Genomic DNA, 111868 nt, shown 5'->3' with positions numbered 1-111868 from the left:
ACCACGATCGTCTCGAAACCAAGGGCCTTTGCGTCGATGGCGGTGAAGCGCACGCAATAATCCAGCGCCAGCCCGGTAATGAAGACGCGGCTTATGCCCAGGCCAGCCAGCCAAGAATCCAGCCCGGTCCGGGTGGCGCGATCATTGTCGATGAAGGCCGAATAGCTATCGATATCCGGGTCGCGACCCTTGCGGATGACCATGCCGATTCGTGCCTGGTGCAGCGTGGCGGCCAGTTCGGCGCCGTGCGTTCCCGCGATGCAATGGTCGGGCCAGTGATCGGGGGCGGCTCTGCGCCCGTGCGTGCTGGCGAAGGAGACATGGCCGTGCGGGTGCCAGTCCTGGCTGGCGGCCTGCTGGCCGAAAGGCAGCAGGGTCAGGTGGTTGATGATCGGGATGACCGCATCGCCGTCCCGCACGGCCAGCGCGCCGCCGGGCAGGAAATCATTCTGGAGATCGATGACCAGCAACGCGTCATGGCTTGTGACATGGATCATGGCCGCTCTCGGTTCGGTACGGTTTCGGAACAGGGATGGCACGTTTCCAAAGGCCGGGCTATCGGGGATTCGGGGACAGCGCGGAGGCAGGCATGAGCCGGCGGGAGCGGATGCGTCTGGAGTTGGACGGCTGCACGGCGGTCGACGCGATCCTGTGTTTTGCCCATGAGCGCGCCGCCCTGATGGGGCTGGAATGCGTGGTGGTGGAGGCGGGGGCGGCGCGGGTGGTGTTTGAGGTCGCAGGGCCGGAACCGATGGTCGGTGCCTTCGAAATGGCATGCAGCCTGGGGCCGGCAGGGTGCCCGGTGCCCGTCATGCGCTGCCTGCCGCTATCGGATCATGGTGGGGTGTCGGGGTGGAAAGAGGGGGGTGCGGGATGGGTATGAGTCGCGACGGCGGATGGTATCCGCTGGTTCTGTCGGCGGATCTGGAGCCCTGTACGGTGGTCGGCAGCGTTGTGCACGGGCGGGAACTCGCGGTCTGGCGTGACGGGCAGGGGCAGGCGCATGTTTGGGACGATCGGTGCCCGCATCGCGGCATGCGGCTGAGCCTGGGCTTTGTGCGCGAGGGCGCGCTGGCCTGCCTGTATCATGGCTGGCGCTTTGGGGCGGACGGGCGGTGCGTGCATATCCCCGCCCATCCCGACCTGTCGCCGCCCGGCACGATCCGGGCCGCGCCCTTGCGCGTCGCGGAGGGTCATGGGCTGGTCTGGGCCTCGGTCCAGGATGCGGGGCCGCTGCCGGGCGATGAGGCGGCGAAGGAGACCTGGCTGCCGGTGCGGTCGCTGCGGATCGAGGCCCCGTGGGATGATGTGGCGCGGGCGATCGGAATGCCGGACGGGCATCGGGCCGGTGTGCTGGATCGGGATGTCGAGGGCCGGGTGCTGGCGGCGCTGCTGCCGGTCGGGGCGGGGGCGTGCATGCTGCATGTGCAGGCGGCGGCGCCTGCCGAAGTGGAGCGTCTGCATGACCTGGCCGATTGGGCGCAGGATGTGCGGGCGCGGGCGGAAGAACGGGCCGGGCAGGTTTTTCTGGCGGGAAGCGTGGCATGAGCGAACTGGTGCTGCACGACGACGAACTGGACGAGGATTGCTATCGGGTCCGGCTGTTCCTGTCGCTGCTGGGGCTTCAGGCGCGGCGGGTCGCGGTCGATGTCGTGCCCGGCGGCCAGCAGGATGGGCCGGCTTTTCGCGTGATCTCGCCGGCCGGGATGTTGCCGGTGCTGCATATCGACGGGCAGGCGGTGTGTGGGGCCGAGGCTGCGCTGCTGGCGCTGGCGCATGGGCGGCCGGCGTGGCTGCCCGAGGGGCGGGCGGAATTCGCGCAGGTTGCGCACTGGTTGCAGTTTGCCGGCGGGCCGTTGCGTGCGGCGGCGCGGATGCGGCGGGCCTGCCTGTTCGAAGGTGCGGGAGATGCGCAATCCGACCGCCGGCGCGCGGCGGTGGCGGCGTTGCGGATCGTGGAGGACCATCTGGCCCATCGGCGACTGGAGGGAGGATGCTGGGTGGTGGGAGAGGGGCCGACGGTGGGAGATATTGCGCTGTTCCCCGCCGCCGCGCTGTGTCGCGACTGGGGCGAGGAGCATGCCGCCTATCCCGCGCTGCGGCGCTGGGTCCGCGCGGTGCGGGCGCTGCCGGGCTTTGTCACCATGCCCGGCATTCCCGATTACGGCTGATCGGCATCGGGCCGGCGGGGGCGGCGCGTGACCAGAAGCTGGTTGATGCGGAAGCCCTCGACGTCCACGACCTCGAACAGGAAATTGGCGGCCTCGACCTTGTCGGCCTTGCGGGCCATGCGGCGCAGGCGGTGCATGACGAAGCCGCCGATCGTATCGAAATTATGGCTGTCGGGCAGGTCGGGCACGCCGAGTTCGCGGATCACGTCGCCGATCGGGGCGGCGCCGTCGATCAGCCACGAATTCTCGTCGCGGCGGACGATGGCCTGTTCCTCGAACGGGTTGGCCAGCCCGTCCATCAGCGCGCCCATGATGTCCTTGAAGGTGATCAGCCCCACGACCAGCCCGTATTCGTTGACGATCAGGGCAAAGCCCGCGCCGTGGGTGTCGAACTGGGCCAGCGTGTCCCACAGATTGAGCGTGTCGGGCAGCGACAGCACGTCGCGCCGCATGCGGGAGATCTGCTTGGCCACCGGCAGGATCGTGGCCGTGGGGTCGACGTCCTCGGGCTTTTCCACCACGGCGGCCAGCACGTCCTCGGCGCGGATCGAGCCGATGACATTGTCCAGCCCGCCATTGCAGAGCGGGTAGCGGGAATAGGGCTTGGCCCGCACCTTGTCGCGCTGGATTTCGGCGCTTTCCTGCATGTCGAGAAACACGATCTCGTCGCGCGGGGTCATGGCGGAGGTCACCGAACGGTCCTGCAGGCCCAGGACGTTCTGGATCATCTGGTGTTCCTGCTCCAGCAGGACGCCCGACGCGGTGCCGGCGGCCAGGATGGCGCGCAGGTCCTCGGGCGTGACCGGCTCGACGGCCGAGGCGGCCGGGATCTTGAGGGCGCGGAGAATGACGTCCGACATCTTGGAGAAGATCCAGACGAACGGGTACAGCACCTTCAGCGCGATGGCGGGGAACCAGCCGATGCTCAGGGCCACCCGGTCGGGCGCGTTCATGGCGATGCGCTTGGGCAGCAGGTCGGCGAACAGCACGAACAGGCTGGTGATCAGCACGAACGAGGCGGTGGACGCCACATGGCCGGCCAGGGTGCCGTCCAGCCCCGCGCGGCGCAGGATGTCGGCCAGCGGCGGGGTGACCATGTCGCTGCTGATGACGCCGCCCAGCACGCCCACCGCGTTGAGGCAGATCTGCAGCACCGTGACCACCTGCCCGCTGTTGCGGCGCAGGCGCAGGAAATTCACCGCCCGGCTGTCGCCGGCCTCGGCCCGCGTGCGCAGCCGTACCTCGCGCGCTGCCGCGAACGAGATTTCGGACAGGGCGATCAGGATGCTGAACCCGATCAGGATGACGACCGCGACCAGCCCGGCCAGCAGCATCATGGCCGTGCCTCCGCCCGGGCGGCGAGGCCGGGGCCGGGGGGCGGCGGGGCTGCGGGAAGGCGGATGGGGGCGGGACGCCCCTGGGCGGAATGTGTCATGAGGCATCCACGCTAGCGCATCCGCGCCCCGTTCGGCCAGCCGGATGGGGGAAGGGGCGGCATGCGTGGCGCAAAAATCGCGGATTTGACAAGTTCGTGTTCATTGCGATGCTGTCCCGCTTCCTCGACCGGGAGTGTTTGCGTTGATGAAGAAGGTGACGGCGTTTCGGATTTTTCGGGTCTGCTCGGCGGCGGCGGTTCTGGTGGCGGGGGGCGTGTCGTGGCCTGCCCGGGCCGGGGCGGCCGACAATGTGCCCGCCATAGAGATCGATGCGTCCGGCGCCGGGAAACCGTTCCGGCATAGTTGGGAGCAGGCGTTCGGGTCGGACCGCGCCGACATGGTCCTGACGGAGAGCTATCTGCGGAATGCCGACAGGACGCGGCAGGAGACCGGTTTCCGATATGTGCGGTTCCACGGCATCTTCGACGACACGATGGGCATCATGGCGCCGGACGATGCCGGGCACATGCATTACAATTTCCGCAAGGTCGATGCGGTGTATGACGGGCTGCTGGCGCATCATATCCGGCCGCTGGTCGAGCTTTCGTTCATGCCGAGCGCCATTGGCAGCGACGTGCTGCGCCGCGATGGCGGGCTTGAGCCGCTGGTGCACCGCAAGGCGGACGAGGCGGCGCGGCCGATCACGGATTATAGCGGCGGGACGCTGTGGTACCGGGCCAATGTGACCTTTCCGGCGCATATGGAGGACTGGAACGCGCTGATCCGCGCCTTCGTTGAACATCTGGAACAGCGTTACGGCGCCGGGGAAGTCCGGCAATGGCCGTTCGAAGTCTGGAACGAGCCCGACCAGGCGACCTGGGTGGCGCAGCCCCGGATGGCGACCTATTTCGCCCTCTACGACAATACCGCCCGCACCATCAAGGCGGTCGATCCGGCCCTGCGTGTCGGCGGGCCTGCGACGGGGGCCATTCACTGGGTTGGCGATTTTGTCGAGCATGTGACCCGCGCGCATGTGCCGGTCGATTTCGTCTCGACACATATCTATGCCAACGATCCGCCCGATCTGCTCAGATTGCCGAAATCGCCCGACAATACGGGCAACACGGTCTGCGATGCGACGCGGACGGCGCGGCGGGCGATCGATCGTTCGGGGCATCCGGACCTGCCGCTCTACATCACCGAATTCGGTGCGGATTGGGATATTCATAACGGCAGCGCCGATCGTCCATGGATCGCGCCGTGGATTGCGCAGACGGTGCACGACTGCGACGGGCTGGCGCCGATCATGTCCTACTGGACGTTTTCGGACGATTTCGAGGAGCAGGGGGTGATGGCCAACGAGATTCCGGGCGCCTATGGGTTGCTGACGACCCATGGCATTCCCAAGCCTGCGTTCAATGCCTTTGCGCTGCTGCATCGTCTGGGAGACCGGCGGTTGCCGGCCGGGTCGGGCGGTGACGATATCCTCGCGACCCGGCGGGAGGATGGTGCGATTGCGGTCGCGCTGTGGAACCGCGACCCGCAGCGGGCGCGGGCGCAGCATCTGGCGTTCAGGGGCGTGAAATCGGTCGATGGCGCAACGATGATCGTGATCGATCGCACGCATGGCACGCCTGCCGCGGTGTTCGAATCCATGGGGCGCCCGGTGTCGCCGACATCGCAGCAGGCCGGCGCGCTGATGGCCGCGGCCCGCCTGCCCGCGCCGCAACCTGTGGCGGATTGTGCGCGGGCGAGCCGGTGCGATGTCACGCTGCCGCCCGAAAGTCTGGCCCTGTTGCTGGTGCCGGGCGTGCCGAAGTGAAGCAGGTTGCGAGGGGCAGGACAGGAGCGTGTTGATGCGATATTTTCTTTTTCCGCTTTTTCTTATCGCACCGGCCGCCGTGCTGGCTGCCCCGCCGCCGGTGGCCGTGATCGCCGATCCGCCGGCCGACAGGGCGCATCCGGCGGCGATGGCGGCGTTCGTGATCCCTGCCCAGGAGGGCGCGCTGAATGCCGTGATGTATCGCGCGGCCGGCGTGGGGCCGCATCCGACATTGCTGCTGTTCCACGGGTTTCCGGGGAACGAGCAGAATCTGGACCTGGCACAGGCGGCGCGGCGGGCGGGGTGGAATGTGCTGACATTCCATTATCGCGGATCGTGGGGCAGCCCCGGCCGGTTCTCGTTCGCCAATTGCCTGCAGGATGGTGCCACCGCGCTGGCTTATCTGCGGCGGCCGGAAGTGGTTGCGCGGTTCGGGATCGACCCGTCCCGGATCGCGGTGGCCGGGCATAGTATGGGCGGGATCGTGGCCGCGCGGGTTGGCGCGGACGATCCGCGCGTGATCGGGGCCTTTCTGATCGACCCTGCCGACTTTGCCGCCATTGGCCGCAGCTTTGCCGATCCGGCGAAGCGGCAGGCTTTCCTGCTCGACGAAGTGCGCGGCGACATGCCGCCGCTGGCGGGGACCAGCGAGGATGCGATCATGGCGGAGACGGCGCATGCCGGCCGGCCGCTGGACCTGGTTGCTGCGATGCCCGCGCTGGCCGGGCGGCCGCTGGCGCTGTTGGGTACGACGCGCGGCATCGGCTTCATGGCCGAGGCTGCCGCGCGCGCCGCGCGCAAGGCGGGTGCGCGGCATCTGGATGCCGAGACGTTCGAGACCGACCACAGTTTTTCCGATGCGCGGATTGCGCTGGCCGGAAGGCTGGTGATGTGGCTGGAGCAGTTTCAGCACTGATACGGGAAGACCTGCGTGCTTCGCGCAGGGTGGATTCGTCCGCCGTCGTTGCGGGATCGTTGGGTTGCCGTGGGGATGTTGCGTAATCACGTCAATCTGGGCGATCTGGTCTCCGGACCGTTTGATCCGGCGGCCGGCGCGGATCTTCAGATGGGACTTGCCGCGTATACTCTGCGGGCAACCACGAACGGCAATTGCTGACGGGCGGGACGGGGGCGTCCGAAAGGTTCGCGCGACCGCGCCTGAACGAAAGGCACGGGAACTGGCTCGGGTCACTTCCCGGGACCCTGACCCTTGTGGATGGACGGGTGTTTGCCTGTCACGGCAGTCCGTAGCGGTGTCGGGTGGGCTGTCGACCTTCGGGCGGTTGCCTATGATTTCGAAGCGGCCGCAAGGCAGGCCGAAGAGGCGGGCAGGCCCGAGATTGCGCATGGCGTGCGGACGGGGAGGATGACTGATTGAGAAAGTGATTTGGCAGAAAGGATATTTTTTCATCCTCTCTCTGCTGACCGGATGTTCGGGAGATCTGGATGATCGTTCAGGCATGTCTCAATGGTGCGCGCCCGGCAGGGTATCATCCACGCTTGCCGCTGACGATTGAAGCGATGGCACGTGACGGCCTTGCCTGTATCGGGGCCGGGGCCGCCGAACTGCATGTTCATCCGCGCGGGCCCGATGGGCGTGAAAGCCTGGCTGCCGTGGACGCATTGATGATCGCGGTGCGTCGCATATGTCCGGGGACCCTGGTCGGGGTGTCGACGGGGGCCTGGATCGAAGCCGACGAGACGCTGACACGCGAGCGTATATCCGGCTGGCGGGTGCTGCCGGATTATGCCTCGGTCAATCTTTCCGAGCCGGATGCGCCGGCCGTGATGTCCCTGCTTCAGGCTATGGGGGTTGGTGTCGAGGCTGGGCTGGCGACGGTTGGGGATGCAAGGCGGTTTGTCGCGCTGCCGGACTGCCATCGTGTTTTTCGGGTTCTCATCGAGATCGAAGAGCAGAATCTCGATGAGGCCGACCGAGTGACGGAGGACATGGCGCGGGTCTTGCAGGAGGCGCGCGTTGCGTGCCCCGTCCTGTTGCATGGGCTCGATGCGACCGTCTGGCATTTTGTCGAACAGGCACGTCGGCGGTGCTGGTCCGCACGCGTCGGGCTGGAGGATGGGTGCCGGCGCGCGGATGGAGCCGTCGCGGGTTCGAACGCTGAACTGGTTGCCGATGCTGCCCGCATCTTTCGCCGGAACGCGTCTGCCTGATTCCGGGGACTGTGGGGGCGGTAGAGGGCTTGCCGGATGCGCTTGGCCGAACCTTGTGCCTCAGGCCTCCGGCAGGCCGGCCAGTTCGCGCCAGCCGGGTTCGTCCAGGGTGTCGAGGCCCAGTTCGGCGGCTTTGCGGGCCTTGGAGCCGGCGTCGGTGCCCAGGACGACGAGGTCGGTCTTCTTCGACACGCTGTCGGTGACGCGGGCGCCCAGGCGTTCGGCGATGGCCTTGGCTTCGGGGCGGGTCATGGTGGTGAGGGTGCCGGTGAAGACGATGGTCTTGCCCGACAGGGTGCCTTCGCTCTGGGGGGCTTCGTCCTCGATCGTCGTGAGCATGGCCCGGAGGTCGTCGAGGGTGGCGAGGTTGTGGGATTCCACGAAGAAGGCTGCCAGTTCGTCGGCAATCGTGGTGCCGATGCCGGTGATCGAGCCCAGGGCCAGCCGGGCGTCGGAGCCGATGGTGGTGGCGGCCAGCATCTGCTCGCGCCAGTTGGCGTAGGAGCCGTAATGGCGGGCCAGCAATCGGGCGTTGCTGGCGCCGATGCGGCGGATGCCCAGCGCGTAGATGAAGCGCGCCAGCGGGATGGTCCGGCGGGCGTCGATCGCGGCCGTGAGGTTGCGGGCGGAGAGTTCGCCCCAGCCCTCGCGTTTGGCGATGTCTTCCTCGTGGTTCGGAAGACGGAAGATGTCGGCCGGGGTTTTCAGCAGGCCGTCGGCGTGGAATTCGGTGATCGTGCGTTCGCCCAGCCCGTCGATGTCGAAGGCGTCGCGCGAGACGAAATGGATCAGCCGTTCCACGACCTGCGCCGGGCAGGTCAGGCCGCCGGTGCAGCGCCACACGACCTCGCCTGGCGGGCGTTCGGCGTGGGCGTGGCAGATCGGGCAGGTATGGGGGAAGGCGAAGGGTTCGCCGCGCGGCGGGTCGCCCTCCTTGCGCGGGACCGTGCCCAGGATCTGCGGAATGACGTCGCCCGCGCGCTGGATCGTGACCAGATCGCCCGCGCGGACATCCTTGCGCAGGATTTCGTCCTCGTTATGCAATGTCGCGCGGGTGACGATGACGCCGCCGACATTGACCGGCTCCAGGATCGCCACCGGAGTCAGCGCGCCGGTGCGGCCCACCTGGATGTCGATGCGGGTGAGGCGCGTGATGGCCTGTTCGGCGGGGAATTTCCACGCGATGGCCCAGCGCGGAGCACGGCCGACGAAGCCCAGGCGATCCTGCAAGGCCAGGTCGTCGATCTTGTAGACGACGCCGTCGATGTCGTACTCCAGCCCCGAGCGGTCGCGGGCGATGTCGTCCATGAAGGATTCGGCTTCCGCCGCGCTTTCGACGATTTTCGACAGCGGGTTGACCGTGAAGCCCCAGTCCCGCAGCCGGTCCAGATAATGCCAGTGGGTATCGGCCACGCGTTCCGACGAGAAGCCCTGTGCGTAGGCGAACAGCGACAGCGGGCGGCGGGCGGTGATGGCCGGGTCGAGCTGGCGCAGCGAGCCCGCGGCGGCGTTGCGCGGGTTGGCGAACGGTTTTTGGCCGGCGGTGGCCTGGGCCTCGTTGATCGCCAGGAAGGCGGGTTTGGAGAGGAAGACTTCGCCCCGGATTTCGATCAGTGCCGGAGCGTGGCCTTTGAGCGTGTGCGGCAGGTCGTGCAGCGTGCGCAGGTTGGCGGTGACGTCTTCGCCCTCGGTGCCGTCGCCGCGCGTGGTGCCGCGTACGAACTGGCCATGTTCGTAGGTCAGGCTGATCGACAATCCGTCGATCTTGGGTTCGGCGACGAAGCGCAGGGCGCGGGCCCTGTCCTCGTCCAGGCCGAGGAAACGGGCTGCGCGGGTCACGAAGGATTCAAATTCCTCGCGGTCGAACGCATTGTCCAGCGACAGCATGGGCACCAGGTGGCGATGCCGGCTGAAGGTGGGGGCGGGGGCGCCCCCGACATGCAGCGACGGGCTGTCGGCGCGCTGCCGCGCGGGAAAGCGGGCCTCGATCGCCAGGTTGCGGCGGCGCAGCGCATCGTATTCGGCGTCGGTGACGGCGGGGGCGTCGTTTTCGTAATAGGCGCGGTCCAGCGCCCGGATCTGCCGGGCCAGGCGCGCCAGTTCGGCCTCGGCCTGGGCTTCGGTCAGCGCGGCGGGGTCGATGGTGGCGAGGTCGGCCGTGGCGTGGTCGGGGGCCGGGTCGGGCGTTTCGCCCGGGGTGGCGGGGAACATGGGCAACTACCCTTGCAGAAGGCTGTCGGCCGCCGCCCGCGCGGCCTCGGTAACGGTGTCGCCGGCCAGCATGCGGGCGATTTCCTCGCGCCGCTGTTCGGCCGATAACGGTTCGGCGCGGGTTTCGGTTCGGCCCTTGGCCACCGATTTGCTGATGCGCAGATGGGCGTTGCCGCGTGCCGCGACCTGGGGACTGTGGGTGACGACCAGGACCTGGACATCCTGCCCCACGCGGGACAGGCGCTCGCCAATGGCAGACGCCGTGGCGCCCCCGACGCCGGAATCGACTTCGTCGAACACCAGGGTCGGCACGGCGGAGCGGCCGGCGAGCACGACTTTCAGTGCCAGCATCAGGCGCGACAATTCGCCGCCCGAGGCGACCTTGGCCAGCGGGCCGGGGGGCTGGCCGGGATTGGCGGCGATCTGGAAGGCGGCCTGTTCGCGGCCCCGCGCGTTCCAGGCCTCGGGCGGCAGGGTGGGCAGGGTGACGAAGAAGCGGGCGCGTTCCAGCCGCAGCGGCTTCAGTTCGGCCGTGACGGCGCCCTCCAGCCGGCGGGCCGTCTTTTCGCGCGCGGCCGACAGCAGGCCGGCGGCCTCTTCGAACCGGGTGCGGCGTTCGCGGACCATGGTCTCCAGCGCGCCGATGCGGATATTACCGGAATCGAGGGCGGCCAGCCGGTCGCTCAGGGCGGCGAGCAGGCCGGGCAGTTCGGGCACCGAGACGCCGTGCTTGCGGGCGGCTGCCCGCAGCGCGAACAGCCGTTCCTCGGTCTGTTCCAGCAGGCGGGGGTCGGAATCGGCTTCGGCCGCGAGGCGGGAGAGCAGGGTTTCGGCTTCGCCCAGCGCTTCCTCGGCGCGTTCCAGGGCGCCTAGGGCCTCGTGCGCCAGCCGGTCGGCGCCTTCGGCGGCCGTGGTGTCGCCGGGCGGGGGCAGGAGGCGTTGCAGGGTGCGGCTGGCGCCGCGCAAGGCGGCGGCGGGGCCGGAGGAGCGGCGGTCGCGCGGCGAGAGTTCGGCCAGCGCGGCGGCGATGGCCTCGCCGCGCCGCTCGCCCTGTTGAAGGCTCTGGCGCATGCCGGCCAGGTGGGTTTCCTCATCCTCCTGCGGGGCGAGGGTGGAGAGGTCTTCGACCGACTGGCGCAGCCATTCTTCCTCGCGCGCCGCGCTTTCCATCGTGGCGCGGGCGGCGGCCAGTTCGGCCGTTGCCGCCATCCAGGCACGGTAGGCGGTATTGGTGTCGGCCCGCAGGGCGGGGGGGACGCCGAAGGAATCGAGCAGATCGAGGTGGGTGCCCTGGTCGGCCAGGCCCATCTGTTCGTGCTGGCCCTGGATTTCGACCAGCAATGCCGCCGCCCGGCGCAGCAGGTTCACGCCCACCGGCTGGTCGTTGATATAGGCGCGGGAGCGGCCGTCCACCGTCACGATCCGGCGCAGCACCAGCGGTTCGCGCGGGTCGTCGATGACGATGCCCTGTTCGCCCAGCAGGGCGTGCAGCGGGTGGTCGGGCAGCAGGTCGAAACAGGCGGTGACGCTGGCCTGCTCGGCGCCGGCGCGAACCAGCCCGGCGCTGGCGCGCTCGCCCAGCGTCAGGCCCAGACTGTCGAGCAGGATGGACTTGCCGGCGCCGGTCTCGCCCGTCAGCACGGTGAGGCCGGGGGAGAACGGCAGGTCCAGCCGTTCGATCAGGACGACGTCGCGGATCGACAGATGGGTCAGCATCGGGTTGCCCCGGACGGCGCGAGGAGGGCCCCCACGCCCGTCAGAATACGGAATGCCATATGCGCGAGAAGAAGCCGCGCTGGGCATGCGTGGCCTGGGACGGCGGCGGCGGGACCTTGGTCTTGGGCAGCGGCTTGTCGGTCGCATCGTCGGCATCGGCCGATTTGGCGGGGGCCTTGCCCGGGACCGAGCCCGGCAGCGGGGTGTCGGGGGACAGCAGGTGCTTGCTGCGCAGCGTATCGTAGGCGTAGCGGTACCATTTGCTGCCCGGATAATTGTAGGACAGCACGGCGGCGGTGCGGCGGGCCTGGTCGGTGAGGCCCAGGTTCAGATAGACCTCGACCAGCCGTTCCAGTGCTTCCGGCACATGGTTGGTCGTCTGGAAATCCTGCACCACGCGCTGGTAGCGGTTGACGGCCGAATGATAGGAGCGCTGCTGCTCGTAGAAGCGGCCGACCAGCATTTCCTTGCCGGCCAGATGGTCGCGGCACAGGTCGATCTTGAGCTGGGCGTCACGCGCGTAGGGCGATTGCGGGAAGCGGGTGATGACTTCTTCCAGCGCGTTCATCGCCTCGATCGTGCCCTGCTGGTCGCGCTGCACCTCGGCCACCTGCTCGTAATAGCACAGGGCGCGCAGGTAGAAGGCGTAGGCGGCATCGGGGCTGGTCGGGTGCAGTTCCAGGAAGCGGTCGAGCTGCTGCACCGCGTCGGGATACTTGTCTTGCAGGTAGTCGGCGTAGCCGGCCATCAGCTGCGCGTTCGCGACGTAGGCGGAATAGGGATAGTTCTGTTGCAGGACGTCGAATTCCGCCGCCGACAGGGCGTAGCGCTGGTCGCGCAGGGCGTCGATGCCGTTATTGTAGAGCGTATCGACCGGGGGCACATGCGATTCCAGGTCGTTGATCGTCTTCTTGTCGCCGCTGCACGCGGCGAGCGACAGGATGACGGCGATCGAGGCGTATCGGGCGGCACGACGGCCGGCCGAACGGTCAGCGGAATGGTTTCGAATGCTGCGCAGGGACATGCCGGCTCTTCCAGTTCGGTTTGCCTTATATCATGCGGCGGGCCGGGGTGAAGGCCATGGCGTCGTTTTCAATGCGATCCGGCCTGAATTTGGTCGGTCGGACGCGCGGCGGGAGCCTGTCCGGTCATGCGCGACGGTGAGCGGAAGCGCCCCGGATGGCTGGGCGGCGCGTGTTCCCAGGCACGAAAGCGGCGCGCCTCGACGGCCTGAATCGGGTGAGGGGAGACCCTGCCCGGAAATGTGGGCTGGTGAGCGAGAGCGGCCCGCAGGGCCGCGCCCGTCGTGTGTTTCCGAGCACCGAAGCGGAGCGGCCTTGACGGCCGTGAGCATCGGAGCGCAGGAAACGCGCGCCGGATCGCCACCAGCGCGCATTTACGGGCAGGGTCTCAGGCTGCGGCGCGGAGGGGGGCGCGCGTGGCCCGCGCGTGGGGGCGCCAGGCCGTGGTGTCGGCAAGGAGGGTGCGCAGGAGGCGGTTGTTCAGCGCGTGGCCGGATTTATGGCCGGTGAACATGCCGTTGATGGTGGCGCCGGCCAGGTACAGGTCGCCCACCGCGTCGACCATCTTGTGGCGCACGAATTCGTCGGGGCGGCGCAGACCGGACGGGTTGAGGATGGCGGCGCCATCGACCACGATGGCATTGGCCAGCGAGCCGCCGCGCGCCAGGCCGGCGGCGTGCAGGGCCTCGATTTCCTGCCGCAGGGTGAACGTACGGCAATTGGCGATTTCGTCGCGGAAGCTGCGGCGGTCGAGGCGGGCGGTGAAGCTCTGCTCGCCGATGGCGGCGACAGGGAAATCGATCGACATGGTCAGCGCGAGGCCGGGATCGCGCGCCGGGCGCAGTTCGGCGAAGGCGTCGCCGTCGGTCACGCGGACGGGGCGCAGGATATCGATCGCCGCGCGGGGGGCGGCCTGTTCGGCCAGTCCGGCGCAATCGAGCAGGAAGACGAAATCGGCCGCCGAACCGTCCAGCACCGGCAGTTCCGGCCCGTCGACATCGATCAGCACATTGTCGATTCCGGTGGCCGACAGGGCGGCCATCAGGTGCTCGATGGTCGCGACGCGCAGGGCGGGCGTGGTGGGATCGCCGATGACGGTGGACAGGCGGGTATCGACCACATGATCGAAACGGCCCGGGATGGTGCGCCCGTCGAGATCGGTCCGGCGGAAGACGATGCCGGTATTCTCGGCCGCCGGATGCAGGGCGAGGCGGATCCGCAGGCCCGTATGCAGGCCGACCCCGACGCAGGAAATGCTCTGGCCGAGCGTATGCTGGCGGGCGACGCGCGTGGGGAGGGGACGTGTGGAAAGGGTCTCGCCGATGAGCGACGATTCCTGCTCCGACATCGTCAGCATTCCGTCCATTCCAGTCCCCTGCCGTTGTTTCCGCTGCTTCTTGCCTGGCCGTTACAGAACCGACAGCCTGATCTGTAACCGCAGGAAAGCGGGAGCGCGAGTCACTGTTTATTGCCGACTATTACGACTTAACAGACTGAAACATAAAGAAGAAATTAAGTCACAATACGCAATGCGGACAGAACGGGAGAGGCAGCGCGGAAGCGCGCGCGCGGGAATGCGGGCGACCCGAAATTTTGAACCGGGCGAGGGGGGAGACCGTGCCCGGAAATGTGGGCTGGCGAGCGAGAGCGGCCCAAAGGGCCGCGCCCGTCGCGTGTTTCCGAGCATCGGAGCGGAGCGGCCTCAATGGCCGTGAGCACCGAAGCGCAGGAAACGCGCGACGGATCGCCGCCAGCGCGCATTTACGGGCACGGTCTCAGGGTTGGCGGCGGAGGAAGGCGGGAATATCCAGCCCGACTTCGTCGGCCGAGGCCTGGCGGACGGTGGCGGAGGGTTCCTGTTCCGGCAGGGCGGGTTCGGCGCGCTGGGTGTCGGCGGCCGGGGTCGCGCCCCGGCGCAGGACGCCGGTGACGATGTTGAACAGGCTGCCGCGCGGGGCGGCCGGCTGGGGCTCGGGCGCGCGCGGCTGTTCGGAGAACAGGGACGAGCGCGGCGAGGGACGGGCGCCCTGTTGCAGCACCTGCTGGGGCATCGAGTGGGGCGACGGGGCCGAGACCGGCGCGGTGTTCATGAAATTGGGCGCCGGGTGACGGGCCGCCTGGGCGGCGGCGTCGGCCTGCGCCTGGGTGTGGGCCTCGGCGGTCGGGTGGGCGGTGGTGGCGTGTGCCGTCGGGGCCTCGGCGGCCGGGGCCGGTTGCGGCGCGGCTTCGGCGGCCTGGGGCTCGGCCGCGCGGGCCGGCGGGCTGTCGATGCCGGTGGCGACGACCGACACGCGGATGCGGCCGGTCAGCGATTCGTCGATGGCCGAGCCGAAGATGATGTTGGCGTCGTCGGCCACTTCCTCGCGGATGCGGTTGGCGGCCTGGTCGACCTCGTACAGCGTCATGTCCTCGCCGCCGGTGATGTTGATCAGCAGGCCGCGCGCGCCGGCCATCGACGTATCTTCCAGCAGCGGGTTGGAGATCGCGTCCTCGGCGGCGGAGATGGCGCGGTTTTCGCCCTCGGCCTCGCCGGTGCCCATCATCGCCTTGCCCATCTCGGCCATGACGGTGCGGATATCGGCGAAATCGAGATTGACCAGGCCGGGGGCCATCATGAGGTCGGTGACACCCCGCACGCCCATGTAGAGGACGTTGTCGGCCATCTTGAACGCGTCCTTCCAGCTTGTCCGCTCGGTGGCGAGGCGGAACAGGTTCTGGTTGGGGATGACGATCAGGGTGTCGACATACTGCTGAAGCTCGGCGATGCCGGCATCGGCCGATTTGGAGCGGCGGCCGCCCTCGAAGGTGAAGGGCTTGGTGACGACGCCCACGGTCAGGATGCCCCGCTCGCGCGCCATGCGGGCGATGACCGGTGCCGCACCCGTGCCGGTGCCGCCGCCCATGCCGGCGGTGATGAAGACCATGTGCGCGCCTTCGAGATGGCGGGCCAGCTCGTCGGCGGCTTCCTCGGCGGCGGCGCGGCCGATCTCGGGCTTGGCGCCGGCGCCGAGGCCCTGCGTCAGGTGCGGGCCGAGCTGGACGCGGCGGTCGGCCTTGCTGTGCGACAATTGCTGCGCATCGGTGTTGGCGACGACGAATTCCACGCCCTGGAGCTGCAGGTGGATCATGTTGTCGACCGCGTTCGTCCCGCCGCCGCCCACGCCGATCACGGTAATCCGCGGCGTGAAGTCGGAGTGGTTCTGCTGCGGAATGCTGAGATTCAGGGTCATGGACGTCTCCCAGGACGAGTCGTTAGATTTTTCGGTACCGATTCGCATGCGGATTTTCAGGGGATATTCTGAATCATCTTCCTATACCCTGTCTCGTATGAATTCCACGACGCGGCGTAGCAAACCGCGTGGCCGGGGCTCGGAGAAATCCATGTCGCCCAGGGCCCCGCCGCCGCCCGCCGCCCAGGCCAGCAGGCCGGTGGAGGTTGCGAAGGAAGGCCAGGCCGCCGGATCTTCCGGCAGGCCGCGAATGATGTTCGGCCGGCCCAGCCGCACCTGGCGGTTGAGGATGCGCGCGGCCATGCTGCCCACCCCGTCGAGCAGCGACGCGCCGCCCGTAAGCACCACGCGCCCGTCGGTTGCCCGCCCGACGCCCGCCGATTCCAGCCGGTCGCGGACCATCTCCAGCGTTTCCTCGATCCTTGGCCGGATGATGGAGACCACCTTGGAGCGGGAAATCTTGACGAATTGATGTTCGCTGTCGCCGATCAGCTGGACCGGCAGCAGGTCCATGTCGTCGTCGGCCGAGAGTTCGGCCGAACCATACATGGTTTTCAGCCATTCCGCGCTGTCGATCGACGTGGACAGAACATGGGCGATGTCGCGGGTGATGTGCATGCCGCCGACCGGCAGGCAGGCGGTATGCAGCAGGTGGCCCTCGCCGAAGATGGCGATGGAGGTGGTGCCGCCGCCCATGTCGACCACGGTGACGCCGAGTTCGCGCTCGTCCTCGTCCAGCACCCCCAGGCCCGAGGCGAGGGGGGCGGAGACCAGTTCCTCGATCTTGAGCTCGGCGCGGGAGAGTACGGTTTCCAGATTGCGCAGGGCGGTGGTCGAGGCGTCGATGACGTGCAGCCGCGAGGTGAGCTGGTCGCACAGATGGCCGCGCGGATCGGGCACGCCGGAGGTTTCGTCCACCGAGAAATCGAGCGGGATGGTGTGGATGGTCGACCGGCCCTCGGACATCGCCCGCATCTGGCCCTCGGTCACGACGCGCCGGACGTCGGACGCCGTGATCTCGCGCCCGCCCACCGGCCAGCGGACGTTGAACAGCCGGCTTTCCGGATGGCCGCAGGAAAGGTTGACGTAGACCTTGTCCAGCCGGCGCTCGGCGGCGTCCTCGGCCTGGCCGACGGCGGCGCGGATCGCGGCCTCGGCCTCGTGCAGGTTCACGATGCCGCCGCAGCGTACGCCGTGCGAGCGGCGCCAGCCATGGCCCAGCACGCGCAGGCTGCCGTCGGCCTCGCCCCGGCCGATCAGGCACATGATCTTGGTCGAGCCGATATCGAGCACGCCGAACGTGCCCGGCCGCCAGCTGCGCGGCGGCGTGGGGTCGTCGGGCGGCGGCAGCGCCACGCTGCGGCCGGACTGGGCGGCCGGCACCAGTGCCTGTTCGCGCGCCCGGGCGCGACGGCGGCGGCGGGGGGCGGGCGGGGCGGGTTCGGTGCCCTGCGGGACCACGACCAGATCGTTCATGCGCGCCTCCTCGCTTCGGGCTCGCCATTCGGCGGCAGGTTGGGAACCGGGGGGGGCAGGGCCTTGCGGGGCTGGGCCTGCCCGGATGGGGATGATGACGGGAACGCGGTGGGCGGGGCCAGCGCGGAGACCGGCGGCGGCAGGCCATGCTGCGCGGCGGGTGGCGGACGGGGGGCCCGGTCCTCGGCCGCCGCCGTGGCGCGGGGGGCCGGCCTGGGGGGCGGGGAGGTGCCCGTGGCGTTGCCGTTGCCGGTGCCGGTTGGGGCGGTGGCGTCATGGGCGGGGGGCTTCGGGCCGCCGGAGGGCGGCGGGGCCGATGCGGGCTGGTCGGCGGCGGTGGCATCGGCCGGGGGCGGCTGTTCCACCACCATGCGGTCGGGCAGGCGCAGGTCGATGCTGATGACCGGGCGGTCCAGCAGTTTCATCGCGGCCTGGAGGTCGGCCAGCCGTTTCAGGGCCGGGAGTTCCTCGCCTTCCGGCAGCAGGACGGTGGTGCCGTCGCGCAGCACCAGATTCCAGCGGCGCAGGCCGACGCGGACGGCGGCGGCCACATGGTCGCGCACCACGGGCTGGGCCGCCAACGCGTCGATCAGCGCTCCGGCGGCGGTATTGGCGCCCAGCCCGACCACCAGCGGCAACTGCATGAATGCCTGTGCGTCCTTGCCCGTCATGCCCTGGTCGCGGACCTGGTTGCCGGCGCGGTCGATCAGCATGAAGCGGCCCTGGTTCTGCCAGACCGCGAAGGGGCTGCGCTCGGTCAGGCGCACCACGATGGTGCCGGGCAGGTGGCGCTCGACCACCGAATGGTCGACGAAGGGCAGGGCGTCGATCCGCTCGCGCGCGCCCTCGACCGAGAAGCCCAGGACCGCGTCGCCGACGCGCACGCCCAGCGCGTCGCGCAGCGCGGTCTCGTTGGTCAGTACGCGGCCGCTGATCTGGATGTCGGTGATGCGCAGGGGCAGCATGCTGACCAGCCGGGCGCGGATCGGGGCGAACCGTTCCTCGGACTTCATGTCGCGCACCACCACCACGCCGCCCGCGCCCACGACCGCCAGCACGATCGCCAGCCCGAGCGGCCGCACCATGCGCCGGCGCCGGCGCAGGAAGATCGACAGCCGGGACGGGCGGTCGTCGCGATTGTCTCCTGTCCGTCTCATGGAGGGGTCATGGCGCGTGCGGTCATGTGCGGCAGGCGGCGTGCTCGACCATCCAGCGGCAGAGCGCGCCGTAGCCGACGCCCTGCGTCTGCGCCTGTTCGGGCAGCAGCGAGGTCGGGGTCATGCCGGGCTGGGTGTTGACCTCCAGGATTACGAGGCGGCCGGGGCCGTCGCCGCATCGCGTGTCGTCGTAGCGGAAATCGGTGCGGGTCGCGCCGGAGCAGCCCAGCGCGCGATGGGCGGCGACCGCCATTTCCAGCGCCTGGGCGAAGGCGTCAGGGTGGATCTGGGCGGGCAGGATGTGCTGCGAGCCGCCGGCCGCGTATTTGGCGGCATAATCGTAGAATTCGTGCGCCTGGGCCGGATTGGGGGTGATGTCGGTCACGGTCAGGGCGCGGTCGCCCATCACGCCTACCGTCAGTTCGCGGCCGGGGATGAATTCCTCGACCAGCGCGTGCGGGCCGTAGGTCCAGGCGGCGGCGATGGCGGCGCGGCGGTTGGAGCCCGGACGCACGATCTCGACCCCCACCGACGAGCCCTCGTTCAGCGGCTTGATGACATAGGGGGCGGCCAGCGGGTCGGCGGCGGGGAAATCGGCGATGTCGATGACCGCGCCCTCGGCTACCGGCAGGCCGGCGGCGCGGAAGACGGCGCGGGCCGCCGCCTTGTCCATCGCCGTGGCCGAGGCACGGACGCCGGAATGGGTGTAGGGGATGTTCATCCAGTCCAGCACGCCCTGGATCGCGCCGTCCTCGCCCAGGCGGCCATGCAGGGCGTTGAAGACCACGTCGGGCCGGTGGCTGCCCAGCTCCGCCACGATGGCGCCCAGGTCGGGGCCGGCATCGAGGACGCGGACCTCGTACCCTTCCTCGCGCAGCGCCGCGCTGATGCCGGCGCCGCTGGACAGGCTGACCGCGCGTTCGGCGGAGACGCCGCCGGTCAGGACCGTGACGTGCCGCGCGGGGGGGCGGATGGTCATGGCGTTTCTCCGGTCTGGGGGGCTTCGGGGCGTGTGGGGCGGCCGATGCGCTTGATTTCCCACTCCAGCAGGATGCCGGTGCGGGCCTGGACCCGCGCGCGTACCGTTTCGCCCAGCTCTTCCAGGTCGGCGGCGGTGGCGTTGCCGGTGTTGAGCATGAAATTGCAGTGTTTCTCGCTGACCTGCGCGTCGTGCAGGGCCAGGCCCCGGCAGCCGGCGGCGTCGATCAGCTCCCACGCCTTGCCGTGCTCGGGGTTGCGGAAGGTCGAGCCGCCGGTGCGGGCGCGGGTGGGCTGCGAGTCCTCGCGCGACTGGCGGATGGTTGCGATGGCCTGCCGGATTTCGGCAGGGTCGGCCGGGGTAGCGCGCAGGCGGGCCCGGGTGACGATTGCACCCGCCGGCAGGCGCGAGCGGCGGTAGCCGAAGCCCAGCGCCGGGCCGGACAGGCGCGCTGTGGTGCCGTCGCGGGTCACGATCTCGGCCCAGTCGAGGATGGTTGCCATGTCGGAGCCGTAGGCGCCGGCGTTCATCGCTACCGCGCCGCCGATGGAGCCGGGGATGCCGGCCAGGAATTCCAGTCCCTTGAGGCCGGCCGCCGCCGCGTGTTCGGCCACCACCATGTCCAGGCACGCGGCGCCCGCGACCAGCCCGTCGGGCTCGACCGCGATGTCCGCGAAGCCACCGCCCAGGCGGATCACCAGCCCGTCGATGCCGCCGTCACGCACGATGACGTTGGAGCAGGCGCCCAGCACCGTGACCGGCAGGTCGGGCGGCAGGTGGCGCAGCGCGTGCGCCAGGTCGTCGGCATCGGCGGGTTGCAGCAGCAGGTCCGCGGGGCCGCCGACGCGGAACCAGGTGCGCGGGCCCAGCGGCGCGTCCTGGCTCAGTCGTCCGCGCAGGCCGGCGAGGCCCGCGCGCACGGCGTCGGTCCATGAAGGGGCGTGGTCCGCGGTGGCCGCCATGGTCATGCCGCGCAGTCGCCCTTGCGGGCGCCGGGATTTTGCAGGGCGGCGAGCTGGGCGGGCAGGGCCTGGGCCCAGCTGGTGATGTTGCCCGCGCCGAGGCAGACGACGAAATCGCCCGGCCTGGCGATGGCGTGGACCATTTCCGCCAGATGTTCCGGATCGGGCAGCGGCACGACCGAGCGGTGCCCGCGCTCGCGCAGGCCGTCGACCAGCGCGTCGCGGGTGATGCCCTCGATCGGGGCCTCGCCGGCCGCGTAAACATCGGCCACGATCACGGTGCCGGCGTCGTTCATGCAGGTGCAGAATTCGCCGAACAGGCTTTGCAGGCGCGAATAGCGGTGGGGCTGCACGATGGCGATGACGTCGCGCGCGCCGGCCTGGCGCGCGGCCTTGAGCACGGCGGCGATTTCCACCGGATGGTGGCCGTAATCGTCGATCACGGTGATGCCGCCGGTTTCGCCCGTGCGGGTGAAGCGGCGCTTGACGCCCTTGAAGCCGGCGAAGGCCGAGCGGATGGTCGCGTCGTCGATATCCATCTCCACCGCCACGGCGATGGCGGCCAGCGCGTTCTGCACGTTGTGGTGGCCCAGCATGGGCAGGCGGAACGGCCCCGCGCGGCGGGTACGGTTGCGGTTGCGGTTGGTCACCACGACTTCGAACGTCGCGCCCAGCTTGTCGGTAATCACCTTCTCGGCCCGGATGTCGGCCTGGGGGGAGAAGCCGTAGGTGACGATCCGGTGGTCGGACAGGCGGGGGATCATCTGCTGCACCGCCGGGTGGTCGATGCACAGGACCGCGAAGCCGTAGAAGGGGATGTTGGACACGAACTGGTCGTAGGCCGCCTGCATCGCCTCGGGCGTGCCCCAATGGTCCAGATGCTCGGGGTCCATGTTCGTGACCACGGTGATGACCGAGGGCAGGCGCAGGAACGAGCCGTCGCTCTCGTCGGCCTCGACCACCATCCAGTCGCCCGAGCCCATGCGGGTGTTGGTGCCGTAGGCCTCGATGATGCCGCCATTGATCACGGTGGGGTCCAGGCGCGCGGCTTCCAGCACCGCCGCGACCAGGCTGGTCGTCGTCGTCTTGCCGTGGGTGCCGCCGACCGCGACGGACCAGCGCAGGCGCATCAGCTCGGCCAGCATCTCGGCCCGGCGTACCACCGGGATCAGGCGGGCGCGGGCGGCCACGACCTCGGGGTTGTCGCGCCTGACGGCGGTGGAGGTGACGACGACCTGGGCCTGGCCCAAGTTTGCGGCGTCGTGGCCGATGGCGACCGGGATGCCTGCCGCGCGCAGGCGCAGCACGTTGGCGCTCTCGGCGATGTCCGACCCCTGCACGGCATAGCCCAGCATGTGCAGCACCTCGGCGATGCCGGACATGCCGATGCCGCCGATCCCGACGAAATGGATGGTGCCGATGGAAAGGGGCAGGGCTCTCATGGGGTCGTCTCCGTCGTGGCGGCTGTCTGGGCGGCTGGCGTCGCTGCTGTCTGGGCGGCTGTCGGATAGGCGGGGTCGGGGCGGTGATGCAAGAGTCCTTCGACCAGATCGGCCAGGCGCCGTGCGGCGTCGGGCCGGCCGAGGGACCGGGCGGCCGCTGCCGCGTCGGCCAGACCGGTGGGGTCGGACAGCAGGGACTCCAGCCGTGTCGCCAGGGAAGGGGCGGTGAAATCGGGCTGGCGGATCATCCATGCCGCGCCTGCGGCGACCAGCGAGGCGGCGTTGGCGCCCTGTTCGTCGCTGGCGGCGATGGGCAGCGGGACCAGGATCGCCGGGCGGCCGGCATCGGTCAGTTCCGCGACCGAGGAGCCGCCGGCACGGCCGATCACCAGATGCGCCGCGCCCAGCAATTCCGGCACGTTGGCGAAGAAGGGCGAGATCTCGGCCGGGATGCCCAGGGCCGTGTAGGCGGCGCGTACGCGCTCGGCATCCTCGGCGCGGGCCTGCTGGGTGATGTGCAGGCGGGCGCGCAGGGCGGCGGGCAGGCGGCCGATGGCATCGGGCACGACGTCGCTGAACACGCGGGCCCCCAGCGAGCCGCCCCAGACCAGCAGGCGGATCGTGTCTCCGGGCGGGGTATAAGGCTGGTCGTGCAGGGCGGCGATGGTGTCGCGCACCGGCATGCCGGTCAGGGTTGTCGCGGCCCCCGCCGGCAGGCGGGCGACTACGGGGAACGAGGTGGCGATGCCGTCGGCGAAGCGGGCCAATTGGGCGTTGGCCTGGCCCAGCACGGCATTGCCTTCGTGCAGGACGATCGGCGGCCGATGGCGGCCGAGCAGGCGCGCGCCCAGCAGCGGCGGCACCGAGGGGTAGCCGCCGAAGCCGACCACCGCCGCCGCGTCCAGCCGGCGCAGGATGGCGCGGGCCTGGAGCGTGCCACGGGCCAGCGCCAGGGCCGCGCGGGCGGCGCGGGCCAGCCCATGCCCGGCGATGCCGGCGCCGGGCAGGACGAATTGTGCCCCTTGGGCGAAGATGCCGTGGTCGCGCGTGCCGGCGCGGCGGTCGGTCATCAGGGCGATCGGGTGCCCGCGTTCGGCCAGCGCGCGCGCCAGGGCCTCGGCGGGGATGAAATGGCCGCCGGTGCCGCCGGCGGCGATGACGATCGGGCGGCGGCCGCCGGAGGGGGCTTGCGTGCTCATGCGGTGGCCTTTCGTACCCGGAAGGCGGGGCGGCCGTGCGGAATCCGGCTTTCGCCCACGCGGTGGCGGGTCAGGGCCAGGACCATGCCGATGGTCAGCGCCACCGATATGGCCGACGAGCCACCATAGGACACGAACGGCAGCGTCATGCCCTTGGTCGGAATCAGGTGCAGGGTCGAGCCCATGTTGACGAAGGCCTGGAGGCCGAATCCCGTGATCAGCCCCACGGTGGCCACCACGATGAACTGGTCGTCCTCGCGCAGCAGTTTCAGCAGGGCGCGGACCACGATCAGGCAGAACACGCCGATGATGAACAGGCAGACCAGCATGCCGAATTCCTCGCCCGCGACGGCGAAGACGAAATCGGCGTGGGCGTCGGGCAGCAGGTCCTTCACCCGCCCCTCGCCGGGGCCGCGCCCCATCAGGCCGCCATTGCCGAAGGCACGCAGTGCGGTGTCGATCTGGTAATGGTCGCCGACATTGGGGTGCAGGAAGCGCTCGACGCGCGAGCGGACATGCGGAAAGGCCACGTAGGCGCCCAGGAAGGCCGCGATCATGCAGCCGGCCCCGGCGCCGACGAAGAAGATGTTCAGCCCGTCGATGAAGAGCTGGGCCATGAAGACCGTGGTGATGACGCTGAGCATGCCGATATCGGGCTGCGATTTCAGCAGCAGCAGGATGACCGCGAACAGGCCCAGCGCGATGGGCATGCCCGGCAGCAGGCGGCGGCTGCGCCGTTCGGTCAGCAGCCAGGCGGTGACGACGGCGAAGCAGGGCTTGAGGAATTCGGACGGCTGGACCGACATCATCGGCAGCGCGATCCAGCGCCGTGCGCCCTTGATCTCGATCCCGTGGACCAGGGTGAGCGCGGTTGCGGCCATGGCCAGGACGAAGCCGCCCAGCGCCAGCCGGCGGATTCCGCGCGGCGAGAGCAGGGAGGTGGCGACCACGATCAGGCCGGCCAGGGAGAGGAAGACCACCTGCTTGAGGATGAACATGTCGCGCGAGGCGCCGATGCGCGTGGCCACGGCCGGGCTGGCGGCCAGCATCAGCACGTAGCCGAAGCCGATCAGGATGCAGACGCAGGACAGCGTCACCCGGTCGACATTGCGCCACCAGCGGGCAAGGAACGAGGTATCGACGCGCGAGATGCCGACCATCAGCCCGGTTCCTCCATTGTCGCCAGCCCGTGGACGAGGTCGGCGAAATGCCGGCCGCGATGTTCGAAGCTCTTGTACTGGTCGAAGCTGGCGCAGGCGGGCGAGAGCAGGACGGTCTCGGCCCCGGTCTGCCGTGCCAGGTGCATGGCCAGCGGAACGGCGGCCTCCATCGTGCCGGCCTGCGTGTGGGGCACATTGTGCGTGGCCAGCGTTTCGGCCAGGGCGGGGGCGTCCTGCCCAATCAGCACCGCATGGGCGATGCGGGGGAAATGCGGCGCGAGATCGGCGATTCCGCCGGCCTTGGCCACCCCGCCCGCGATCCAGACCAGCCGGTCGTAGCAGCCCAGGGCGCGGGAGGCGGAATCGGCGTTCGTGGCCTTGCTGTCGTCGACGAAGAGGATGCCCGCGATGGTCGCGACCGGTTTCTGCCGGTGGGGCAGGCCGGAGAAGGTGCGCAGCGCCGGGGCGATGGCGGTGCGGGGCACGCCCAGCGCCAGGGCCATGGCCGTTGCCGCCGCCGCGTTTTCGGCATTGTGCGCGCCGGGCAGGGCGGGGGCCTCGGCCAGGTCTGCGATTATGCCTTCCGCGTCGCGCAGGATGCCGCCGGCGCCGGAGAGGTCGGCCTTGTCCGACGCGCCCGAGATCGTCACCACCCGGCCGCCGCTGGCGGACAGGTCGTCGACCATGAGCGGGACGCTGTCGCCCGGCGTGTCGCCGAAGCCCAGCACGGCCAGGTCGCCCGTCCGCTGGCTGTCGAAGATGTGCCATTTGGCGCGCAGGTAGCCCGCCATGCCGCCATGGCGGTCCAGATGGTCCGGCGTCAGGTTCAGCAGGCAGGCGGCGTCGAAATGCAGGTCCTGCAACCGTTCCAGCATGTAGGACGACATTTCCAGCACATACACGCCGTCGTCGGGCAGGCATGGCAGGGACAGCGATGCCGGGCCCAGATTGCCGCCGGCCGCGACGGGGATGCCGGCCGTGGCCAGCATGTGCGTCAGCAGGGCGGTGGTGGTCGACTTGCCGTTGGTGCCGGTGATGCCGGCGAAGCGGGCCCGCGATCCGGCGCGGCGCACGGCCTGGTACAGCAGGTCGGCGTCGGACAGGATGGGGATGCCGGCCTCGCGCGCCATCAGGGCCACGGGGTGCGGCCTGGGCAGCAGGTGGGGGATGCCGGGGGACAGTACCAGCGCATCGAGGCCGTCGAGGGATTCGAACGGGGCCACGGTGACGCCCGGGATGTCGGCCAGTGCCTGGCGGGCGTCCGCATTGTCGTCCCACGCGCGGACCGAGGCGCCCATGGCGGCCAGGGCGCGGACGGCCGGTGCGCCGTTATTGCCAAGGCCCAGCACGGCGTAGCGCCGGCCGGCGAAGAGGAGGGCGGGAAAGCGGGTCATCGGAGTTTCAGCGTGGCGAGGCCACACAGTCCCAGCACGATGGACACGATCCAGAAGCGGATGACGATCTTGGGCTCCTGCCAGCCTTTCTTTTCGAAATGATGGTGCAGGGGGGCCATCAGGAACACCCGGCGCCCGGTGCGGCGGAACCAGAAGACCTGGATGATCACCGACAGGGTTTCGACCACGAACAGGCCGCCGACGATGCACAGCACCAGCTCGTGCTTGACCGCGACCGCGACCGCGCCCAGCGCGCCGCCCAGCGAGAGCGAGCCGGTATCGCCCATGAACACCGCCGCCGGCGGGGCGTTGAACCACAGGAAGCCCAGCCCCGCCCCGACCAGGGCCGAGCAGAAGACGCACAGTTCGCCCGTGCCCGGCACCGCGTGCAGTTGCAGGTAGTCCGCGAAGACGTGGTTGCCGACCAGATAGGCGATCAGCCCGAAGACGAGGGCGGCGATGATGACCGGTACGATCGCCAGCCCATCCAGCCCGTCGGTGAAATTGACGGCGTTGCCGAAGCCGCTGATCGTGATCATGGCGAAGATCGGAAAGGCCAGGCCCAGCGGCAGCAGCCAGTCCTTCATGAACGGGAAGGCCAGGTGGTTGGCCAGGTCGGCCGGCATCAGGCTTTGCAGCCAGTAGCCGCCGATCAGCGAGATGGCGAATTCGCTGCCCAGCCGCGCGCGCTTGGAGACGCCGGCCGTGTTGCGGCGCGACAGTTTCAGGTAATCGTCGGCGAAGCCCACGGCGCCGAAGCCGAGCGTGATCAGCAGTACCGCCCAGACGAAGCCGTTGGTCAGGTCCGCCCACAGCAGGGTGGAACTGAACAGGGCGATCAGGATCAGCACGCCGCCCATCGTTGGGGTGCCGGCCTTTTCCAGGATGTGGCGTTCCGGCCCCAAGGCGCGGATCGGCTGGCCGCCGCGCTGGATGCGGCGCAGCTGCGCGATCAGCGGCTGGCCCAGCAGCAGCGAGATGACCAGTGCCGTCAGGCAGGCCGCGCCGGCGCGGAAGGTGATGTAGCGGAACAGGTTGAGCGCCGTGACATGGGCGCCCGCGTGATGCTGGACGAGATCGTAGAGCATCAGTGCGTATCCGCGCCGGCGGTGGTCAGCGCCGCGACGACGTCGCGCATGCGGCTGCCGAAGCTGCCCTTGACCAGGACGGTGTCGCCCGGCGCCAGGGCGGCCAGCACCGTGGGGGCCAGGCTGGCCGCATCGGGCGCCCATGCGCCGCGTCGAGAAGGAGGAAGCAGGTCGAAGAGATATTGCATATTGGGGCCGGAGCAGAAGACGAGGTCCGCATGTGCCAGGGCGGCGGACAGGAGGGATTCATGTTCGGCGCGCGCGAAGGCGCCGAGTTCGCGGATATCGCCCAGTACGGCCACGCGTCGGGCGGTGGCCAGCAGGTCGAGCACCGCGAGGGAGGAGCGGATGGAGAGGGTGGAGGCGTTGTAGCTTTCGTCGAGCAGCCATGCCCGGTTGCCCAGGATCGGCGCCAGCAGGCCGCGCCCGGCGCCGGGGCGGAAGGCGGTCAGTGCCGTGGCCGCCGTCGCGACATCGGCGCCCAGTGCCGCCACCGCCGCCAGGACGGTGGTGGCGTTGCGCGCCAGGTGGCGGCCGGGGGCGTTGAGGCGCACCGTGCAGGGCCGGCCGGCGATGGTGATGACGCAGTCGGTGCCGTCGGCGGCGAGGGTGAGGCCGGACAGGATGGCCGTGCTGTCGGGGGACTCGCCCGCGCGCCACAGGCGGGCGTCGGCGCGGGCGGCCCGTTCGGCGAAGATCGGCTGGCCTGCCGCGTCGTCGGGGACGATGGCGGTGCCGCCGGGCGGCAGGGCGGCGATCAGCTCCGATTTTTCGCGCGCGATGGCCTCCAGGCTGCCCATATGGCCAAGATGCGCGCCGGCGATGGTGGTGACGATCGCGATTTCGGGGCGGACCAGGGCGGCCAGCGGGGCGATTTCGCCCGGATGGTTCATGCCGACCTCGCACACGCAGAACGTGGCATCGGCCGGCAGGCGGGCCAGTGTCAGCGGCACGCCCCAATGATTGTTGTAGGACGCGGCGGCGACATGGGTGGGCCCGATGGCGCCCAGCGCCAAGCCCAGCATGTCCTTGGTCGTCGTCTTGCCCACGCTGCCGGTGACGGCGACCATGCGGCCGGCGAAGCGGGCACGGGCATGGCGGGCCAGGTCGTTCAATGCGGCCAGCGTGTCGGGCACGGACAGCACGCGCGGGTCGGCGGGATCGGTGCCGGCGGCGGGTACGTCATGGACCAGCACCGCTGCCGCGCCGCGTTCCAGTGCCGTGCGGACATGGGCGTGGCCGTCGCTGGTGTCGCCCACCAGTGCGACGAACAGGTCGCCGGGGGCCAGCGTGCGGGTGTCGATCGACACGCCCGTGACCGCCACCGGTGCGTTGCCGGCGAAGCGGCCGCCGGTCGCGGTTTCCAGTGCCTCGCGGGTCCAGAGCATCGTCATGCCGCCACCCCGGCCATCAGGCGGATCACGGACACGTCGTCGAAGGGCAGGGTGGTGGTGCCGATGGTCTGGCCCTGTTCGTGGCCCTTGCCGGCCACGACCAGCACGTCGCCGGCGCGCAGCATCGACAGGCCCTCGGCAATGGCGCGGGCGCGGTCGCCGATCTCGATCGCGCCGGGTGCGCCGGCCAGGACCTCGCGGCGGATCGCGGCCGGGTCTTCGGTGCGGGGATTGTCGTCGGTGACGATGGCGATGTCGGCGCGCCGGGCCGCTTCCTGCGCCATCAGGGGGCGCTTGCCGCGATCGCGGTCGCCGCCGGCGCCGAAGACGACGATCAGCCGGCCGGTGGCGTGCGGGCGCAGCGCGTCCAGCAGGCGGGCCAGCGCGTCGGGCGTGTGGGCGTAGTCGACATAGGCCGCCGCATTGTTGGGCAGCAGGGCCGCGCGCTCCATCCGGCCGCGCACGCCGGTCAGCGCGGGCAGCAGGGCGAGGGTCTGGGCCAGCCCGTCGGCGCCGGGCGCGGCCAGGGCGGCGGCCAGCAGGGCGTTGTCGGCCTGGAAGCGGCCGGGCAGTGCCAGGGTGATGTCTTGGATCGTGCCGCCGACTTCCAGCCGCAGGCGCTGGCCCTCGGGCAGGGGGGTGCTGTCCAGCAGGCGGATCGTGTCGCCCTGTGTGCCGACCAGCCGCAGGTCGAACCGCCGGCGGGCGGCGATGGCGCGCAGGGCGGCCAGGGTCTCGGGCTCCATGTCCGCATTCGCCGCTGCCAGCGCGCCTTCCGGCAGTAGCCGGTCGAACAGGGCCAGCTTGGCGTCGCGGTAGGCGTCGAGCGTGCCGTGGTAGTCCAGATGGTCGCGGGTCAGGTTGGTGAAGCCGGCGGCCGTCAGGTGCAGCCCGTCCAGCCGGTGCTGTTCCAGCCCGTGGGACGAGGCCTCGATCGCCACGTCGGTGATGCCGCCGCGCGCCATGGCGGCCAGCGTATCGGCCAGCCCCACACTGTCGGGCGTGGTCAGGATGGGGCCGATGGGCGGAAGCGCCACCGGGGCGATGATGCCCAGCGTGCCGATGCTGGCGGCCAGGCGGCTCTGATAGCCCCAGATCTGGCGCAGGAAATCGACGGTGCTGGTCTTGCCGTTGGTGCCGGTGACGGCGACGACCCGCCCGGGCTGCGGGCCGGCGAAGGCGGCGGCCAGCAGGGCCAGCGCGTGCCGGGGCTCTTCGGCATGGATCAGCGGGATGCCGGGTGCCGCATCGGGCGGCACGTCGGACGGGGCGACGATGGCGGCGGCGCCCGCCGCGAGCGCGGCGGGGATGAAGGCGCGGCCGTCGGCCCGCGTGCCGGGGATGGCGACGAACAGGGCGCCGGGGCGCACCTTGCGGCTGTCGGCCGTGACCAGGGCGATCGCGGGATCCGCCGCCACGGGCGCGGGCAGGCCGGCGGCGGCCAGCAGGCGGGACAGGGTGTGCGTCATCCCCGGATCTCCTGATGCACGGGCCGCTGCTGCGCGGTCTGTTCGGCCCGCGCGGCATGGAGCCGGGCGCGGGGTGACTGGGCGGCGGCCGTGTGGGCGGCCTCGCGGGCCGGCGCCTTGGGCTGGTTGCGCGGGTCGCCGGGGTCGTTGCCGGGGCCCAGCGGGCGATAGCCGCGCGGCACGGCCGGTTCCAGCGGGATCGCCATCGCGTCGTCGACCGCCTGCGGGTTGGTCGTGTTGGGGAACAGGCCCAGCATCGGGGCGACGCGGGTCACGATCTTCGACACGGTGGGGGCGGCGTTCCACGCGGCCGTGGTCCAGCCGTGGGTCTGCGGCGTGGCCTTGGGGCTGTCGAGCATGACGTAGACGGCGTAGCGCGGGGCGTTCATCGGAAAGATGCTGGTAAAGGCGGCGATGTTGACGTGCTTGAGGTAGCCGCCGTGGGGGCCGATCTTCTCGGCGGTGCCGGTCTTGCCGCCGACGAAATAGCCGGGCGATTCCGCCGTCTTGCCGGTGCCCTTGGTCACGTCCAGGCGGAGGATGCGGCGCAGGAGGGCCGAGGTTTCGGGCGAGATGACGCGTTTTGCGCCCGGCATGGCGGCGGCATCGGCCGTCTCGGCGGCGGCGGGCGTGGTCAGCACGGCCGGAGTCAGGGTGGGGGCGGCCCCTTCGGCGGCGGCCGGGGTGAGCTGGGCCGTGTCGTCCGGCTGGGCGCCGTCGCGGGCCATCAGGGTCGGGTGGAGGAGGATGCCGCCATTCACGGTGGCGGCGGTGCCGCGCACGATGGCCAGCGGGGGTTCGGCGACGCCGTGGCCGAAGCCGACGGTCATGACCGTGGAGATGCCCCAGACATGGGGCACGATCGGGCGGCCGGCTTCGGGGAGTTCGATCGGAACCGGCGCGAAGAAGCCCATGTCGCGTAGCCAGGCCTGCTGGCGCTGGGCGCCGACATCCAGCGCCATGTGGGCGGCGGCGGGGTTGGAGGAGTAGGCCATCACCTCGTTCAGCGTCAGCCACGGCGCGAAATGGTCGCTCTTCATGTCCGCGATGGTGAAGCGGCCGATATGGATCGGGATGGAGGAAAACCGGTCCCACGGATGGGCCACGCCCAGTTGCAGGGCCATGGCTGCCGTCTGGAGCTTGAAGGTCGATCCGGGCTCATACATGCCGGTGACGGCGCGGTTGAAGCGGGTGTCGGGGTCGGCGCGGCCGAAATCGTTGGCGTCGTAGTCCGGCAGGCTGACCATGGCGATGATCTCGCCGGTATTGACGTCCATCACGATGGCGCAGGCGCCGATGGCCTGGAACAGGTCCTTCGCCGCCGCCAGTTCATCGCGCACCACGGCCTGGATGCGGACGTCGAGCGACAGGCGCAGGGGCGTGCGGTCGCTGTCCAGCCGCTTTTCCATCGACCGTTCGATTCCGGCCACGCCGTGATCGTCGATATCGACCGCGCCCAGGATGTGGGCCGCGACCCGGCCCAGAGGGTAATGACGGCGCTCGCCCGGTTCGAAATAGATGCCGGGGATGCCCAGATTGTTGATCGCGACTTCCTGCATCGGCGAGATGTCGCGCGCCAGATAGACGAACTGCTTCTGCGTCGACAGCCGGCGGATGAGTTCGGCCTCGTTCAGGGACGGCAGGACGCTGCGCAGCTTGCGGGCCGTGTCCTGCGCGTCGATCATTTCCTGCGGGTTGGCGTAGACCTGGGCCACGGGCAGCGAGATGGCCAGCACCTGCCCGTTGCGGTCGGTGACCGAGGCGCGGTGGACCTGCGGCAGCGCGAAGTCGCCGGCCAGCATGCCCTTGGGGTCGCTGCGGGGAATCGGGGGAACCTGGGGGGCGATCTGCCGCTGTTCCGGTGCCATCGGCATGATGACCGTGGCCGCCGCCAGCTTCAGCGCCACGGCGCCGAACAGGGCGCAGAAGCCGCCCGACATGACGAGCAGGCGGAACTGCGTGCGTTCGCGCGCCGTGCGGGTGCGCAGGTCGTCGCCGGTGACCCGCACATCCATTCGCGCAGGCCGGGAAGGCCCGTCCCGCATATCGTCTGGTGTGTCGGTCGGGCCGTGGGTCATGTCACCTGTGGGGGGTCGTCAGTTGCTGACTGGAACGGGGGGTGGAAGCGCGCCGGAACGCGAGAAGCCGAGAGAGGAGCCTCTGCCGTATCCCCGTGCCTCCTCATAGGGCGTGGGGGGCGTCGCCGGTCTCCACGCCGCGACCGTGACCGGCAGCGGATGGACCGGCCTGGCGGCTGCGAGCCGCGGATCGGAGGCGGCCGCTGGCGGTAGCACGGGGCGCGCGGCGCGGGCAACGGAGAGTGCGGCATGGCGGTCGACATTATGCGCCAAATCGGGCGAAACCGGGGCGGCACGCGGCCGGGGGACCGTTGCATGCGCCGCGACCGGCAGAATCGCGGCCTGGGCCATCATGACCGGGCGTTCGGCCAGCCGGTCGGGGCGGGCCGGCGGCGTCGAATCGGCAACATAAAGGCGATGGGTCGTGACCATGTGCGGCGGCTCGGCGGCCGGCGGTGCCGGGGGCTGCGCCGACGCCACCTGAATCGGGGGCTGGGCGGCACGGGGCGGCGGGGCCGCGGCCGCCATCGGGGCCGGGGCCTCGGCCGGGGTATCGGCGGGGGCCGGCGCGTGGGAGGCCAGGCTGGCATCGAGATGGGCGCGGGGATCGACCGCCGCCAGCGGGCGCGAGCCGGGCGCGGGCAGGCGCTCGGCCAGCGAGGCCATCTGGATGAACTGGGTGGGCGCCATCGGGTGCATGTCGGGCAGGAAGCGCGCGGACAGGCTGCCCAGACGGTCGGGCTGGTTCAGCAGGGCCCATTCCGCGCGCAGCATCGCCGTCTGCTCGCGGATATGCTGCGTGTCGCCGACGATCTGCGCGATCTGGTGGTCCAGAAGCGTCGTCTGGTGCTTCTTGGTATACAGGAAGAACCCGGACAGGCCGGCCATCACGGCGCAAAGGACGGTGAAGGATCGCATCATGGGCGGCGCTCCGCGTGGCTGGTGTCGGATGTGTCCGGGATGGGAAGGCGTTCGATCGCGCGCAGCCGGGCGCTGCGGGCGCGGGGGTTGGCGCGGCATTCGGCGTCGCCGGGGCGCAGGGTGCGCCCGGTCAGCAGCCGGAAGCCCGGAGCCTCGTCCCGCGCCTGGATCGAGCGGGGGTCGTAGCGCGACGGGCCGGGCAGGCGGCCGGCCGCGCGGTGCATGGCCTGCTTGACCAGCCGGTCCTCCAGCGAATGGAAGGACACGACGACCAGCCGGCCGCCGGGCGCCAGCATCTCCAGCGCCTGGTCGAGGCCCGAGCGGATCTGCCCCAGCTCGTCATTGACGTGGATGCGCAGGCCCTGGAACGAGCGGGTGGCGGGATCGATGCCCGAGCGGTCGCCCGGCACCACCGAGCGGATGATCTCGGCCAGGCGGAACGTCGTCAGGATCGGGGCCTGGGCGCGGGCGGCGACGATCGCGCGGGCCACCCGGCGCGACAGCCGTTCCTCGCCATACTGATAGAGAATGTCCGCGAGGTCGGATTCGTCGGTGCGGTTCACGATGTCGGCCGCCGTGGGGCCGGTATCGCCCATCCGCATGTCCAGCGGGCCGTCGTGGCGGAACGAGAATCCGCGCGCGCCCTCGTCGATCTGGAAGGACGAGACGCCGAGGTCCAGCACCACGCCGTCCAGCGCCGGCGCGTCTCGTGCGTCGAGGAGGGCGCGCATGTCGCCGAAACCGCCTTCGACCATGTGCAGGCGGCTGGTGCCTTCGGCGGCGCGCAGTTCGGCCTGCAGGGCCTCGCCGCGGCGGATGGCGGCGGGATCGCGGTCGATGGCCCACAGGGTGCAGCGGGCAGCGGCCAGGATGGCGCGGGCATAGCCGCCGCCGCCGAACGTGCCGTCCAGATAGGTCGCGCCGTCCCTCGGGGCCAGCATCTGCAGCACCTCGGCCAGCATGACGGGGACGTGGCCGGGGGGCGGCGTGGTGGTGAGGGGCGTGGTCATGGCGTTCATGCGTCGGCTTCCGTGCGCGGGGCGGCGGGGCGGGCGCCGGGGAGTGCGACCTGGCGCGAACGGGTGCGGGCCTCTGCCCGGCGGCGTTCGGCGGCTGCGGGTTCCCAGATCTGGAAGGTCTTGCCCAAGCCCATGAAGGCCACCGTCTCGGTCAGGCCGGCATGCTCCTTCAGCGGGTCGGGCAGGATGATCCGGCCCTCGCGGTCCGCGTCCATCGGGTAGGCGTCGGCGTAGAGGGCGGCGGCCAGGTCGTCATGGTCGTCGGAAAAGATGTCCAGCCGGTCCAGCGGCTGGCTGAGCGCGGCGAAGGCGGCGGTCGGCCAGGCTTCGATGCAGGGATGCAGGTGCGAGGGGCGCAGGATCACCAGCGATTCGCCGGCGGCGGCCTGGGCGCGCAGGGCGGTGCGGAAGGCGGCCGGGATCGAGACGCGGCCCTTGGCGTCGAGGCGGTTCTGGTGGGTGCCAAGGAACACACTCACGCTATGCGATGCTCCCTTGGATGGAATGGTTCCGGACGCAGCCGTGGCCGGGCTCCGGATGGGAGCCATGCTGGGTTCACATGGGATATCATGGGATTTTATGGGACGTCAAATTAAACGCGCGGAAATTCTGGCGGAAAACCGCTGTTTTTTGAGAATTCGTCCAGTCGAGACATTGCGGGGGTGCAGTCTTCGCCCAAGTTCGGGAGAGCAATGTCAACGGCAGATGAATGTTTATGTTCTGTTCTAGTTTTGAGAAGATCAAAACGAGAACAGATATTGTTCGCAAGACTGCCGGGCGCTGTTGCGCGGCCCGGCAGGCGCTGCGGTGGAGACGCAGGGAAAATGAGGCCAGACGGTCTGTAAGCCGGGTTCTGTCCACCTTCCGAAGAAGGATAGGCGACCATTCCTCTGGGACGCGCCTTGCGGCACGCCTCACGCGACCAACCCGAACGACGGGGCGGAGGCGCCCCCGACGGTGCCGCGAGCGACCCGTCTGCCGTTCCTATTCGGTCTTGCTCCCGGTGGGGTTTGCCCTGCCGCCCGCGTTACCGCGGGCGCGGTGCGCTCTTACCGCACCGTTTCACCCTTACCCGCACCATCTCCGGCGAACCGGAATGCCGTGTGGGCGGTCTGTTTTCTGTGGCACTTTCCCTGGGGTCGCCCCCGCCGGCCGTTAGCCGGCACCGTTCCTCCGTGGAGCCCGGACTTTCCTCCATCGCATGGAAACCCACGCAACAGCGGTCGCCCGACCGTCTGGCTGGCGGAAACTGACCGCGACCCCGGGTTGCGTCAAGGGGGAATGCGCCGCATCAGGAATATGGAGAGACGACAGGAGGCGGCGCATGGACCAGTCGGCGGCACCACGGCAACGGCCCGGGCTGATGGCGCGCCTGCTGATGCGGCATCTGGCCGGGCGCGGCCGGGGCGGGCGGCATGTGGCCCGGCCCCGGACGCTCGACATGCTGCGCCGGGCGTTGGACCAGCCCTGCTTTCCGCAGGCGCTGTCGGCCCTGCCGCTGCGGCGGGTGCTGGCGCTGAGGGTGCCCGGCGCGGAGGAATTGCGGCCCGCACGGCTGTACGTCCCCCATGGGCGGGTGCGGGGCGCGGTGCTGTTTCTGCACGGGGGCGGATTCGTGCATTGCGGGCTGAATTCGCATCACGGGATCTGCTGCCGGCTGGCGCGGGAATCGGGGGCGGCGGTCCTGTCCTACGATTACCGCCTGGCGCCCGAGCATCGTTTCCCCGCCGCCGTCGAGGATTGCCTGGCGGCGCTGGACTGGCTGGCGGGGGAGGCCTGGCGCTGGGGCGGCAAGCTGGCGGTGGCCGGGGACAGCGCGGGCGGCAACCTGGCGGCGGTGCTGGCGCTGCTGGCGCGCGACCGGGGCGGGCCGGAACTGGCGATGCAGCTTCTGTATTATCCGTCGCTGTACGGTGCGCGGGACGTGCCGTCGCGGCAGCGCTATGCCGAGGGCTACATGCTGACGGCGCGGCTGATGGAGTGGTACGGCGAGCAATATGCCCGCACGCCGGAGGACCTGACGCATCCGCTGCTGGCGCCGATCTTTGCCGATTCGCTGGCCGGCCTGCCGCCGGCGGTGATCGTGCCCGCCGAGTTCGACCCGCTGCACGACGAGGCCACGGGCTATGCCGAGGCGCTGCGCGCCGCCGGGGGGCAGGCGGAAATCCGCTGCTTTCCCGGCACCATCCACGGGTATCTGAACATGTATTCGTTCATGCCCTGGGGCAAGGCGGCGATCCGCTTCGGGGGGCGGCGCCTGCGCGCGGCCTTCGCCGGCTCGGTCAGATCTGCTGGATAGACGAGAAGTCGAAATCGGTCCCCGGCGGGTTCGCGCCGATGCGGATCGTGGTGGGGGTGGGCATGGCGTAGGGCGGGACCGGCAGGTTGTACGGGGCCGGCGCGCCGATGAAGACCCGGCCGGCGAGGTCGAATTTCGAGCCGTGGCAGGGGCAGGCATAGCCGCCCGGCCAATTGGCGACCGGCGTGGTGGGGTCCGGCGCCGGGGAATAGGTCGGTACGCAGCCCAGATGGGTGCAGATTCCGACCACCACCCCATAGGCGGGTACGATCGAGCGATGCCAGTTGGCGGCGTAGGGCGGCTGTTGCAGCGCGGCCGAGGACGGGTCGCGCAGGCGGGCCGCCAGCGATGCCTGTTGCAGCCGCTCCAGCGCCTGGGGCGTGCGATGGGTGATGAAGACCGGGCTGCCGTGCCAGACCACGGTGATCTGCTGGCCCGGGGGCAGTTTCGACACGTCGACATCGACCGGCGGCCTGGCCGCGCCGGAATCGCCCGGGCGCAAGCTGTCCAGGAACGGCCACGAGAACGCCGCCACCCCCGCGCCGCCGGCCGCCAGTGTCAGCAGGGTAAGGAAATCCCGCCGCTTGCCGGTGGCCGGGCTGTCGCTGGCCGGGCTGTCGGTCGCGGAGTTGTCGGTCTCGAGGGGGCCGGTCGTTGTCATCGGGAATCTGCCGGTTCGGTCGTTAGAGCGTGGCGAAGCCTGCCTGGAAATGTGGGCTGGCGAGCGAGAACGGCCCGGCACGGGCCGCGTCCGTCGCGTGTTTCCGAGCCCCGTAGCGGAGCGGCCTGTATGGCCGTGAGCATCGGAGCACAGGAAACGCGCGCCGGATCGCCGCCAGCGCGCATTTCCAGGCAGGCTTAGTGGGGCATGGGATGGAAGGTGCCGGGCGAGCCCCAGTCGGTTTGTACCGTCTGGTCGATGCGGTTGACCTTGAGGGTGAACAGCTTGGGCAGCGTCTTGCTGTCGCCCGGGCAGGAGCCGGAATGTTTTTCCATCACGTCGAAGCGCGCGGCATCCGGCGGATCGTTGCCGTTGACGATGAACAGCAGGCAGCGGCCGGGGGTGTCGGTCATGCCGTCATGCGTCACCACGGTACGGAAATGCTCGACCAGCGCGGTGTCGTCGAACCAGTTCGCGTGGCGGAAGGTGATCTGGTCCGCCGCCTGGTCCAGCCAGCCCATGCGGGCGGCGACCGTCGCCAGCAGTACCAGCGGCACCACCATGACCACCCGGCGGATAATACGCTGGCGCATGGTCCGCCGGGGGCGGCGCGGCGGCAGTGCGGAGGATCCGGTCGCCATGGCGGAAGGTGTCCTCATGTCATGTCCTCGTGCCACGCGTGGCCGTCCTGGGCCAGCAGGGCACGGGCGGCCTCGGGGCCCCAGCTTCCGGCGGGATAGGGGGAGAGGGGGGCCTTGTCCTCGGCCCAGCCGCGCAGGATCGGGTCGATCCAGCGCCATGCCGCCTCGACTTCATCGCGCCGGATGAACAGGATCGGGTCGCCGCGCACCACGTCGAGCAGCAGGCGCTCGTAGGCATCGGGATAGCGGGTGCCGAAGGCCTTTTCGAAGGCGATGTTGATGTCGGCCTGGCGCAGGGCCAGGCTGTCGGTCGGCGTCGGGTCCTTGGTCGAGACCGACAGGGTCACGCCCTCGTCGGGCTGGATGCGGATCAGCAGCCGGTTGGCGCGCGGCTTGCCGGGGAAGATCGACCACGGCGCCGCCTTGAACTGGATGACGATCTCGCTGCATTTCTCGGCCAGGCGCTTGCCCGAGCGCAGATAGAACGGCACGTTGCCCCAGCGCCAGGAATGGATCTCGGCCCGGATGGCGACGTAGGTCTCGGTGTTGCTGGTCGCGTCCTCGCCCAGATCTTCCAGATAGCTGGGCAGGGTGTGGCCGTTGCCGTCGCGGCCGCGCGCATACTGGCCGCGCACCGTGAAGGCCCCCACGTCGTCGGGTTCGATCGGGCGCAGGGCGCGCAGCACCTTCAGCTTCTCGTTGCGCAGGCTGTCGGCCTCCAGCGAGCCGGGCGGGTCCATCGCCACCAGGCACAGTACCTGCAGCAGGTGGTTCTGGATCATGTCGCGCAGCGCGCCGGACTTGTCGTAGTACGGGCCCCGGCTTTCCACGCCCACCGTCTCGGCCGCCGTGATCTGGACGTAGTCGATCGCGTCGCTGGACCACAGGCGCTCGAACACCGGGTTGGCGAAGCGCAGGGCGATCAGGTTCTGGACCGTTTCCTTGCCCAGGTAGTGGTCGATGCGGAAGATGTGGTTTTCGGGGAAATGGCGGCCGACATGGTCGTTGATCGCGTCGGCGCTTTCCAGGTCGGTGCCGATCGGCTTTTCCAGCACCACGCGCGACTGGTCCGTGACCAGCCCGTGGCTGCTGAGATTCTCGCAGATCTGGCCGTACAGGCCGGGGGCCGTCGCCAGGTAGTAGACGCGGATGCGGTCTTCCGGCACCTCGGCCAGCAGGCTTTTCAGCGCGGGCCAGGTGCTGTCGGCTTCGGCGCCGTTGAGGCTGACATAATGCAGCAGGTCCAGGAAGCGGCGCGCGGTGGCCTGGTCGAAATCCGCCGGCTTGACGAACTCGGTCAGGGCCTTTTCGGCGCGGCCCTGATAGTCGGCGCGCGACAGGGGCGAGCGCGCGGTGCCGATGATGCGGGACTGGTCGGGGATCTGCCCGTCGCGATAGCGATAATACAGTGCCGGCAGCAGCTTGCGCATCGTCAGGTCGCCGGTGGCACCGAAGACGATATAGTCGAAAACATCAACGGGAGGGAGTTGGGGCATCGAAGACGGCCTCCTTGCATCGGATCGGAGCGTTAGGGGGGCGCGCATGGCCCCTGGGGGACCGGCACCGTTGGTATGGGGGACGACCTGCCTGCGACGGGTTTGGGCCGAGGGCCCGCGACCTGTCAAGTTGCCATTGACCGGCCGCCAACGTCACGATAAGCCCCCCGTTCCCTGACCGGTTGCGGCCCGATCCCTGATTTGGGGCGGATCGGAAGGGCGAGATTCCATTCCCATGCTGGAGGCAGGCCGTTCCATGGACGCGGAAAATTTCGGTGATGACGACAAGGCGGCGGCGGTCGGCGGGATCGCGGCGGACCGGCTGCGCAGCATTATCGAGCGCGTCGAGCGCCTGGAAGAAGAGCGCAAGGCCTTGGCCGGCGACATCAAGGACATCTTCACCGAGGCGAAATCCGCCGGGTTCGACGTGAAGGTGATCCGCCAGATCATCCGCCTGCGCAAGCAGGAGCCGGCCGAGGTGGAAGAGCAGGAGACGCTGCTCGACATCTACCGCCGCGCCCTCGGCATGTAGAAAGCTGCCGTGGAGGCCGCCCTGCCGGCGATCCGACGCGCGTTTCCTGTGCTCCGGTGCTCACGGCCATCCAGGCCGCTCCGCGCCGAGGCTCGAAAATACACGCCGGGCGCGCCGCTGTGCGGCGCTCTTGCTCGGCAGGCCGGCTTTCAAGGCAGATTTTACACTCCGCGGGCCCGGGTCCGGGGGTAGGGTCGTTCTGGGTTGTAGGCGTTCACGCGATCCTTGCGCGGGTGGTGGCTGATCTGGTCACATGCGCGGCGAGGGTCGTTCTTTCCGTGGTCGTGCGCAGATGCCGTTTCCGTTTTCCGATTGGATGCCCTGGTGGCTGCAGCTTGCCCTGCTGATCCTGGGGATGCTGTTTCTCTTCCTCTGGATGCTGGTGCCGTTCGCGGTTTTCGGCGTGAAGGGGCGGCTGGATGCGCTGGCGTTGCAGATCGAGGATCTGCAGGCGGAATTGCGCGTGCTGGCCGTTCAGCCCGAGGACCGGGTGCCGGTTTCGGCGCCGGCCCCGCGCCCCGCGCCCGCCGCGGCCCCTGTGGTCGAGCCTGTGGCCCCCGCACCGCCGCCCGCGCGCCCGCCCGGGCCCGTGGCGACCAGCGATGCCTATGTGGCGCGGCCCGAACGCCCCGTCTCGGCCCGTCCCACCCGGTTTGATCCGCCGCCCTCCGCCCCGGCCAGCGTGCGCGCCGCCCCGCCGGTCGAGCCCCCGGCCTATGCCCCGCGTGCCGCCGCGCCTGCCGCGCATGATGCCAGCCGGCCCATGCCCTGGCATGACCGGCCGGCCACGGCACCGCGCGATCCGGTCTTCGTGCCGCCCGAAGCGGCGCGTCCGCCCTCCATGCCGCCCCCGGTCGCGCCCGCCCCGCCCGGCATGGCGGACGAGCCGCCGCGACCCGCCTATCGCCCGCCCGAAGAGCGCGAGATGCGGGCGAGGCGGGATGATGAATGGGACGACCGGCCCCGGTCGGAACCCACCCTGCGCTGGCCGCCGCGCACCTGAGCGCGTGGCGCGGAGACGCGTGCCGGATTGCCACCAGCGCGCCTGCCCGTTCAGGCGGTAAGAACCAGGTCGTCGCGGTGGATCATTTCGTCGCGGCCGCGCCAGCCGAGCAGGGCTTCGATATCGTCGGACCGGTGGCCGGCGATCTGGCGGGCGTCGGCGGCGCCGTAGGCCGAGAGGCCGCGTGCGATTTCATTGCCGTCCATGTCCGTGACCAGCACCAGGTCGCCGCGTTCGAAACTGCCCTGGACCGTGCGCACGCCGGCGGGCAGCAGGGACGAACCCGCCGCCAGCGCGCGCTTGGCGCCGTCGTCGATCGCCATCTGGCCGGCCGGGGCCAGGCCGCCGGCGATCCAGCGCTTGCGGGCCGACCGCCCCTCGGGCAGCGGCAGGAACCATGAACAGCGGGCCCCGTCGCGCAGGCGCGCCAGCGGGTGCGGGTCCTTGCCCAGGGTGATCGCCATCGCGCAGCCGGCCTGGGTGGCGATGCGCGCCGCCATCAGCTTGGTACGCATGCCGCCGGAGGAATAGCCCGGCGGCGGGGCGCCGCCCATGGCCTCGATATCGGCCGTCAGGGCGGCGATGACGGGCAGGTGGCGGGCGGCGGGGTCGATCCTTGGGTCGGCGGTGTACAGCCCGTCAATGTCCGACAGCAGCACGAGCTGGTCGGCGCCCGTCATTTCCGCCACCCGGGCCGCCAGGCGGTCATTGTCGCCGAAGCGGATCTCGGTGGTGGCGATGGCGTCGTTTTCGTTGATCACGGGGACGCAGCCCAGCCCCAGCAGCGTATCGAGCGTGGCGCGGGCGTTCAGGTAGCGGCGGCGATCCTCGGTATCGCCCGGGGTCAGCAGCAATTGCGCCGCGACCAGCCCGTGCGCCGACAGCGCGTCGGTCCAGGCCTGAGCCAGGCGGATCTGCCCGACCGAGGCGGCGGCCTGTTTTTCCTCCAGCCGCAGGGTGCGGCGGGTCAGGCCCAGGCTATGCCGCGCCAGCGCGATGGCGCCGGAGGAGACGAGGATGACCTCGATACCCGCCTGCCGCAATGCGGCGACGTCCTGCGCCACGCTGTCCAGCCAGTCGGCGCGCGGGGTGGCGTTGTGCGAATCCACCACCAGCGCGCTGCCGATCTTGACGACCACGCGGCGGGCGGTGGCCAGGCCGGGCAGGTCGGCCTGGGTCACGGCGTGGGCTCGGGCCATGGGGCGGCGGGCGGCGGGGCCTCGTTGCGTTCGGCTTCGCGAATGGCCGTGACCTCGTCCTGTAGCAGCCGCAGCACGTCGTCCAGCCCCTGGCGGGTGACGCCGGACAGGGTGACGACCCTGGCGCCGCTGGCCTTTTCCAGTGCGCGGCGGCGGCTGGAAATCTGCTGCGGGGTCATGGCGTCGATCTTGTTGAGGGCGATGATCTCGGGCTTGGCGGCCAGCCCGGGATCGTAGGCTTCCAGCTCGTGACGGATGGTGCGCCAGGCCTTGACGACGTCGCCGGCCGCGCCATCGATCAGGTGCAGCAGCACCGCGCAGCGTTCGACATGGCCCAGGAAACGGTCGCCCAGGCCCGCGCCCTCATGCGCGCCGGCGATCAGGCCGGGGATGTCGGCGATGACGAATTCCTCGGACACCGACAGGCGCACGACGCCGAGCTGCGGGTGCAGGGTGGTGAAGGGGTAGTCCGCGATCTTGGGCCGCGCGGCCGAGACGACGGACAGGAAGGTGGATTTGCCCGCGTTCGGCAGGCCGACCAGCCCGACATCGGCGATCAGCTTCAGCCGCAGCCAGATCCAGCGCTCCTCGCCCGGCCAGCCCTTGTCGGCGCGGCGGGGGGCGCGGTTGGTGCTGGTCTTGTAATGCGCGTTGCCGTGCCCGCCGTCGCCGCCATGGCACAGCACGATGCGCTTGCCGGGCTCGTCGAGGTCGGCCAGCATCGTCTCGCGGTCTTCGTCGAAGATCTGGGTGCCGATGGGCACCTGGATCACGACCGGGGAGGCCGCGGCACCCGTGCGGTCCGAGCCGGCGCCGTTGCCGCCCTTGCGGGCGCGGAAATGCTGGGTGTAGCGGAAATCGATCAGCGTGTTCAGGTTGCTGGCGGCGACGAACACGATGTCGCCGCCCCGCCCGCCCTTGCCGCCGTCCGGACCGCCGAATTCGATGTATTTCTCGCGCCGGAAGGCCACGACGCCGTCGCCGCCGTCGCCGGACTTCACGTAGATCTTGGCTTGGTCGAGGAATTTCATCGTACTGGTCCGGTGGCAGCAGGTGGTCGCGGTGGGGATCATACCCCGCCATGACGCAAAAAGGGCCGGTCCCGAGGACCGGCCCTTCGCGGGTCGAAAACGGTCCCGAGAAGCGGGGAGCTTACTCGGCCGCGATCGGCAGCGCCTCGACCGACACGTGCACGCGGCCTTCGGCGCGGCGCTCGAACTTCACGTGGCCATCGACCAGCGCGAAGATCGTGTGGTCGCGGCCCAGGCCGACATTGGTGCCCGGCTTCATCTTGGTGCCGCGCTGACGGAGGATGATGTTGCCGGCGATCACGCTCTCGCCGCCGAACTTCTTGACGCCGAGACGACGTCCGGCGCTATCGCGCCCGTTGCGGGATGAACCGCCTGCCTTTTTTTGTGCCATTGCCTGAACTCCTGACTCTGAACTGACCTGATAAGCCTGCCGGGGACGCCTTCATGCCCCCTGGCGGGTTCAGGCGGCGTTGATCGCGGCGATGCGCAGCACGGTGACGGGCTGGCGATGGCCGTTCTTGCGGCGGCTGTTCTGCCGGCGGCGCTTCTTGAAGATGATGACCGTGTCCAGACGATCCTGCGCGATGACCGTGGCGGTCACGGTGGCGCCGGGGACCAGCGGGGCGCCGATCGTCGTGCCGCTCTCGCCGCCGACGGCGAGGACGTCGGTGAAGGTGATGGTGGCGCCGGCCTCGGCTTCGAGCTTCTCGACCTTCAGCACGGTGTCGGGGGAAACGCGGTACTGCTTTCCGCCGGTACGAATGACTGCAAACATGTTCTAACCTGTCTTTCCGATCTCTTGGCGCGTGCGGCCCCGTGGTGGGACAGGCGACGCGACCCAGTCGCTTTTTTTTATTGGCCGTGCGGGCACGGCTACCCCTCGTCAGCGCGGGGGCGAGGTGCGGCTTTTACTGCCGGGTGCGGCGCGCCGTCAACCGCCGATTGATGCCGGCGGAGGGGCGGGGGGAATATTATGTCGGAAAAAACGCATCGAGGTCTCTTGCACGCCCTGCCGCACCACCCTATAAGCCCGATCCATCGCCGCTAGCGAAGACGGAGAGGTGCCGGAGCGGTCGATCGGGGCGGTCTCGAAAACCGTTGTGCGTGCAAGCGTACCGTGGGTTCGAATCCCACCCTCTCCGCCATGATTTCAAAGACTTGAGACAGAAGTTCCGGCCTTGTCCGGTTCTTCGCCGTCTCGGTTTTTGCGACAATCTGCGACAATCGCCGACATTGTTCCCCGCATCGCGGCGTGACGCCGCGCCTGCGTGACGCGTCCGTCCCCGGGCATTGCGGTCAAAGCTCCCGCCGCATGCGTTCGCGTAATTCGTTGCACCGTTTGGCGTAACGCGAGGCCTTGGAGGCGGTGAACAGATTGACGCACAACGCGCCGGCCAGGGAAATGAAGGAAATGCTTGTCAGGACCTCTCCGGACAGCGAAAGCACGTCGTCATAATGGGTGGCTGAATACCACAGGAGACCGAGGCTCAATATGGCGCCGAAGAAGCCGAAGACCCCTGTCGAACGCATGAGGGAGTCCTCGACATTCTCGAATGCGCCTGTTTCGCGCCACAGATCGAATAGCTGCCGATCGATTGCGCCGACGGCTTCGGCATGTTCGCTCTTTTCGGTCTCGGTGCGCTTGTGGGGGTTCTTCCTGTGGATTTCCAATTCCTCGCGGGCCTTGGCAAAGACCCGGCGCCGTTCCTTGATCGCGGGCAGGCTGATGTCCACAAAGCTCAGGATGGCAACGTTGAGCCCCGCGGATAATTGCGTGATGGCCTGAAAATCACCCCATGTCGTCATCCGGGTCGGGTCCTCTCATCATCTCTTCGTATCGGCGAGAGCTAATGAAGGATGTCCGCGAGAGGTAGCCGGGGGAACGCGCATCTGCCCTTAACGGGATCAAGTGCCCGATCGACGGGTGCGTGACGCCGTCGCATGCCGGCGCCTGGTTCGATGTCCGCGGGAGCGGGGCGGCCTTGAGGGCCGCCCGCCGCGAAGCGCCGCATACCACCGTCAGGCCGCCGCCGGCGGCTAGAAGGCCATGTTCACGGCAGTGCTCAGGACGACCGCATCCTTGAAGACGGTCGTTCCGCCGACATGGTTTATGTACTGGAAGTCCGGCTTGATCGTGAATCCGCTCATGATATGGAAGCCGTAATAGGCTTCGTAGACGGATTCGTGGCCCTGGATGCCATAGGGAAGCCCGTAATTGCCGCCGGGGAGGGCAAGGTCGTTGGCGGCGGCGGCCTCCTGCGACAGGGTGGCGGATCGGCTGAATTTCGACCAAATAAATGCGATGCCGACGCTGTCCAGCGGGCGGTTCCACCAGGCGCCGGTATCCATGAGAACGGCTGCGAAGCTGTGGCTGATCTGTGAGGTCTGGCCCGACCCCCAGCCGAAATAGCCGCCGAGGATCACGCCGTTCAGTTCGCCGGGGCCATGGCGGACCAGCATCTGGTCCGCGAGCGCCCAGACGGATGTCTGCCCGCTCCGCTTCCGTGGGGGCAGGCCGGTGAGCACCCAGGGGTTGCCGTGGATATCCTCGTAGAGGTCGCTGTAGCGCGAATTGTCGTACATGACGCCGACCTTGTAATGCCCGATCAGGTGGTCGGGACCGAAGTCGGGAATCCAGCCGGCTTCGAATTGGCTGGAGAGTTTGCCAAGATTGTCCTGCCCCCAGGCCCAGCCGGAGATGCCGCCGTTATAGGCGTGCGGCGAGACGGCAAAGAGGCCACCCATGAGGTAGAACTGCCGGATCGGCATGATGCGAAGGGTGGCGCCGATATTGCCCGACGGCCAGCCACGGCTGCCGGCCATGAATTTGGTCGGAGATTCGCCGCCGCAGAGCCAGACATTCATATAGTTGCAGACCCAGGGCGAATTCTGGAAGAACGTGCCGGAGGGAACCCAGCCAACGGCGAGGTCGATCTTGCGCTGTAGCCAGGCTTTTTCGAAATAGGCCCAGACCAGGTGTGCCACCACGTTTCCGCGGCTGCCGTAAATCTGCTGTACCTGGTTGCTGTTGTCGCCAAACAGGCGGCTCAGATTGGTGCCGTGCCCGTTGACCACGAGCAGATGCGTCCAGAAATCGTCTGCCCATGAGCCCGCGTTGAGAAGCCTCTGCCATTCGACATCCAGCGTCGAGCCAAGCTGGCCGGCATCGCTGTAGGCGCGTCTTTTGCCGCCCGCGACGTTGCCGGCGATATCCTCGTACGCGTCGAGCGCAAAATAGAGGCCCCGCTTCTGCAACCACGGCTGAACGCCGCCCCAATCACCGAACATATGCGTGGTGCCGTATGGCGGCCCGAACGAAGGTGGCCCGTAGGATGCCTGCAAAAATCCGGGAATGGCTTCATAGAGCGGTATCGTCGGCTGCGTTTCCGCGAACGGCGTCGGGTTCGAGACGACGGGCGGACCCGACTGGGTGTTGCCGCTGCCGACGATCCTGCGCAACCATGAAGGGGAATCGGAATCTTTTGCGGTTCCGGGAACGGGAGCCGGCGCGGGTTTGGCCGGAACCGGGTTCGACGGGCTGGACGCGGTGGCCGCCTGCGGAAGCGCGGCATCCTGGGCCATTGCGGGCATGGCGTGGCACAGGAGCCAGCCGGCGAGGTACAGGACCCCGAGCGAACGGGCCATGCGGACAGAGTGCCGGGGAGCACGGAAGTTTTTCGAATCGGATATCGCGACATCCGGGGACGCCGCCGCGCGGGAGATAAGCAACCCACCACTCCTTGTTATTATTTTTTTCAGGTTGTGGATTTATTCTTGTGTGGAAGATAACGGACCAGAAGCGAAATATAAATCCTCCGGGCAGGGTGGGGAGATCAACTTGTCGCTGGTTGCCACAGTATGGTGTCCGACGTTTTCTCGTACAGCTTTCCCTGCGGAAAACTCACGAGTTCCAGCTGCATCCCCCATGGGGTCAGAAAGTAGATCCATGTCTGTCCGCCACTGGGGCCTGACGTCCGACAGGTCGGCGTTCCCATGAGGCGGACGCCGTGGCGGCGCAGATAGGCAAGGGCCGCGTCGAAATCATCGACGTAGAAAGCCAGGTGATGGCCGCCGACATCGCTGTTCAAAGGCGGCGATCGATGCTGTCCTGGTGCCTCATATTCGAAAATCTCGAAATTCGGCCCGTTCCTGCATCGAAAGAACCGGAGTTCGCGCATCACGGTACCAGCGGGTACATGAAGATGCACCGGGAGCCAATCGTCGTCGGACTGGAACGGCCCCAGGGAATAGACATGTTCGCAACCGATGATATCGACGAAAAACCGCGTGGCCTCATCGAGGTCCGGAACGGTGAACCCGATATGCTCCACGCCGCGCAGTCCAGGCAATCCTGTCATGGTTGTCAGTCCCCATCTTTGGTTATCGACAGGCTCGGAGAAAATCGGTCAGTCGATCATGGATATCTCATTCTTCTCGAATTCCAGGCGGGTTCTGCGGATATGAACCTGAAGTAGCCGCTCCGCGCTGTAATCGTCGCGTCTGCGGATGGCATCGACGAGAAGCCTGTGTTCGGAATCGACGATCGGGCGACGGTTGAAACCGACCTTGTGCATGTAGGCGCGCCTGTATTGCTGTGTCGTATTCCAGTACCGCACGATCATCGCATTCAGTTCGGGCAGGGACGAATGCTCGTAGCTCCGCAGGTGAAATTCGCGGTCCAGAAGGATGAAACTCTCGATGGATTTCGCCTGCTCTACCCGCTGGGCGAGATCTTCCAGAATATCCAGGGCGCTTTCCGGCATCAGGCGAATGCTTTCACTTAATGCCAGCGGCTCGATCCGCTCGCGGATTTTATAGATCTCCAGACATTCCACCCGGCTCATACTGGCAACCCATGCGCCGGTATTGGCCTTGAGCCTGAGAAGGCCCTCGCTTTGCAGTGCCTTCAGGGCTTCGCGCACCGGAATCCGGCTGGCCCCGAAATGCGCCGATAGATCCTCCTGCCTGACGCGCGTTCCCGGTGCCAGCGTGCCCGCCAGAATATCGTAGCGGAGCGCATCCGCGATCCGGCGGGCTGTCGCGGCCAAGGGCTGGTGAAGCGTATCGTCGTCGATCATAAGCGATCCGATGGAGAAATGTTTCCAGCCGGTTCGGGACTTCACGGGCTCTTCATCCAGCGGGACCGGAAACGATGCTGCTTTCCCGAATGCCGGCGGCTCTGCAACCCGTGTAATGGATTCCGGTAAAATAGCAATCGCGGCGCAAGCGCCTGTCGGCTTGGTGGGAAGGGCGGGCGAGGGCCGTGCCCGACGACGCCGAAGTCCGCTATTCGCGCAATGGGCGATGTCCGTTACCCTTCCCCCCAAGGACGATCAGAGATATCCGTTGGCCGTCCAGCCTCCATCCACGGTCAGGATATGGCCGGTAATGTGCGCGCTGCGCGGTTCGCAAAGATACAGCACCGCATCGGCGATTTCGCTTGCCTGCCCCAGACGGTGCTGCGGGATGCGCCGTTCCACCGCCGCGAGATCGAGGCGGCCCGTTGCCGCCAGTTCGCGGGTCAGGGCGCTGTCGACATAGCCGGGGGCCACGCAGTTGACGCGGATGCCGAATTCCGCCCATTCGAGTGCCAGGCATTTCGTCATCATCCCGATCGCGGCCTTTGTCGTGCAATAGGAGAGGCGCTGCGGGGCCGCCACGACGGAATAGATCGAGCCGATATTGACGATCGTGCCGCCGCCCGCGGCGCGCATGCGCAGCCCGGCCGCGCGGCTGCAATAAAAGGGGCCATTGAGATTGATGCCGACGACACGCATCCAGTTGGCATCGGCCAGGTCGAGCGTCGGTCCGTTTCCGCTGACGCCGGCATTGTTGACCAGAATATCCGGCGCGTTGCCTTCGGCATCGAACTGCTCGAACAGGCGGTGGACCGCATCGGGGTCCGCGACGGAGGCGACATGGGCATGTGCCGTGCCGCCGGCTCCGGCAATGGCGGTGCAGGTGGCGTGGGCGGCGGATTCGGAGACATCGTTGACCAGCACCAGGGCCCCCGCGCCGGCGAGCGCCAGCGCGCATTCCCGCCCGATGCCCGATCCGGCCCCGGTCACCAGGGCCTTGCGTCCGGAAAGTATCTTCATCGTGGATGTCCTTTTTCAGGAACCTGTCTTTATTTTATCACGACCGGATTGACCGGCGCGCCGGAGCCGCCGACCACTTTGAGCGGCGCCGCGACGTAGAGGAATGTCCATTGTCCATCGGCGGCGCAGTCTGCCGCCAGCGCATCCAGGGCAATGATTTCGGTAAAGGTCACGCCCAGATTGCGCATCAGGGCGCAATGCAGCGGCAGGGTCACGCCGCTTTGCGGATCGACCGTGACTTCGTTGGCTATCGTGTCGGTTACGAGATTGGGGATTTCCCGCTCGTGGAACCAGCGCACGAGTTCCGGACTGTAGGTCAGGCCGGGTTCCAGGAAATCCTTGTAGAATTCCTCTTTGGGCGTGCGATAGAATTTTCCGATCCAGCCGGTGCGGACCAGAAGAATGTCGTGCTTCGCGATGCTGACGCCCTGTTTTGCGGCCGCCGCCTCCAGATCCTCGTGAGTGAAGGTCTCGCCGCGATCCAGGCATTCCTTGCCGCGAAAGCGGGCCATATCGATCAGGACGCCGCGCCCGACCACGCCGCGCTCGGCGATCGGAAGAACGCTGGCTTTCGTCATGGCGCCGACGGTGGTCGTCGCCGGGTAGCCGTTATAGAGCTGGTCGTCGTACCAGACATGGCCGAGCGCGTCGTACTGGCTGGAACCTTGCAGATACATCACGACCATGTCGTCGGCCCATTCGCCGCCGCCCGACAGGGGCTCGGCCTTGCCGCACATGAAATGGCCGCGATCCATGACATTGACGCGCTGCGCCGTCGCGCGGCCGGGCCAGATCGGATCGCCCTCGGGGGCGGCGATGCGGACGCCGAGCGTGAAGGGCCGGCCCTGTCGCACGGAGGCGACGCCGCGCAGGACCTCTTCCGCCGTCAGGAAGTTCAGCGAGCCGACTTCGTCGTTCTCGCCCCAGCGGCCCCAGTTCTTGGGGAGCTGTTCGAGCAGGCGCCCGAGATCGGGCATGTAGCAGTGCAATTTGTTCCTGGACATGATGGGTTTCCCAGTCTCTTTTTGATACGGACCGTTTGTGGAAAGCGTCGTTCAGATCATCAGCCTGACAGGCTGCTCGATCAATTTCCTGAACGTATCGAGCCATTGTGCCGCCAGTGCGCCATCGATAACGCGATGATCGGCGGAAAGGGTGCAGGTCATGACCGAGGCGATGGCGATTTGGTCCTGCCGAATGACGGGGCGGCGTGCGATCGCCCCCACGGCCAGGATTGCGGCATGGGGGGGATTGATGATGGCGGTCATGGAATCCACGCCGAACATGCCGGCGTTGGAGAGCGTGAAGCAGCCGCCCTGCATGTCCTCGGGGCGCAGCTTGCCTGTGCGGGCGCGGGCGATCAGCGCCCGGCTTTCACGGCCGATCGTGGCGAGGGACTTGCCGCCTGCATCGCGCAGGACCGGTGTCAGCAATCCATCGGGTACCGAAACCGCGATGGCGATATCGATCTGCCGGTAGAAAAGGATGGCGTCTTCGTTCCAGCAGGTATTGACGGCCGGCAGGGCTTTCGATGCCAGCGCCGCCGCGCGGATCAGCATGTCGTTGACCGAAAGACGACAGGCGTCGGGTGATTCTTCTTCCGCGCCGATGCCGTTGATCTCCTGCCGCAGGGCCAGCAGCGCATCGGCGTCGATGTCCACGGAGACATAGAAATGCGGGACTGTCTGCTTTGCCGCCATCAGGCGCTGGGCGATCGTGCGCCGCATCGTGGATATCGGAACGCTGCGGACCTCGCTCTCGTCCCTGTGCTCCGTGGGTGCCGGCTGCGCGGCGGGAGGAAGCGCGCTTTCCACGTCGCGCCGGAGAATGCGTCCGCCTGGGCCGCTGCCCGTGACCTGTGACAGGTCGAGCCCGCGTGCCCGCGCCAGCCGGCGCGCGACAGGCGATGCGAAAAGCCGGTGGTGACGCGCCATTGCCGGGGTGGAGGGCGGGGATGGCGTGGCCTGTCTTTCCGGAGGCGGGGCTTCGGCGGCGTCCTGTCCGATGCTGTCGTCCGTGGCCGTGCTGTCGGTGCCGGCCATATCGGGAAGATCTTCGCCCGGCCTGACGACGATGCCGATAATCCGGTCGGCCTCGACATCCGGTGTGCCTTCGGGGACGAGGATGCGCCCCAGGATTCCGTCGGCGGGCGCTTCGACCTCCATCGTCGCCTTGTCGGCCTCGATTTCGGCCAGGACGTCGCCGGCCATGACCCGATCGCCTTCCGACCTGAGCCAGCGAGCCAGTGTCGCCAGGGCGGGAGACGAAGACGGACCGGGCATGCAGATATTGACGGCCATGAAAATTCCCTTTTCCGACGCCATTATCCGGCGATATAGAGGCCGCCATTGACGTGGATGACCTCGCCATTGACGAAGCCGGCATCGTCGCTGCACAGGAACGCCACGACCGACGCGACTTCGCGCGGATGGCCGAAGCGTTTCAGTGGGGTCTGGGCGAGCAGGGCATCCCCTTTCTGGCCGCGCAGGTCGCGGGTCATCCTGGTGTCGATAATGCCGGGCGAGACCGCGTTGGCGCGGGTGCGTTCCCCGAATTCCAGTGCCAGGGATCGTGTCAGGCTCAGCACCGCGCCTTTCGACGCCGAATAATGCGCGTGGTTCTGGCTGCCCCGATGCGCCGCGACCGAGGTGAGCGTCACGAGGGCACTGCGATCGCGCAGGGCCGGGAGGGCCGCCTTGCAGAGATAGAAGACGCTGTCGAGATTGATGTCGATGACCTTGCGCCAGTTGGCGGCACTCGTCTCGGCCACCGAGGATTCGGGGTAAATTCCAGCTCCCGGCACCAGGAAATCGATACCGCCGAAATGTCTTGTCGCACTGTCGACGATCGCGGCGGCATCGCCTTCGGCGCCCGCGTCGTAGCGCATGGCGACGACGCGGCTACCTTGCGGATCGAGTGTGCGGGCGACCTCCCGCACCGCGTCTTCGTCGAGGTCGCCCAGGACGAGATTGGCTTCGCGTGCGAAGAAGAGTGCGGCGATTTCCCGGCCGATGCCGCCGGCGGCACCGGTCAGAAGCAGGGTGCGTCCTTTGAAAGACTGCATTTTTTTTGCCTTTCGAAAAAGGAAGAGTGCTCGCGTTTCGCGAGCCGGCCGGGTGTCAGGCCAGTTCGAGAAGGCTGCTCAGCGCCGTGCCGATATCCTCGCGGCTGGCGCAGGCGGCGCGTTCGAGAACCTTGGAGATGCTGGGGGATGCCTCGCTGCCGGTGACGCGCATGACGGGGCTGTCCAGCCAGTCGAACAGGCGACGCTGGATTTCGTCGGCCAGCCAGCCGCCATAGGATGTGCCGCGCGCGCCCTGTTCGACCAGCAGGACCCGGTTGGTCTTGCGGATACTGGTTTCGATCGTCTCCCAATCCAGGCTGGCGCGATCCAGCCAGCGCAGGTCGATCACATCCACATCCCCGCCCAGCTCGTCGACGATGTCGAGAACCGGCTTGACCATGGCGAGATAGGTGATGACCGTCACCTTGTCGCCCGTTCGGCGCAATGCCGCGGACCCGGGCGGAATGATGCCGTCCAGATCGTCCGGGGTGGGGAAGGTTTCCTGGTAGAGATCGACATGCTCGATCACCAGGACCGGATCGTTGATCGCAAGTGCTGCGTTCATCAGCCCCGCATAGTCGGCGGGGCAGGAGGGGGCGACGATGCGCCAGCCCGGCGCCGTTGCGAAAATGCCCGCCGGGTCCATCGAATGCTGTGATCCGTATCCCGTTCCCATGGCGACCTTGGTGCGCAATATGAGCGGGACATCGATCGAGCCGCCGAACATGTGGCGTGCCTTGCCGACCTGGTTGAAAACCTGGTCGGCCGCCACCCACATGAAATCGGGATACATGAATTCGACGATCGGCCTGAACCGTCCGTCCATGGCGATGCCGCCGGCAAGGCCCATGAAGGCGTTTTCGCTGATCGGCGTGCCGAGCACCCGGTCGGGGAAATGGCTCGCCAAGTCGCGCGTCGCCCCGTTCGTGCCGCCCTTGAGCCGATGGACGTCTTCTCCCATGACGACGATGCGCGGGTCCTGCGTCATGCGGCGATTGAGGAGATCGGCGATGATATCGACGAATTTTCTGGGCGATCCCTGTCCGCTGTCCGTACCGGCCATGCGGGGGAGGGCGGCGATTTCGTTCAGGTCGCTGCGAATGCCGACATCGCGGAAAGAGGGCGCGGGCCACAGATCCGCCCGCACCGCGCGGCGGTTGCCTTCCACTGCCGTCAATTCGGCGGAAATTTCTTCCATGACCGACCGGCAGCGCTCGCGCAGGTCGAGGACCAGTTCTTCCGTTGCCAGGTTGCGCCGGATCATCTCGCGACCGACCAGGGCGATCGGGTCACGCTCGCGCCATGCGGCCTCTTCCTGCTTGTCCCGATAACCGAAGGCGCTGCCCGGGAGTTTCCCGTTCTGGTGGAAATAGCGGTAGACCGTCGCCTCGATGATGGCCGGACCCTGGCCGTTGCGGGCAATGGCCAGCGCTTGCTCCATCGCCATCAAGGTGGCGACGGGGTCCATGCCATCCACGCGCCAGGAGGGAATGCCGAAGGAGAGCCCGCGTGACGAAAGCCGGGGTTCGGCCGTGACTTCGTCCACATGGGTCGAGACTGCGTATAGATTGTTTTCTATGAAGAAAATCAGCGGAAGCTTCCATGCAGCCGCGAGATTCATGGTCTCCAGAACCGAACCGATATTGACGGCGCCGTCGCCGAAGCAGGTTACGGAGACATTGTCCGTTCCCGCATGGCGGTCGGCCCAGGCGGAGCCGGCGGCCAGGGGAACCCCGCCGCCGACGATGGCATTGGTGCCCGTGACGCCTGCATCGGCCCAGCGCAGATGCATCGAACCGCCTCGCCCAAGGCAGAATCCGTCTTTCAGCCCCATGATTTCGGCGAGCGCGCCGTGCAGCGTGGTACGGATCGCGCCGTCGAACGCCGTGCCGGTGGTCAGCGGCCGGGATTCCGCGACGTAGCCCAGTGCTTTCGCCAGGAACTGATGATGCCCCCGGTGGGAACCGTTGACCTGGTCCCCCGGCCGCAGCGGGAAAATGCTGCCGACCGCGCCGCCTTCCTGGCCGATGGACGAATGGGCCGGCCCATGAACGAGGCCATTTCCTGCGAGATCGAGAACGGTTTCCTCGAACGCCCGGATGAGCGCGAGCCGGACCAGCATCGTATCGAGGGTTTCCGGCGCGATCCTGTCCCAATCCTCCTGCGTCGACCGGATTTCGGTCCATGGTGCCCTGGGCTCCAGCAGAATGCTCTGCATCACGCCTCTCCTGAACGGCACCGGATCGGGGGTGCCTGATGAATGATGCCGTTTTGATACCGCCAAATTGGATACATTCCACGTCAATAAGCCCGGTTAATGCTCAAATATAAGTTATGAAGCTCCATATTGGATACAATTGAGGAGCCGTGGGCGGCGCGAAGCTGGGGCGTGGCGTGAGGGGCGGGAGAGGCCTCCGGCCTCGCGGGCCTTCATGCGGCTGGGGGAGCGTGGGATGAAGGCGCGGGGGTTTGGGGGCGTGTGCCATCTTCCGCGCGATGGCGGGGCATGCCGGGATCGGGCTGTCGTCGATGGCGCAGATTCTGGCGTGCATGGGGCGGGCTGATCGGCCGGTCGTCCAACCTTGCCGGCGGGCGCGGCCGTCTGGTCGCGCTTGTGCTGTCGAAGCGGGAGCGGTGCGGGTTCGGGGCGGAAGAGGGCGGGGCCCTGGTCGGGCTGCTCCGGTGCCTCTCGATGCGTCTCCCGACGGGACGGTCGGCCCGCGATCCGGCATGGGTCGTTCGCGGGCGGGCGCCGCCTTGCCGCTATGCCTCCGGCGGCGAGGGCGGGGTTTCGAGGAGGGGGCTGCCGGCGAGCCAGTGTGCGGGTGCGTCGGCGTCGGTCAGCAGCGTCCCTGCGGCGTCGTTGAGAAAGACCGGATCGCTGCGCAGGCCGAGTTCGGTCTCGATGCTTTCCAGGCGCTTTTCCAGTGCGAACAGGAAAATCATGAGCTGGTGGGCGTCATGGGCCTGGTCGCCCTGATAGCCGCGTTCCTTCTCGCAATATTCTCCCTGCCGGCACAGATCGACATCCAGGCTGTAATAGCCCCTGCACACCATGGGGCGGGCGGCATAGATCGTGCAGCTTCCGTCGAAGAGGAACGGGCAGAACGGCACGCCCGCCTGCACCCGATCCTTCAGCGCCTGGAGGCGCTCCGGCGGGAAGGTCTGTCGGGCCTCGTGAACGGCGAGGATCGCGAAGGGCGGATTGACCTGGACCAGGTTGCGGCAGCAGGTGTCGCAGCCCTTCCGGCAGGCCAGCGGTGCCGCGGGGCTGAGCCGTTTCAGCGCCTCCGCGACCTCGTCGCACAGGGCGAGGATGCTGCGGGCGAGGCGGACGAGATCGGCCGTTCCGGTGGCGGCTTGCAGGTCGCGCCTGAAGGCGGCGTCGGCCTGGCCCATCTTCTGGCGCATATAGGCAAGGGGCGAGGCATCGCTTGGGGCGGGCTCGTCATGAGTCATGAGGCAGAGAGGTCCGATTGATGGGCCGGGCCCGTGGGCGGCGGCTGTTCAGGCTGATGGCTCGGCCCGATTGGAAAAATGATTCCGGTTGCGTTTACAGCGTATTACGCAACGCGCGGGGTGTGCGGCGGTCGATTGCCAGGCACGGATCTGAGGGTGAGTCCCCCGATGCTGTTGTCATGGATGGGTGGGGGCGTCAAAGAAAAATTCCTGCCGTCGGGGGAATGGGGTGGGCGATTGCGGATGGGGCGCTCAGGATTTTCGCGGGGCTTCGTACCAGCCGCGCGTGCGTTTTGCGATTGCGACCACGGACAGCATCACCGGTACTTCGACCAGCACCCCGACCACGGTGGCGAGGGCCGCGCCGGAGGCGAGGCCGAACAGCGAGATCGCCGTCGCCACCGCCAGTTCGAAGAAATTGGATGCGCCGATCAGCGCGGCCGGGGCGGCGACGCACCATGCCACGCCCAGCCGGCGGCTGAGCCAGTAGGCCAGCCCGGCGTTGAAATAGACCTGGATCAGGATGGGCACCGCCAGCAGCGCGATCACCAGTGGCTGGGCCAGGATCGCATCGCCCTGGAAGCCGAACAGCAGCACCAGCGTCGCCAGCAGGGCCGCCAGCGAAACCGGGCCGAGGCGGCCCAGCAGCCGGTCGAGCGCCGCCGGGCCGCCCGCCGCCAGCACGCAGCGCCGCACGCCTTGCGCGACGATCACCGGCACCACGATATAGAGCCCGACCGACAGCAGCAGCGTATCCCACGGCACGCTCACCGCCGCGACGCCCAGCAGCAGCCCGACCAGCGGCGCGAACAGGAACACCATGATCACGTCGTTGAGGGCGACCTGGCTGAGCGTGTAGGTGGCATCGCCGTCGCACAGGTTCGACCAGACGAACACCATGGCGGTGCAGGGGGCCGCCGCCAGCAGGATCAGCCCGGCGACATAGGACGGGCCCTGGCCCGCCGGCAGCAGCGGCGCGAACAGCCAGCCGATGAAGAGCGTGCCCAGTAGCGCCATCGAGAACGGCTTGACCGCCCAGTTGACGAACAGGGTGACGCCCACTCCCCGCCAGTGCCGGCGTACCGACCCCAGCGCGCCGAAATCGATCTTGAGCAGCATCGGCACGATCATCAGCCAGATCAGCGCCGCGACCACCAGATTGACATGGGCGATCTGGGCCGAGGCGATGGTGGCGAACAGGCCGGGCAGCGCATGGCCCGCCGCGATGCCGGCGAGGATGCAGAGCGCGACCCACAGGCTGAGATAGCGTTCGAAGACGCCGATGCCGGGGCGCGCCGGTGCGGCGGCGGTGGGGGGTGTCGTCATGCGTGCGTCATGCCTCGGGCTTGCCGGCGGGCTGGCTGTCTTCCCCGGCGGGCGCGCCCTGCGGCGAGGGCAGCAGGGCCAGCACCGTCTCCGACGGGCGGCACAGGGCCACGCCGAAGGGGGAGACGACCAGCGGCCGGTTGATCAGGATCGGGTCCGCCATCATTGCATCGATCAGGGCATCGTCGCTGAGCTGCTGGTCGTCCAGCCCCAGTTCGGCGTAGGGGGTGCCCTTTTCCCGCAGCAGCTGGCGCGGGGTCAGGCCCGCGCGCCGGATGAGCTGGACCAGTTGCGGGCGGGAGGGGGGCGTCTTGAGATATTCGACGATGTGCGGCTCGATCCCCGCATTGCGGATCAGGGCCAGCACGTTGCGCGACGTGCCGCAGGCGGGGTTGTGATAGAGGGTAATGTCGGTCACGGACGCGATCCTTGGGGGGTAGGGGGGCAGCAGGGTGCCGGGTCCTCGAAGAGGGGCGGGCACAGTTCGGGCCGGCCGTCGCAGCAATCCCTGACGAGGTGGAAGGTGAGCGCGCGGAACGTGGCGAGGTCCGCGCGGTACACGATCGAGCGACCGTGCCGGGTGGCCGCGACCAGCCCGGCGCGGGCCATGATCGCCAAATGCGCGGACAGCGTGTTCTGCGGTACGTCGAGCCGGCGCGCGATCTCGCCGGCGGCGAGGCCCTCGGGCTCGTGACGCACCAGGAGGCGGAACGTGTCGAGCCGCGTCGGCTGGGCGAGGGCGCCCAGGGCGAGAATGATCGATTCCGAATCCATATATCGGGAATAATGGATATATCGGCGCGTGCCAAGCCCGCCGGATATGGGGCGGCCGGGTGGGGCGGCATGGTTCCTGCCGCCTGTGCCAGGGGATGTCAGGCGACGGGGATCCGCTTGGCGAGTTCGTCGATCAGCACGCGGATATTGTCGGAATAATCGATGGGGATGGCGATGACCTGTACGCCGCCCTCGACGAAGGCGCGTTCGAGAACGGCTTCGAAATCCTCGATCTTTTCGACGAAATGGCCCTTGGCGCCGTAGGATTCGGCATATTTGACGAAATCGGGGTTGCCGAAGGTCATGCCGTAATCGGGGAAATGATCGACCGCCTGTTTCCAGCGGATCATGCCGAAGGCGCCGTCATCGATGATCAGGGACACGAGGTTGAGCTTGAGGCGCACCGCGGTTTCGAGTTCCTGGCTGTTCATCATGAAGCCGCCATCGCCCGAGACGGCCAGAACCCGCCGCTCGGGGTAGAGGATGGCGGCCGCGATGGCCGAGGGCAGGCCCGCGCCCATGGTGGCCAGCGCGTTGTCCAGCAGCAGGGTGTTGGCGACGCTGGTGCGGTAGTTTCGTGCGAACCAGATCTTGTACATCCCGTTATCCAGCGCCACGATGCCGTCCTGCGGCATCACCTTGCGGATGTCGGCGACGACCCGCTGGGGGGTCCAGCGATCGTCGGTGGAGCCTTCGAGGATGTGCGCCAGGATGCCGTCGCGCAGGCCGAGCAGGGCGTCGGCATGGGCGAGGCGGCCTTCGACCTGGTCGGCCAGGCGGGACAGGGAGACGCCGATATCGCCGATGACTTCGGCCTGCGGGAAATACACCTGCTCGACATGTGCGGGCTCGTAGCCGAAATGCACGACGTCCGGCCCGTTGGGGCCCATGATGAAGGGTGGTTTTTCGGCGGTGTCGTGGCCGATCGACAGGATCAGGTCCGCGCGCTCGATGGCTTCGTGGACATAGTCGCGCTCGGTCAGGGCCGCCGTGCCCATGTACAGCTCGCTGCATCCGCCCACCGCGCCCTTGCCCATCTGGGTGGTGAAATAGGGCAGGCGGGTGCGCGAGAAGAATTCGTACAATTTGCCGGCCAGGCGCGGGCGGGAGGCCGCGGCGCCCAGCATGACCAGCGGGCGCCTGGCCGACAGCAGCAGGTTGGCCGCGATGCGGATGGCCTCGTCCCCGGCCAGCGGGGCGTCGATCGGGTGGGGGCGGATGACCGACAGGTTGCCGCATTCCTCGCGCGCGATGTCTTCGGGCAGTTCCAGATGGACGGGGCCGGGGCGTTCTTCCGCCGCCACGCGGAAGGCGTCGCGGATCAGGGTCGGGATCATGTGGGGGGAGACGATCTGCCGGGCCATCTTGGTCAGCGGGCGCATCGTCGCCACGACGTCGACGATCTGGAAGCGGGCCTGGCGTTCGGACAGGATGGCCTTCTGCCCTGTCAGCATCACCATCGGCATCGCGCCCAGATGGGCGTAGGCGGCGCCGGTGGCGAGGTTGAGCGCGCCCGGGCCGAGCGTTGCCAGGCACACGCCCGGCTTGCCGGTCAGGCGGCCATGGGTTGCGGCCATGAAGGCCGCCGCCTGTTCGTGCCGGGTGATCGTGAGCTTGATCGACGAGGTGCGGAGGGACTCGACGATATCGAGATTCTCTTCGCCGGGAATGCCGAAAATCCGATCGACGCCCTCATTTTCCAGGGCCGCGACGAGGAGGTCTGATGCTTTTGTCATGATGATCCTCTCCGGACAGATCCGAGCCTGTCATGCATCGTTGTCCGGAAAGAACAGGGAAGAAAGGCCTGGGACTGTTCAAGTCACGATCAGGTCCATCACGATGTGAGGACGTTCCCCGCGGTGAAATCCGTCCGGATGGGCCCCATCGGAACAGATTCGCGGCGTGGGCTCAATCGGCAATTCGCAGCCTGCTGCTTCCCGCAATACGCATGCACCATCACGGTCCGTTCAGAGCGTGACCGGAAACGCGCGCCGGATCGCCGCCAGCGCGCATTCACGCCCAGGCTCAGGCGCGTTTGAAGCGGATGAGGCTGCGCGACGGGCCGCGATCGGCCCAGTTGGGCATTTCGCGCCAGGGGGTGGTGACGGTGGCGTGGTTGCCGTCGACGGTGACGGTGCGGCGTTGTTCCGTGCCGACCCATTCGGGGGCCCAGGCCGTCTCGACGCGCGTGATCCACTGGTCGTGCTCGATCCGGTAGCGGCCGATATAGGCGACGAGGGTCTTCATGAGCTGCGCGCGGTCCCAGTCGGTCACGGCGGGCTGGCGGTCGCTGCCTTCGAGGTTGAAGGCGACCCAGCCGTCGGGGGTGAAAATGACCCGTCCGCGCGGGCAATCGCCCATGGCCTCGATCATCTCGCCGCTTTTCTTGTCCTCGACCCGATAGGACACAAGCTCCCAGGTGCCGATCAGTTGCTGTGCCAGATCGCCGGAATGCGCGTGTTTTAACTGCGTCACTTGTGGAATGACTCCTTTTGAAACAAGAACCAAGTAAGGGAAGCTTTTTTGCTTCGGGCAGTATTTTTGTTATTCTTGTTTTGACTGCTACATGGGGTGTTTCGTGAATACATATTCATGTATGTGAGGGGAATGTAGGGGATTTGATCGTTTTTTTCTATCAAAAATGGGACAAAAGATTTATGCTGAATCAACAAAAATAGGAGCCGCCAAAAATGATCTACGATGAAGTAGGCGACCTGAGGTTCTTCGTGATGCTGGCCGAGGCGCAGAGCATGACCAAGGCGGCGCGCGGGATGGGCACGTCGCCTGCCGTGATCTCGCGCCGGCTGGCGCGGCTGGAGGGCCGGCTGGGCAGTTGCCTGGTGAACCGGAGCACGCGGCGCTTCAAGCTGAGCGAGACCGGGCAGATCCTGTACGAGCGCGCGCTGCGGATCGTGACCGATATCACCGACCTGGAAGCCGAGATTTCCTCGGCCGAGCGGATGCCGCAGGGCAGCCTGAATGTCGGCGCGCCGCTGGAGCTGGGGCGCCGGCTGATCGCGCCCTTTGTCGAATCCTTCAACGAACGCTACCCGGAGCTGAAGATCGGGCTGGCGCTGGTCAGCGAGGGGCGGCACGAATTCGGCGACTGCCTGGACCTGATCGTACGGCTGGGCATGCCCGACATGCCGACCGCCATCGTGACGCATCTGGCTTCGACCACGCGCATTCTCTGCGCCTCGCCGGCCTATCTGGCGCGGGTGCCGGCTCCCGCGACGCTCCGGGACCTGGCGGAGCACGATTGCCTGTGCCTGCGGCGTAGCAAATCCATGACGCTCGTCAATCGCTGGGCGTTCGGGGACGAGGAGAACAGGGAGGTGGTCACGGTGCAGCCGCGCCTGTCCTCGACGAGCTGCGAGGTGATCCATGACTGGGCGCTGTCGGGACAGGGGATCGCCTACAAGCTGATGTGCGACGTTCATGACGACCTGAAATCGGGCAAGCTGGTGCATGTGCTGCCGGAACTTTCGGGGGAGGGGATCGATTTCTATGCCCTGCGGCCCCACCGGCAGGGGGCGCGGGCGAATGTGGATGTGTTCCTGCGCGAATTGCGCGCATATCTCAGACGCTGCGGCGGGTTTTCCTACCGGGCCGCGTGAGGGCCCGGGCGCGGACGGCGTGGCGAACATACGAAGGAGGATGTCCATGACCAGATCGCGGCTGTTTCAACCGGTCGGGATTGGCGGGCTGACGCTGGCCAACCGGATCGTCATTGCCCCGATGTGCCAGTATTCGGCCGTCGAGGGCCATATGACGGACTGGCATCTGATCCATCTGGGCGGCCTGGCGCTGTCGGGCGCCGGGCTGCTGACCATCGAGGCGACGTCGGTCCTGCCCGAGGGCCGGATCACCTATGGCGATGTCGGGCTGTGGGACGACGGGACGGAGGGCGCGCTGCGCCGCGTGCTGGACGGTGTGCGGGCGTGGTCGGACATGCCGGTCGGGATCCAGCTTGCCCATGCCGGGCGCAAGGCGTCGTGCGAGGTGCCGTGGAAGGGCGGCCACCAGATCGCGCCCGATGCCGCGAACGGATGGCAGACGGTGGCGCCCTCGGCCCTGGCCTATACCCCCGATACGCACGCGCCGGCCGCCCTGGATCGCGCGGGGTTGCGGCAGGTGCGCGAGGCCTTTGCGGCATCGGCGAAGCGGGCGGCGCGGCTGGGGCTGGACCTGGTGCAGCTTCATGCCGCGCATGGGTATCTGCTGCACCAGTTTCTGTCGCCGCTGTCCAACCTGCGGGAGGACGAATATGGCGGCACGCTGGAAAACCGGCTGCGCTTTCCGCTGGAAGTGTTCGATGCCGTGCGCCAGTCCTTTCCCGACAGGCCTGTCTCGGTTCGCGTTTCGGGCACCGACTGGGTGGAGGGCGGCTGGACGATCGACGAGACCGTGGCCTTCGCGCAGCGCCTGGAGGAGCATGGGTGCGATGCCATCCACGTCTCCAGCGCCGGGTTGAGCCCGTTGCAGGAGATTCCGGTCTCGCCCAGCTATCAGGTTCCGCTGGCCCGGGCCGTGCGGCAGCAGGTGAACATGCCGGTGGTGGCGGTGGGGCTGATCACCGATTTCGACCAGGCGGAGGGGATCGTCGCCACCGGGGATGCCGACATGGTCGGGCTGGCGCGGACCATCCTGTACGACCCGCGCTGGCCGTGGCATGCGGCGGCGCATCTGGGGGCGCGGGTGAAAGCGCCGGACCAGTATCTGCGGTGCCAGCCCTCGCGGTATCGGGACCTGTTCGCGGTCTGACGGGTGGCGGCGGCCGGCATGAAAAGACGGCACCGCCATCGGGGGATGGCGATGCCGCGCAGGTTTCACGGCGCGAGGGTTGGGAAATCGACGGTTGGGAAACTGTCGTGACGCCGTGAGTTTCTTCTCAATAATGAGAATGAATATCAATTGCAATATAAAAGAAGGGTCTCGCGCCGCTCCGGCTGGATGGATGGCTCGGAAATGCCGGGATTCCAGAGCCGGGACGCGGGTGCATGTCCGATATGATTGTTCGATGACGGCGGGACGGCGGGGTTGCCGATGGGGCCGGTGCTCCCCACATGGCCTGACGAACGTCATGTTCATGGAGAAGACAATGTCGAACAAGACCAAGGGTTTGACCGCTGGTGAAGCCCATGTTCACACCTATCTCGGGACACCGACCGACCTGAAGAAAGAGGCCGTCGAATCGATTTCCGCCGGCTTGCGGACGGTTCTGGCCGATGTCTTCGCGCTGTATATCAAGACCAAGAATTTCCACTGGCACATGAGCGGTCGCCATTTTCGCGATTTCCATGTGCTGCTGGACGAGCAGAGCGACCAGATCTTCGCCATGACCGATCCGCTGGCCGAGCGCGCGCGGAAGCTGGGGGGCACGACCCTGCATTCGATCGGCGAGATCAGCCGGCTGACCAAGGTTGCCGATAACGATGCGCTCTATGTCACGCCGGAAGACATGCTGGCCGAGCTGCGCGAGGATAATCTGGCGCTGACGGGCCGGCTGCGCGCGGTGCATGCGATCTGCGACGATGGCGGCGACGTGGCCACCGCGAGCCTGCTGGAAAACTGGATCGACGAAACCGAGCGCCGGACCTGGTTCCTGTTCGAATCGACGCGCCCGGCCTTCGGCGGCAACGACTGACAGCGACCTGCGCGCGTCCCTGTAGCAGGGGCGCGCCGACCGCCCGGTCCGCCACTGTCGCAGGTCCGCGACAGGTGCTGCATGGGCCTGTCACGAGGGCGCGAGAGCATGGTGGCGGATGCTTCCGCGCCGCATCGGCCTGTGGCGATCTGGTGCCCGTAGCCGGCTTTTCGCCTGGCTGAACGGGAGTGGATTGCATGGCAATCGCAGGAAAGGTCGCGCTGGTCACGGGTGCGGCCCAGGGAATCGGCCGGGGCATCGCCCTGCGCCTGGCACAGGACGGCGCCGATGTGGCGCTGGTCGATCTCAAGGCCGAGGCGCTGACGGCCGTGGCGGCCGAAATCGCGGCCCTGGGGCGCAAGGCCACGATCTTCGTGGCCGATGTGGGCGACCGTGAACAGGTGCGCGCGGCGGTCGACCATGCCGCGCGGGAACTGGGCGGTTTCGACATCATGGTCAACAATGCCGGCATCGCGCAGGTCAAGGCGCTGGCATCGGTGATGCCCGAGGATGTCGAGCGGATCTTCCGGATCAATGTGCACGGCGTGCTGTGGGGCATCCAGGCGGCGGCGGACCGCTTTATCGCCGACGGGCGGAAGGGCAAGGTCATCAATGCCTGCTCGATCGCGGGGCATGACGGGTTTGCGCTGCTGGGCGTGTATTCCGCGACGAAATTCGCCGTGCGGGCGCTGACCCAGGCGGCGGCGAAGGAATATGCCAGCAAGGGCATCACCGTGAACGCCTATTGCCCCGGCGTCGTGGGGACCAGCATGTGGGTGGAGATCGACCAGCTCTTCTCCGAGATCACGGGGGCGGAGAAGGGGGCCACCTTCCGAAAATATGTCGATGGCATCGCCCTGGGCCGGGCGCAGACGCCCGAGGATGTGGCGGGCCTGGTCTCCTACCTTTCGGGCCCTGATTCCGATTACATGACGGGCCAGTCGGTCCTGATCGATGGCGGGCTGGTCTATCGCTGATTGCCGCGCCTCCGGCCCCGTCAGCCTCGGCGGCGGAGCCGGAAGGCGGGGGCATGGCTGGGCCGTGTCGACAGCACCCCGACCGGCAGCACCGGCCTGGTGTCGGCAAGGGTAAGCGAGAAATCCTGGAGCAGGCGGGCCAGCACCAGTACCGCCTCGGTCATCGCCAGTTGCGCGCCGATGCAGACATGCGGCCCGGCGCCGAACGGCAGGAAGGTGAAGCGCGGCGGATCGGCGCGGTCCAGGAAGCGCCGGGGATCGAACTGCGCGGGGGCGTGCCACAGGGCGGGATTGCGGTGCAGCATCCAGAACGGCAGCAGGACCATCGCATTGTCGGGCAGCGCGTGCCCGCACAATTCGGTTTCGCCTGCCGTTTCCCGCCCGCTCATGAAGGCGGGGGGATAGAGGCGCAGGGTTTCGCGCACCACGGCGGTGGTCCTGTGCAGGGCAGGCAGCGACGTGGCCGCGCCGTCCGGTGTCAGGTCCTTGTCCCGTACTTCCTGCGCGATTTCGTCCTGCCAGCGGGGTGACTGGGCCAGCAGCAGGCAGGCCCAGAACAGGACCGATGCCGTGGTCTCGTGCCCGGCGACGATCATGGTGGCGACTTCGTCGATCAGTTCGGCGGTGGTGCCGCCGCCCTCGTCGCCGAAGGCTTTCTGCATCAGGTCGAACAGGTCGCGCGGGGCCTCGGCGGGGCCCAGAGCATGGCGGGCGGCGATGATTTGGCCGATCAGGGCCACCCAGCGGCGGCGGAAGCGCGCGCGCCGCCAGCCCAGCAGGGTCGGCGTGCCGGGCGGGAGCAGGAAATCGGACGGGCGGGGTGTGCCGATACCGGTCATGAACCGGGTGACGGAATCGCGCAGCGGCCGGTCGAACGCCCCGATCTCCAGCGAGAACATGGACACGGACGCGACGTCCAGCGCCAGGCGGCGCATGGCGGAGAACAGGTCGACCGGCCGGTCGGGATCGAGGTCGCGGCAGCCGCGCTCGGCGCAGGCGGCGATATGGCCGGCCAGCACCGGCACCGTGCGCGGGGTGAAGGCCGGGGCCATGGCGCGGCGCTGCCGCCGCCACGTATCGCCCTCGCTGACCAGCAGGCCGCGCCCGACGATGGGGCTGAGGACGCGCTGGCCCACGCGCATGCGGCGATAATGCCCGGCATCCGCCGTCAGGATGGCCTGCATGGCGTCCGGCCCGGCGGCCAGCACCAGCGGGCGGCCCAGCGCGCGCAGGCTGACGACCGGATCGGTGAGGCAGCGGGGCGGAAAGGCCGAGTAGCCGTTGCGCCGCAGGGCCGCGAGAACGCGCAGGCCCCCTGCGCGTTCCGACAGAAGGGGCGGCATCGGTGGAACGAGGGGGGAGGAGTCGAGCACGTGCGGGCCTTCGCTGGACAGGCGGGCAGAGTATCCAAACCGGTCGGGGCGGGGAAGCGCGGCCAGTGCGGGGAAGGGGTGCGGCCATGCCCGCGATGGCGTGGTTCGCAAGAGTGATTAATTCGTGATCGCAACAAATATCTGTCGTCGGTACGGGCGATTGTGTTAGGAATTCGAAGGTGTTCGGGGGATTGCGCCTGCCGCCCGCTGCGTCGCGTCTGAAGAGTTGATTGCGGGAGCGAAATGCGTAATAGCACGTCGGCAATGCCGGTGGCGGCAGGATATACGTTCTGTTGCGTGTCTTTTCCCTTGGTGCCGACCGATGCGGCCGTGGAAACTCGGGCGGCGCGGGTATGCGGATAAACGGTGCCGTACAAGGCCATTTTCGACGGATTGGGGTAGGGTGCGAGCCTGTCTGAGAGGTGGTTTGAACAGGCGATCCGCCGGGCGGGCGCACCGGCGGGGGAGGCGCCCGGCGGCGGGCCTCGCGCGGGGCACGAATCCTGTTCCGGCGAGGGGGCACGGAAATGTGTGCCGGACCGGCGGGCGGTCTCTGCCGGCCGGGGCGATGGTCTTCGTCCTGGCCCTTTCGGCGCTGGTGCCCGGTGCGGCGCGGGCGAATGCCCTGAACGTCCTGGTCTGGGAATGGGGGATCAGTCCCGACGTGGTCCGGGCATGGACGGCGATGACCGGGGTCGAGATCAACCAGATCGTCTTCGACAACGGGGACCGGCGCGACCTGCTGATTGCGAACCCCAATGCGCCGATCGACTTGGCCGTGATCGACAGTGCCCATGTCCAGGCGTTCGGCGACCGGGGGTTGCTGCTGGACCAGTCCGGCCTGCCGCTGCCCGAGACCTCGCGCGCCGAGGCGCGGTGGCGCGGCATGTGCGGGCGCTACGGCGTGCCCTATAGCTGGGGGAATACCGGGATCGTCTACCGCGCCGACCGCCTGGCGGAGGCCCCGCAATCGTGGGGCGACCTGCTGAAGCCGGCTCCTGCCCTGGTGGGGCATATCGCCATGACCGACGACCAGGAGGAATTGCTGGCCGCCGCCCTGAACTTCATGGGCCGCCCGATGAACAGCGGCGACCCGGGGGATCTGCGCCGGGCCTTCGAGCTGCTGCGCGCGCAGGTGCCCGCCGTGCTGACCTATGGCCTGCCCACCACCGCGCAGCAGAAGCGCGGCGTGGGCGGGCAGATCCTGATCGGCCTGGGCGGGACGGGAGACGAGAAGACGCTGAACATGGCCGGCGCCGGAAAGGAGAATTGGCGCTTCGTGACCCCGCGCGAGGGGGCGATGGTGTGGGTCGACTGCCTGGTCGTGCCCAAGCGCACGCGCAATCCGGGCCTGGCGGAGCGGTTCGTCGCGTTTCTGGCGCAGCCGGACAACGGGGCGACGAATGCCGTGTTCCTGCGCCAGCCGCCGCCCAACCCGCATGCGGCCGCGCTGCTGCCGGCCACGATGCGCGACGATCCGCAGATCTATCCGCCGCCGGGCTATCCCATCATCTATCGCGGGCCCTTTCCGACCGAGAGCCTGCCGCTGCGGCGGCGCATCCTCAGTGCCCTGCTGGCCCTCCATGACGCTCAATAGACGCGCCTTCGCGGTTCTGTTCCCCATCGTCCTGCTTGGGCATATCCTGGCGGGCGGGGCGGCGTATCTGGGCTATCGCCATGCGCTGATCGCGCAGAACGTGGCTAGGCTCCAGCAGAACCTGTCGCAGCTCCAGAACGCCTATGCCAAATACGCGTCGCTGGATTCGCAATTGCTGTATGTGGTGCGCAACAGTTCCGCCTTCCTGACCTTCGTCGACGAAAGCGATGCCGAATACCGGACCCGGGTCCTGGGGATCGGTGTCCAGGACAGTCTGCAATCGCTGGTGCCCAATGACGGGACGAGCGTGTCGTGCAGCATCTTCCAGTCCGACGGGCGGCAGATCTTCTATTTCGACAACGGGGCCGACCCGTTCCAGGCGCTGGGGCCGCGCCAGGCGGCGTTTGCGCAGGGAGTGCTGAACGACGATGTGGGCTCGCGCACTGGATTGATCACCGAGGGGGATGACGCGACCTATCTGGTGATGGCCGCGAAGGTGCAGGCGCGCACCGGCGGCGTGGGGATCGGCGGGCCGCAGCCGGACCAGTCGCTGGTCATGCAGGTGGGGGTGCGGCCCCTGCGCTTCGAGATGATCCGGCGTACCATGGCCCACGATTACGGCGCGCCGGTCAAGCTGGTGGCCACCGCGCCGGTATCGCGCGGGGGATTGTCCGCCAGTATCCAGCTTGCGCCGGGCCTGTATGCGCAGGAGACGCCCTCGGCGACCTATCTGCGGGGGCCGCTGACGCGCTTTGCCGCCGTGACCGGCGTGTTCGTCATTGGCTTCAGCGTGATTTCGGTCGGAATCCTGATGCTGCTGGTGCGCCGTTATATCATCGCGCCGGTCGAGGAGCTGGACCGGCAGGTGACGGCGATCACGGAAAACCGGCGCAAGGATATCGACGTGCCCGACATGGGCGAGGTCGGGCGGCTGGCGGCGAACGTACGGATGCTGCATGGGCAGCTGACGCGGTCGCTGCGGCAGATCCGGCAGTTGTACGAGACGGATTCGGTGACGGGGATCGGCAACCGGATCTATTTCAATGACCGGCTGGACCAGTTCTTTCACCTCAGCACCACGACGGGCCGGCCGCTGACGATGCTGTTCATCGACCTGGATAATTTCAAGCAGGTCAACGACGTGCATGGCCACCGCACCGGCGATGCGCTGCTGGGGGCGGTGGCGAATGCGCTGAGCGCCACGGTGCGCGATGCGACCGAGGACGGCACCGAGGCGATGGGGATCGCGGCGCGGCTGTCGGGGGACGAATTCACCGCGCTGATCCTGGCCGATCCGCGCGGTGCGGTGATCACGGCGCTGATCGATGCGTTTCTGCTGAAGTTTCGCGGCGGGTTTCGGGTGGATGCCGTATCCTATCCCGTCACCGCCAGCATCGGGGTGGCGGCGGTGCCGGGCGATGCCGATACATCGGCGCATCTGCTGTGGTGCGCGGACCATGCGATGTATCACGCCAAGGCATCGGGCCGGAACCGGGCGGCCTTCTACGCCGACCTGCCGCGCGATACGGCCCCCCTGGGCGGCGGGGTCATGCCGGGACAGTGCGGACCAGCAGGGCTGCCACAGCTTCCACGAGCTGCCGGTCCTGCGGTGTGAAACGGTCGGGGATCGGGCTGTCGATATCCAGCACGCCGATCAGCCGGTCGCCGGCGATAAGGGGCACCACGATTTCGGACGCCGAGGCCGCGTCGCAGGCGATATGGCCGGGAAAGGCGTGGACATCGGGCACCACGATGGTCTCGCGCTTCGTCGCGGCGGTGCCGCAGACGCCCTTGCCCAGCGGGATGCGGGTGCAGGCGACCCGGCCCTGGAACGGCCCCAGCACCAGCTGGTCGTCGCGCAGGAAATAGAATCCGGCCCAGTTGATGCGGGGCAGGGCCTCGAACAGCAGGGCGGCGACGTTGGCCGCGTTGGCGATCAGGTCCGGTTCCCCGGCCAGGATCGCCGCGACACTGTCCAGCAGGTCGTCGGGCGTGACGCGTTGGTCGGCAGGCTGGGTGGTCATGGACATGCTCCGGTCGTCGAACGTCCCGCCGTCATACTGCGAAGCGCGATGAAGTGGAATGTCGGAGGAAAGCCAGCCCGCGAACCGAGACCAAGAGGATTCGCGCGGAGGGAAAGCCTGCCCGGAAATGTGGGCTGGCGAGCGAGAGCGGCCCGAAGGGCCGCGCCCGTCGTGTGTTTCCGAGCACCGAAGCGGAGCGGCCTTGATGGCCGTGAGCATCGGAGCACAGGAAACGCGCGTCGGATCGCCACCAGCCCGCATTTCCGGGCAGGCTTTCAGCGGTCGGTGTGGCCGAGGGACCGCTCGGGGTCCAGGACGTCGCGCACTCTCTGCTTCAGGTCTTTCGGTCCGGGGAAGCCGCCGTCGCGCGTGCGTTCCCACAGCAGCCGGTCGTCGAGCGTGATCTCGAAGCGGCCGCCGCTGCTGTCGGGGATCAGCGCGACCTCGCCCAGCGTGTCGCCGAAGGTCGAGAGGAGTTCCTGCGCCATCCAGGCCGCGCGCAGCAGCCAGTTGCAGCGGACGCAATAGCGGATCGTCAGGCGCGGGTGCTGGGTGGGCATGGGGGCGCGATCTCTCCACGGCTGGAGGCGCGGCGGGTTTCGGCCGGCTGGGGGAGAAACGCGGCGGGGCCGGGGCGGGATGCATGGGGGCGGCGATGGACCGTGCCCCCATGCGGGCCCGGTCAGACCGCCTTTTTCAGGTTCGGGCTGGCCTTGAAGCGGACGGTCTTGCCGGCCTTGACCTTTACCGACTCGCCGGTGCGGGGATTGAGTGCCTTGCGGGCCTTCGTCTTGTGCACGGTGAACGTTCCGAAGGAGGGCAGGGTAAAGCCGCCTTCCTGGTGCAACGTGGCCACGATCGCATCGATCAGGTCGTTGGCGGCCTTGCCGGCGGCAACGCCCGTGCAGTTAAGAGAATCCTGAAGAACGGCGGCGATGAAAGCCTTGCTCATGGAGGAGCGTGTCCCAATGGTTAAAGATGTCGGGACGGTAGCAGCGGGACCGGAAAAATGTCTAACCCCATCGTAACGAAATGTGCCTGAAATACTGTCTTTTCGGGCATGTGTGGACGAAAAGCCGCCCGCGGCAGCTCTTCATCCTGTAAAAACGGTGCCTATTGAGCGGTATAGCCGCCATCGATGACCAGTTCGCTGCCGGTCATGAATTTCGATTCGTCGGACGCCAGGTAGAGGATACCGAAGGCGATGTCGTCGGCCTCGCCCAGATGGCCCAGCGGGTGCAGGGCCTCGAGCCGTTTGCGGGCGGCGAGCTGGTCCGGCGTCTCGCCCGTCAGGCCCTGGACCATCGGGGTCCAGATATAGCCGGGATGGACGGAATTGACGCGGATCCGGTAGCCGGACTGGGCGCAGTGCAATGCCGCCGACTTGGTGAACAGGCGCACGCCGCCCTTGCTGGCATTGTAGGCGGCCAGGGTGGGGTCGCCGATCAGCCCCTCGATCGAGGACAGGTTGACGATCGAGCCGCCATGGCCCTTCATCGCCGCGATGGCGGCCTTCGTGCCCAGGAACACGCCGTCGAGATTGATCGACTGCACGCGGTGCCAGTCGTGCAGGCTGGTGCTCTCGACCGTGCCGGCATAGGCGATGCCGGCATTGTTGACCGCGATGTCCAGCCGCCCGAAGCGGGCCAGGACGGCGGCGATGGCCCGGGCCCAGTCCTCTTCGCGGCTGACATCGAGGGGGATGAACAGGGCTTCGCCGCCCGCGGCCTCGATTTCGGCGACGACGGCCTGCCCTTCCTCCTGTTTCAGGTCGGCGACGGCGACTTTCGCGCCTTCGCGGGCCAGCATCAGGGCGGTGGCCTTGCCGATGCCGAGGGAGGCCCCGGTGACGATCGCGACTTTGCCGGAAACACGTGCCATGACGAAGCTCCTTGGTCAGAAACGGCGTGCACTATGATGAGCACGCCGCCCGGGATTCCATGATCTGGGTCAAGGGCCGGGAGGGGGGGCGGGAAGGGGCGTCCGCAGGGAACGCGCCGGCGGCGGGTGGGACTGCAAAGTAAATATAAACTTCACAATCCGGCCGGCCGATCGATTGTAGGTTGCGCCCGTCTGGCCCGGCCATTCCGGCCGTGGGCGGCGTGCGAAAGGATGGAATGTGCGATCGCCTGGCATCAAAGGGTCGTTGAGTATCGTTCTGTTCCTGATTGCCCTGTCCTGTATTTTCTCGGGATTGTTTTCGATACGGGGGCTGACCTACGTCAATGGACGGGTCGAGGACATTGCCAACCGCTCGCTGGCGAGCATCAGGGCGCTGTCGACCCTGCGCACCGAGATCCAGAATTTCCGGGGCATCGAGATCAAGCAGCTTACCGCGTCGTCGCAGGGTGATTTCAAGGCCCTGGCGGGTGCCAGCGATGCGGCGTCGGACAAGATCGCCCATGCGATCGACCAGTATGTGCCGTTCATCACCACCGACCGCGAGCAGGCGCTGTTCCATAATATCCAGGAACAGTGGTTCCAGTACAAGGACCTGCACGACGATACCTTCAAGAACTGGTCGGCAGCCCAGGACCACGCGCAGGCTGTGGCGACCGCGGGCCAGGACCTGGTCGATGCGGAGGAGACGGTTTCGGAAACGCTGACCTCGTTCCTCGATGGCAGCATCAGGGATGCGGCGCTGTACGGCGTGCAGTCGGAGGCCGTGTACAAGACCACGATCCGCCAGGTCTATGCGGCGTATGCCGTGCTGTTCGTGGTGATGCTGGCGGCGGTTCTGGTCGTTCTGTACACGATCCTGCGGCCGCTCCAGCGGATCAATGGCTCCATCACCCGGCTGGCGGCCGGCGAGACGGACCTGACATTTCCGATGGCGGGCAGGACCGACGAGATCGGGGCGATTTCGCGCTCGCTGGAAATCTTTCGGGTGGCGGCCATCGCGAAGCAGGAACTGGAGCGGGATGCCGAGAGCCAGCGCCGGCGCGCGGAGGCCGAGCGGATCGCCATTCAGGAACGGGCCGAGGCCGAGGCGCGGGAATGGCTGCTCCAGGCCACCAGCGCGCTGGCGGACGGGCTGAAGCGGATGGCGGGCGGGGACCTGTCGTTCCAGATCACCACCCCGTTCTCGGCGGCATTCGAATCGCTGCGGCGGGACTTCAACCAGTCGCTGGCCCAGCTTGGCGCGGCGTTCGGCCAGATGTCGGGCGCGGTGCGCGTGATCAGCGACGGGACCCACGAACTGGCGGCCGGGGCCGAGAACCTGGCGCGCCGGACCGAGCACCAGGCCGCCGCGCTGGAACAGACGAACGCGGCGGTGTCGGGGATCGTCAGGACCGTGGCGGATACGGCGGAACGGTCGGAGAATGCCCGCCAGATCGGGGCGCGGGCGCGCCAGTCGGCGGCGGCGTCGAGCACGATCACGCTCCAGACGGAAGAGGCGATGAGCCGGATCGAGCGGGGATCGGAAAAGATCGCCGCGATCGTGGACATGATCGACAGCATTGCCTTCCAGACCAATATCCTGGCGCTGAATGCCAGCGTCGAGGCCGCCAGGGCCGGGGATGCGGGAAGGGGCTTTACCGTGGTGGCCAGCGAAGTGCGCTCGCTGGCGCAGAAATGCGCCGACGCGGCCCGGGATGTGCGAAGCGTGATCCGCGCGACCGCCGCCGACGTGAAGGAGGGATCGACCCGGGTCAAGGATTGCAGCGGGACGCTGCGGACGATCTCGGACTTCATCGGCCAGATGGGGCAGCATCTGGATGCCATCGCCGTGGCGGCGAAGGAGCAATCGTCCAGCCTGTCGGAGATCAATGCCGCCATCGGTTCGCTGGACCAGACGACGCAGCAGAACACCCATGTTGCCGAGACGTTCAACGGAACTTCGCGGCGGCTGGCCACCGAGGGGCGGCGGCTCAACGGCCTGGTGGAGAAATTCCGCCTGCCGAGGGCGGCTGCGCCCCGGAAGGATGTCGCGGCCCGCAAGCCTGAAATGGCGCCGGCGCTGCTGTCCGGCTGAAAGCTGGCTGAAAGGCGGCTGCAAAAGCCCCGCTGGCGGTGGCTTGGCGGCGGGGTTTCCTGCGCCTGATGGCGCTCCGCTCCGATGCTCGAAAACCATGGCCAGGCACATGGCGCGCGCCATGTTTCCGCCTGCTATCGGGGTTTTTGAAACAGCCTGGGGGTGCCGGGCGCGACGGGTCAGGTATCCAGTTCGCTGTCCCAGTACAGATAATCCCGCCAGCTTTCATGCAGGTAGTTCGGCGGGAAGGAGCGCCCGTTTTCCTGCAATTCCCAGGTTGAGGGCTGGGCGGGGGTGCGGCGCGGATACATGTGGAGTTCATGCGGCATCCGCGAGCCCTTCATCAGATTGCAGGGGCTACAGGCGGTGACGACATTTTCCCACGTGGTGCGGCCACCCTTGCAGCGCGGAATGACGTGATCGAACGTCAGGTCGTGGGTCGGCAGGCGGTCCAGGCAGTATTGGCAGGAAAAATTGTCGCGCAGGAAGACGTTGAAGCGGGTGAAGGCCGGTCGGCGCGCCGTCTGGATGTAATCCTTCAGCGCGATGACGCTGGGTAGTCGCAGCGACCGGCTGGGAGAGCGGACTTCCTCGTCATATTCGCTGAGGACCGAGACCCGGTCGAGGAACACGGCCTTGATGGCATCCTGCCACGACCAGAGCGAGAGCGGGAAATACGAAAGCGGCCTGAAATCGGCGTTCAGGACCAAGGCCGGATAATGTGGACTGCCAGCAAGCAAGGGGCGCATCCTTTCGCGATGCCGCCACACCATCACCGGGCGTTGTTACTCAAAATCCGAACGCCGAATGATATGCGCCGTTGAGAACCTTCAATCTATATCGCAAATATTCGGCGTTTCCGCAAGGGAGGCCGGGGCATTTGCCCCGGTCCGGCGGCGGGGCGGCGAGGGAGAGGGCGCGGAATCATGACGGCATCCTGCTGTTTTCAGGGCGGAAAGCCGCATGAGGGCCATGGCTGGGTGACGCGCTTCGCGCCCAGTCCGACCGGTTTTCTGCATCTGGGGCATGCGGCGGCCGCCCTTGCGGCGTGGAACGCGGCCCGCGAGTCGGGCGGGCGCTTCCTGCTGCGGATCGAGGATATCGATCCGGGCCGATGCCGGCCGGAATTCGAGGCGGGGATCGTCGAGGACCTGGCGTGGCTGGGCATCGTGCCGGATGGGCCGGTGCGCCGGCAGTCGGACCATATGGCGGATTACCGCGCCGTGCTGGAGGTGCTGGCGGGGCGGGGGCTGCTGTATCCGTGTTTCTGTACCCGGGCCGATATCCGGCGCGAGGCGGCCGAGGCCGCGCATGCGCCGCATCAGGCCCCCGACGGCACGCTGGCCTATGGCGGCGCCTGCCGCGCCCTGTCGGCGGCGGAGCGGGCCGAGCGCCTGGCGCAGGGCGTGCCGCATGTGCTGCGGCTGGACATGGCGCGCGCGACGCGCGCGGCCGGCGGCGAGGTGATGCACTGGCACGAATGGGCGGCCGGGGGCGGGCGGCGGAGGCTGTCGGCGCCGGTCGCGCCGTTTGGCGACGTGGTGCTGGCGCGCAAGGACTGCCCGGCCTCGTATCATCTCTGCGTGACGCATGACGATGCGTTGCAGGGGGTGAGCCTGGTGACGCGGGGCGAGGATCTGCGCCCCGCGACGGCGGTGCACCGGCTGTTGCAGGTGCTGATGGGCTGGCCCGCGCCGGATTATGTGCATCACCCGCTGCTGCTGGATGCCGAGGGCCGCCGGCTGGCCAAGCGCGACCGGGCGCAGACCCTGCGCGCGCTGCGCGCGGCCGGATGCAGCCCGCAGGCCGTGCGCGACGCGGCGGCGGGAAAAGCGGCCCTGCCGGCCTGATCTGTGCCGATCGGCGGTTTCCTCGGCCCGCGCTTCGCATTACGGTGTGCGCCCGCGTCGGCCCGAGCGTGGCGCCGGCGCGCTTCCCCGTTACTGTGGACTTGGTGTCATGGATCTTATCGCCGCCCGTCTGAACAAGGTCAGCCCCAGCCAGACCATCGCCATTTCGACCAAGGCCCGTGCCTTGAAGGCGGCTGGACAGGATATTATCAGCCTGTCGGCCGGCGAGCCCGATTTCGACACCCCGCAGAACATCAAGGACGCCGCGATCCGCGCGATTGCGGAAGGCCAGACCAAATATACCGACGTGGCCGGCACGCTGCCGCTGCGCCGTGCCGTGGCCGAGCGGTTTCGCATCGATTCCGGGCTGGATTACACGGCCGACGAGATCATCGTCTCCACCGGCGGCAAGCAGGTGATCTACAACGCGATGGTCGCGACCCTGAACCCGGGGGACGAGGCGATCATCCTCGCGCCGTGCTGGGTGTCCTATCCCGACATCGTGGCCCTGGCCGACGGCGTGCCGGTGATCGTGCCGTGCCCGGCGGAGACCGGGTTCAAGCTGCGCGCCGAGGACCTGGAGGCCGCGATCACGCCCCGGACCAAGTGGTTCTTCCTCAATTCGCCCTGCAACCCGACCGGTGCCGCCTATTCGGCCGAGGACCTGCGGCCGATCTGCGACGTGCTGCTGCGCCATCCGGATGTGTGGATCTTCACCGACGATATCTACGACAAGCTGGTCTATGACGGGTTCCGGCCCGCGACCATCGTGCAGGTGGAGCCCAGGCTGCGCGACCGCACCGTGACCATGAACGGCGTGTCCAAGGCCTATGCCATGACCGGCTGGCGCATCGGCTTTTCGGGCGCGCCCGCCGTGCTGACCAAGGCGATGAACAAGTTGCAGAGCCAGTCGACCTCCGGCACCTGCTCGATCAGCCAGGCGGCGGCGCTGGAGGCCCTGTCGGGCCCGCAGGATTTCATAGGCGAGATGGTGGAGGCCTATCAGGAGCGGCGCGACCTGGTGGTGGGGATGCTGAACCAGGCCCGCGGGCTGAGCTGCCATCGGCCGGAGGGCGCGTTCTATGTCTTCCCCTCGGTCGAGGGGTGCCTGGGCAAGGTGAGTGCCGGGGGGCGGATGATCGGCAATGACGAGGATTTCGTCACCGCGCTGCTGGAGGAAGAGGGCGTGGCGGCGGTGCATGGCGCGGCCTTCATGTTCCCCGGCCATTTCCGCATTTCCTACGCCACGGACACCGAGAGCCTGCGCGAGGCCTGCATCCGCATCCAGCGCTTCTGCGCCGGCCTGCGCTGAGGGACGGCCCGATGACAACGTCTGCCGCCGGGGCGGTGGAGCCCGGCTTCGCCACCCGCACCGGGCGGCTGGAATCGCCTGCCACCATCGCCATGGCGGTGCGGGCACGGGCGCTGCGGGCCGAGGGGCACCAGGTACTGTCGCTTGCGCTCGGGGAGCCGGATTTCGCCACCCCGCGCGCGGTGATCGAGGCCGCGCATCGGGCGGCGCTGGACGGGCAGACGAAATATCCGCCCGTCGACGGCACCCCGGCGCTGAAGACCGCGATCGCGCGCAAGTTCGCGCGCGAGAACGGGCTGGACTATGCGCTATCGGAGATCATGGTCTCCAACGGCGGCAAGCAGGTGATCTTCAACGCCTTCATGGCGACGATCGATGCCGGGGACGAGGTGGTGATCCCCGCACCCTACTGGGTCAGCTACCCGCTGGCGGCGCGGCTGTTCGGCGGCGTGCCGGTGGCCGCCGCCTGCCGGGAGGAAGACGGGTTTCGCCTGACCGCGCCGGCGCTGGAAGCCGCGATGTCGGCGCGCACCCGCTGGGTGGTGCTGAACTTCCCCAGCAACCCGACCGGCGCCGTGATGGGGCTGGCGGATCTGGAAGCCGTGGCCGAAGTGCTGCGCCGTTACCCGCAGGCGTGGATTCTGTCCGACGAGATCTACGAACATCTGGTTTTCGACGGGGCGCGGCATCATTCCCTCGCCGCCGTGGCGCCCGATCTGGCGTCGCGCATCCTGACCGTGAACGGGGTGTCGAAATCCTATGCCATGACCGGCTGGCGCGTGGGTTATGCGGGCGGCCCGGAGCGGCTGATCCGCATGATGACGCGGATTCAGGGCAATGCGACCTCGGGCATTTGTTCCATCGCGCAGGCCGCCGCCGCCGCCGCGCTGGACGGGCCGGCCTCGCTGATCGCTGAAATGCGCGATACCTATGCGCGGCGCCGCACGATGGTGGTCGATGCCCTGCGCGCCATCCCCGGCGTGACCTGCGCCATGCCGGAAGGCGCGTTCTACGCCTATCCGGGCATTGCCGGTTGCCTGGGGCGGACCAGCCGGGGCGGGCAGGCGATCCGGACCGACGAGGATTTCGCCCGCGCGCTGCTGGACGAGCAGCATGTGGCCTGCGTCCATGGCAGCGCCTTCGGGCTGGGACCGTATCTGCGCCTGTCCTGTGCCACCAGCGACGACGTGCTGGGCGAGGCCTGTGCGCGGATCGCCGATTTTGTGGGTGGGCTGCGGTAGCGCCTGCTGCTTGAAGGGAAGTCTTCTTTTGTCTTACGAAAAAGAAGCAAAAAGACGTTTATCCGTTCAGGAGCGTTGCGTGTTCCCAGCACAAGGTTCCTGAACAAATCAGAAGTTTTTTGGTTCTTTTTCCAAAAAAAGAACGAAGACGGTCCGGGAGGCGGTCTGAAAAGTCGGCCTGCCGAGCGAGAGTGCCGCGCAGCGGCACGGCCGGCGTGTATTTTCGAGCATCGGAGCGGAGCGGCCTTGAGGGCCGTGAGCACCGAAGCACAGAAAATGCGCGTCGGATCGCCGGCAGGATGACTTTGCAGACCGCCTCTTACGGTTTTTCGCGGACTGGCACGGGTACGTTGCACAGGGCGACGCCGTGGGCGGGGCGGATGAAGAACGGGTCCGTGCGGTTGGCGCGGGCGTTCAGGTAGGCGGTGAATGTCGGGCCGTCGGTGCGCATGACCTGGAGGTGCGGCTGCCGGGCGGGGGGCAGGTCGGCGGCGAGCGAGACGCTGCGGATTGCGACGTTCTGCGCCTTGCTGGCGTAAAAGCCGAGTGCCGCCGTGCCGCGTGGCAGGGCGCCGAACGTATCCATGCCGGTCAGGACCCGGCCCACGACGGCGAGATTGCGGTCGAGCTGGCGGGGGGCCTCGCTGTTGACGGCGTACAGCTCCTGCCCATCGCCGGTGTCGGGCGGCATGTCGCGGCCGACGCCGACCATGCCGTAGCAATGGGGCAGCCACACGCGGTCTTCGTCCGCCGCCACCGGCCATCCGGCGGCGAAGCCGGCGGAGGGGGCATAGGGATCGGGAAAGCCGAGCGGGCGAATGGCGATATCGTGACGCGGGCGGTCGTATTCCGCCGGCGGGTGGGCGACGAAGCCGGCGGGCGGCCTGGCCTTTTCGTCGCGCGGGGCCCATTGCACGACGTAATTCTCCTGCACGCGGATGATCGCCCCGCCATCCCACCAATGCGCGCGCGCCAGGGCCGCGATATTGTCGGTGTGGACCGGCGCGAACTGGGGGGCGAGTTCGATCGTGATCCGGGCGCCGTTGGCCAGCGTCATGACCAGCAGCCGGTCGACCGGCACGTCGGCCCACGCGGTGTCGGGCGCATGGGCCACGATTTCGGACGGGGTGGCATTGGGGCCGGCAGCGGATGCCGCGGTTGCGGCAGTTGGCAGCAGCAGGGCGAGGATCGGGAGGATGCGGCGCATCGGGCGATCATGCCCGTTACGAAAGGGTGACGACAAGATGGAAAACCGCGACCGCGCGACAGGGCGCGGTTGACGCGAAAGGGGGAGGCGGGGCAGCCATTCAGGGCTGCTTATGGACCTGGTTCCGATGGCTGCGTAGTTTGGCCGCGTCGGTTTCGGCCGATCCCGGGGCGAAGAATGCCGGGGCGGCCGGGGCGGTCCCGATCGTAGTGGCGTGGGAATCGATTTTTGGAACAGGCTCTGGCTCTTCATCTGTCCGGACATCTGCACGAGGCCGCGCACGCCTATCGCGAGGCACTTCGGGAGGCGCCGGACGACGCGCCGGTGCTGAGCAATTACGGCGGTCTGCTGTGCAGCCTCGGCAAATTCGAGGAGGCGCGGGCGCCGCTACAGCGTGCCGTCACGATCGATCCGTCCTTTGCCGACGGGTGGTGCAATCTTGGGAACTGCTTCCTGAAGCTTCAGCGCTACAACGATGCGATTGCTGCCTACCGGAACTGTCTTCGGATTTCGCCCACCGATGCGCGGGCCCTGAGCAATCTCGGCCTTGCGCTGGATTATTGTGGCGAAAACGCTCTTGCGCAGAAATTCCATCAGGCTGCCGTCAGGCTCGATCCGGACAATGTGCAGACCCGGATGAACAATGCGGTGTCCCTGCTGTCGGGCGGGGATTACCTGAACGGGTTCAGGGAATATGAGTGGCGCTGGGTGCCGCCCGAGAGCCGGAATGCGCTCATGGCCCAGCCGCAATGGACGGGGAAGGCGGTGCCCGGCCGTACCGTGCTGATCCATGGAGATGGCGGGTTTGGCGACATGCTGCAATTCGTCCGTTTCGTGCCTGAGGTGCAGCGGCGTTGCGGCCGGACGATCGTGCGGGTGAAGCGGGACCTGCTGGCGTTGCTGCGGCGGTCTTTCCCCGACACGCTCTTCGTTTCGGAAGACGAGCCCGTTCCCGCGCACGATCTGCAATGTCCGGCCATGAGCCTGGCCTATGCGGTAGGGGCCACGCTGGAGACGCTGCCCCATGCGGCGGGGTATCTGCGCGCCGATGCCGGCAAGGTGGCGACCTGGCGGGAGAGGATTGCCCTCGATGCGCCCCCGGTGGCGGGGCAGGGTCGCACGCCGCTGCGGATCGGGCTGGTATGGGCGGGGGCTCCGCATCGGGACGTGCCCGGGGTCGCGCTGGCCGACCAGCGCCGCTCGACCGATCTGGCAAGCTTTGCGCCGCTTGCGGAGGCGGTGCCCGATGCGCTGGTCTACAGTTTGCAGATCGGCGAACGGGCGGAGCAGGCGCGGACGCCGCCCGGCGGGATGCGGGTGATCGACCATACCGCGCTGCTGCGGGATTTCGACGATACGGCGGCGCTGGTCAGCGCGCTGGATGTGATCGTGGCCGTGGATACGTCCACGGCCCATCTGGCGGCGGGGCTGGGAAAGCCGACCCTGATGCTTTCGCGTTTCGACCAGTGCTGGCGCTGGCTTTCCCGCCGCGCGGATTCGCCGTGGTACGACACGCTGCGTATCTACCGGCAGGCGACGCCCTTCGACTGGAGCGACCCGATCCGCAGAGTGTGCGCCGATCTCCAGAAACTGGCCGCCCACTGACCGGCGCCGGCATTCCAGACGATTTGATAACCAACAGAGGGGATCGCCCTTTGGTGGGACAAGGGCAAAGCCCTTGCCTGCCCCCTCAGGCGTGCAGCCCCGGCGCCTCGCGGCCGGTGCGGGCCACATATTCGGTATATCCGCCATCGTAGCGGTGAAGCCCGTCCGGCGTCAGTTCCAGCACGCGGTTGGAGAGGGCGGCGAGGAAATGCCGGTCGTGCGAGACGAACAGCATCGTGCCGTCGTAATCGGCTAGGGCGGCGATCAGCATTTCCTTGGTCGCGATGTCGAGATGGTTGGTCGGTTCGTCGAGCACCAGGAAGTTCGGCGGGTCGTACAGCATCAGTGCCATCACCAGCCGCGCCTTTTCGCCGCCGGAGAGCACGCGGCAGAGTTTGTCGACATCGTCGCCGGAAAAGCCGAAGCCGCCGGCCAGTGCGCGCAACGACCCCTGCGCGGCCAGGGGGAAGGCGTCGTTGAGGGTTTCGAACACCGTCCGGTCGCCGTCCAGCAGGTCCATGGCGTGCTGGGCGAAATAGCCCATCTTGACGCTGCCGCCGAGCGTAACCGTGCCGGCATCGGGCGCGGTGGTGCCCGTGACCAGTTTCAGCAGGGTCGACTTGCCGGCGCCGTTGACGCCCAGCACGCAGCAGCGTTCCTGCCGGCGGATCAGCAGGTCCAGGCCCTGGTAGATGACGCGGCTGCCATATGTCTTGTCCACGCCGCGCAGGTTGACGACCGCATCGCCCGAGCGCTGGGCCTGCGGGAAGGTGAAGGAGAGGGCCTGGCGGCGCTTCGGCGGCTCGACACGGTCGATCTTGTCCAGCTTCTTCACCCGGCTCTGCACCTGTGCGGCGTGGGAGGCGCGGGCCTTGAAGCGTTCGATGAAGGCGACTTCCTTGGCCAGCATCGCCTGCTGGCGGTCGAACTGCGCCTGCTGCTGCTTTTCGTTCATCGCGCGTTGCTGTTCGTAGAACTCGTAATCGCCCGAGAAGCTGGTCAGCACGCCGCCGTCGATCTCGATCACCTTGTTGATGATGCGGTTCATGAAGGCGCGGTCGTGCGAGGTCATCAGCAGGGCGCCGTCATAGCCGGCCAGGAACTGTTCCAGCCAGATCAGGCTTTCCAGGTCGAGATGGTTGCTGGGTTCGTCGAGCAGCATGACGTCGGGCTTCATCAGCAGGATGCGGGCCAGCGCCACGCGCATCTTCCACCCGCCGGACAGGCGGCCGACATCGCCGTCCATCATCTCCTGGCTGAAGCCCAGCCCGTGCAGGACCTCGCGCGCGCGGCCGTCCAGCGCGTAGCCGCCCAGTTCCTCGAACCGGGCCTGGACCTCGCCGAACCGTTCGAGGATGGCGTCCAGCTCGTCGAACCGCTCCGGGTCGGCCATCGCGGTTTCCAGCTCGGCCAGTTCCGCCCCGATCTCGGCCACCGGGCCGGCCCCGTTCATGACCTCGGCCACCGCGCTGCGGCCCGCCATTTCGCCCACATCCTGGTTGAAGAAGCCGACCGTGATCCCGCGATCGGTCAGGACCTGGCCTTCGTCGGGCTCTTCCTGGCCGGTGATCAGCCGGAACAGGGTGGTCTTGCCCGCGCCGTTCGGCCCGACCAGCCCGATCTTCTCGCCCTTCTGGAGCGCGGCCGACGCCTCGATGAAGATGACGCGCTGGCCGTTATGCTTGCTGATGGTGTCGAGACGGATCATGGGGCCTCAGATGCCGAAAGGGGAGGGGGCGGGACGGGAGCGCCCTTATCGCGCAGCCCTTGCGTGCCGTAAACCGCCGGCGGGGCTTTTGAGGCGGCCTTCTACAGGAACATGACGGCCATCATTAGCCCGTTATACAGCGCGTGGCAGAGGGAGGTGGTGAGGTAGGGGCGGACGCGGTCGGTATGGGCGGACCGTGCGTAGGTGAGGCAGAAGATGCTGCCGGATACCGTGCCGATGACGAGGGCCGAGACGACGGAATGGTGGATGAAGATGCCGTCTGTCTTTTTGGGAAGATGCAGGATGAAGAAGATGACATCCGAAAACGCGATGTAGGAGAAGAGTTTCGTTCGCTCCGTGCGGTTTCGAAGCAGGGAGAAGATGGCTTTGTACGCGAAATGGAAGAGGGATGTTTCCATCAGCGGCGCCGCGATGATGGCATTGAAGACCAATCTGGCGATGCCGGCTGGGGTGAAATTGGCGCTGTCCACGTCGTCCGCCGGTGCCAGCGCGAGGATGAGGGGCAGGCTGAGCAGAAAATCGATGACCGCCATCCTGACGGCGAGGGAATAGAATATCGTCCTCTTCGTCTTCTGCTGCCCGGCGGGTGGTGCGTCCCCGAAGAGACTATGTTCGGGGCCGGGTGTCGTGACGATGCGTGCGGCGCGGCGGATGGTCGTGGACAGGCCGGTTGTCATCCGGCGCGGTCGGCGGCGAGCGCGAGCAGGGCCGCGATCGTGGGGATGCGCGCGGGTTCCGCCAGCAGGTCGCGGGCCAGATGGAGGGCGGCCTGCTGGCGGGCGGCGCGGGCCGCGCGGTCGGTGATGACGTCGAAATCGGCGATATGGGCGTAGCCGGTGATGCGGCGGATGATCTCCAGCGCGGCGAAGGCGATGGTGTCGGTTTCGACCTCGTCGAGGAACCGGGCCTGCACCTGATGCAGCGAGGCGGGATCGTCGCGGAACAGGGGGGCGGCGTAGGCGTCGCCGGCCTGGTCGCGCGCCACCGCATCGGTCCACTGGGTGGTGAAATCCTGCCGGAAATGGGTCCAGAACTGGCCGATGTCGCGCAGCGCCCGGGTGCGGCCCTGGGGCGTGGGGGTGGCGAACAGGTGCATCAGCAGGTTGCCGACGAACAGGCCGCAATCGAAGCCGATCGGGCCGGGGAGGGCGAATTCGCCGTCGATCACGCGGGTATCGTGCGCCGCGACCATCACCGAGCCGGTGTGCAGGTCGCCATGCAGCAGGGCCTGCTGGCAGGTCAGGAAACGGGCCTGCATCTGCCCTACGCGCCGGCGCACGTTCGGGTCGGCGCGGAATGCGGCCACCGTGGTGTCGAGTTCGGGGCTGAGCCAGTGATTGCGCGGGTGGGCGTGGTACGGGTCGGTCAGCACCAGGTCGACGGTGATGCGGGTGAGCGTGTGGTTGCGGGCGAAGGGGGCCAGAAGGGTCGATGCGTCCTCGAATTTCAGGGCCAGCGGCGAGGTGCGAAAGGTCGCACGGGCCACGAAACGGCCGATGGCGGCGGCGGCCTCGGGCCAGTCGCCGCCCTGCATCAGGCCCTGGCGCAGCACCACATGCGCGTCCAGGCATTCGATCACCAATGCGAACAGATCGGGGTCGAAATGCAGCAATTCGGTCGTCAGGGCGCCGACATGGGGGCGGACGGCGCGCAGATACGCGGCTTCGAACGCCGTGCGGTCCAGCGGCATCTTCCAGTCGGGATCGACCCGGACATGGGGCAGGGACTGTTTGAAGCACACGCCGCCGGCCGGACCGTGGATCAGGAACACATTGTTCAGGTTGCCGTCGCTGACCTCGCGCACCCGCCATTCGTCCGGCCGGCCGCCCAGGCGCGCCGCGAGGGCGGGTTGGGCGGCGAGAAAGGCGCGGATGCCGGCCGGGTCCAGCGTGCGGTAGGCGGTGGGGGATGTGGGGCGGGTCATGCTCTGGGTCTCGTGGCCGGGGCGTCGGGTCTGGCGGGAGCATAGCATGCCGGGCGCGGAACGGCGCGGGGGGTCTTGTCGCGGGGCGACGCATACAATGTCGCGGCGGAAGGGCGGGTATTGTATGGAGGTGTGCGGCTGCAACCTGTGTCCTGTGAAAGTCCCCGCCCGATGTCGAACCGGCCCTATCTCGCGCACTGGAAAGAGCAGGTCGAGCGCAATGCGGGGGCGATCTATCTGACGCTGGTCGATGCGCTGGCGCTGTCGATCCGTAAGGGAGACCTGCGGGAAGGGGACCGGCTGCCGCCGCAACGGACGATCGCGGAGTATCTGGGCACCAACCTGACCACCGTGACCCGCGCCTTTACCGAGGCCCGGCGGCGGGGGCTGATCGATGCCACGGTGGGGCGGGGGACGTTTATCCGCGTCGGCGCGGGCGAGAGCCACTGGCGGCATACCGGGCCGGCGGTGATCGACCTGACCATGAACCTGCCGCCGGTGCCGCAGGACCCGCCGCTTCAGAAGATGATCCAGGCCGATATCGCCGCCCTGCTGAAGCAGCAGGACCTGAACAGCCTGATGTCGTACCGCGTGACGGGCGGCACGATGGAGGAGCGCCAGCTTGGGACGAAATGGATCGCGCCCATGGTCGGGCCGCGCCGGGTGGACGAGGTGCTGGTGGCGCCCGGTGCGCAGAGCGCGCTGGCGGCCATCGTCACTACGCTGACCCAGCCTGGCGACGTGATCGTGACGGACCGGATCGCCTATCCGGGCATCCGCACCATCGCCGCGCAGTTCGGGCTGATCCTGGCGGGGGTGGACAGCGATGCGGAGGGGATGATGCCGGAGCATCTGGACCGGGTGTGCGCGCAGCATCATCCGCGTGTGCTCTACTGCATTCCCACCATTCACAACCCGACGACGGCGACCATGTCGCTGCAACGGCGGCGCGATATTCTGGCGGTGGCCCAGTCGCATCATCTGCATGTGGTGGAGGACGATCCGTACAGCCTGCTGATGGACAATCCGCCGCCCGCGCTGGCGGCGCTGGACCATGGGCGCGTCTTCTATGTCGCGACCCTGGCCAAGACGCTCAGCCCCGGCCTGCGCACGGCGTATGTCGCACTGCCGGGCACGGACATGACGCGCCGCGTGACCGCCGCGATCCGCGCGATCGCGCTGACCAATGCCGGGCTGCTGAGTGCGCTGACCGCGCGCTGGATGCAGACGGGGGAGGCGGACCAGATCCTGCATGCGATCCGCAACGAGCTGCGGCTGCGGCAATCCATCGCCCGCCGGATTCTGGGTGACGGGCACTGCATGAATCCCGATGGGCCGCATGTGTGGCTGAAACTGCCGGACTGGTGGGGCAGTACGGATTTCGTGGCCTATGCGCGCCGGCGGGGCCTGGCGCTGGTGCCCAGTACGGTCTTTACGATCAGCGGCGAGCCGCCGCAGCGGGCCCGCGTCGCGCTGGGCAGCGCGCCGGATGCAGCGAGCCTGGAGGACTCGCTGCGCGGTGTCGTCTCGGTGCTTCAGCATAAGCGGTCGCCCGGCTTCACCGACATCGTCTGAGAGCCTGACCGTAAATGCGCGCTGGTGGCGATCCGACGCGTGTCCGCTGTGCTCCGGTGCTCACGGCCATCAAAGCCGCTCCGCTCCGGTGCTCGCGGACACACGCCGGCCGTGCCGCTGCGCGGCACTCTCGCTCACCAGCCCACATTTCCGGTCAGGCTCTTCGCGGCTATTCGGGGAGATATAAATGCGCGGTTTGTTCACGAATTCGTGATTTATAAGGCGTGGTATAACAGTGGGTTGTGGGGTGGGGTGCTTATTGTACCTGGTCTATGGACCTATTGTATGGTTTTGAATCCGGCGCCATGCAGCGCGTCGGGGTTATTGTCTTCATTGTATTGATATAGCGCTGCATACAAGATTTGGCGCTTGCCTGATCCCGTGTCACGACATCTCCCGTCAGGGCGGCCTGCCTTGTGCCGCCGGCGACCGATCCATACGGGAGATCCATCATGCCGAAAGTCGAACACGCGCCCCACAAGGATGGCGATATCTTCGTCGATTACGAAAACAAGGTTTTCGAGGATGTCAAAGCCGAGCCGGGCGAGAAGGCGCTGGTGACGTTCCATACCGTTGCGTTCGAAGGCTCGATCGGGTTCGTGAACCTGTTGCAGGCGACACGGCTGATCCGGAAGGGGTTTGAAACCTCCGTGCTGCTTTATGGGCCGGGCGTGACGCTGGGGATCCAGCGCGGCTTTCCGCGGCTGGGGGACGAAGCCTTTCCGGGGCATATGAACTGCAACAGACAGATTGCGAAAATCATCGAGGAAGGCGGCAAGGTCTATGCCTGCCGGTTCGCGCTGCAGGCGCTGTACGGGCATGGCGAGCCGTCGCTGATACCGGGGATTACGCCCATCAATCCGCAGGACGTGCTGGACCTGGTGTTGCTGCACCGGCGGGACAACGCCTTCATCCTGGATACCTGGACGCTCTGAGCATCGATTGCGGGAAGGACCACCGGCATGTCACGCATCGTTCGCGCCGCGGCCATCCAGATTTCGCCCGTCCTGGGCGATGACGGATCGGGAACCGCGCGGAAAGTCTGCCAGAGCATTCGCGACGCCGCGGAACAGGGCGTGAAGCTGGCGGTCTTTCCCGAAACGCTCCTGCCTTATTATCCGTATTTCTCGTTCATCCAGCCCGCCTTTCGCTTCGGGGGCGAGCATCTGGCGCTGTACGAACGCGCGGTCGTCGTTCCCGGTCCGGTGACCGGCATGGTGGCCGAGGCCGCGCGCGAGACCGGGACGGTGGTCGTGTTGGGGGTGAACGAGCGCGATCACGGCACGCTCTACAATACGCAGATCGTCTTCGATGCCACGGGCGAGATCCTGCTGAAGCGCCGCAAGATCACGCCCACCTATCACGAGCGGATGGTCTGGGGGCAGGGCGACGCTGCCGGGCTGAAGGTGGTGGACAGTGCGGCCGGGCGGATCGGGGCGCTGGCCTGCTGGGAGCATTACAACCCGCTGGCCCGCTACGCGCTGATGACGCAGTATGAGGAAATCCACTGCGCGCAGTTTCCCGGTTCGCTGGTCGGGCCGATCTTTGCCGAGCAGATGGAGGTCACGATCCGGCATCATGCGCTGGAATCGGGGTGTTTCGTCGTCAATGCCACCGGCTGGCTGACCGATGAGCAGATCGGACAGATTGCCGGCGATCCGGCACTGGAAGGCCCGCTGCGGGGCGGGTGTTTTACCGCGATCGTCTCGCCGGAAGGAAAACTGCTCGGCACGCCGCTGACCGAGGGCGAGGGGATGGTGATCGCCGACCTGGATTTCGCGCTGATCACCAAGCGCAAGCGGATGATGGATTCGGTCGGCCATTATGCGCGGCCCGAACTGCTCAGCCTGCTGATCGACCGCCGTCCGGCCCGCACCGTCCATGAGTATGGCGCGGTTGCGGAGGCCGGTGGGGTGGAGGTGCTGTCATGACGGTTCCGACAATCGGCACCCTCGCCGGACGGCAATTGATCACCGACCTGCAATCGTTCGGGTTGCAGATCGGCGGCCAGGGTGGGGGCGTGGCGCGCAAGGGGGGCGCCGGGCCCTCGGACCACAAGGCGATCACCATTGCCGGGCAGACGGTGATGGTGCCGGTCTATACCGCCGATGCGCGGCGTTCGCCCTTTCAGGCCAGCGCGCCCGCCGCCGACGGCACCAGCATGCTGGTGCGCGACGGGCAGGCCGTGGGCGCGATCCGCTTCCCCGCGCCGCCGCGCTTTTACGGGCTGGAGACGGCGGACGGGATTCCGTACTGGAAGATCGCGCTGCTGCATGGGCGCGACACGCTGGCGACCACCGTGCACCAGACCTGCATCCGCTATGCCGACCGGCGGACATCCTGCCAGTTCTGCGCCATCGGCCAGTCGCTGGAGGCCGGCCGCACCATTGCCTACAAGACGCCGGCGCAACTGGCCGAGGTCGCGAAGGCGGCGGTGGAACTGGACCATGTGCGCGACATGGTGCTGACGACCGGCACGCCCAATATCGTGGACCGGGGGGCCGCCGTGCTGGCGGACTCCGCCCGTGCCATCAGGGCGGCCGTTGACCTGCCGTTGCAGGTGCAGTGCGAGCCGCCGCGCGACCCGGCCTGGTTCGGGCGGCTGCGCGAGGCCGGGGCGGACAGTCTGGGCATGCATCTGGAAGGCGCGACGCAGGTGGTTCGGGAACGGATCATGCCCGGCAAGGCGACGGTCAGCGTCGATCGCTATCTGGACGCGTTTGCCCATGCGGTTCCGGTGTTCGGGCGGGGGCAGGTGAATACCTATCTGCTCGCCGGGCTGGGCGATACGGCGGAGGAGATACTGGCGCTGGCGCAGCGGCTGATTGCGCTGGGAGTTTATCCGTTCGTGGTGCCGTTCGTGCCGATTTCGGGCACGCCGCTGGAAAATCATGCGCCGCCATCGTCCGATTTCATGAAATCGGTTCTGGCCCCTCTGGGGGGGATGCTGCGGGCGGCGAACATGAAATCGACCGATATTCGCGCGGGTTGCGGCCGCTGCGGCGCCTGTTCGTCGCTGTCGGCGTATGAGCATTGAGGCACGGCCATGGATGATGTCGAGGATCGGCCGTTCGTTCCGATGGAATATGTCGTGCGTCTGGCGCGCTCGAAATGGGAGCGGGCCGGACACCATGCCCTGCGGCGCGAGATCTTCTGCCGGGAGCAGGGGGTTTTCGAGGATGACGACCGCGATGCGATCGATGCGGATGCCACGCCCATCATCGCCTCCTGCTGCGTGGCCGGGATGCCGGACCGGATTGTCGGCGCCGTGCGCATTCACGAAGCCGAACCGGGGCTGTGGCGCGGTTCGCGGCTGGCGGTGCATGCGGATCATCGCCGGTTGGGGCGGATCGGGGCGGAGCTGATCCGCATGGCGGTCTGCACCGCGCATGGGCTGGGGGCGCGGCGTTTTCTCGCACAGGTGCAGGAACAGAACGTGCCGTTCTTCCGGCGCCTGCACTGGACGAGCCTGGGCACCATCACCCTGCACGGGTTGCCGCATCATGAGATGGAGGCCGACCTGTCCCGTTATCCGGCGCATGGGCGGGCGCAGACCTGGTTGCTGCGTCCCCAGCCCGTGCTGCGGCGGAGCGCGTGATGGCGCGCGCCCTTGCCGAAATGCTGGATCGCCTGCGCGGCAGCCGCGCGCTGTCCGCCAAGCGCGACATTGCCGGCGCCGTCGCGGCGCTGGGTTACGGGGGCGCGGAGGCGATTCCGCTGGGGGACGATTGCGCGGCGATTCCGGATGGCGACGGGTATCTTCTTTTTGCCGCCGAGGGATTTCAGGACGGGTTCGTGCGCGCCATGCCCTGGTTCGCCGGCTATTGCGGGGTCATGGTCAATGCCGGCGATATCGCCGCCATGGGCGGGCGGCCGATCGCGGTCGTCGATACGCTGTGGGGCGAGAGCGCCGAAAATGCCGCGCCGATCCTGCATGGGCTGCGCGACGGGACGCGGGCCTATGGCATTCCGGTCGTCGGGGGGCATACCAATCTGGGCAGCGCGCATTGCTCGCTGTCGGTTGCCATTCTCGGCCGCGCGCGGCGGCTGCTGACCAGTTTCGATGCCCGGCCGGGCGAGGTGCTGGTGGCCGCCATCGACCTGCGAGGGAAGTGGCACGATCCGCATCCGTTCTGGGATGCCAGTTCCGGGCTGGTTGCGGGCGGGGACACCGCGCGGCTGCGGGGGGACCTTGAGGTGCTGCCGGAAATCGCGGAGGCGGGGCTCTGCCGGGCGGCCAAGGATATCAGCATGGCGGGGATTCTCGGGACCGCCCTGATGCTGGCGGAATGTTCGCGGATCGGGATCGCGATCGACCTGGAGGCGATCCCGCGCCCCGACGGGGCACCGATGGAACGCTGGCTGGGGGCGTTTCCCAGCTATGGCTATCTTCTGGCCGCGCGCCCGGAGGATGCGGAGGCGATTCTTGGGCGTTTCCGAACCCGGGGGATTGCGGCCGCCGTCATCGGGGCGTGCGATGGGTCGCGCAAGCTGGATGTGCGGCTCGGCGGGGCGCGCGGGACGTTCTGGGACCTGGGGCAGGGGCCCCTGATCGGCTGTGCGCCATGACGCTGTCCATTGCCATCCTGACCCATTCGACCAATCCGCGCGGCGGCGTGGTGCACGGCATGGCGCTGGCCGAGGCACTGTGCGATGCCGGGCACGAGGCGACGCTGATCGCGCCCGATACCGGCGGGGGCGGCTTCTTTCGCCAGCCGCGCTGTGCCGTGCGCTGCATTCCGGTGCCGGAGATGGGCGACCTGGCCGCGCGGGTCGAATGTCATGTCGCGGCCATTCGCGAGGCTCTGCGGGGCGCGCGGTATGACGTGCTGCATGCGCAGGACCCGATCGGTGCCAACGCGCTGGCCGATCTGGTGGCGGAAGGGGACGTGTCCGGGTTTGCGCGGACCGTTCATCATCTCGACAGTTTTTCCGATCCCGGTCTCGCGTTCCGTCAGGCGCGGGGGGTGCGGGCGGCGACGGCGCTGTTTACCGTCAGCGCGCTGTGGGAGCGTACCCTGCTGGCGGAGTGGGGGCGCGCGGCGCCGGTCGTGGGCAATGGGGTCGATCCCGCGCGGTTTTCGCCCCTTGCCGGGGAGCGAGACGGGTCGCTGCGGTCGCGCCATGGGCTGCCGGCGGACCGGAAGCTGATCCTGTCGGTCGGCGGGGTCGAGCGGCGGAAGAACACGCTGGGCCTGCTGGAGGCGTTCGTGCGCCTGCGCGCGGTGCGGCCGGATGTGCATCTGGTGATTGCCGGGGGTGCGTCGCTGCTGGACCATTCCGCCTGTCGCGCGGATTTTGCCGAGCGTCTGGCGGCCAGCGGGCAGTCGGATGCCGTGACGGTGACGGGGCCGGTCGCGGAGGCCGACATGGCGGCCTTCTACCGCCAGGCGGCGGTGCTGGCCTATCCGTCGCTCAGCGAGGGGTTCGGCCTGTGCCCGGTCGAGGCCCTGGCCTGCGGCACCCCGGTCATCGTGCCCGAGGCCGCGCCCTTTACCGAACATCTGCGCGGCGACGAGGCCCTGTGGTGCGTGCCGCATCGACCCGACACCCTTCTCCATGCGCTGCATGACGCGCTCCGTCCGGCCAGTCGCGCGCATTTCGGGGTCGTCGGGCCCGCGGTCGCGCGCCGCTTCTGCTGGCACGGCGTCGCCGCGCGGCACATCCCTGCCTACCGGCGGCTGGCGGCGTTGCCCCGTGCCGGCGGGCTTCAGGAGTATGCGAAGAATGCCTGAAATGATCTTTCGTGTCCGCTGGCCCGACGGGGCGGAGAGCGACTGTTATTCGCCGTCGCTGGTCGTTCGCGATCATCTGGTGCCCGGCACCGATTATCCGGTCACGGCGTTTCTGGCCCGCGCGGAGGCGGCGCTCACGGAGGCCAGCGTGCGGGTTCAGGCCCGGTACGGTTTTCCGTGCCGCCGGGCGCTGGGCCAGTTGCAGGCCATTCGCGAGACCTGCGGGCGCTTTGCCGCCGACGGGGCCGCGCGGGTGCGTGTCGTCTCGTTCCACTGAAATCCCGTTAAATCCCATTGCGGAATATGCTGATGTCACAGAACGAAAAAACCATTCCCGTCGTCATCGTCGGCGGCGGGCAGGCAGGGCTTTCCCTGAGCTGGTATCTCTGCCGCGAGGGCGTCGCGCATGTGGTGCTGGAGGCGGAAACGGCCTGCCATTCCTGGGATGATGAAAGGTGGGACAATTTCTGCCTCGTCACCCCGAACTGGCAGTGCCGGTTGCCGGGGCATGCCTATGCGGGGGACGATCCGCACGGGTTCATGGTGAAGAACGAGATCATCGACTACGTAAGGTCCTTTCGGGATTCCTTCGCGCCGCCGCTGCGCGAGCATACACGGGTCACGTCCGTCACGCGGCATGAGGATGGCGGCTATCGCGTGGTTGCCAATGACGAAGTCTGGCATGCGCGGCATGTCGTCATTGCCTCCGGCGCGTATCATGATGCCGTGATCCCCGGTTATGCCGGTGCGATCGATCCCGCGATTGTCCAGATCCATTCGCAGGATTACCGCAATGCGGCGCAGCTTCCCGAAGGGGCGGTGCTGGTGGTGGGCAGCGGGCAGTCGGGGGCGCAGATCGCCGAGGACCTGCATCTGGAGGGCCGCAAGGTGCATCTGTGCGTCGGCACCGCGCCGCGTGTCTCGCGCTTCTATCGCGGGCGGGATGTGGTGGACTGGCTGGCGGACATGCACTTCTACGACCTGACGGTGGACCGGCATCCGCTGCGGGACGGGGCGCGCGACAAGACCAACCATTATGTCACCGGCCGCAATGGCGGGCACGATCTCGACCTGCGGCAGTTCGCGAAGGAAGGGGTGGGCCTGCACGGCACGCTGGAGACCATCCGCGACGAGGTGGCGCTGTTCCTGCCCGACCTGAAGGAGAATCTGGACGATGCCGACAGGACCAATGAAGACATCAAGGCCTCGATCGACGCCCATATCGCCCGGGCGGGGATCGCGGCGCCCGTCGAGGCGCCGTATGTGCCGGTCTGGGAACCGGATGGCGCGAACGCGCCGCTGGACCTGAAGGCGGCGGGGATTACTTCCATCCTGTGGTGCATCGGCTTCCGGCCCGATTATCGCTGGATCGACGTGCCGGTCTTCAACGGGGCCACAAAGCCGGTATGGGATCGGGGCGTGACCGGGGCGCCGGGCTTCTATTTCCTGGGCCTGCCGTGGCTGCACACCTGGGGGTCGGGCCGGTTTTCCGGCGTTTCGCGCGACGCGGCCTGGATTGCCGGGCAGATCACCGGGAAAGAGATCCCGGTCGCCTGAACGGGGGGAGGCGCCATGCTGCCGTGGAAGACATACGACGCCATGCGTCAGGCGGTCGCGACCGACCCCGAGGAGTTCTGGCTGGCGGCGGCGCGGCGCATCGCCTGGGAGCAGGCGCCCGTGGCCGCATGCCGGGCGCGGGCGGACGGGTGGCATGACTGGTTTGCCGGCGGCACGCTGAATAGCTGCCATAACGCGGTGGACCGGCATGTCGCGGCCGGGCGCGGCGAACAGCCGGCCCTGGTCTGGCATTCCTGCGCCACGCAGGAGACGACGCGCCTGTCCTATGCCGCGCTCCAGCGCCGGGTGGCGGGGTTTGCCGGCGGGCTGCGCGCGCTTGGGGTCGGCAAGGGGGACCGGGTGCTGATCGCGGCGCCCTGCATGGTGGAAACCGCGATTGCCATGCTGGCCTGCGCGCGGATCGGGGCGGTGCATGTCGTGGTCTTCGCCGGCTATGCGGCAGCGGAACTGGCGCGGCGGATCGACGACGTGACGCCGAAGATACTGGTCGTGGCCAGTTGCCGCTTCCAGGGGCGCACGGCGGTGCCCATGCGGGAGACGCTGGAGGGGGCGCTGGCCGCGGCCGCGCATGTGCCGGAGGGCTGCGTCATCGTGCAGCGCGCGGCCTGCCCGATGCCGGCCGCGCCCGGCCGGGCACAGGATTTTCATGATTTCCATGCGCTGGAACAGTCGCCCCCGGTGGCGCCGGTGCCGGTGCGGGCCGAGGACCCGCTCTATATCCTCCATACGTCCGGGACGACGGGCGCGCCTAAGGGCATTGTCCGCGACAATGGCGGCCATGCGGTGGCGCTGAGCCTGTCCATGGAACTGATCTACGATTGCGGGCCGGGCGATTGTTTCTTCACCACCTCGGATCTCGGCTGGGTGGTGGGGCATTCCTATGGTGTCTATGCGCCCCTGCTGGGTGGGGGGACCAGCGTGATCGTGGAAGGGTGCCCGTCCGCGCAGGTGGTCGGGCGGCTGTGTGCCGCGCATGACGTGACATGCCTGTTCACCACGCCGACGCAGCTGCGGGTGATGCGCCAGGGGGGCGCGGATGCGGCCGGCTGCGACCTGCCGGCGCTGAAGCGGGTTTTCGTGGCCGGGGAATATGCCGACCCGACCTTGCTCGACTGGGCGCGGCGCCATTTCCATCGTCCGGTGGTGAACCATTGGTGGCAGACCGAGACCGGCTGGAGCATCACCGCGCACTTCTTCGGGTTGCCCGAGGCCGGGCCTGCGGGGATGCCGAACGATATCGGCCGGCCGGCTCCCGGCTTTTCGCCCATGGTGCGTCCGCCGGCGGAAGGGGGCGGCAGCGGCGAGATCCTGCTCGCGCTGCCGCTGCCGCCGGGCTGCCTGGCCGGAATCTGGAAGGAGGGCGCGCTGCGGCCCCCGAGCGCGTATCTGACGGGCGACGGCGCCTGGTATCGCACTTTCGACGAGGGGCTGATCGCCGATGACGGGTCGGTGCATATGCTCGGGCGATCCGACGACGTCATCAAGGTGGCGGGGCGCCGGGTGTCGGGCGTGCAGATCGAGAAGATCGTTGCCGGGCATGGGGATGTCCATGCCTGTGCCGTCGTGTCCGTCTCCGACGGGCTGCGGGGGCAGCGGCCGGTGGCCTACGTCGTGCCGGCCGCGTGGCCGGTGCGGGCGGAATGCGCGGGCGAGATCGTCGAGCGGGTCGGGCGCGGGCTGGGCCGGTGGGTGGGCCTGAAGGACGTGCTGTTCGTGAAACAGCTTCCGACGACGGTATCGGGCAAGATCATGCGCCGGACGCTGGCGACGGCCTGACGCGTGGATTTACTCCGCATGCCCCGACGGGTTGCGGGAGCGCAGCAGGTACAGGGCTTCGATTGCAAGGCCGGGCAGCAGGATCATGCCGGTTGCCATGCCGCCCAGCCAGAAGGCCAGCAGCCCGGCGGCGAGTGACGCGGCCATGGCGCCGCGCCCGGCTGGGCCGAGCCCCAGGACGAACAGCACGGCACTGCCGGCGCCGGCCATCGCGGCAACCAGTGTGCGCAGCGGGTGAGAAAGCAGGTCGGTCCCCATTCCGCCGACGAGATTGCCCATGATGCGCGCATGGTCCGTCTGCCCGGCCATGCCGAACAGGAAGGAGAACGGCAGGAACAGAATGCCGAAAATATCGCGCAGCAGCAGGAAGAGCCCGTTGACGAGCGGCGCCATCATCAGGATCGCGCTCGCCCCACCCATGCTGGTGACGACCAGAACGATGGCGAGCCGGTCGAGCAGGATGCAAAGGCGGGCTGTGTTCCGCATGTCGCGGATCAAGGGCCGGCGCGCCTGTCCGCGCGGAGGGACTGTATTGTGCGGGGAATGGTGTTTATTTCTTCCGGATCCACCATTTCACGGGCTCGGGTTCGTCCTCGACCATTTCGGCGGGGGCCGGGGCGCGGCGGGGACGGGGGGCCAGGGCGGGCTTGGGCGGCTGGGGTGCCGGGGCGGCCGCGCGTGTCCGGGGATGGGAAAGCTCTTCGGTCAGGCGGGCGATTTCGGCACGGGCGGCCGACAGGCTGGAGCGGAGGGTCAGGATTTCCTCGTCGCGGCTGGCCAGTCCGGCCTGGGCTTCGGCCAGGACGATATCGGCATGGCCGATGCGGGTTTCCATGGTGCGCAGGCTGGCCTGGGCGTCGTGGCAGGCGCGGTCGGCGTCGTCACGCTGCTTCTGGATCAGCTTTACCTGCTGGCGCAGGCGCTCGATTTCCCCGCCATCGTCCTGCGGCGCGTGCATCGCGCGGGCCGTGGGGCGGTTCAGGACGTGATGTTCGACCCGGACATCGCCATCCTGCACGAATTTCCGCCGCCGCTGCGCCGCGTCGAAGGGGCGGGCGCCGGGGCGCGCCGGCGATTGGGCGGGAGAAGCGGAGGAAGAGTGTTTGGAACCGAGACGGGACAGGGCGAGACGCAAGGCCTGTTCGTTGACCTCATCGCGATTGTCGATGTCGGTCTGTTCGGTGTCGTCGGAAAAGGGGAAGGAATCATTATAGGATGCGGACATGAGGCGTCTCTCAAAGAGGAGATGAAAATCGTGGGGAATGTTTGAAAACATGCTGATGTGGGGGCATCTTTTCTATTTTTTTCATTGCATTCCGGACGAAACGGGAACGGTTCTTGGTGTTGCGCCGCGCTGATGTGACCCGATGCCGATGTGAGGCGGGCAACCGGTTGGTGCGCAGCGCTTTATGGATAAGAGAATTTAATCCAATAAGTTTCATATACTCTCTTCCGCGAAGAAAATGCAAGGCCATACCGCGCGCAAGTTCTTGCTGTGCTTTGTCGCAAATCGATACCGCATGTGTGAAAATTAACGATTTCGAAACACTAAGCATTAAATTGACGTAAATAATAACGAATATTGTAATATTTAGTGGATGGATTATACTTTATATCCATTTTTGCCGGGCATCTTCTTTGAAGATTTCAGGGAATATCCCTGGTTTGTTTTTATTTTTGGAGAAGTAATGATTTAAATATCGCTGTTTACTTATGTAATTACGGATCTTTCAAAAAAAAACGGGTGTTTCCTGTTTGATGACCATGGTTCGCAGGAGATGAGGGGCGGGTCTGTGCCCCGATCCGGGTTCTGGAACTGGTGGAATAATAGACATCACGTTTGCGTGATGTCCAGCCCGTTCCCGTATCCCACGGTCGGAATGAGGCCGGGCGGGTGGTCATGGTTCGAAAACATGAAGAAGAAATGGGCGTGAATATACGCCGTTGTCAGCTTTCCTGGCCGCCCGGATGCCACAGCACATCGTCCTGTCCGTCATTGTTCAGGTGCCGGGCCAGCACGAACAGGTAATCGGACAGTCGGTTCAGGCAGCGCAGGACGGAGGCGCTGACGGGTTCGGCGCGGCACAGGGTCACGACCTGGCGCTCTGCCCGGCGCGCCACGGTCCGGGCCAGATGGGCGTGGGCGGCGCCCGGCGTGCCGGCCGGCAGCACGAAGCTGCGCAGGGGTGCCTGGCGGTCGCGCAGCCGTTCCGTCGCCTGTTCCAGAAACGCCACCGCCGCATCGCCGCCGCGAAAATTGTCGACCCCTTCCGGCCCGGATTCCGGAACGCACAGGATTCCGCCGATATCGAACAGAAGGGACTGGATGCGCGCCAGGCAGGCGGCATCGGGAGACATGGCGGGCACATGCAGGCGCAGGACGCCGATCGTGGCGTTGGCCTCGTCCACCGCGCCCAGAGCTTCGATCCGGGCGCAGGATTTGTCGACGCGTGTACCGTCGCCCAGCGATGTCTGTCCGGCATCGCCTCCCCGGGTGACGATGCGGTCGATGCGGATGCTCATGCGGCGTTCCGGTCAGTGATGCGGTCGGTGATGGGGCCTGTGTTGGCCCAATGCCTTCGCCATGTCCAGATGGGACCGGATGGCGGCCTGCATGTCGGCAGCGTAGGTTTTCAGGGCCGGGTCGGTGCCGCCGGTGGCTTCGGCCTGGAACAGCGGGGCGGCGTTTTCGTGGCTGGCGACCTGCAACGACGTGAAGTCGCGGTCGAAATTACGTCCTTTTTCGGCGGTCAGGCTGTCCAGAACATGTTCCTCGTCGGTATCCAGCGCGTCGGGCAGGGTCGTGCCGTGCTGGTCGGCGATCGTCTTCAGCCGGTCCTGGCTGGCGGCATGGTCGGAGACCAGGCGCGCGGCGAAGGTCCTGATCCGCGGATTGCGGGAGCGGGTATCGGCCAGCCTGGCCGTCGCCATGATGAAATCGTTGCTGCGGGCGGCTTTCTCGAGAAAGACGGTGTCCGCGTCGCTCAGGGCCGGCGGCTGCGATGCGGGCGGGGACGCGGGCTTCGGTGCGTTGGCGCAGGCGGCCAGGGGGAGCAATGCCGCGAAGAGCAGCCGGCGGCAATGTGTCGTCATCGATCCCTGAATCCTTTCCGGCGCGACGGATATCGCCCTAACGCATCGGCGCCGCTCGGGTTCTGGTACGGTGGCGGAATATCGGGGCGGCTAGAGGTCGCGCAGCTCTTCGACGCAGGTGACCAGCCGCCGGCGGACCCCCGGTTCCAGCGCCGAATGCCCGGCATCGGGCACCAGGCTGAGCGTGGCGGCGGGCCAGGCATGGGCCAGGTCCCAGGCCGAGATACAGGGGCAGATCATGTCGTAGCGGCCCTGGACGATGGTGCCGGGGATATGGGCGATCCGCTCCATATGGGCCAGCAGGCCGCCGGGCGGCAGGAACAGGGCGTGGCGGAAATAATGGGCCTCGATCCGCGCCAGGCCGATCACCGCGCGGTCGCGGGCGAAGCCGGCGACCGCGGTGGGGGCCGGGATCAGGGTGGAGCACGTGCCCTCGTAGCTGGACCATGCCCGCGCCGCCGGCAGGTGGATCGCGGGGTCGGGATCGAACAGCAGCCGGCAATAGGCGGCCAGCGGATCGTGGCGTTCGGCCTGCGGCAGGTGCGCCAGGAAGGCCGCATGGGCATCGGGGAAGACATGGGCCAGGCCGTGGAAGAACCAGTCCAGTTCGCTGGGCCGGCCCAGGAAGATGCCGCGCAGGATCATCGCGCGCACCCGGTCGGGGTGGGCCTGGGCATAGGACAGTGCCAGCGTGGAGCCCCACGAGCCGCCGAACAGGAGCCAGTCCGCGATGCCCAGCGCCGTGCGCAGGGTTTCGATATCCTGCACCAGGTGCGGCGTGGTGTTGGCGGCGACCGAGGCGTGCGGGCGCGACCGGCCCGCGCCGCGCTGGTCGAACAGCACGATTCGCCAGTGCGTGGGGTCGAAGAAGCGGCGATGGACCGCCCCGCTGCCGGCGCCGGGGCCGCCATGCAGGAACAGGACCGGCCGGCCGGACGGATTGCCCGCCTGTTCCCAATAGATCTCGTGCCCGTCGCCGACAGGCAGGTAGCCGCTTTCGTAAGGCGCGATGTCCGGAAACAGGTCGTGGCGTGACATGGGGCGACTATACGGCAACCGGGGCGCCCGGCTAGACTGCCGCGCGTGATGACTTTGCCTGCTTCCTTTTCGCCTGTGCCGCGCGCGGCCCGGCTTTTCCTGTCCTTGGGCGGCCTGCTGGGGCTGCTGTCGGTGGCCGGCGGCGCGCTGGCCGCCCATCTGCCCGATGCGATGTTCGCCGCGCCCTCGGGCCGCGTGCTGGCGCGCGAGGCGGTGGAGATGGGCATGTGGCATGCGCCCGCGCTGCTGGCGGTCGGCACCCTGCTATGCGTGCGGGGGCGGCGGGTGCCGCTGCTGTTGGCCGGGGCCGCCTTCGCGCTGGGGGTGGTGCTGTTCGGCGGTGCCGTCGGCTGGACGGGGGTGACGGGCCGGCATCTGGGCCCGGTCGCGCCCAGCGGCGGGAGCCTGCTGATGCTGGGCTGGCTGCTGATGCTGGTGGATGGGGTGCGCCGATGAACACCGTCGCCCAGGGCGACGAGGCGCCGATCGTTCTGCCGCACCCGGTGCGCGCGGCCTATCTGGCGGCCGAAGGGTTCGAGGACGCGCTGGCCGAGGAACTGGAGCGGCATGGCGCGGACATCATGGCGTGGCACGGGCGGCTGGCGCTGTCGGCCAGCGCGCCGGTTGCGGCGGCATGGGCACTGGATATCTGGCTGGAGCCCGAGATCCATGCCATCGGCTCGATCGGCGCCGCGGCATCGCTGCTGCGCGGGCGCCAGCGCAACTGGGCCTGCCACGCCGTGCGCCATCATCGTCGCGCGGCGCTGATTGCCGAGCGCCTGCCGCCGGTCGCCGCCCGGCCGCTGGTCTTTCCCGCCGCCGCCCCCACCGGGCATCTGGGCGGGTGGACGCTACTGGCGCCGGATACGCTGCTGCTGTCGACGCGCAAATCCTCGCCCTTCGTGAACGGGGCGGTGCCGTTCGTCGAGGATCGGGTGGGGCCGCCCTCGCGCGCCTATCTGAAATTATGGGAGGCCTGCGCCCGGCTGGGCGCCTGGCCGGTGGCGGGCGAACGCTGCGTCGATCTGGGGGCGTCGCCCGGCGGGTGGACCTGGGCCATCGCGCAATGCGGGGCGGAAGTGGTGGCGGTGGATCGGGCCGACCTCGCCCCCCAGGTCGCTGCCATGCCCGGCGTGACGCTGCGCCGCGAGAGCGCGTTCGGGATCGAGCCCGCCGAGCTGGGGCCAGTGGACTGGATGTTCTCGGACATCATCGCCTATCCCGCGCGCCTGCTGGCGCTGGCCCGGCGCTGGATCGCGGGCGGCACGGCGCGGCGCATCGTGATGACCATCAAGTTCCAGGGCACCACCGACCACGAGACCGCCGCCGCCTTCGCCGCCATTCCGGGCGGGCGGGTGCTGCATCTGTGGCACAACAAGCATGAGCTGACATTCCTGTGGGACCGCGACGCGGCGGCCGCACCCGGCCCGCTACCGCCCGGCTGAGGCCCGGCGCGCGCGCAGCCGGTCGATGGCCCATTCGCCGACCTGTACGATCGGCAGAGCCAGCAGGAAGCAGGCGACCGCGACCCCTATCACGATCACCCGCTCGCGCGCCTCGGCGTCCGAGGCGCCGGTGACGCTGTAGAGTGTGCTCCACAGCCGGGTCCCGGCAATGTGATCGACCAGATAGGCGACATGGGCGCTATAGCGCAGGGTGGCCATCAGGCCGACCGTCAGCGCGACCATCGCGGCGGTCTTGATCAGGGTGCGGGCGATGCCGGGTTGCGCGACCTCTGTCATCCGGGAGAAGATCCTTTTATCATCGTGGCGGGTCTGTATGGGTTTCGACGCATGGGATCCATCCTAACCCGATATCGTGCCTCGTTCATCCCTGGCTTCATGGACCGAATTTCATGCTTCTGCGCCGCCTCCTTCCCCTGACCGTCCTGATGGCCGGTCTGGCCGCCACGCCGGCCCTGGCCGAACTGCCGCCCGTGCCCCAGGTGGGGCAGGAGACGCCGAAGCCGGTCGCCGCCCCCTATGGGCCGACCGAAGGCGCGCAGGCGCAGGTCGATGCCGCCTTCAAGACCGCCAAGGCCACCGGCCGCAACGTGCTGATCGATTTCGGCGGCAATTGGTGCCCGGACTGCCGCATGCTGGCGGGGGTGCTGGAACTGCCGTCGGTCGCGCCCTGGGTGGCGGCGCATTTCGTCACCGTGCCGGTCAATGTCGGGCGGATCAACACCAACCTCGATATCGCGCAGCATTACGGCGTGACGATCAAGGCGGTGCCGACGGTGCTGATCGTGACGCCGCAGGGCCGGCTGCTGAACCCGGACGGCACGCTGGCGCTGGGCGACGCGCGCCGCATGTCCGCCCAGGCGGTGGTCGATCTGCTGGCCGGCTGGAACGGCCGCGGGGCCTGAAAAAGGGAAGGGCGGGGGTGTTCCCCCGCCCTTTTTTTGTCCGAACGCTTCCTAGCGCATGTGCAGGAAGCGATCGGCCTCCTGCACGATGTCGGCCAGGGTGCCGGGCTTGAAGGGGCTGATCAGGCCGGCGGCCTCGACCAGGCCGGTGAAGGGCTGCGAGCCGCCCAGAGCGCACAGATCGGCATAGACCGCCATCGCGCCGGCCTGGTCGGCCCGGCTGTGCAGCCAGAACTGCATCGCGCAGCACAGGGCCAGCGTGTAGTCGATGTAATAGAAGGGCGAGCGGTAGATATGGCCCTGGGCCTGCCAGCGGCCGCCGCCGGCGGGGTGGGACAGGTCGCCGTAATCGCGCCAGGGCAGATAGAGTTTTTCCAGCCGCTGCCAGGTCTCGTGCCGTTCGGCGGCCGTCATGTCGGGGTTGGCGTAGACCTCGTGCTGGAAATGGTCGACGCAGACGCCGTAGGGCAGGAAGCTGAGCGAGCCGATCAGGTGCATGCGGCGGAAGCGGTCGGCCAGCCCGTCCTCGACCATCAGGTCGATCTGCGGCCAGGTCAGGAATTCCAGCGCCATCGAATGGATCTCGGCGGCGTCCATAGTCGGCCACAGCAGGTCGATGCCCGGCAGGTCGCGGCTTTTCCAGTTCTGGTACGCGTGGCCCATCTCGTGCGTGAAGACGGTGATGTCGTGCTGGGTGCCGTTGAAATTGGCGAAGATGAACGGCATCCCGACACTGGGGAAGGCGGTGCAGAAGCCGCCGCCGGCCTTGCCCTCGCGGTTGCGCAGGTCCAGGAAGCCGCCCTCGACCATCTGGCGGTAGAACGCGCCCAGGTCGCCGCCCATGCGGTCGAACATTGTCTGCGCCCGTTCCAGCAGCAGGTCGTGCCCGCCGGCCGGCCTGGGGTTGCCCAGCGGGTCGATCAGCGATTCGTCCCAGAAATGCACCCGGTCCCAGTTCATGGTCAGGCGGCGATTTTCCACGATGGCGCCGACCAGCGGCACGACATGGGCCAGCACGTCCTCGCGGAAGCGCGCGACGTCCTCGGGGCCGTAATCGACGCGGCGCATCCGCCGGTAGCCCAGCGGGGTGTAGGTTTCGTAGCCCAGCGTGCGCGCCATGCCGTGGCGGACCTGGACCAGCTGGTCGTAGATCCGGTCCAGCTCGGCCCCGTGGGCGGCGAAGAAATCCCACCGTGCCTTCTCGGCCTCGTGGCGCACCGCGCGGTCGGGATGTTCGGCGAAGGGGGCGAGGCCCGACAGGTTGACCGTCTGGCCCTGCACCGTCACGCGGGCCGCGGCCAGCAGGGCGGTGTAGTCGGCGCCCAGCCGGGCTTCCTCCTCCAGCGCCTCGCGGATGCGCGGGTCGAAGGTCGTGATGTCGGTTTCCCACAGGCGGACGGTGTGGGTGCCGACGGCGGTGACCAGGCCGGCGCGGTCGGGGTCGTCGAGCAGGCGGCGCTTGATGGCGACCTCCAGCTCGGTCACGTGCGGGGTCAGGCGGTCGGCCAGGTCGCGGTCGGTGCGGGCCTGTTGGCTGGTCGTGTCCTGCGAGAAGCGCAGGGCGACCATCGAGGCCCAGCTGTCATAGGCCCGGCGTTCGGCATCGAAGCGGGCGAGGGCCTGCGGGCGGTCGCCGGCATCGAGCAGGGCGGACACGGCGCCGAAGCCCGCATCCAGGCTTTCGGCGGTGGGCGTGGGGAACGTGAGGTCGGCAAAGGGGATGGTGGACATGGCCCGATCATCGCATTCGCCGGGCCGGCCGTCCACGGTCCTGTGCGGTCAGGCGGCGCCGGCCAGGGCCTGCCGGGCTGCGGCCGCGAGGGCGAATGAGTGCAGGCGGGCGGCGTGATCGTGGATCGCGCCCACCAGCATCAGCTCGTCGGGCCGGTGGCGGTCAATGAAGCGGGCCAGCCCGGCGCGCACGGTGTCGGGGCCGCCCACGACGGCGCAGGCCAGGGCGCGGTCGATACCGGCCTGCTCGGCCGGGGTCCATAATCCCTCGGTCTCGGCGACGGGAGGCGGGAACTGGCCGGGGCGGCCCCGGCGCAGGGCCACGAACTGCTGCTGGTGCGAGGTGAACAGGAAGTGGGCCTGCGCATCGGTGTCGGCGGCCACCACGTTCAGCCCCAGCATGACATAGGGCTGCGCCAGCCGGGCGGAGGGGGTGAAGCGCTGGCGGTAGAGCGCCACGGCCTCTTCCATCATGTCCGGCGCGAAATGCGATGCGAAGGCGAAGGGCAGGCCCAGATGGGCCGCCAGATGGGCCGAGAACAGCGACGAGCCGAGCAGCCAGACCGGAATCTCCAGCCCCGCGCCGGGCACCGCCTGCACGGTCTGGCCGGGCTGGGCCGGGGCGAAATAATGCAGCAGCTCGACCACATCCTGCGGAAAGCGGTCGGCGCTGGCCGGGTCGCGGCGCAGGGCGCGCATCGTTTCCTGGTCCGAGCCCGGGGCGCGGCCCAGCCCGAGGTCGATCCGGCCGGGGAACAGGCTTTCAAGCGTGCCGAACTGCTCGGCCACCATCAGCGGGGCATGGTTGGGCAGCATGATGCCGCCGGCGCCGACGCGGATCTGCCGCGTGCCCGCCGCCAGATGGCCGATCAGGATGGCGGTCGCGGCCGACGCGATGGCCGGCATGGCATGATGCTCGGCCACCCAGTAGCGGTGAAAGCCCAGCGCCTCGGCATGGCGGGCGAGGTCCAGGCTGTTGCGGAAAGCGGTGCCGGCATCGCTGCCGCGAACGATCAGGGACAGGTCGAGAACCGAGAAGGGAATCAAAGTCCGAAACTCCTTTTGCCGTCCACGTGACCGGTCTCAGTACCTGGTCTTGGTGCCTGGCGGGGAATGCGGGCTGGCGAGCGAGAGCGCCGCAAAACGGCGCGCCCGTCGTGTGTTTCCGAGCATCGGAGCGGAGCGGCCTTGATGGCCGTGAGCACCGAAGCACAGGAAACGCGCGTCGGATCGCCGCCAGACCACATTTCCCGTCAGGCACCGCGGATGCGGTGGCCGAACCATAGACATATGGCGACAAAAACCAGGGTTCCCAGTGCCGAGGGCAGCATGGTGGCGTCGGCGGGCAGGAGGGCCAGCGTGTCGTCGCGGCCGGTGGCGCCGGCGACGCCGGCCAGAAGCACGCCGGTCAGGCTCTCGCCCACGATGAAGCCCGAGGCGAGCATGGTGGCGACGCCGCCCTCGGTCTTGCGCGGGCCGCGGGTGCAGACCCAGCAGATGATGGCGCCGATGGCCAGCGTGACGCTGACCGCCGGGGGAAGATACAGGCCGATGCCGACGGCCAGCGGCGGCATGGCGCCGCCCGCGCGGCGCAGCAGGATGTCGGCGACGATCAGCACGATGCCCAGCGCGATGCCGATCAGGATCATGGTCCAGTCGAGCTGGTGCTGGAAGATGCCGATGGCAATGGTGGTCAGCAGCGCGGGCTGCGGCGCGGGCAGGGCGTGGTCGGGGTTCATGCCCGCATGGGGCATGGCGCCGACGAAGCCGTAGGCCTGGTACAGCAGTTCCAGCACCGGCGGGATGACGATGGCGCCGCTGACGCAGCCGACCAGCAGCGCCACCTGCTGCCGCCAGGGCGACGCGCCGACCAGCTGGCCGGTCTTGAGGTCCTGCAGGTTGTCGTTGGAAATGGCCGAGGAGGCGACGATGGCCGAGAGGATGTAGAGCGAGAAGGCCACGGCGAGGTGCCGCCCGTTGGCCGACATTTCGGTGGGCAGCAGGCCCAGCGGCTCTAGCAGCAGCATGAACGACGCGACCAGGACGATGGCGATGATCGCGATGCCCGAAAGCGGCGAGGAGGATGAGCCGACGATGCCGGCCATGTAGCCGCACGCGGCGGCGACCAGGAAGCCGAACAGCGCGCAGAACGCGACCGCCGCCAGCGCCGCCGAGACGATGGCGCCGCCATGGGCGAAGGGGGACTGGAAGGTGACGAACAGCACGAACAGGATCGCCAGGCACAGGCTGGTCAGCAGCAGCAGGGTGCGGGGCGAGAGGTCGCGCATGCGGGCGTCCTCGTCGGCCGAACCGTGGGCGTGCAGCATGTCGCGGATGCCCGCCGCGACCGGGCGGGCCAGCAGGGCCAGTGTCCAGATGGCGGCGATGGCGATGGTGCCCGCGCCCAGGAAGCGCACCTTCTGCGTCCAGATCTGCGTCGCGAAATCGCCGGCGGCGAGATGGGCGGGGTTGGGCAGGCGGACGCTGAGGATCGGCACCACGACGTCCCACGCAATGATGGTGCCGATCAGCATGGCCAGGCCGCCGGCGATGCCGACCAGGTAGCCGGCACCCAGGAGTGCGAGCGAGAAGCCGGTGGAGGCGCGGAAGATGGCGCCGCCCCAGGTCGCGGTGACGGCCGCGCCGTCGGCCAGCAGCCGCAGGCCGCCGGTGGCGAAGGTGACGACCGCCGACAGCAGGCCGCCCGTCAGCAGCGCGCGCAGGCTCTCGGGGCTGCCGCTCTCGGACCCGGCCTTGAGGATTTCGGCCGCCGCGACGCCTTCGGGGTAGGGCAGGTCGCTGTTCGTGACCATCGCCCGGCGCAGCGGGACGGTGAACAGCACGCCGGTCATGCCGCCGGCGAGGGTGAGCAGCGTCGTTTCGAAATAAGGGAAATGCTGCCAGTAGCCGATCATGACCATGCAGGGCAGCGAGACGAACACGCAGGACAGCGTGCCCGCCGCCGAGGCCTGCGTCTGGACCATGTTGTTTTCGAGAATCGTGGACCCGCCCATCGCCCGCAGCACGGACATGGAGATCACGGCCGCCGGAATCGACGAGGCGACCGTCAGGCCGATCTTGAGCCCCAGATAGATGTTGGAGGCGGTGAAGACGATGGTGATCAGGGCACCGAGGATAAGACCGCGTATGGTCATTTCCCGCTGGCTGGCGGCGGGTGCGGTCTGGGAAAGGGCGGTGTCCGTCATGTCGTCTTCATGTCGCTTGTGTCGCTTGATCTGTCGGTGGAGGCCGCGGGCGCGCCGGACCGCCGGGCGGCGGCGCGCCGGTGTGGCACGGGTACCGGATCACATGTGATGGAAGCTGGGTGCGATCAGGTGGGTCTGGTTGTACTCCAGCTGCTCTTTCGTCAACTGGAGGCCGACTTCCAGCCGGTAGCCGTCGATCGTGACGCGCTTGGACACCGGCAGGGTGATCGGCACGATGCGGGTGTGCGTCAGCATCTGCGTGACGTTGGCCGGGAACTGCACCGTCTCGACGAACTGCTTCTTGTTCTTGATCTCGTCGCCATAGACCACGGCGACGAAATACGGGACCTGGAGCGTCCGCCCCGCGCCGGGGCCGCGCGTGACGTCGAGGCCGAGGCTGATATCGGCGACGACGGAGGCCGGGCGCCCCTTGCCGGCGCGGCACTGGCCCGTGACGCGCGTGACGCTGGTGCGGGAGGCCAGGTGCCCGATATCGTGCGACGGGCCGGTGAAGGCCACCTGGTCGGCGGCGGCGCCGGGGACCTCGACGGTCGGGCAGGACGGCGCGAAGGCATCGGGATTGTCCAGGGAGCATGCCGCCAGCGACATGGCGAGCGGCAGGATCGCCAGGCCGCTGAGATGGGCGGGGCGAAAGCGGCGAAGGCCGCTCGGGCTGACGATGGTCATGCGGGGTTCCGGGGTCTCGTTCTCGGTCATGGTTGCGGGGGCCGCCATGTGGACGGGCTGCTTGTGTGGCTCCGGCTGGACGGCTATGTCCAAATGCACCGGGGTTACAGGAAAATGGCTTGCGCCACGGCCCCGGTTTGCGTAGGGCCGGACCAGCACCGGGATGCGCGGCCGGCCGGTCGCTGCCCCCGGCCCGTATCCTATACCGCTCGCCGGCCGTTTGGGGAACACCATGCCCGACCAGATGATTCAGACCTCCGATTCCGCCCCCGTCGAGGCACCCATGCGGTCGCTGAAGGTTCTTCTGGCGGGGCCGCGCGGCTTCTGCGCCGGGGTGGATCGCGCGATCCGGGTGGTCGAGGAAGCGATCCGCCGCTACGGCGCGCCGGTCTATGTCCGGCACGAAATCGTGCACAACCGTACCGTGGTCGAGGAGCTGGAAGCCCAGGGCGCCATCTTCGTCGAGGAACTGGACGAGGTGCCGGCCGACGCGCATGTCGTGTTCTCGGCCCATGGCGTGCCCAAGACGGTGCCGGCCGAGGCCGAGCGCCGCAACCTGCTGTACCTGGATGCGACCTGCCCGCTGGTGTCCAAGGTGCATCGCGAGGCCGAGCGCCATTTTGCCGATGGCGGGCCGGAGAGCCGTCACATCCTGATGATCGGCCATGCCGGCCACCCGGAAGTGGTGGGCACGATGGGCCAGCTGCCCGCCGGCGCGGTGACGCTGATCAACGACGCGGAAGAGGCACGGACCGTCCAGCCGGCCGACCCGACGCGGCTGGCCTTCATTACCCAGACCACGCTGTCGGTCGACGACACGGCCGAGATCGTCGAGATCCTGCGCCGTCGCTTCCCGCTGATCGAGGGGCCGAAGCGCGAGGATATCTGCTACGCCACCACCAACCGGCAGGAAGCGGTCAAGGCCATTGCGCCGGGCTGCGACCTCGTGATCGTGATCGGCTCGCCCAATTCCTCCAACTCGCAGCGCCTGCGCGAGGTGGCGGAGCGCTCCGGCGCGCCGCGCGCGCTGCTGGTGCCGCGCCTGAGCAACCTGGACTGGTCGGTGCTGGACGGGGTGAACACGCTGGGCATCACCGCCGGGGCCTCGGCGCCCGAGGCGCTGGTGCAGGAAATGGTGACGGCGCTGGCCAAGCATTTCACGCTGGAAATCGAGGAACGGACGGTCAAGGAAGAGAACGTGACCTTCCGCCTGCCTGCGCCGCTGGGCTGACCAAGGCCCGGTTCGCATGGCTGTCTATACGGATGTGTCGGACGGGGCGCTGCGCGCGTTCCTGTCCAGCTACGAAATCGGTGAACTCACGGCCTATCGGGGCATTGCCGAAGGGGTCGAGAACAGCAATTTCGTCCTGCGGACCACGGATGGCGATTTCATCCTGACCTTGTACGAGCGGCGGGTGAATCCCGCCGACCTGCCCTGGTTCCTGGGGTTGATGGGGACGCTGGCCGATCATGGCCTGTCCTGCCCGCGCCCGGTCGCGGGGCGCGATGGCGAAGCCCTGCGCAGCCTGGCCGGCCGGCCGGCGGCGATCACGACCTTTCTGCCCGGCGTATGGCCGCGCGAGGTACGGGTGGCGCATTGCGCGCCGGTAGGTGCCGCGCTGGCGGCGCTGCATGTCGCGGGACAGGGCTACACGGCCGAGCGCGCGAACGGGCTGGGGCCCGCCGCGTGGGGGCCATTGCTGGACTCGTGCCGGGCGGATGCGGATTCGGTCTCGCCGGGGCTGGGGGCGGAGCTGGATGCGGCCCTGGGCGCGATCCTGCCGGCCTGGCCGGGGGCGGGGGACCTGCCGCGCGGGCAGATCCATGCCGATCTGTTCCCCGACAATGTGTTCTTTCTGGACGGTGCGGTGTCGGGGGTGATCGATTTCTATTTCGCCTGCACCGATTTCCTGGCCTACGACATCGCGATCTGCCTGAATGCCTGGTGTTTCGAGGCCGATGGCGTGTTCGTGCCCGAGCGGGCGCGGGCGCTGATCGCGGGCTATGAATCGGTGCGGCCGCTCGACGCGGCCGAGCGGCGGGCGATGCCGGTGCTGGCCGCGGGGGCCGCGATGCGCTTTCTGCTGACGCGGCTGTACGACTGGCTGAACACGCCGCCGGGCGCGATGGTGACGCGCAAGGATCCGCTCGATTACCTGCGGCGGCTGCGTTTTCATCGGACGGCGGGGGATGCGTCGGTCTATGGCGTCTGATTCCGCCGAGCGGCCGGTCGAGGCCGATGCCGCCTTCGAACTGGAAGCGCCGAACGCGTCCGCGCCGGTCGAGATCTGGACCGATGGGGGCTGCAAGCCCAATCCCGGCCCCGGCGGCTGGGCGGCCCTGCTGAAATTTCGCGGTACCGAGCGCGAGATTTCGGGCGGCGAGGCCGAGACCACCAACAACCGCATGGAACTGACGGCGGCGGCCGAGGCGCTGGAGGCGCTGAAGCGTCCCTGCGTGGTGGTGCTGCATACCGACAGCGAATATGTGCGCAACGGCATCACCCGCTGGCATACCGGCTGGGTGCGCCGCAACTGGCGCAATGCCTCGGGCGATCCGGTGGCCAACATGGATCTGTGGCGGCGGCTGCTGGAGATCAGCAAGCGCCATCAGGTCGAATGGCGCTGGGTGCGCGGCCATTCGGGCGACGAGAACAACGAGCGGGTCGACCGGCTGGCCACGGCGGCACGCGACGCGCTGGGGCTGGCCTATCCCGTTCGCCGCCGGTGACGGCGCCGGCACCGGCATTGCTGCTGCGGGGGCTGGCGGTGGCGCATGGCGGGCGGGACCTGTTCGCCGGACTGGACCTGACGCTGCCGGCCGGGGTGTTTTCCGTCCTGCTGGGCGCCAGCGGCGTGGGCAAGACCAGCCTGCTGCGCGTGATCGCGGGGCTGGATCGCCCGGCGGCGGGCACGGTGGCGGCCGATGACGGCGCGCCGCTGGCGGGCCGGATGGCCTGGATGGGCCAGCGCGACCTGCTGCAACCCTGGGCGCGGGTGATCGACAATGTAACGCTGGGCGACCGGCTGCGCGGCCGCCGCCCCGATCGCGACCGGGCGGCGGCGCTGCTGCGGCGCATGGGGCTGGCCGACCGGCTGGCGGCCCTGCCGGCCGAACTGTCGGGCGGCATGCGCCAGCGTGTGGCGCTGGCCCGGACCCTGTACGAGGATCGTCCGGTCGTGCTGATGGACGAGCCCTTTTCCGCGCTGGACAGCGTGACGCGGGCGCGGATGCAGGATCTGGCGGCCGAGACGCTGCATGGCCGGACGGTGGTGCTGATTACCCATGACCCGCTGGAGGCCTGCCGGCTGGGGCAGGCGATCCTGCTGATGGCGGGCGCCCCGGTATGCGTGGCCGGCATGACGGTGCCCGGGGGCGACGTGCCCCGGCCGGCGGACGACGAGTCGGTGCTGCATGCCCAGGGCGTGCTGCTGCGCCGCATGCTGGATGCGGCGGGGCCATGAGCGCCGGAGCCATCAGGGCCGGGCGAATCGCGGCGCGGCTGGGCCGGCCGCTGGGCACGCTGTGCGGGCTGGGCCTGCTGTGGTGGGGGATCGTGCGGCTGGGCGGGGTGCCGTCCTATCTGCTGCCGCCGCCGGACTCGGTGGCGCGGGCCCTGTGGGCGCAGCGCGGCCTGCTGGCCGGGGCAGCGGGGACGACCCTGCTGGAAACCGTGCTGGGGCTGCTGCTGGGCACGATGGGCGGCGGCGCGCTGGCGCTGCTGATGATGGCCTCGGCCCCCGTGCGGCGGTGGATGATGCCGCTGGTGCTGCTCAGCCAGGCGGTGCCGGTCTTTGCGCTGGCGCCGCTGCTGGTGCTGTGGTTCGGCTTCGGCATCGCCTCCAAGGTGGTGATGGCGGTGCTGGTGATCTTCTTTCCCATCACCTCGTCCTTTTTCGACGGGCTGCGCCGCACGCCGCCGGGCTGGCTCGACCTGGCGCGGAGCATGGATGCGCGGCCGGGGCTGGTGCTGCTGCGGCTGCGGCTGCCGGCGGCGCTGCCGGCCCTTGCCTCCGGCCTGCGGGTCGCCGCCGCCATCGCGCCGCTGGGCGCGGTGGTGGGGGAATGGGTGGGGGCCTCGTCGGGGCTGGGCTTCCTGATGCAGACGGCCAATACCCGCTTCGAGACCGACCTGATGTTCGCGGCGCTGCTGGTGCTGGCGACGATGACGGTGCTGCTCTGGTGGGGGGTGGACCGGGCGCTGGCGCGAATGCTGTACTGGGTGCCCGACGACCAGCCCAACTGAAGGAGTGATCTATCGTGGCGCGTGCCATCATCATCGACACGGACCCGTCGCCCGACGATGCGGTCGCTTTCCTCATGGCGCTGGCCTCGCCCGACGAGCTGGAGGTGCTGGCGCTGACGACGGTGGGGGGCAACGTGCCGCTGGCGCTGACCACGCGCAACGCCCTGATGGCGCTGGAACTGGCCGGGCGCGGGGATGTGCCGGTCTATGCCGGGGCGGCGGGGCCGCTGGTGGGGGCGCTGCGCACCGCCGAGCATGTGCACGGCACCACCGGGTTCGACGGCTACGACCTGCCGCCGCCGTCGCTGGAAGCAGCCGAGGGATTTGCCCCCGACCGGATCGTCGAGCTGGTGATGGCGCGGCCGCGCGACAGCGTGACGCTGTGCTGCCTGGCGCCGCTGACCAATATCGCCCTGGCGATGGCGCGCGAGCCGCGCCTGGCCGGGCATCTGCACGGGATCGTGCTGATGGGCGGGGCACGGACCGAGGGCGGGAACATCACCCCGGCGGCGGAATATAATATCCATGTCGACCCCGAGGCGGCGGCGCGGGTGTTCGATTCGGGCGTGCCGATCACGATGATCCCGCTGGACTGCACGCATCGGGCGCTGACCACGACGGCGCGCATGGCGCGGCTGCGCGCCATCGGCACGCCGCTGGCCGAGGCGTTCTATCACCTGCTGACCTTCAACAAGCGCTTCAACGCCCGCCAGTGGGGCACCGATGGCGGGCCGCTGCACGATCCGACGGTGATCGCGGCGCTGTTGCGGCCGGAACTGTTCAGCGGGCGGCTGGCCCATGTCGGGATCGAATGCCATGGCGCGCTGACGCGGGGCATGACGGTGATCGACTGGTGGAGCGTGACCGGGCAGCACCCGAATGCCCTGGTTCTCAACCGGCTGGACGCGGACGGTTACTTCGACCTGGTGATCGAGCGCCTGTCGCGCTTCGGCATCGCATCGGCATAAAGCATCGCCGGGCGGCGATGGAAGGTTGCCCGACCGGGGTGCGCTCCAGTAATGGTCGCGCGTTCGCGCCGGTCGGGCGCGGCCGATCCTGACGTCGCTTCCATGTGGGGCGTCCTGCTGTCCGGAGTCCGCATGGATCACGCATCGCCGCCCTCTTCGTCCTCTCCTGTCCAGCCGCGCGCGACGGGAGGCGTGGGGGACCCTGTGTTTGCGGGGTTCGTCCGCCTGTCCGGGTGGCTGATCCTGGCGATCATGGGCGGGTTGATCGCGGTTCTGGCGTGGGGCGGGATTTCGGCGTGGTCGGCGTTCGGGCCGGGCTTCGTGTGGAGCACGGCGTGGAACCCGGTGACGCAGCATTTCGGGG

General features: G+C 68.3%; 103 protein-coding genes, 1 tRNA gene, 1 other RNA gene and 1 pseudogene (1 of these 106 cut by a window edge). 41 read left to right on the top strand and 65 right to left on the bottom strand.

From position 1 onward, the window contains the following. On the bottom strand, positions 1 to 497 hold the 5' portion of the coding sequence (gene pncA / locus HLH27_RS08280) for a bifunctional nicotinamidase/pyrazinamidase (protein ID WP_182949497.1). The gene continues 106 nt to the left of window position 1, outside the view; the window shows 497 of its 603 coding nt (coding positions 1-497); its start codon is at positions 495 to 497; its stop codon lies off the left edge, out of view. A gap of 92 nt (positions 498 to 589) precedes the next feature. On the opposite strand from pncA, the gene HLH27_RS08275 reads away from it, so the two are divergent. From HLH27_RS08275 to HLH27_RS08265, 3 genes are read left to right on the top strand one after another with little or no spacing between them, the layout of a single operon-like run. Then, entirely contained in the window at positions 590 to 883 is a 294-nt protein-coding gene (locus HLH27_RS08275; RefSeq protein ID WP_182949495.1) for a hypothetical protein, read from the top strand. After that, positions 880 to 1548, top strand: a complete 669-nt coding sequence (locus HLH27_RS08270) for a Rieske (2Fe-2S) protein (RefSeq protein ID WP_182949493.1) — start codon at positions 880 to 882, stop codon at positions 1546 to 1548. Before HLH27_RS08275 ends, HLH27_RS08270 begins: the two co-directional genes overlap by 4 nt. Next, entirely contained in the window at positions 1545 to 2171 is a 627-nt protein-coding gene (locus tag HLH27_RS08265; RefSeq protein ID WP_182949491.1) for a glutathione S-transferase family protein, read from the top strand. Before HLH27_RS08270 ends, HLH27_RS08265 begins: the two co-directional genes overlap by 4 nt. Here the strand turns inward: HLH27_RS08265 and HLH27_RS08260 are convergent. Further along, on the bottom strand, positions 2162 to 3508 hold the full coding sequence (locus HLH27_RS08260; protein ID WP_182949489.1) for a hemolysin family protein: 1347 nt from the start codon (positions 3506 to 3508) through the stop codon (positions 2162 to 2164). The two genes, HLH27_RS08265 and HLH27_RS08260, sit on opposite strands and share 10 nt — an antisense overlap. A 244-nt stretch (positions 3509 to 3752) precedes the next feature. Between HLH27_RS08260 and HLH27_RS08255 the strand changes: the two genes are divergently transcribed. From HLH27_RS08255 to HLH27_RS08245, 3 genes are all read left to right on the top strand, one after another. Continuing rightward, the gene (locus tag HLH27_RS08255) at positions 3753 to 5369 is read left to right on the top strand and encodes a GH39 family glycosyl hydrolase (RefSeq protein WP_182949487.1); all 1617 of its coding nucleotides are present in this window, start codon (positions 3753 to 3755) and stop codon (positions 5367 to 5369) included. 34 nt (positions 5370 to 5403) lie between these two features. After that, positions 5404 to 6285 (top strand): alpha/beta hydrolase family protein, encoded by an 882-nt coding sequence (locus HLH27_RS08250; RefSeq protein WP_182949485.1) that lies wholly within the window; start codon positions 5404 to 5406, stop codon positions 6283 to 6285. 530 nt (positions 6286 to 6815) lie between these two features. Continuing rightward, positions 6816 to 7541, top strand: a complete 726-nt coding sequence (locus tag HLH27_RS08245; protein ID WP_182949483.1) for a 3-keto-5-aminohexanoate cleavage protein — start codon at positions 6816 to 6818, stop codon at positions 7539 to 7541. Between the two features lie 60 nt (positions 7542 to 7601). On the opposite strand, the gene ligA is transcribed toward HLH27_RS08245, so the two are convergent. The 21 genes from ligA to rnpB form a co-directional block, all read right to left on the bottom strand. After that, positions 7602 to 9752 carry an NAD-dependent DNA ligase LigA gene (gene ligA / locus HLH27_RS08240; RefSeq protein WP_182949481.1) on the bottom strand — a complete coding sequence of 717 codons (2151 nt, stop codon included), beginning with the start codon at positions 9750 to 9752 and terminating at the stop codon, positions 7602 to 7604. 6 nt (positions 9753 to 9758) lie between these two features. After that, positions 9759 to 11468 (bottom strand): DNA repair protein RecN, encoded by a 1710-nt coding sequence (recN, locus tag HLH27_RS08235; RefSeq protein ID WP_182949479.1) that lies wholly within the window; start codon positions 11466 to 11468, stop codon positions 9759 to 9761. Between the two features lie 40 nt (positions 11469 to 11508). Next, entirely contained in the window at positions 11509 to 12492 is a 984-nt protein-coding gene (locus HLH27_RS08230) for an outer membrane protein assembly factor BamD (protein WP_182949477.1), read from the bottom strand. A gap of 386 nt (positions 12493 to 12878) precedes the next feature. After that, complete coding sequence (gene lpxC, locus HLH27_RS08225; RefSeq protein ID WP_182949475.1) at positions 12879 to 13856, bottom strand: UDP-3-O-acyl-N-acetylglucosamine deacetylase; 978 nt, start codon at positions 13854 to 13856, stop codon at positions 12879 to 12881. A 409-nt stretch (positions 13857 to 14265) separates the two neighbouring features. Then, positions 14266 to 15720, bottom strand: coding sequence for a cell division protein FtsZ (gene ftsZ, locus HLH27_RS08220; protein ID WP_182949473.1), 1455 nt, complete (start codon positions 15718 to 15720; stop codon positions 14266 to 14268). A gap of 81 nt (positions 15721 to 15801) precedes the next feature. Then, positions 15802 to 17196: a cell division protein FtsA gene (gene ftsA / locus HLH27_RS08215; protein WP_182949471.1), complete on the bottom strand. Its 1395-nt coding sequence runs from the start codon at positions 17194 to 17196 to the stop codon at positions 15802 to 15804. Next, on the bottom strand, positions 17193 to 18353 hold the full coding sequence (locus HLH27_RS08210; protein ID WP_182949469.1) for a cell division protein FtsQ/DivIB: 1161 nt from the start codon (positions 18351 to 18353) through the stop codon (positions 17193 to 17195). Before HLH27_RS08210 ends, ftsA begins: the two co-directional genes overlap by 4 nt. A gap of 22 nt (positions 18354 to 18375) precedes the next feature. Then, a complete protein-coding gene (locus HLH27_RS08205) occupies positions 18376 to 19332 on the bottom strand; it encodes a D-alanine--D-alanine ligase (protein WP_182949467.1) in 957 nt (318 codons plus the stop codon). Next, positions 19329 to 20300: a UDP-N-acetylmuramate dehydrogenase gene (gene murB / locus HLH27_RS08200; RefSeq protein WP_182949465.1), complete on the bottom strand. Its 972-nt coding sequence runs from the start codon at positions 20298 to 20300 to the stop codon at positions 19329 to 19331. The genes HLH27_RS08205 and murB overlap by 4 nt, the downstream gene beginning before the upstream one ends. Continuing rightward, positions 20297 to 21736, bottom strand: coding sequence for a UDP-N-acetylmuramate--L-alanine ligase (murC, locus tag HLH27_RS08195; protein ID WP_182949464.1), 1440 nt, complete (start codon positions 21734 to 21736; stop codon positions 20297 to 20299). The genes murB and murC overlap by 4 nt, the downstream gene beginning before the upstream one ends. Next, positions 21733 to 22935 (bottom strand): undecaprenyldiphospho-muramoylpentapeptide beta-N-acetylglucosaminyltransferase, encoded by a 1203-nt coding sequence (gene murG, locus HLH27_RS08190; protein WP_182949462.1) that lies wholly within the window; start codon positions 22933 to 22935, stop codon positions 21733 to 21735. Before murG ends, murC begins: the two co-directional genes overlap by 4 nt. Next, on the bottom strand, positions 22932 to 24095 hold the full coding sequence (locus HLH27_RS08185) for an FtsW/RodA/SpoVE family cell cycle protein (RefSeq protein WP_182949460.1): 1164 nt from the start codon (positions 24093 to 24095) through the stop codon (positions 22932 to 22934). The genes murG and HLH27_RS08185 overlap by 4 nt, the downstream gene beginning before the upstream one ends. Next, the gene (gene murD, locus HLH27_RS08180) at positions 24095 to 25489 is read right to left on the bottom strand and encodes a UDP-N-acetylmuramoyl-L-alanine--D-glutamate ligase (protein ID WP_182949458.1); all 1395 of its coding nucleotides are present in this window, start codon (positions 25487 to 25489) and stop codon (positions 24095 to 24097) included. Before murD ends, HLH27_RS08185 begins: the two co-directional genes overlap by 1 nt. Continuing rightward, positions 25486 to 26577 (bottom strand): phospho-N-acetylmuramoyl-pentapeptide-transferase, encoded by a 1092-nt coding sequence (mraY, locus tag HLH27_RS08175; RefSeq protein ID WP_182949456.1) that lies wholly within the window; start codon positions 26575 to 26577, stop codon positions 25486 to 25488. The genes murD and mraY overlap by 4 nt, the downstream gene beginning before the upstream one ends. Next, entirely contained in the window at positions 26577 to 27971 is a 1395-nt protein-coding gene (locus tag HLH27_RS08170) for a UDP-N-acetylmuramoyl-tripeptide--D-alanyl-D-alanine ligase (protein ID WP_182949454.1), read from the bottom strand. Before HLH27_RS08170 ends, mraY begins: the two co-directional genes overlap by 1 nt. Continuing rightward, positions 27968 to 29440: a UDP-N-acetylmuramoyl-L-alanyl-D-glutamate--2,6-diaminopimelate ligase gene (locus HLH27_RS08165; RefSeq protein WP_182949452.1), complete on the bottom strand. Its 1473-nt coding sequence runs from the start codon at positions 29438 to 29440 to the stop codon at positions 27968 to 27970. The genes HLH27_RS08170 and HLH27_RS08165 overlap by 4 nt, the downstream gene beginning before the upstream one ends. Then, positions 29437 to 31485 carry a peptidoglycan D,D-transpeptidase FtsI family protein gene (locus HLH27_RS08160; protein ID WP_408870820.1) on the bottom strand — a complete coding sequence of 683 codons (2049 nt, stop codon included), beginning with the start codon at positions 31483 to 31485 and terminating at the stop codon, positions 29437 to 29439. Before HLH27_RS08160 ends, HLH27_RS08165 begins: the two co-directional genes overlap by 4 nt. Positions 31486 to 31536: 51 nt before the next feature. After that, positions 31537 to 32439, bottom strand: coding sequence for a cell division protein FtsL (gene ftsL, locus HLH27_RS08155; RefSeq protein WP_182949449.1), 903 nt, complete (start codon positions 32437 to 32439; stop codon positions 31537 to 31539). Beyond that, entirely contained in the window at positions 32436 to 33458 is a 1023-nt protein-coding gene (rsmH, locus tag HLH27_RS08150) for a 16S rRNA (cytosine(1402)-N(4))-methyltransferase RsmH (protein WP_182949447.1), read from the bottom strand. The genes ftsL and rsmH overlap by 4 nt, the downstream gene beginning before the upstream one ends. Beyond that, positions 33455 to 33937 carry a division/cell wall cluster transcriptional repressor MraZ gene (mraZ, locus tag HLH27_RS08145; protein WP_182949445.1) on the bottom strand — a complete coding sequence of 161 codons (483 nt, stop codon included), beginning with the start codon at positions 33935 to 33937 and terminating at the stop codon, positions 33455 to 33457. Before mraZ ends, rsmH begins: the two co-directional genes overlap by 4 nt. Positions 33938 to 34284: 347 nt before the next feature. Beyond that, an RNA gene (gene rnpB / locus HLH27_RS08140) (RNase P RNA component class A) lies at positions 34285 to 34697 on the bottom strand. An 85-nt stretch (positions 34698 to 34782) separates the two neighbouring features. Here rnpB and HLH27_RS08135 point away from each other — a divergent pair. Then, positions 34783 to 35757 (top strand): alpha/beta hydrolase, encoded by a 975-nt coding sequence (locus tag HLH27_RS08135; protein ID WP_182949444.1) that lies wholly within the window; start codon positions 34783 to 34785, stop codon positions 35755 to 35757. Here the strand turns inward: HLH27_RS08135 and petA are convergent. The 3 genes from petA to zwf form a co-directional block, all read right to left on the bottom strand. Further along, a complete protein-coding gene (gene petA / locus HLH27_RS08130; RefSeq protein ID WP_182949442.1) occupies positions 35741 to 36418 on the bottom strand; it encodes a ubiquinol-cytochrome c reductase iron-sulfur subunit in 678 nt (225 codons plus the stop codon). The genes HLH27_RS08135 and petA overlap by 17 nt on opposite strands. A 197-nt stretch (positions 36419 to 36615) precedes the next feature. Then, a complete protein-coding gene (locus HLH27_RS08125) occupies positions 36616 to 37059 on the bottom strand; it encodes a hypothetical protein (protein ID WP_182949440.1) in 444 nt (147 codons plus the stop codon). A gap of 14 nt (positions 37060 to 37073) precedes the next feature. After that, positions 37074 to 38555: a glucose-6-phosphate dehydrogenase gene (zwf, locus tag HLH27_RS08120; RefSeq protein WP_182949439.1), complete on the bottom strand. Its 1482-nt coding sequence runs from the start codon at positions 38553 to 38555 to the stop codon at positions 37074 to 37076. A gap of 256 nt (positions 38556 to 38811) precedes the next feature. Between zwf and HLH27_RS08115 the strand changes: the two genes are divergently transcribed. Together HLH27_RS08115 and HLH27_RS08110 are read left to right on the top strand one after the other, a co-directional pair. Next, a complete protein-coding gene (locus tag HLH27_RS08115; RefSeq protein ID WP_114727655.1) occupies positions 38812 to 39087 on the top strand; it encodes a DUF2312 domain-containing protein in 276 nt (91 codons plus the stop codon). 292 nt (positions 39088 to 39379) lie between these two features. Continuing rightward, positions 39380 to 40090, top strand: a complete 711-nt coding sequence (locus HLH27_RS08110) for a hypothetical protein (RefSeq protein WP_182949437.1) — start codon at positions 39380 to 39382, stop codon at positions 40088 to 40090. A 50-nt stretch (positions 40091 to 40140) separates the two neighbouring features. Here the strand turns inward: HLH27_RS08110 and proB are convergent, their stop codons facing one another. The 4 genes from proB to rplU form a co-directional block, all read right to left on the bottom strand. Next, positions 40141 to 41271 carry a glutamate 5-kinase gene (gene proB / locus HLH27_RS08105; protein WP_338029868.1) on the bottom strand — a complete coding sequence of 377 codons (1131 nt, stop codon included), beginning with the start codon at positions 41269 to 41271 and terminating at the stop codon, positions 40141 to 40143. Then, entirely contained in the window at positions 41268 to 42320 is a 1053-nt protein-coding gene (gene obgE / locus HLH27_RS08100; RefSeq protein WP_182949434.1) for a GTPase ObgE, read from the bottom strand. The genes proB and obgE overlap by 4 nt, the downstream gene beginning before the upstream one ends. Positions 42321 to 42441: 121 nt before the next feature. Further along, positions 42442 to 42711, bottom strand: coding sequence for a 50S ribosomal protein L27 (gene rpmA, locus HLH27_RS08095; protein WP_114727575.1), 270 nt, complete (start codon positions 42709 to 42711; stop codon positions 42442 to 42444). 69 nt (positions 42712 to 42780) lie between these two features. Beyond that, positions 42781 to 43095: a 50S ribosomal protein L21 gene (gene rplU, locus HLH27_RS08090; RefSeq protein WP_182949432.1), complete on the bottom strand. Its 315-nt coding sequence runs from the start codon at positions 43093 to 43095 to the stop codon at positions 42781 to 42783. A 280-nt stretch (positions 43096 to 43375) separates the two neighbouring features. On the opposite strand from rplU, the gene HLH27_RS08085 reads away from it, so the two are divergent. Next, a tRNA-Ser gene (locus tag HLH27_RS08085) sits at positions 43376 to 43465 on the top strand. Positions 43466 to 43616: 151 nt separating this feature from the next. On the opposite strand, the gene HLH27_RS08080 is transcribed toward HLH27_RS08085, so the two are convergent. The 15 genes from HLH27_RS08080 to HLH27_RS08010 all read right to left on the bottom strand — a co-directional run bounded on the left by HLH27_RS08080 (position 43617) and on the right by HLH27_RS08010 (position 59516). Then, positions 43617 to 44126, bottom strand: a complete 510-nt coding sequence (locus HLH27_RS08080; protein ID WP_182949430.1) for a hypothetical protein — start codon at positions 44124 to 44126, stop codon at positions 43617 to 43619. 231 nt (positions 44127 to 44357) lie between these two features. Next, entirely contained in the window at positions 44358 to 45965 is a 1608-nt protein-coding gene (locus tag HLH27_RS08075) for a carbohydrate porin (protein WP_246375643.1), read from the bottom strand. Positions 45966 to 46153: 188 nt separating this feature from the next. Continuing rightward, a complete protein-coding gene (locus HLH27_RS08070; protein WP_182949428.1) occupies positions 46154 to 46678 on the bottom strand; it encodes a VOC family protein in 525 nt (174 codons plus the stop codon). 48 nt (positions 46679 to 46726) lie between these two features. Beyond that, entirely contained in the window at positions 46727 to 47647 is a 921-nt protein-coding gene (locus HLH27_RS08065; RefSeq protein ID WP_246375642.1) for a GntR family transcriptional regulator, read from the bottom strand. A gap of 6 nt (positions 47648 to 47653) precedes the next feature. After that, on the bottom strand, positions 47654 to 48418 hold the full coding sequence (locus tag HLH27_RS08060) for an SDR family NAD(P)-dependent oxidoreductase (RefSeq protein WP_182949426.1): 765 nt from the start codon (positions 48416 to 48418) through the stop codon (positions 47654 to 47656). Positions 48419 to 48447: 29 nt separating this feature from the next. Beyond that, on the bottom strand, positions 48448 to 49422 hold the full coding sequence (locus tag HLH27_RS08055) for a cyclase family protein (RefSeq protein WP_182949424.1): 975 nt from the start codon (positions 49420 to 49422) through the stop codon (positions 48448 to 48450). A 51-nt stretch (positions 49423 to 49473) separates the two neighbouring features. After that, complete coding sequence (locus HLH27_RS08050) at positions 49474 to 50700, bottom strand: 2-oxo acid dehydrogenase subunit E2 (protein WP_338029872.1); 1227 nt, start codon at positions 50698 to 50700, stop codon at positions 49474 to 49476. A 41-nt stretch (positions 50701 to 50741) separates the two neighbouring features. Continuing rightward, positions 50742 to 51482, bottom strand: coding sequence for an SDR family NAD(P)-dependent oxidoreductase (locus tag HLH27_RS08045; protein WP_182949421.1), 741 nt, complete (start codon positions 51480 to 51482; stop codon positions 50742 to 50744). 55 nt (positions 51483 to 51537) lie between these two features. Next, positions 51538 to 53700 (bottom strand): alpha-ketoacid dehydrogenase subunit alpha/beta, encoded by a 2163-nt coding sequence (locus HLH27_RS08040; protein WP_182949419.1) that lies wholly within the window; start codon positions 53698 to 53700, stop codon positions 51538 to 51540. Positions 53701 to 54245: 545 nt separating this feature from the next. Then, complete coding sequence (locus HLH27_RS08035; RefSeq protein WP_182949417.1) at positions 54246 to 54941, bottom strand: YkgJ family cysteine cluster protein; 696 nt, start codon at positions 54939 to 54941, stop codon at positions 54246 to 54248. A 252-nt stretch (positions 54942 to 55193) separates the two neighbouring features. Then, positions 55194 to 56267 (bottom strand): ACR3 family arsenite efflux transporter, encoded by a 1074-nt coding sequence (gene arsB, locus HLH27_RS08030; protein ID WP_182949415.1) that lies wholly within the window; start codon positions 56265 to 56267, stop codon positions 55194 to 55196. A 7-nt stretch (positions 56268 to 56274) separates the two neighbouring features. Continuing rightward, positions 56275 to 56685, bottom strand: a complete 411-nt coding sequence (arsC, locus tag HLH27_RS08025; RefSeq protein WP_182949413.1) for an arsenate reductase (glutaredoxin) — start codon at positions 56683 to 56685, stop codon at positions 56275 to 56277. Beyond that, positions 56682 to 57041, bottom strand: a complete 360-nt coding sequence (locus tag HLH27_RS08020; protein ID WP_182949411.1) for an ArsR/SmtB family transcription factor — start codon at positions 57039 to 57041, stop codon at positions 56682 to 56684. The genes arsC and HLH27_RS08020 overlap by 4 nt, the downstream gene beginning before the upstream one ends. 98 nt (positions 57042 to 57139) lie before the next feature. Continuing rightward, positions 57140 to 58777 (bottom strand): acetolactate synthase large subunit, encoded by a 1638-nt coding sequence (locus HLH27_RS08015; RefSeq protein ID WP_182949409.1) that lies wholly within the window; start codon positions 58775 to 58777, stop codon positions 57140 to 57142. A 289-nt stretch (positions 58778 to 59066) separates the two neighbouring features. Further along, on the bottom strand, positions 59067 to 59516 hold the full coding sequence (locus HLH27_RS08010; protein ID WP_338029867.1) for a lipocalin-like domain-containing protein: 450 nt from the start codon (positions 59514 to 59516) through the stop codon (positions 59067 to 59069). Positions 59517 to 59731: 215 nt separating this feature from the next. Here HLH27_RS08010 and HLH27_RS08005 point away from each other — a divergent pair, with 215 nt between their 5' ends. The 4 genes from HLH27_RS08005 (at position 59732) to HLH27_RS07990 (ending at position 63665) form a co-directional block, all read left to right on the top strand. After that, positions 59732 to 60658, top strand: a complete 927-nt coding sequence (locus HLH27_RS08005; protein ID WP_182949405.1) for a LysR substrate-binding domain-containing protein — start codon at positions 59732 to 59734, stop codon at positions 60656 to 60658. A gap of 46 nt (positions 60659 to 60704) precedes the next feature. Further along, complete coding sequence (locus tag HLH27_RS08000; RefSeq protein ID WP_182949403.1) at positions 60705 to 61805, top strand: NADH:flavin oxidoreductase/NADH oxidase; 1101 nt, start codon at positions 60705 to 60707, stop codon at positions 61803 to 61805. 337 nt (positions 61806 to 62142) lie between these two features. Next, complete coding sequence (locus HLH27_RS07995) at positions 62143 to 62688, top strand: Dps family protein (RefSeq protein ID WP_182949401.1); 546 nt, start codon at positions 62143 to 62145, stop codon at positions 62686 to 62688. 197 nt (positions 62689 to 62885) lie between these two features. Continuing rightward, positions 62886 to 63665, top strand: coding sequence for an acetoin reductase (locus tag HLH27_RS07990; RefSeq protein WP_182949400.1), 780 nt, complete (start codon positions 62886 to 62888; stop codon positions 63663 to 63665). A gap of 20 nt (positions 63666 to 63685) precedes the next feature. Here the strand turns inward: HLH27_RS07990 and HLH27_RS07985 are convergent, their stop codons facing one another. Beyond that, positions 63686 to 65038 carry a cytochrome P450 gene (locus HLH27_RS07985; RefSeq protein ID WP_182949398.1) on the bottom strand — a complete coding sequence of 451 codons (1353 nt, stop codon included), beginning with the start codon at positions 65036 to 65038 and terminating at the stop codon, positions 63686 to 63688. A 568-nt stretch (positions 65039 to 65606) separates the two neighbouring features. On the opposite strand from HLH27_RS07985, the gene HLH27_RS07980 reads away from it, so the two are divergent. Both HLH27_RS07980 and HLH27_RS07975 read left to right on the top strand, forming a co-directional pair. Next, entirely contained in the window at positions 65607 to 66635 is a 1029-nt protein-coding gene (locus HLH27_RS07980; protein WP_182949396.1) for a polyamine ABC transporter substrate-binding protein, read from the top strand. Further along, entirely contained in the window at positions 66622 to 68250 is a 1629-nt protein-coding gene (locus HLH27_RS07975; protein WP_182949394.1) for a GGDEF domain-containing protein, read from the top strand. The genes HLH27_RS07980 and HLH27_RS07975 overlap by 14 nt, the downstream gene beginning before the upstream one ends. Here the strand turns inward: HLH27_RS07975 and HLH27_RS07970 are convergent. The 4 genes from HLH27_RS07970 to HLH27_RS07955 form a co-directional block, all read right to left on the bottom strand. Then, entirely contained in the window at positions 68183 to 68659 is a 477-nt protein-coding gene (locus HLH27_RS07970; protein ID WP_182949392.1) for a GAF domain-containing protein, read from the bottom strand. The genes HLH27_RS07975 and HLH27_RS07970 overlap by 68 nt on opposite strands. Before the next feature lie 275 nt (positions 68660 to 68934). Beyond that, positions 68935 to 69219 (bottom strand): SelT/SelW/SelH family protein, encoded by a 285-nt coding sequence (locus HLH27_RS07965; RefSeq protein ID WP_182949390.1) that lies wholly within the window; start codon positions 69217 to 69219, stop codon positions 68935 to 68937. Positions 69220 to 69341: 122 nt separating this feature from the next. Next, the gene (locus tag HLH27_RS07960) at positions 69342 to 69611 is read right to left on the bottom strand and encodes an HU family DNA-binding protein (protein WP_182949388.1); all 270 of its coding nucleotides are present in this window, start codon (positions 69609 to 69611) and stop codon (positions 69342 to 69344) included. A 161-nt stretch (positions 69612 to 69772) separates the two neighbouring features. Then, entirely contained in the window at positions 69773 to 70540 is a 768-nt protein-coding gene (locus HLH27_RS07955) for a glucose 1-dehydrogenase (RefSeq protein ID WP_182949387.1), read from the bottom strand. 265 nt (positions 70541 to 70805) lie between these two features. Between HLH27_RS07955 and HLH27_RS07950 the strand changes: the two genes are divergently transcribed. Continuing rightward, entirely contained in the window at positions 70806 to 72635 is a 1830-nt protein-coding gene (locus tag HLH27_RS07950; protein ID WP_220790340.1) for a HAMP domain-containing methyl-accepting chemotaxis protein, read from the top strand. 179 nt (positions 72636 to 72814) lie between these two features. Here the strand turns inward: HLH27_RS07950 and HLH27_RS07945 are convergent, their stop codons facing one another. Then, positions 72815 to 73384 (bottom strand): HNH endonuclease, encoded by a 570-nt coding sequence (locus HLH27_RS07945; RefSeq protein ID WP_182949383.1) that lies wholly within the window; start codon positions 73382 to 73384, stop codon positions 72815 to 72817. Positions 73385 to 73561: 177 nt separating this feature from the next. Here HLH27_RS07945 and gluQRS point away from each other — a divergent pair, with 177 nt between their 5' ends. The 3 genes from gluQRS (at position 73562) to HLH27_RS07930 (ending at position 77038) form a co-directional block, all read left to right on the top strand. Further along, a complete protein-coding gene (gene gluQRS / locus HLH27_RS07940) occupies positions 73562 to 74485 on the top strand; it encodes a tRNA glutamyl-Q(34) synthetase GluQRS (RefSeq protein WP_182949381.1) in 924 nt (307 codons plus the stop codon). A 109-nt stretch (positions 74486 to 74594) separates the two neighbouring features. Beyond that, positions 74595 to 75797 carry a pyridoxal phosphate-dependent aminotransferase gene (locus HLH27_RS07935; protein ID WP_182949379.1) on the top strand — a complete coding sequence of 401 codons (1203 nt, stop codon included), beginning with the start codon at positions 74595 to 74597 and terminating at the stop codon, positions 75795 to 75797. An 11-nt stretch (positions 75798 to 75808) separates the two neighbouring features. Next, positions 75809 to 77038, top strand: coding sequence for a pyridoxal phosphate-dependent aminotransferase (locus HLH27_RS07930; RefSeq protein ID WP_182949377.1), 1230 nt, complete (start codon positions 75809 to 75811; stop codon positions 77036 to 77038). A 319-nt stretch (positions 77039 to 77357) separates the two neighbouring features. Here HLH27_RS07930 and HLH27_RS07925 read toward each other — a convergent pair whose 3' ends face one another. Beyond that, positions 77358 to 78245, bottom strand: a complete 888-nt coding sequence (locus tag HLH27_RS07925) for a peptidylprolyl isomerase (RefSeq protein ID WP_182949375.1) — start codon at positions 78243 to 78245, stop codon at positions 77358 to 77360. Between the two features lie 228 nt (positions 78246 to 78473). On the opposite strand from HLH27_RS07925, the gene HLH27_RS07920 reads away from it, so the two are divergent. Beyond that, positions 78474 to 79850, top strand: coding sequence for a tetratricopeptide repeat protein (locus HLH27_RS07920; RefSeq protein ID WP_246375641.1), 1377 nt, complete (start codon positions 78474 to 78476; stop codon positions 79848 to 79850). A gap of 85 nt (positions 79851 to 79935) precedes the next feature. Here the strand turns inward: HLH27_RS07920 and HLH27_RS07915 are convergent, their stop codons facing one another. The 3 genes from HLH27_RS07915 to mtnK all read right to left on the bottom strand — a co-directional run bounded on the left by HLH27_RS07915 (position 79936) and on the right by mtnK (position 83503). Further along, a complete protein-coding gene (locus HLH27_RS07915) occupies positions 79936 to 81558 on the bottom strand; it encodes an ABC-F family ATP-binding cassette domain-containing protein (RefSeq protein ID WP_182949373.1) in 1623 nt (540 codons plus the stop codon). A 101-nt stretch (positions 81559 to 81659) separates the two neighbouring features. Further along, on the bottom strand, positions 81660 to 82256 hold the full coding sequence (locus HLH27_RS07910; RefSeq protein ID WP_182949371.1) for a hypothetical protein: 597 nt from the start codon (positions 82254 to 82256) through the stop codon (positions 81660 to 81662). After that, positions 82253 to 83503, bottom strand: coding sequence for an S-methyl-5-thioribose kinase (mtnK, locus tag HLH27_RS07905; RefSeq protein ID WP_182949369.1), 1251 nt, complete (start codon positions 83501 to 83503; stop codon positions 82253 to 82255). Before mtnK ends, HLH27_RS07910 begins: the two co-directional genes overlap by 4 nt. Positions 83504 to 83674: 171 nt before the next feature. Here mtnK and HLH27_RS07900 point away from each other — a divergent pair, with 171 nt between their 5' ends. From HLH27_RS07900 to HLH27_RS07855, 10 genes are all read left to right on the top strand, one after another. Continuing rightward, positions 83675 to 85078, top strand: a complete 1404-nt coding sequence (locus tag HLH27_RS07900) for an aminotransferase-like domain-containing protein (RefSeq protein ID WP_182949368.1) — start codon at positions 83675 to 83677, stop codon at positions 85076 to 85078. Positions 85079 to 85530: 452 nt separating this feature from the next. Then, positions 85531 to 86013: an MSMEG_0572/Sll0783 family nitrogen starvation response protein gene (locus tag HLH27_RS07895; protein ID WP_182949366.1), complete on the top strand. Its 483-nt coding sequence runs from the start codon at positions 85531 to 85533 to the stop codon at positions 86011 to 86013. Between the two features lie 27 nt (positions 86014 to 86040). Next, positions 86041 to 87009 (top strand): Nit6803 family nitrilase, encoded by a 969-nt coding sequence (locus HLH27_RS07890; protein WP_182949364.1) that lies wholly within the window; start codon positions 86041 to 86043, stop codon positions 87007 to 87009. Further along, positions 87006 to 88115 (top strand): MSMEG_0568 family radical SAM protein, encoded by a 1110-nt coding sequence (locus HLH27_RS07885; RefSeq protein WP_182949362.1) that lies wholly within the window; start codon positions 87006 to 87008, stop codon positions 88113 to 88115. Before HLH27_RS07890 ends, HLH27_RS07885 begins: the two co-directional genes overlap by 4 nt. Positions 88116 to 88124: 9 nt before the next feature. Next, positions 88125 to 88676, top strand: a complete 552-nt coding sequence (locus HLH27_RS07880; RefSeq protein ID WP_182949361.1) for an MSMEG_0567/Sll0786 family nitrogen starvation N-acetyltransferase — start codon at positions 88125 to 88127, stop codon at positions 88674 to 88676. Next, positions 88676 to 89647 carry a sll0787 family AIR synthase-like protein gene (locus HLH27_RS07875; RefSeq protein ID WP_182949359.1) on the top strand — a complete coding sequence of 324 codons (972 nt, stop codon included), beginning with the start codon at positions 88676 to 88678 and terminating at the stop codon, positions 89645 to 89647. Before HLH27_RS07880 ends, HLH27_RS07875 begins: the two co-directional genes overlap by 1 nt. Beyond that, positions 89644 to 90813: an MSMEG_0565 family glycosyltransferase gene (locus HLH27_RS07870; RefSeq protein WP_182949357.1), complete on the top strand. Its 1170-nt coding sequence runs from the start codon at positions 89644 to 89646 to the stop codon at positions 90811 to 90813. The genes HLH27_RS07875 and HLH27_RS07870 overlap by 4 nt, the downstream gene beginning before the upstream one ends. Next, a complete protein-coding gene (locus tag HLH27_RS07865) occupies positions 90806 to 91090 on the top strand; it encodes an MSMEG_0570 family nitrogen starvation response protein (RefSeq protein ID WP_182949355.1) in 285 nt (94 codons plus the stop codon). The genes HLH27_RS07870 and HLH27_RS07865 overlap by 8 nt, the downstream gene beginning before the upstream one ends. 32 nt (positions 91091 to 91122) lie before the next feature. Next, positions 91123 to 92370, top strand: a complete 1248-nt coding sequence (locus HLH27_RS07860; RefSeq protein ID WP_182949353.1) for an MSMEG_0569 family flavin-dependent oxidoreductase — start codon at positions 91123 to 91125, stop codon at positions 92368 to 92370. 15 nt (positions 92371 to 92385) lie between these two features. Beyond that, entirely contained in the window at positions 92386 to 94167 is a 1782-nt protein-coding gene (locus HLH27_RS07855) for an AMP-binding protein (protein WP_182949351.1), read from the top strand. 9 nt (positions 94168 to 94176) lie between these two features. On the opposite strand, the gene HLH27_RS07850 is transcribed toward HLH27_RS07855, so the two are convergent. From HLH27_RS07850 to pip, 5 genes are all read right to left on the bottom strand, one after another. Beyond that, positions 94177 to 94653, bottom strand: coding sequence for a hypothetical protein (locus HLH27_RS07850; RefSeq protein ID WP_246375640.1), 477 nt, complete (start codon positions 94651 to 94653; stop codon positions 94177 to 94179). 64 nt (positions 94654 to 94717) lie between these two features. Next, complete coding sequence (locus HLH27_RS07845; protein ID WP_182949349.1) at positions 94718 to 95392, bottom strand: coiled-coil domain-containing protein; 675 nt, start codon at positions 95390 to 95392, stop codon at positions 94718 to 94720. Positions 95393 to 96114: 722 nt separating this feature from the next. Continuing rightward, on the bottom strand, positions 96115 to 96690 hold the full coding sequence (locus tag HLH27_RS07840; RefSeq protein WP_182949347.1) for a cob(I)yrinic acid a,c-diamide adenosyltransferase: 576 nt from the start codon (positions 96688 to 96690) through the stop codon (positions 96115 to 96117). Positions 96691 to 96702: 12 nt separating this feature from the next. Further along, the gene (locus tag HLH27_RS07835; protein ID WP_182949345.1) at positions 96703 to 97260 is read right to left on the bottom strand and encodes a DUF4142 domain-containing protein; all 558 of its coding nucleotides are present in this window, start codon (positions 97258 to 97260) and stop codon (positions 96703 to 96705) included. A 90-nt stretch (positions 97261 to 97350) separates the two neighbouring features. Then, positions 97351 to 98298, bottom strand: a complete 948-nt coding sequence (gene pip / locus HLH27_RS07830; protein ID WP_182949343.1) for a prolyl aminopeptidase — start codon at positions 98296 to 98298, stop codon at positions 97351 to 97353. Between the two features lie 48 nt (positions 98299 to 98346). Here pip and HLH27_RS07825 point away from each other — a divergent pair, with 48 nt between their 5' ends. Together HLH27_RS07825 and HLH27_RS07820 are read left to right on the top strand one after the other, a co-directional pair. After that, positions 98347 to 98754, top strand: coding sequence for a DUF423 domain-containing protein (locus HLH27_RS07825; protein WP_182949684.1), 408 nt, complete (start codon positions 98347 to 98349; stop codon positions 98752 to 98754). Then, the gene (locus HLH27_RS07820; RefSeq protein ID WP_182949341.1) at positions 98751 to 99743 is read left to right on the top strand and encodes an SAM-dependent methyltransferase; all 993 of its coding nucleotides are present in this window, start codon (positions 98751 to 98753) and stop codon (positions 99741 to 99743) included. Before HLH27_RS07825 ends, HLH27_RS07820 begins: the two co-directional genes overlap by 4 nt. Here the strand turns inward: HLH27_RS07820 and HLH27_RS07815 are convergent. Then, a complete protein-coding gene (locus HLH27_RS07815) occupies positions 99729 to 100040 on the bottom strand; it encodes a hypothetical protein (protein WP_182949339.1) in 312 nt (103 codons plus the stop codon). The two genes, HLH27_RS07820 and HLH27_RS07815, sit on opposite strands and share 15 nt — an antisense overlap. Before the next feature lie 113 nt (positions 100041 to 100153). On the opposite strand from HLH27_RS07815, the gene HLH27_RS07810 reads away from it, so the two are divergent. Further along, positions 100154 to 100666 (top strand): thioredoxin family protein, encoded by a 513-nt coding sequence (locus HLH27_RS07810; RefSeq protein WP_182949338.1) that lies wholly within the window; start codon positions 100154 to 100156, stop codon positions 100664 to 100666. Between the two features lie 51 nt (positions 100667 to 100717). Here HLH27_RS07810 and HLH27_RS07805 read toward each other — a convergent pair whose 3' ends face one another. The 4 genes from HLH27_RS07805 to HLH27_RS07790 form a co-directional block, all read right to left on the bottom strand. Further along, positions 100718 to 102397 (bottom strand): M3 family oligoendopeptidase, encoded by a 1680-nt coding sequence (locus tag HLH27_RS07805; protein ID WP_182949336.1) that lies wholly within the window; start codon positions 102395 to 102397, stop codon positions 100718 to 100720. Positions 102398 to 102445: 48 nt separating this feature from the next. Continuing rightward, positions 102446 to 103444: an LLM class flavin-dependent oxidoreductase gene (locus HLH27_RS07800; RefSeq protein WP_182949334.1), complete on the bottom strand. Its 999-nt coding sequence runs from the start codon at positions 103442 to 103444 to the stop codon at positions 102446 to 102448. A gap of 206 nt (positions 103445 to 103650) precedes the next feature. Continuing rightward, positions 103651 to 105603 carry an OPT family oligopeptide transporter gene (locus tag HLH27_RS07795; protein WP_182949332.1) on the bottom strand — a complete coding sequence of 651 codons (1953 nt, stop codon included), beginning with the start codon at positions 105601 to 105603 and terminating at the stop codon, positions 103651 to 103653. A gap of 99 nt (positions 105604 to 105702) precedes the next feature. Next, positions 105703 to 106338 carry a hypothetical protein gene (locus HLH27_RS07790; protein WP_246375639.1) on the bottom strand — a complete coding sequence of 212 codons (636 nt, stop codon included), beginning with the start codon at positions 106336 to 106338 and terminating at the stop codon, positions 105703 to 105705. Positions 106339 to 106522: 184 nt separating this feature from the next. Between HLH27_RS07790 and ispH the strand changes: the two genes are divergently transcribed. From ispH to pstC, 7 genes and pseudogenes are all read left to right on the top strand, one after another. Continuing rightward, positions 106523 to 107521, top strand: a complete 999-nt coding sequence (ispH, locus tag HLH27_RS07785; RefSeq protein WP_182949331.1) for a 4-hydroxy-3-methylbut-2-enyl diphosphate reductase — start codon at positions 106523 to 106525, stop codon at positions 107519 to 107521. A gap of 16 nt (positions 107522 to 107537) precedes the next feature. After that, entirely contained in the window at positions 107538 to 108503 is a 966-nt protein-coding gene (locus HLH27_RS07780) for a homoserine kinase (protein WP_182949330.1), read from the top strand. Continuing rightward, the gene (gene rnhA / locus HLH27_RS07775) at positions 108493 to 109020 is read left to right on the top strand and encodes a ribonuclease HI (protein ID WP_246375638.1); all 528 of its coding nucleotides are present in this window, start codon (positions 108493 to 108495) and stop codon (positions 109018 to 109020) included. The genes HLH27_RS07780 and rnhA overlap by 11 nt, the downstream gene beginning before the upstream one ends. Continuing rightward, positions 109017 to 109754 carry an ABC transporter ATP-binding protein gene (locus HLH27_RS07770; RefSeq protein ID WP_338029866.1) on the top strand — a complete coding sequence of 246 codons (738 nt, stop codon included), beginning with the start codon at positions 109017 to 109019 and terminating at the stop codon, positions 109752 to 109754. The genes rnhA and HLH27_RS07770 overlap by 4 nt, the downstream gene beginning before the upstream one ends. Beyond that, the gene (locus tag HLH27_RS07765; RefSeq protein WP_182949328.1) at positions 109751 to 110536 is read left to right on the top strand and encodes an ABC transporter permease; all 786 of its coding nucleotides are present in this window, start codon (positions 109751 to 109753) and stop codon (positions 110534 to 110536) included. Before HLH27_RS07770 ends, HLH27_RS07765 begins: the two co-directional genes overlap by 4 nt. Before the next feature lie 14 nt (positions 110537 to 110550). Further along, positions 110551 to 111504 carry a nucleoside hydrolase gene (locus tag HLH27_RS07760; RefSeq protein WP_182949327.1) on the top strand — a complete coding sequence of 318 codons (954 nt, stop codon included), beginning with the start codon at positions 110551 to 110553 and terminating at the stop codon, positions 111502 to 111504. Between the two features lie 132 nt (positions 111505 to 111636). Next, positions 111637 to 111868, top strand: a pseudogene (pstC, locus tag HLH27_RS07755) (phosphate ABC transporter permease PstC); the annotation flags it as partial.

This window comes from Gluconacetobacter takamatsuzukensis (assembly GCF_014174275.1).
Lineage (GTDB): Bacteria > Pseudomonadota > Alphaproteobacteria > Acetobacterales > Acetobacteraceae > Gluconacetobacter > Gluconacetobacter takamatsuzukensis.
The sequence above is the reverse complement of the archived record's forward strand: the minus strand, read 5'-3'. Positions and strand labels throughout refer to the sequence as shown.

Excerpts from the sequence above, each read along its gene's own strand:
- obgE (WP_182949434.1), bottom strand. The coding sequence starts at position 42,320 with ATGAAATTCCTCGACCAAGCCAAGATCTACGTGAAGTCCGGCGACGGC.
- HLH27_RS08135 (WP_182949444.1), top strand. The coding sequence starts at position 34,783 with ATGGACCAGTCGGCGGCACCACGGCAACGGCCCGGGCTGATGGCGCGC.
- murC (WP_182949464.1), bottom strand. The coding sequence starts at position 21,736 with ATGAGAGCCCTGCCCCTTTCCATCGGCACCATCCATTTCGTCGGGATC.
- HLH27_RS07795 (WP_182949332.1), bottom strand. The coding sequence starts at position 105,603 with ATGACGGACACCGCCCTTTCCCAGACCGCACCCGCCGCCAGCCAGCGG.
- petA (WP_182949442.1), bottom strand. The coding sequence starts at position 36,418 with ATGACAACGACCGGCCCCCTCGAGACCGACAACTCCGCGACCGACAGC.
- HLH27_RS07860 (WP_182949353.1), top strand. The coding sequence starts at position 91,123 with ATGTCACAGAACGAAAAAACCATTCCCGTCGTCATCGTCGGCGGCGGG.
- HLH27_RS08205 (WP_182949467.1), bottom strand. The coding sequence starts at position 19,332 with ATGACCATCCGCCCCCCCGCGCGGCACGTCACGGTCCTGACCGGCGGC.
- HLH27_RS07995 (WP_182949401.1), top strand. The coding sequence starts at position 62,143 with ATGTCGAACAAGACCAAGGGTTTGACCGCTGGTGAAGCCCATGTTCAC.
- ispH (WP_182949331.1), top strand. The coding sequence starts at position 106,523 with ATGCCCGACCAGATGATTCAGACCTCCGATTCCGCCCCCGTCGAGGCA.
- pip (WP_182949343.1), bottom strand. The coding sequence starts at position 98,298 with ATGTCACGCCACGACCTGTTTCCGGACATCGCGCCTTACGAAAGCGGC.
- HLH27_RS08055 (WP_182949424.1), bottom strand. The coding sequence starts at position 49,422 with ATGTCCAGGAACAAATTGCACTGCTACATGCCCGATCTCGGGCGCCTG.
- mtnK (WP_182949369.1), bottom strand. The coding sequence starts at position 83,503 with ATGACCCGCCCCACATCCCCCACCGCCTACCGCACGCTGGACCCGGCC.
- HLH27_RS07895 (WP_182949366.1), top strand. The coding sequence starts at position 85,531 with ATGCCGAAAGTCGAACACGCGCCCCACAAGGATGGCGATATCTTCGTC.
- ftsZ (WP_182949473.1), bottom strand. The coding sequence starts at position 15,720 with ATGACCCTGAATCTCAGCATTCCGCAGCAGAACCACTCCGACTTCACG.
- HLH27_RS07990 (WP_182949400.1), top strand. The coding sequence starts at position 62,886 with ATGGCAATCGCAGGAAAGGTCGCGCTGGTCACGGGTGCGGCCCAGGGA.
- HLH27_RS08115 (WP_114727655.1), top strand. The coding sequence starts at position 38,812 with ATGGACGCGGAAAATTTCGGTGATGACGACAAGGCGGCGGCGGTCGGC.
- recN (WP_182949479.1), bottom strand. The coding sequence starts at position 11,468 with ATGCTGACCCATCTGTCGATCCGCGACGTCGTCCTGATCGAACGGCTG.
- HLH27_RS07970 (WP_182949392.1), bottom strand. The coding sequence starts at position 68,659 with ATGACCACCCAGCCTGCCGACCAACGCGTCACGCCCGACGACCTGCTG.
- HLH27_RS07925 (WP_182949375.1), bottom strand. The coding sequence starts at position 78,245 with ATGCGCCGCATCCTCCCGATCCTCGCCCTGCTGCTGCCAACTGCCGCA.
- HLH27_RS08165 (WP_182949452.1), bottom strand. The coding sequence starts at position 29,440 with ATGACGCACACCCTGTCCCGCCTGCTGGCCGCCGCCGGCCTGCCCGCG.
- HLH27_RS07810 (WP_182949338.1), top strand. The coding sequence starts at position 100,154 with ATGCTTCTGCGCCGCCTCCTTCCCCTGACCGTCCTGATGGCCGGTCTG.
- rnhA (WP_246375638.1), top strand. The coding sequence starts at position 108,493 with ATGGCGTCTGATTCCGCCGAGCGGCCGGTCGAGGCCGATGCCGCCTTC.
- HLH27_RS08170 (WP_182949454.1), bottom strand. The coding sequence starts at position 27,971 with ATGACGATGCTCTGGACCCGCGAGGCACTGGAAACCGCGACCGGCGGC.
- HLH27_RS07820 (WP_182949341.1), top strand. The coding sequence starts at position 98,751 with ATGAACACCGTCGCCCAGGGCGACGAGGCGCCGATCGTTCTGCCGCAC.
- HLH27_RS08270 (WP_182949493.1), top strand. The coding sequence starts at position 880 with ATGAGTCGCGACGGCGGATGGTATCCGCTGGTTCTGTCGGCGGATCTG.
- HLH27_RS07885 (WP_182949362.1), top strand. The coding sequence starts at position 87,006 with ATGACGGTTCCGACAATCGGCACCCTCGCCGGACGGCAATTGATCACC.
- ligA (WP_182949481.1), bottom strand. The coding sequence starts at position 9,752 with ATGTTCCCCGCCACCCCGGGCGAAACGCCCGACCCGGCCCCCGACCAC.
- HLH27_RS07805 (WP_182949336.1), bottom strand. The coding sequence starts at position 102,397 with ATGTCCACCATCCCCTTTGCCGACCTCACGTTCCCCACGCCCACCGCC.
- gluQRS (WP_182949381.1), top strand. The coding sequence starts at position 73,562 with ATGACGGCATCCTGCTGTTTTCAGGGCGGAAAGCCGCATGAGGGCCAT.
- HLH27_RS07915 (WP_182949373.1), bottom strand. The coding sequence starts at position 81,558 with ATGATCCGTCTCGACACCATCAGCAAGCATAACGGCCAGCGCGTCATC.
- HLH27_RS07955 (WP_182949387.1), bottom strand. The coding sequence starts at position 70,540 with ATGGCACGTGTTTCCGGCAAAGTCGCGATCGTCACCGGGGCCTCCCTC.
- HLH27_RS08250 (WP_182949485.1), top strand. The coding sequence starts at position 5,404 with ATGCGATATTTTCTTTTTCCGCTTTTTCTTATCGCACCGGCCGCCGTG.
- rsmH (WP_182949447.1), bottom strand. The coding sequence starts at position 33,458 with ATGAACGCCATGACCACGCCCCTCACCACCACGCCGCCCCCCGGCCAC.
- HLH27_RS07965 (WP_182949390.1), bottom strand. The coding sequence starts at position 69,219 with ATGCCCACCCAGCACCCGCGCCTGACGATCCGCTATTGCGTCCGCTGC.
- HLH27_RS08210 (WP_182949469.1), bottom strand. The coding sequence starts at position 18,353 with ATGAGACGGACAGGAGACAATCGCGACGACCGCCCGTCCCGGCTGTCG.
- HLH27_RS08045 (WP_182949421.1), bottom strand. The coding sequence starts at position 51,482 with ATGCAGTCTTTCAAAGGACGCACCCTGCTTCTGACCGGTGCCGCCGGC.
- HLH27_RS07865 (WP_182949355.1), top strand. The coding sequence starts at position 90,806 with ATGCCTGAAATGATCTTTCGTGTCCGCTGGCCCGACGGGGCGGAGAGC.
- murG (WP_182949462.1), bottom strand. The coding sequence starts at position 22,935 with ATGAGCACGCAAGCCCCCTCCGGCGGCCGCCGCCCGATCGTCATCGCC.
- HLH27_RS08050 (WP_338029872.1), bottom strand. The coding sequence starts at position 50,700 with ATGCCCGGTCCGTCTTCGTCTCCCGCCCTGGCGACACTGGCTCGCTGG.
- HLH27_RS08245 (WP_182949483.1), top strand. The coding sequence starts at position 6,816 with ATGATCGTTCAGGCATGTCTCAATGGTGCGCGCCCGGCAGGGTATCAT.
- HLH27_RS07960 (WP_182949388.1), bottom strand. The coding sequence starts at position 69,611 with ATGAGCAAGGCTTTCATCGCCGCCGTTCTTCAGGATTCTCTTAACTGC.
- HLH27_RS08060 (WP_182949426.1), bottom strand. The coding sequence starts at position 48,418 with ATGAAGATACTTTCCGGACGCAAGGCCCTGGTGACCGGGGCCGGATCG.
- arsB (WP_182949415.1), bottom strand. The coding sequence starts at position 56,267 with ATGACGACACCCCCCACCGCCGCCGCACCGGCGCGCCCCGGCATCGGC.
- ftsA (WP_182949471.1), bottom strand. The coding sequence starts at position 17,196 with ATGAACGATCTGGTCGTGGTCCCGCAGGGCACCGAACCCGCCCCGCCC.
- murB (WP_182949465.1), bottom strand. The coding sequence starts at position 20,300 with ATGACCATGGCGGCCACCGCGGACCACGCCCCTTCATGGACCGACGCC.
- HLH27_RS07880 (WP_182949361.1), top strand. The coding sequence starts at position 88,125 with ATGGATGATGTCGAGGATCGGCCGTTCGTTCCGATGGAATATGTCGTG.
- HLH27_RS07930 (WP_182949377.1), top strand. The coding sequence starts at position 75,809 with ATGACAACGTCTGCCGCCGGGGCGGTGGAGCCCGGCTTCGCCACCCGC.
- HLH27_RS08000 (WP_182949403.1), top strand. The coding sequence starts at position 60,705 with ATGACCAGATCGCGGCTGTTTCAACCGGTCGGGATTGGCGGGCTGACG.
- HLH27_RS08075 (WP_246375643.1), bottom strand. The coding sequence starts at position 45,965 with ATGGCCCGTTCGCTCGGGGTCCTGTACCTCGCCGGCTGGCTCCTGTGC.
- HLH27_RS08110 (WP_182949437.1), top strand. The coding sequence starts at position 39,380 with ATGCCGTTTCCGTTTTCCGATTGGATGCCCTGGTGGCTGCAGCTTGCC.
- HLH27_RS07945 (WP_182949383.1), bottom strand. The coding sequence starts at position 73,384 with ATGCGCCCCTTGCTTGCTGGCAGTCCACATTATCCGGCCTTGGTCCTG.
- HLH27_RS08035 (WP_182949417.1), bottom strand. The coding sequence starts at position 54,941 with ATGACTCATGACGAGCCCGCCCCAAGCGATGCCTCGCCCCTTGCCTAT.
- HLH27_RS08040 (WP_182949419.1), bottom strand. The coding sequence starts at position 53,700 with ATGCAGAGCATTCTGCTGGAGCCCAGGGCACCATGGACCGAAATCCGG.
- HLH27_RS08260 (WP_182949489.1), bottom strand. The coding sequence starts at position 3,508 with ATGATGCTGCTGGCCGGGCTGGTCGCGGTCGTCATCCTGATCGGGTTC.
- HLH27_RS07870 (WP_182949357.1), top strand. The coding sequence starts at position 89,644 with ATGACGCTGTCCATTGCCATCCTGACCCATTCGACCAATCCGCGCGGC.
- HLH27_RS07825 (WP_182949684.1), top strand. The coding sequence starts at position 98,347 with ATGACTTTGCCTGCTTCCTTTTCGCCTGTGCCGCGCGCGGCCCGGCTT.
- HLH27_RS08255 (WP_182949487.1), top strand. The coding sequence starts at position 3,753 with ATGAAGAAGGTGACGGCGTTTCGGATTTTTCGGGTCTGCTCGGCGGCG.
- HLH27_RS08020 (WP_182949411.1), bottom strand. The coding sequence starts at position 57,041 with ATGGATTCGGAATCGATCATTCTCGCCCTGGGCGCCCTCGCCCAGCCG.
- HLH27_RS08070 (WP_182949428.1), bottom strand. The coding sequence starts at position 46,678 with ATGACAGGATTGCCTGGACTGCGCGGCGTGGAGCATATCGGGTTCACC.
- murD (WP_182949458.1), bottom strand. The coding sequence starts at position 25,489 with ATGACCCGCTTTCCCGCCCTCCTCTTCGCCGGCCGGCGCTACGCCGTG.
- HLH27_RS07975 (WP_182949394.1), top strand. The coding sequence starts at position 66,622 with ATGACGCTCAATAGACGCGCCTTCGCGGTTCTGTTCCCCATCGTCCTG.
- HLH27_RS07845 (WP_182949349.1), bottom strand. The coding sequence starts at position 95,392 with ATGTCCGCATCCTATAATGATTCCTTCCCCTTTTCCGACGACACCGAA.
- HLH27_RS08015 (WP_182949409.1), bottom strand. The coding sequence starts at position 58,777 with ATGACAAAAGCATCAGACCTCCTCGTCGCGGCCCTGGAAAATGAGGGC.
- HLH27_RS08185 (WP_182949460.1), bottom strand. The coding sequence starts at position 24,095 with ATGGTCGGCATCTCGCGCGTCGATACCTCGTTCCTTGCCCGCTGGTGG.
- HLH27_RS07900 (WP_182949368.1), top strand. The coding sequence starts at position 83,675 with ATGTCGAACCGGCCCTATCTCGCGCACTGGAAAGAGCAGGTCGAGCGC.
- HLH27_RS08230 (WP_182949477.1), bottom strand. The coding sequence starts at position 12,492 with ATGTCCCTGCGCAGCATTCGAAACCATTCCGCTGACCGTTCGGCCGGC.
- HLH27_RS07980 (WP_182949396.1), top strand. The coding sequence starts at position 65,607 with ATGGTCTTCGTCCTGGCCCTTTCGGCGCTGGTGCCCGGTGCGGCGCGG.
- HLH27_RS07875 (WP_182949359.1), top strand. The coding sequence starts at position 88,676 with ATGGCGCGCGCCCTTGCCGAAATGCTGGATCGCCTGCGCGGCAGCCGC.
- HLH27_RS07850 (WP_246375640.1), bottom strand. The coding sequence starts at position 94,653 with ATGCGGAACACAGCCCGCCTTTGCATCCTGCTCGACCGGCTCGCCATC.
- ftsL (WP_182949449.1), bottom strand. The coding sequence starts at position 32,439 with ATGATGCGATCCTTCACCGTCCTTTGCGCCGTGATGGCCGGCCTGTCC.
- HLH27_RS07935 (WP_182949379.1), top strand. The coding sequence starts at position 74,595 with ATGGATCTTATCGCCGCCCGTCTGAACAAGGTCAGCCCCAGCCAGACC.
- HLH27_RS07855 (WP_182949351.1), top strand. The coding sequence starts at position 92,386 with ATGCTGCCGTGGAAGACATACGACGCCATGCGTCAGGCGGTCGCGACC.
- HLH27_RS07790 (WP_246375639.1), bottom strand. The coding sequence starts at position 106,338 with ATGGCGGCCCCCGCAACCATGACCGAGAACGAGACCCCGGAACCCCGC.
- HLH27_RS07780 (WP_182949330.1), top strand. The coding sequence starts at position 107,538 with ATGGCTGTCTATACGGATGTGTCGGACGGGGCGCTGCGCGCGTTCCTG.
- HLH27_RS08005 (WP_182949405.1), top strand. The coding sequence starts at position 59,732 with ATGATCTACGATGAAGTAGGCGACCTGAGGTTCTTCGTGATGCTGGCC.
- HLH27_RS08275 (WP_182949495.1), top strand. The coding sequence starts at position 590 with ATGAGCCGGCGGGAGCGGATGCGTCTGGAGTTGGACGGCTGCACGGCG.
- rpmA (WP_114727575.1), bottom strand. The coding sequence starts at position 42,711 with ATGGCACAAAAAAAGGCAGGCGGTTCATCCCGCAACGGGCGCGATAGC.
- HLH27_RS08125 (WP_182949440.1), bottom strand. The coding sequence starts at position 37,059 with ATGGCGACCGGATCCTCCGCACTGCCGCCGCGCCGCCCCCGGCGGACC.
- HLH27_RS08160 (WP_408870820.1), bottom strand. The coding sequence starts at position 31,485 with ATGCGGGACGGGCCTTCCCGGCCTGCGCGAATGGATGTGCGGGTCACC.
- HLH27_RS07815 (WP_182949339.1), bottom strand. The coding sequence starts at position 100,040 with ATGACAGAGGTCGCGCAACCCGGCATCGCCCGCACCCTGATCAAGACC.
- HLH27_RS07890 (WP_182949364.1), top strand. The coding sequence starts at position 86,041 with ATGTCACGCATCGTTCGCGCCGCGGCCATCCAGATTTCGCCCGTCCTG.
- HLH27_RS08265 (WP_182949491.1), top strand. The coding sequence starts at position 1,545 with ATGAGCGAACTGGTGCTGCACGACGACGAACTGGACGAGGATTGCTAT.
- HLH27_RS07840 (WP_182949347.1), bottom strand. The coding sequence starts at position 96,690 with ATGAGCATCCGCATCGACCGCATCGTCACCCGGGGAGGCGATGCCGGA.
- HLH27_RS07910 (WP_182949371.1), bottom strand. The coding sequence starts at position 82,256 with ATGACAACCGGCCTGTCCACGACCATCCGCCGCGCCGCACGCATCGTC.
- HLH27_RS08080 (WP_182949430.1), bottom strand. The coding sequence starts at position 44,126 with ATGACGACATGGGGTGATTTTCAGGCCATCACGCAATTATCCGCGGGG.
- lpxC (WP_182949475.1), bottom strand. The coding sequence starts at position 13,856 with ATGGACGGAATGCTGACGATGTCGGAGCAGGAATCGTCGCTCATCGGC.
- HLH27_RS07835 (WP_182949345.1), bottom strand. The coding sequence starts at position 97,260 with ATGACGACACATTGCCGCCGGCTGCTCTTCGCGGCATTGCTCCCCCTG.
- rplU (WP_182949432.1), bottom strand. The coding sequence starts at position 43,095 with ATGTTTGCAGTCATTCGTACCGGCGGAAAGCAGTACCGCGTTTCCCCC.
- mraY (WP_182949456.1), bottom strand. The coding sequence starts at position 26,577 with ATGCTCTACGATCTCGTCCAGCATCACGCGGGCGCCCATGTCACGGCG.
- HLH27_RS07765 (WP_182949328.1), top strand. The coding sequence starts at position 109,751 with ATGAGCGCCGGAGCCATCAGGGCCGGGCGAATCGCGGCGCGGCTGGGC.
- zwf (WP_182949439.1), bottom strand. The coding sequence starts at position 38,555 with ATGCCCCAACTCCCTCCCGTTGATGTTTTCGACTATATCGTCTTCGGT.